The organism is Pseudomonas sp. BF-RE-25 (assembly GCF_019956105.1).
Classification (GTDB): domain Bacteria; phylum Pseudomonadota; class Gammaproteobacteria; order Pseudomonadales; family Pseudomonadaceae; genus Aquipseudomonas; species Aquipseudomonas migulae.
In genome coordinates this window covers 1-112,611 of record NZ_JAHBDB010000007.1, presented here as the reverse complement: position 1 = coordinate 112,611, position 112,611 = coordinate 1, and the positions used below count along the sequence as shown (strand labels likewise).

Genomic DNA, 112,611 nt, shown 5'->3' with positions numbered 1-112,611 from the left:
CCTGGATGCGGGCCAGCAGCAGGCGTGGACGAACCGGTTTGCAGACGTAGTCGTCGGCGCCCAGGTCGAGGCCGAGGATTTGATCGGTGTCGTCGGTACGCGCGGTGAGCATCAGGATCGGCCCGTCGTACTTGTCACGGACCTTGCGGCAAATGCTCAGGCCGTCTTCGCCCGGCAGCATCAGGTCGAGGATCACCAGGTCCGGTTTCTCCTTGATGATGCGTGCGGCCGCCAGGGCGCCGTTGCCTTCGATCGACACACGCAGGCCATTGGCCTCCAGGTATTCGCGGGTCAGTTCGGCCAGACGCTGGTCGTCTTCCACTATCAATACCTGCCAGGCTTCTTGCTCCACGGTGACCTCTGCTTGCCAACAACACTTATAAGGAAGGATCCGCCCGTCTTTTTGTAATGATTGGGGAGGATAAGAATGCGTAACTATCGGCCGATTGTATAAACGTCGCCCGCCGAGAACACAAGCCGGCAAATGCGTTCGGACAACCCGGTTTTTTGTGATAGGGTTCGCGCCCTTAAAAATCCGAATGACTGTTTTCAATCGCTGAAAATCAGCGAAAAACAGTCCGCTCCAGCTAGGTCGCGGCCTACACGCTCGTTCCACCTTTCACACACAATTTACGCACAGGTTTATCCACAGGTAGTACGTTGCAACACCCTCCGAAACGCATTATCTTGTACCCCGGCGCGAAAAAAACCCTACATGTAGGGTTTTACGCCAAAAACCAAACACAAACCGGACACCGATTTCAAGCGCTTTTATTGCCTCTTTCCGGTTGAACCAAACGTATTTTCGAAAGACCAAACCGCGCGTGCGGATGGCTACTGTTTTTGAGCCGGAAACGGCGTTAACGGTACGGGTGTTGCAGTCGATTACTGTCACCCAAAAGGATCCTGGTGTCAGGCTCAAGGCCTGAGACCAAAGACTTCGGCATGGAAGCGGCGCCCCAACAGCCCCCTTCCTGATCTGTCCCGAAGTTGGTATGCCCGGCCCAGCCGGTTGTAGTGCTTCAGGACGGAACGGTGGGCACCGTGATGGTGCCCAAACAAACATAGAGAATGTGGAGACAACCCCCCATGCAAACCGACACAACTCGCGAGAACCCGCAGGGCACTTTGCCGCAGGCCGCTGATTCGACTTCGGATCTGTCCGCCACCGCGCCTGGCCAACTGCGCGTGATCAAGCGTAACGGCACTGTCGTTCCTTACACCGATGACAAGATCACCGTCGCGATCACCAAAGCGTTTCTCGCAGTTGAAGGCGGCACCGCTGCCGCTTCGTCGCGAATCCATGACACCGTAGCCCGCCTGACCGAACAAGTCACCGCGACCTTCAAGCGTCGCATGCCATCGGGCGGTACCATCCACATCGAAGAAATCCAGGACCAGGTCGAACTGGCCCTGATGCGTGCCGGCGAGCAGAAAGTGGCTCGCGACTACGTGATCTACCGCGACGGTCGTTCGAAACAACGCGCTGCCCACGCTCCGGCAGAAGAAGCGGTCAACGCTCACCCGTCGATCCGCATCACCCGCGCCGACGGCACTTTTGCACCGCTGGACATGGGTCGCCTGAACACCATCGTCACTGAAGCGTGCGAAGGCCTGGAAGAAGTCGACGGCGACCTGATCCAGCGCGAAACCCTGAAAAACCTGTACGACGGCGTGGCCCTGACCGACGTCAACACCGCCCTGGTGATGACTGCCCGTACCCTGGTCGAGCGTGAGCCGAACTACTCGTTCGTGACCGCCCGCCTGCTGATGGACACCCTGCGTGCCGAAGGCCTGAGCTTCCTGAACGTTGCCGAAAGCGCGACCCACCACGAAATGGTCGACCTGTACGCCAAGGCATTGCCTGCGTACATCGCCAAGGGTATCGAATTCGAATTGCTGAACCCGGTCCTGGCCACCTTCGACCTGGAAAAACTCGGCAAGGCGATCAACCACGAGCGCGATCAGCAGTTCACCTACCTGGGCCTGCAAACCCTGTACGACCGTTACTTCATCCACAAGGACGGTATCCGCTTCGAACTGCCGCAAATCTTCTTCATGCGCGTGGCCATGGGCCTGGCGATCGAAGAGAAGCAGAAAGAAGACCGTGCGATCGAGTTCTACAACCTGTTGTCGTCCTTCGACTACATGTCGTCGACTCCGACCCTGTTCAACGCCGGCACCCTGCGTCCACAGCTGTCCAGCTGCTACCTGACCACCGTGCCGGATGACCTGTCGGGCATCTACCACGCGATCCACGACAACGCCATGTTGTCGAAATTCGCCGGCGGCCTGGGCAACGACTGGACCCCGGTTCGTGCACTCGGTTCGTACATCAAGGGCACCAACGGCAAATCCCAGGGCGTGGTTCCGTTCCTGAAAGTGGTGAACGACACCGCCGTTGCCGTTAACCAGGGTGGCAAGCGCAAAGGCGCTGTATGTGCCTACCTGGAAACCTGGCACATGGACATCGAGGAGTTCATCGAACTCCGCAAGAACACCGGTGATGATCGTCGTCGTACCCACGACATGAACACCGCCAACTGGATCCCTGACCTGTTCATGAAGCGCGTCTTCGATGACGGCAAGTGGACCCTGTTCTCGCCGTCCGAAGTACCGGACCTGCACGACCTGACCGGCAAGGCTTTCGAAGAGCGTTACGAGTACTACGAAGCCCTGACCGAGTACCCTGGCAAGGTCAAGCTGTTCAAGACCATCCAGGCCAAAGACCTGTGGCGCAAAATGCTGTCCATGCTGTTTGAAACCGGCCACCCATGGCTGACCTTCAAAGACCCGTGCAACCTGCGCAGCCCGCAGCAGCACGTTGGCGTGGTCCACAGCTCGAACCTGTGCACCGAGATCACCTTGAACACCAACAAGGACGAGATCGCCGTTTGCAACCTGGGCTCGATCAACCTGCCGAACCACATCGTCAACGGCAAGCTGGACACCGCCAAGCTGGAACGCACCGTGAACACCGCTGTTCGCATGCTCGATAACGTTATCGACATCAACTACTACTCGGTGCCGCAAGCGAAGAACTCCAACTTCAAGCACCGTCCGGTCGGTCTGGGCATCATGGGCTTCCAGGACGCTTTGTACCTGCAGCACATTCCTTACGGTTCCGACGCTGCCGTCGAGTTCGCCGACAAGTCGATGGAAGCGGTCAGCTACTACGCGATCCAGGCGTCCTGCGACCTGGCCGACGAGCGCGGCGCGTACGAGACGTTCCAGGGTTCGCTGTGGTCCAAAGGCATCCTGCCGCTGGATTCGCAACAGATCCTGATCGAGCAGCGCGGCCAGAAGTACATCGACGTTGACCTGAACGAATCCCTGAACTGGGCACCGGTTCGCGCCCGTGTACAGAAAGGCATTCGTAACTCCAACATCATGGCCATCGCACCGACCGCGACCATCGCCAACATCACTGGCGTCTCGCAGTCGATCGAACCGACCTACCAGAACCTCTACGTGAAATCGAACCTGTCGGGCGAATTCACCGTGATCAACCCGTACCTGGTTCGCGACCTGAAGGCTCGCGGTCTGTGGGACTCGGTCATGATCAACGACCTGAAGTACTACGACGGTTCGGTGCAGCAGATCGAGCGCATCCCGCAAGAACTCAAAGAGCTCTACGCGACCGCGTTCGAAGTGGACACCAAGTGGATCGTTGACGCGGCAAGCCGTCGTCAGAAGTGGATCGACCAGGCTCAGTCGCTGAACCTTTACATCGCTGGCGCATCGGGCAAGAAGCTGGACGTGACCTACCGCATGGCCTGGTACCGTGGCCTGAAAACCACTTACTACCTCCGTGCCCTGGCCGCGACCAGCACCGAGAAGTCGACCATCAACACCGGCAAGCTGAACGCTGTTTCCAGCGGCGGCAACCACGGTGAAGATTCGGTCCTGGCAGCTCCTGCCGGTCCTGCTCCAGTGCCGAAGGCTTGCGCCATCGACGAGCCGGATTGCGAAGCTTGCCAATGACAGCTAGGTACAAATAACCGTATACATTAAGCCCTAGACACCCAATAACCCCCTGATAACAAAGGGGGTTATCGGTTTACAGACGTATACATCCCTCCTATACTCCCGGCCCTGCCAGCTCAGGTCACGGGAACGTATACATTGCAAGCCATTCGAATCAAATCCTTCACCGCCACAGACGGCCTTCCCATGGCTGTTCTTATCGATGAAGAAGGTCGTCCCCCCTTCCTGCCCAACGTCTATGCCACCCTGCGTTATCGCGACCGGGGCGCAGCGTTGACGACCACTGAGAAAGTCCTTCGTACCTTGGGCATGTCCTACCTCTGGGCCTATGCGCGAAAGATCGATATCCATTCAGCCCTTTCCTCTCCAATGTTCTTGACCATCGAGCAGTGCGAAGACCTAGCCAACTTTCTTCGATTGGATCGGGCGAGCCAGGATCGGGAGGTCAGCGCAGCCAAAGTCACAAAACAACAGAAGATCGTGCGGCTTGAGCAAGTGCGTGGAAGGATGGCGACGAATGATGCCGTGACCCAGCTTTCCGCCGCTGAAGGGGGTTATCGGATCATGACAGTCGCCAAGTTCTTGGAATTCCATCATGAGCGACTTTGCAATCAGGTACTGGCACCGTCCAATGAAGCCCTCAAAGCGGCCCGTGAAGTGGCCATCAAACGATTCCGTAGCCTAGCACCCAAAACTGGTGGTTCATCACAGGGAGACGCAGTAGAGGGGCTCCCAGAGTCAGTAATGATCATTGTGGATAGCGCATTCGAAGCTGGTTCAGTTGAGAATCCCTTTAGAGAGGGATTCATACAAGCAAGAAACCATCTGATGTACAGGTGCTTCGTCGATACTACAATGAGGCGAAATGAGCTGCGCCATGTTCGGGTTGAAGATGTCGACTACGCACGCAAACGCGTAAAAGTTAGAGTTTCCAAAACAGTCTCCAGGACTTTGCCAGTTTCGCAACAGACAGCAGATTTGTTTCGAAACTTCGTGAGTGATTACTGGGCAAAAATTCCAGCAAAAGAGAGAATGCATGGTTATTTGTTCATCACGAGATCAGGCGACCAACTTTCTAAGTCCGCTATAAACCTGATATTTAAAGTCGCCAGAGATAGCTCGAAAGACATCCCTAACTTTCTTGCACCCCACACTCTTCGCCGGACGTGGAACGACAGGCTTAGCCGTAAAATTGATGCGCAGCCCCCAGAAAAACGTATGGATCCTGAAGAGGAAAAACGCGTTAGAACTCAGTTGAATGGGTGGGCAAAAAATTCCGAAATGGCTTCTCGTTACGCGGCCAGAGCTATTAGAGAAAAAGCTGACAGAATTGCAGAAGAGCTCGCGAATGACATTGCAGGGAGAAAGCTCAATGACTAATTTAACACATAATTCTCACAGTACATCTGAAGAGATTATTTTCAGCGCAGAAATAGACCATAATAAAAAAGTAGTACTTCTTGACGGGCGAGTCATAGACATAAAAATGGGGGTTAAATTCGCCACTCATGACAGAGATGGAAAATCATGCCCCCTATATTTTGACGCTTTAGATAAGCGCAACACCATCCATGTAAGTATTTTCAAATGTCTGGCCGCATCTCTTGCCACTCATAGTTTACATTATAATTCTTTGATCACCACTGCGATTAGAGAGTGGCTTTCCCTCGACGGCATGAAGCTGTGCTCAACTGTTGATCTAAAGGAATTAAGCTTAATCCTAGATCTCAGCTACTCACAGCGCCGCTGCATCACCCCTCTACTGCGCCGAATCAAAGAAGCAAGGCTTCCCGGCCTTTCGGAAGAGGTAATAGACTTCCTTGATAACGACGAGAAATGGGAACAAAAAGGCAATGGTGCATATTACACCCTGATCACCAATGACCCTGAACGAGGTGCCTTGACTGACCAAGAACTACATAGCATTCATTCGGCACTGAATAAGGGATACTCCAACAACACAGTATCCCTGCGTGAATTTGCTCTCTGTTGGTTCTTTATCGGCACCGGAGTTCGTCCAATTCAAATCAGGCGGATGACTATGAATAATGTCATCATTCATGACCGAGCCGGCATGGAAGTAACTTTAAAAATTCCGCTGGCCAAAGGAATGAAGACCATTGCCATGGAGTATTGGGTCAGAAAGGCTCCTACAGTATTAGCCGAATGCTTGATTACTTATTTGGATGCCTATCAGCATGCAGGAACCACCAAAGACACACCACTTTTCTCGGGCACGGCTTCAGATCTAGGAATTTTAGTTACTCGAACATTAGCTAGTCTTCCAATATATTCAGACAGACTTGAAGGCCCTATTCATATAACCCCGTATCGTTTCAGGTACACATTTGCTACACGGGCGCTGGCTCAAGGAGCCTCAGATGCTGAAGTTGCAAGGCTTCTAACTCATCGCAGCACATCGTGTATTCAATTCTACAGGGCGTCCATGCCACAGTTACAAAAGCCAATCCGGAAAGCTCTGGGAAAGGAGATGGAATACTTTGCCAGCGCCTTTCAAGGGCGCTTAATTGAGCACCTGGATGAGGCCACTCGCGCAGGCGATGACGAGTGCGTCATCGCAGACTACCTGCGGCTTACCGGAGAGACGCTTGGGGCCTGTGGAACACGCGCTGATTGCCATCAGCATGCACCAATCGCCTGCCTATCCTGCAGCTACTTTGAGCCCCTGATCAATGCCCCCTGGGAAACCTTGATGGTGGCTTTGATCGAAGATCAAAAGATCGAACCAGAGCCTAGAATTCAGCAGATCAATCAAAGTGCGATGTCAGCTATCCAGCAGATCATTGCAATTCGTGACAGCAGAGCGGATGAGGCGGTAGTCTGACATGGGCGATATTGTACACTTTGTTGGAAAAGCTGGCGTCGCAGCTAGTTCGAATTTGGAAAGTTTTATCCTGCATGCAAAAATGAACTGTCCATTTGCTGATATCAATTGGGAGGATAACAGCTGGAACATCACCAGCTTCAACGTTGGGAAAAACCAAGGAAAGCGCAAAAAAATTGTTCACTTTAAATCGCTGCGCGATCCATCTGGCAGCAAATCAACTGTCGAAATTCCTTTTTCGATGCCATTCTTAGAGTTTGCGAAGTCTGCTTTCAGTGAAATCATGCGCCGATTTAAGCTGCAGGAATTTCGACGTTACCTGTATGCAATGCAAGCGATTGAACAGGCTCTATTAGACGACAATAAAACTCCTTGCGTGACTGAAGTCAATGCAACCACTCTGGATAAAGCGGCGGAATTACTGCAAGAGCGATTCACAGATGCTTGGAGTGTTGGGCGCTGCCTAGAGCGACTTGCAACTCACGTGATTGCACCTGCAAAATTGACTCCTACGCCACTGGAATGGGTTTCACCAGTAGTATATAAGCAGCCAACCCGCAATGATCGCGTTGCACCGAAACACGGTGAAAAAATTGTAGGCCGACTGCCGAGCATTCAATCAATTCTAGACCTAGCAGAAATTCACCATAAGAGTGATCACGTGCCGGATCGAATCGTGACTTCTTACGTAACATTGGCGATGTTTGCGCCGAGTCGAGGATCCGAAATTCTATCGCTACCTGTCAATTGTATTCGCCATGTACAGAGCGAAAATGGCTTGATGATGGGAATCGCATGGGATCCAGCTAAGGGCGGCATGCCACTGACAAAATTTGCTGCATCAGAGCAATTTGAAAGTCTCGCACAAGAAACGGTGGATTATCTACTGGAGCTAGGTGCACCAGCAAGAGTAGCTGCTTTGTGGTATGCAGAGAACCCAGGAAAGCTCTATCTTCCAGACGACATGAAACATCTGAGAGGGAAGCCTGTAACTCTTTATGAAGTTGCCAAGATAATTGGTAAGAATACGGCAATTAAAGGCTGTCATGCTGAGCGCTATGACCTATTGAAGGTAAAGGGCAATACTTCAGACCCAGCCCGTCGCGCTGATGCGGCAGCCTCCTGGGTAAGTCTGTACGACTTTAACTCACTCGAAAAATATGTATTAGCTAAACTGCCTGAGATTTTTCCAATTTTAGATGGATCCACAGGATTGAAATGGCACCAGAGTCTATTTGTGCTGCCTGAAAATATCCTTCGCCCTGATGCAGAAACACTCTACAACATACCTTCGCCCATAAGTGTCAATCAGATCAATAACCAGCTCGGGTCGAACCCTGGGGGTGTCACTGTCTTCACCCGGCATGGAAAGATGCAACGTGATGGAAGCCCAGTAGAGATGGCGACTCATGACTTTCGCCACCTGTTGAACACTCTCGCTCAAAGCAAGCATCTCAGTGAATCACTGATTGCTTTTTGGTCTGGTAGAAAGAACGTCAAGCAGAATGAATGGTACGACCATCTTCCGCAGGAAGCTTTCATTGAAGCCTATGTGAAACTGGGGGAAAACCTTGGAAACATGAGGACAGGCGAAGCTCTGGATGACAAGGTAAAAGGGCTGATGGCAAGCCATAGCCTTACCGAAGAAGAGGCTCTGAAGACCGAACTAGGATCAATTAGTGTCACGCGCTTTGGACTTTGTAAGCACGAGTACGCCATGACCCCCTGTCCGCTGGACAAGGACTGCTCAAATTGTTCTGAGCATGTGTTCGTAAAGGGTGACCGACGACATCAAAAAGAAGCTGAATTTCAGTACGAAATCCATGCCAAAGCGGTAGCCGCCGCTAGTGCCGCAATGGCCAACGGAGAGCCTGGCGCTACCCGCTGGCTCAAGCAGAATCAGCCCAGAATGGAGCGCTGGGCTATGACCTTGGAAAAAATGAATGACCCTAAGATCCCTGACGGCACCATGATTACTCTTCCGCCACCTGCGAATACACAATCCAAGACCGGTTTGGCTCACGCTGTTCGCTTGATCGCGACCAACACCGCTCAACCGGAAGAGGCTGAGCCTGCTGATACAGCTGCTGATGCACTCACGTCTTTGGAGTTCTTCTGATGGGCGCTCCAAAAATGACTGATCAAATGATCAATCAGTCGGTGTTGATGCTGGACGGATGGGCGGGGAAGCTGACTTGGGATCTGTATCTAGAAGCTCTAGCCGTTGATATAGGGCATCGATATACCAAGGCAGCGATGCTAAGGCATGATCGAATCAAAGATGCTTGGGATCATGCGAAAGAGCGCTGCCGGGGTTCGAATGAGGACTCTTCCAAGCCCCCCGAAGTCGCGCTCATGGATAGTCGGAACAGAGAACTGGAGGAACGCGTACAACGCCTAACACGCGAAAACACCAGGCTTTTGGAGCAGTTCGTGCGCTGGGCTCATAACGCTTCACGGCGAGGAATGAGTCTGGAGGAGCTCGAACGGCCTCTGCCGTACGTTAAAACTAAAGATCTTTCTTAAATAGCGACCACCTACGAGGAGGCGCAAGCGCGAGCGAACCGAGCCGTAGCAGGCCACGTCTCGGCCCTTCGGCCTGACATCCTGCACGCCTGCGCGCTCCGCTTGCCAGCAGCGGTGAAGCTTCGTCTGGTGAAGGTATGTCAGATAGGAGAACCCAGATATCATTTGCTGAAGCTCTTTGATGAGCAGTCGACGTCAATGGAGAGCGGTATGAGTTTGTTTAGGAGATGCGTTGAATTCGTTTGGCCTGACAAAAGATCTGGCTCAGAGCAAGCGAGAGATCGCGCGTTCATAGCTGCCCTCAATAAACTGCAGTCGCTTCGCGTGACACCCAATGGCGGCATGTCGATTGACCCCGCCGAGATACGAGAGCAAGTGATAGCGAGTCGACGGTCGCTCAAGCGATTCGTGCGGCGACCGTAAGCTCTTGCAGTGACCATTTCGATCACCATTGCCACTTCATTCAGGGCCTTCTCAGCCGGGCCTACAGTTCGAAAGAGCGATAGCACGAAAGTATTCGAACCGTGCTCGACTCACCACCTTCGGTTCAGATCTTCCCAGCGCTTAACGGAATGCGTGACTTCTCGAATGGCGAGTTGGCCGTCTTGATTCTGCGGATTCGACTATACCCCCACGTTGTATACCGAGAGCGACCCGCACCTGACTCGAAGCTGTGATTTGGCCTTTTGAAGCAGCGCTCGCGACAATTACCCCCAAGTGCCGTCGATTGTTTCGCTATTTTTTTGACCGCAAAACAGACATCCGTTGATGACCCCAAAATGGGTCATTAAATGGCAAAAGCTAGGTTAGTGTCCCTTTTAAGGGACATTAAGTGAGGTCGTGCCTAGCCGAATCATCTCGCACCGGATAGTTGGGGCGTTACAGGCGCGATGCGCCTCATTAACGCGCTTAGAAATGAGCGACTTCAATCGTCCACGAAGTAAGGGCTGGATTGATCAGGCGTGCGTTAGGCACGGCCCTACGCACATCCTCCACGGTGCTCTCAATTGCGTGATTTGCAGAGGGGGCTTCACGGACGAATTCCAACGCCAAGCGACCTCGCTGTCGGACTCCGACCAATGCATCATCGCAGCCTTCTTCCGCCAAGCGATCCAATACCGCATCCACATCCATTTCGCCCGCTGGTAATAGATATTTCAGGGTGAAAGTACACTCCATCGCTGGCCTCCGGCTCTGAGCTCTTGTGCCTCCATCATAGTGGGTGAGGATGCCTACAACTGGCGTAGTCGCATGATGGCGTCCGTGATGCCACGGGCATTTGTGTCCAGCGTTTCCATGGCAGCAACCGCGTTGTCGGCGACACTCCCCACTCCATTCTCTGAAAGCCACTTGGTAACTTCTTCTATGGCCGCAGCTAAGGCATGCTGATTGTGCAGGAGCAGTGTGAGGGCGTCCGCCGTGGCTATGTTGGCGTCAGAGTTATTTAGCATGGGTATAGTCCGTGAGTAATCGATGCGAGAAGCCTAGCTGAATTTGCCCTTTGGCTGGATCCACCGCTCCCGATAAGCGTGGTTAGTTTGCAGAGGATCGACGGCTCTTCATGGCAGATAACTATCGAGCAGCAGCGGATATCATTGTGAGGTGGGCACTGAGCGAGGCCGGCCACTGCAATTGAAGTGGCTGATTGGTTTTCCTCACCTGGGGACAGGCAAGAGCTCTTAATGTTGTTAGGTTTAGGAAAACCGAAGCTTTGCGAAATGGGCAGACTGCAAAAAATGGAGGCCTGGCTAAGCTCGCAGTGAAGTCAGCGCCGCTCTTAGGTTCTAGCCGTATTCAGCTCCCAGCTCAACTGGGATGTCACGTAGAATTTCGTCACTTAGTTCTCAAGTGCTTGTCTGGACAAACCATCCAGAATCCCCAGAATCTGAGCGTCACTGAGAGCAAATTTTGGCACAAATCCCATGCCGACCGGCAAGCTATCGTGGGGACACATCAGTGCTCCCTTGCCCTCACCGAACTGCTCGCTGATGAAAGTTTTGAGGTTGCTTGGCGTTTGAGTGGAGTAGGCGCTTCGGAAGATCGACAGGTCGCAGAGCACACCTGCGAGCATTACCCAGGCGTGACCGTCCCACTTGGCATCCACAAACTCTCCCTCATAGGTTGCCCCTGGAATGTTCCCCCGGCATTCGAAAGCGTACTGGCCGTTAATCAGTAGGTCTCCGAGGACGACAACTGCAGGTATCCCTTGAGATTTGAGAATGGCAGTGAAGCCAGCACTGACCATGACGCAAGAACCAAACGATGGGGGGATCGAATCTAGCGTTTGCCTAGCAGCGCTAACGATTACATCAGGATCGGTAATTTGAAACTCCGCGTAATCGTTATAAGCCTGCGCGCCCCGGTCGCGGATGATAATGTCTACTAAAATTGAAGGCACAAAGGATCCCTTGAGCATTTATTCGACCTTACCGGTCATTTGGATTCGTTCTGACCAACGATTGCTTCAGATTTAAATGGGGAAAGAAGCCTCTGGCGGGGGCTAGAAAGGATTGGAGCCAGCGTCGATTTCGCGTTGACTTTTTCGCTCAAGATAACGCTTATGCATGATGGTCTCTCCTTGATCCTCCAGCCACTTCACGAATACAGATACCTGAGAAACAGCATGCAGAAATTTCTCGGTAGTGATGTGGATATGGGGGCGATATAGCCATTGCCGGCTCTCTCCATCGGCCTCCTCAATCAAACTTTTCTCTCTATCACTTACAAAAAAAGGGCTTGGCAGCTTTTGGAGCGCATCGTCAGAGTATCGAGATGTCTCGAAGATAAGTGAGTCGGGATGTTGGATGTTATTCCTCGCCAGCACGAGTTCTTCAATCAAAGCGAAATCGAATGGGCCATCCTCAAACCGGTCTGAACCATGGGCCAGGTAGAATGCCCTGTAGCCATTTGGCCATCCGCCATTTTTGAATTCTGATTTGAGTGAAGGCCCAGGAGCAGACCCAAGCAGACGCTCCCATTCTTTGAAGTATAAGTGTAGCGACGCAGCAATCATTGATAAGCATGCGCTACCTAGCACCTGCACTGACGAATCAGCTTCTAGCCATTCATTCAAATATGCAGGCTCCCCATCTTCGCTATAGGGCGGGATGAAGGGGGCTTCCTCGCTCTCAATTTTCCTTTTGCGATCTTCAAACGGGCTGGCCCCATTTAGATAGAGCTGCTTGATAAAAGCCAGCCGCTGTTCAAGGAAGTACCGAATGTCCATTTCGTTGTCCTGGTAGGTGATTGTCATTCCCCGGCCCGCACTAGCATCACGGGCTCGGACGACGTTATCACGACTACGCTGAGCGGAGAGGTGCAAGTGTCTGCAGCCAGCTTCAATTCCTCGTAACCTCAGCAGAGCCTCAGGCCTTGTCGGTTCTCTGTCGGGTTCCTGTCGTGTTGTGTCATCAGCAGCTTCTTCATCATGAGCCGCACCAACCATCTCATGGAGCTTAAAAATGAATACGAATACCTCGTCCGGCCAACCTCGCGTTTTGAGTCTCGAAGAGTTCGCCGCTCTCATCCGCAAAATGCGGGAGGTGTTTCAGTGGTCACAGGAGACTCTGGCCGAGCTTGCAGGCTTGAACGTACGGACTGTACAACGCGTTGAGAATGCCAAGTCAGCAAGCACTCATACTCGACGTGCGCTCGCAGCTGCTTTCGAGATCGAAGACATCGACGCCTTCAACAAGCCCTTCGACATCCCCACGGAAGAGGAATTGAGAGTAGAGAAAGCCCGTATTGAGCGCGACTACATCACCTTACCGGCACTGCCTCTCTCGACTGGACACCAGCTCGCTAAGCTTGCAGAAAACTCCACAGTGGATATTTCCCAACCCGGATTTGAAATGCAGCGTGATGCCCACGAGGTCTTTGCGTCGCTCGTGGACTATTTTCGCGACTATAGGGACTGCGCCAGCGATTACTCAGAAAGCGCCAAATTTGCTGTGTACGACGAGATGCAGGAGCTGATCGATGAACTACAAGGGCTTGAGGTATCGATTCAATATGCCACTCGCAAGGTACATCTGAAGGTGTCTGGCGAGCAGTTAGATGCGAGTCCCTTGACTGTCCAGATGTCGTATTTGATTGCTTTCGAACGAGGTAAAGCACCAGGCGAATTTGCGGTGCAGAAAAAACTGGATTTTCCATTCTGACCGGAACTGCCAAAGGATGCTTAATCGACGCCATGCGACAGTTCGAACGAGATGATGTCCTTCGGGCTGCCGCAGGGGATGCAGATGCCTTGCTAAGAGTGCAAAGGCGCAAGGACGTTCTGAAGTGGAACGCCCTGAAGCGAAGAATAGCGTTGCAGAACGCCACGCCGTCCTGGGCTGACCATGAGGCAATTGACGCCTTTTACACTGAGGCCAAGCGGCTTTCAGCCGTGACAGGTACTAAACATGACGTTGATCACATCATTCATCTTCAAGGTAGATCCAGGGAGACGGGAACGCGGTGCTCACAGCCAACAATGATAGATTTCCAACCGGCACGACAGAGCGCGCCGGTAATTCTCGTCGTTACAGTCTTATTTTTTAATGGAAACAATTGCGGCTTTTCCACCCTCTAGCCGAAAGGAAAACGATACACGGTCTCCGGTCGTCAGCCCTTTCATCTGATCCTCCGTTACGGAAAAGGCCATGGTCATCGGCGGCCATTGCACGGCTGGAACAGCTCCGTGGGAGATGGTCACCGTATGCTTCGTAGTATCTATAGACTTGATCGTTCCCTCGGCGTTAGCGACTGGAGCCTGTTTGGTTTTCTGCTCCATTTGCATGCCCTCCATACCGTCCATTTTCATGCCCGGCATATCCTCCGCGTGGACAGAAATTGAGAGCGCAAATACGGTGCTTGCAACTGCAATCATGGTCAGTTTCATACGACTTTTCCTTGAGGCTTGATGGGTTCAACTATGAGGTGCCGGCGACGCATCAGGCGATAGGCTGCCGGAATGACAAACAGGGAAAGCAAGGGTGCCGTGATCATGCCGCCGACCATGGGCGCGGCGATGCGGCTCATCACTTCGCTACCAGTACCGCTGCCCAACAAGATGGGTAAAAGGCCGGCAATGATCACGGCAACGGTCATGGCCTTGGGTCGAACGCGCTGCACAGCCCCTTCGCGAATGGCCGAAACCAGCCCACGCTCAGTGTTGTCGCCGAGGTCTTCACGCTCGGCCCAGGCGTTCTTCAGGTAGAGCAGCATGATTACGCCGAACTCGGCAGAAACACCGGCCAGTGCGATAAAGCCGACTCCGGTGGCGACCGACAGGTTGAATCCCAACAGATAGAGGAACCATGCCCCGCCCGTCAGTGCGAATGGCAACGTGGCCATGATCAACAACGCCTCATCGAAGCGGGCAAAAGTCAGGTAGAGCAGCACGAAGATGATCAACAGCGTGGCAGGAACCACCAGTTTGAGGCGTGCGTTAGCCCGTTCCAGAAATTCGAACTGCCCTGAGTAACTCAGGCTCATGCCGGGCTGCAACTTGACCTGTTCATTGACGACCTGGCGTAGATCGGCGACCACAGAAGCAATGTCCCGACCACGCACATCGATATACACCCAGCCTGAAGGCCGTGCGTTCTCGCTCTTGAGCATTGGCGGCCCGTCGCTGACCTTGACCTTCGCCACAGTGCCGAGGGTGATCTGGCTGCCTAACGGAGTGTAAATCGGTAATCGCTCCAGGCTGCCGACCGAGTCACGCCATTCACGTGGGTAACGCACGTTAATCGGAAAGCGTGCGAGGCCTTCAATGGTCTCCCCGACGTTTTCGCCGCCGATAGCGCCGGCAACGATGGACTGCACATCAGCGATATTTAGTCCGTAGCGGGCGGCGGCCTTGCGGTCGATATCCACGTCGATATAGCGGCCACCGGTCAGTCGCTCGGCCAGAGCCGAACTGACACCGGGCACACCCTTGGCCACCCGCTCGACCGCCTGAGTAGCGGCATCGATCTCCGTCAGGTTGGTGCCAGCAACTTTCACTCCGATGGGACTCTTGATCCCAGTGGCCAGCATGTCGATGCGGTTTCGAATCGGTGGTATCCAGATATTGGTTAACCCAGGAACTCGTACCACTCGATCCAGTTCTTCCACCAACTTTTCCTGGGTCATGCCAGGGCGCCATTGCTGATGAGGTTTGAATTGAATCGTGGTTTCGAACATTTCCAGCGGTGCCGGATCGGTAGCGGTTTCGGCGCGACCTGCTTTACCAAAGACGTGTTCGACCTCTGGAACAGTCTTAATCAGGCGGTCGGTTTGTTGCAGCAATTGCGCCGCTTTCTGCGCCGACAATCCTGGCAGGGCTGAAGGCATATAGAGCAGATCGCCCTCGTCCAACGGGGGGAGAAACTCGCCGCCCAAGCGCGACATTGGCCATAGCGCACTGACAAAAACCAATAGCGCCACCAGCAGCGTGATCTTTGGTCGACGCAAGACCGCGTCCAGAGCGGGCTGGTAGATCCGGATCAGCCAACGGTTTAGCGGGTTATGTTGCTCAGTGGGGATTCGACCCCGAATCCAGTAGCCCATCAGCACTGGCACCAAGGTCACTGACAATCCTGCCGCTGCGGCCATGGCGTAGGTCTTGGTGAAAGCTAATGGGCCGAACAATCGCCCTTCCTGTGCTTCCAGGGTAAAAACTGGAATGAACGACAGGGTGATGATTAACAAACAAAAGAACAGTGCTGGGCCTACCTCCGCTGCCGCTTCAGTCATCACATGCCAATGACGCTCTCCCTTCAGTTCCTCCCCAGGATTGGCCGCATGCCAGGCCTCGATCTTTTTATGGGCGTTCTCAATCATCACCACGGCGGCATCGACCATGGCGCCGATGGCGATGGCAATCCCACCCAAGGACATGATGTTGGCGTTGATCCCTTGGTAACGCATTACGATGAAGGCAATCAACACACCCACCGGCAGGGAGATGATCGCCACCAGCGATGAGCGCAAGTGCCACAGGAAGATCCCACAGACCAATGCGACAACGATGAACTCTTCGATGAGCTTGTGACTGAGATTTTCCACAGCACGGTCGATCAGTTTGCTGCGGTCATACGTTGTGACGATTTCTACTCCAGCCGGCAAACTGCTTTTCAGTTCGTCGAGCTTCGTCTTGACCGCCGCAATGGTCTCGCGAGCATTCTTGCCGCTGCGCAAAATCACCACGCCGCCGACGGTCTCGCCTTCGCCGTCGAGTTCAGTAATGCCACGCCGCATTTCCGGCCCCAACTGGATCGTGGCGACATCGCCAAGACTCACCGGTACACCTCCAGCACCGAGCTTCAACGGGATAGCACGAAAGTCATTAAGCGTTTTTAGGTAGCCTGAGGCCCGCACAATGAACTCGGTCTCTGCCATCTCCAGCACGGCACCACCGGTTTCCTGATTGGCCTTGCCGATAGCCTCGGTTACCTCAGATTGAGTGATACCGAGGCTGGCCAGTTTGAGCGGATCAAGCTGCACCTGGTACTGCTTGACCATACCCCCCACAGTGGCCACCTCCGCAACGTTCGGCAGGGTCTTGAGTTCGAACTTTAGAAACCAGTCCTGAAGTGCACGAAGCTGCGCCAGGTCGTGTCCTCCACTGCGATCTACCAGTGCGTACTGATAGATCCAACCCACTCCCGTTGCATCCGGCCCCAACGCTGGCTTGGCGCTGGCTGGCAACCGACTTTGTATCTGGCTTAGATACTCCAACACCCGTGAGCGGGCCCAGTACAGGTCAGTACCGTCCTCGAACAGCACGTAGACGAAGCTGTCACCGAAGAAGGAATAACCTCGCACCGTCTTTGCGCCCGGCACCGAGAGCATGGTGGTCGCCAACGGATAGGTCACCTGGTTTTCGACAATCTGCGGCGCCTGGCCTGCATAAGGTGTACGGATGATCACCTGCACATCGGAGAGATCCGGCAGCGCATCGATGGGTGTGCTCTGCACCGACCAAATGCCCCAAGCCGTGACGAACAGTGTCGCAAGTAATACCAGGAATCGGTTGGCCACCGACCAACGAATGAGGGCAGCAATCATGGCTGGCTCCCCGATTTATCTAGGCGCTCAACACGCAAGCCATCGTCAGTCTGGCTCACCGCGACCCGAACCTTGTCGCCCGTTTTAAGGCCCTGCATTAGAGCCGGGTTGGCGAGTGGGAAAGTCATCGTCATGCCAGGCATGCCCAGCGTCTTGAAGGGGCCATGGGCGAGCGTGACTTCTTTGTCGTTGATCTCAACGATCTGCCCATCCGCCTCATGAAAACTGGTGGTTGCTGCGCTGGGCGGTGACTCTTCCTCCGAGCTTGCAACGATGCCCTTGAGACTGGCCTCCGAGTCGAGCAGGAACTGGCCAGACGTAACCACCTTCTGGCCTACTTCCAGACCTTTCACTATCGCCGTCTTGCCATCGCTTTCCTGCCCGAGGTGCACTTCCACTGGACGGTAGCGGCCCGCGTCTTCGGCGAGCATCACCAAGGCACGTCGGCCAGTGCGAATGACAGCCTCGCTCGGCACCCACAACACACTTTGCCCGGTCGAGCGATTCAGGCGTACCTGCGCTGTCAAACCCGGTCTGAGGCGCCCGTCGGGATTGGGGAGTTCTACCCGCACGCGAAGAGTACGGCTGTCCGGGTTGGTCTCGGGCAAAATCGCGCTGACTTTGCCGCTGAGCATTGTCCCTGGGAAGGCTGGCAGACGCGCTTCGACCGCCTGCCCCACGGTGATCGATCCGGCATCCGATTCTGGAACGGCCACGGCTAGCCAGACACTGCTCAAGCCATTGACGCGTGCCAGAGTATCGCCAGTAGCCACAGTCATACCCGCGCGTACATTCAATTCTTGCAGCACACCACCAATAGGGCTGGTGAGAGTCAGGTAGGGCTGAACCTTACCGCCACGCTCTACCTGAGTAATCAGTGCTGCCGGCATCCCAGTGAGCTGTAGTCGCTGGCGGGCCACAGTCAACAAATCAGCATCCCCGCTGCGCTTCAATGCAAGAAACTCTGTCTGGGCAGCCGCCCATTCCGGCACCAGGATATCCGCCAATGCCGCGTTGGCTTTGAGCACATCACCGGGAGCGTGGGCATATACCCGCTCCACAAAGCCTGTGGTGCGTGCCTGAATCACAGCGACATCACGTTCGTTGAATCCCAAGACACCCGTCACATCGAGGCTGGAGTCAAAGATTCCACGGGTGACTGTTGCAAAACGCAGACCGAGATTCTGGGTCAGACTCGGATCGATACTGACGGTCGCACGATCCCCTGCGCCCCCGGCGTACTTAGGAACCAGTTGCATGTCCATGAAGGGGGACTTACCCGGCTTATCGAACTTTTGCTGCGGGTACATGGGGTCGTACCAATACAGTGCTTTGCGTTCGTCATGTGAATCGAGGCTCTGCTCCAGAGCAGAACTGGATACCGCATTCATGCGCTGTTGAGCGAACCAGTAACCACCGGCAATACCGAATGCCAGCGAGATGCCTACCAGCAATGCCCCGTTCCCTTTTTTAAGGATCATTGGCTGGACTCCCCATAAGCAAAATACAACCGCGCACTGGTCAGCGCTCGCTGCTCTTCCACGTCGATCTGTTTGAGGCGGGCCTCGATGAGTTCACGTCGGGCGGCAACAACGGCGTTTAAATCGCCTTTGCCCGAGCGATAACTGGCCATGCTGAGTTCGACCTTTTCCTTAGCCAGCGGCAACAGGCTTTCCTGGTTACGGCGTACCGCACGATTCAGGCGCTCATAGTCGGCCAGTTCGTTTTCCAGTTGCTGGGTATGCTCGCGTAACAGGGCTTCGCGCTCGGCCTCAAGCTGACTGAGTTCCGCCTGTTTGGCTGCGATTTTGGGGTTTTGGCGAGAGTCAGGAAACAGCGGCAGATCCCAGGAAAATTGCACGCTGACCATATCGCCGAACTCACGGCCACGGCGCTGGTAATCCAGTTCCCAGCTCCAGTCTGACTGCTTCTCCGACACGGCTTCACGAACCTTGGCTTGCGCTTCGCGGGTCATCGGTGCAAACGCTGCCAACTCGGGATGGTGTTGCAGTTTATGGGCGTAGCTTGAGGTATCGACGGGCCATACAGGCAAGCTGCCCACAGGCTTGTCGTTGGCGGCGGAGCCAATCCAGCGTTTGAGGGCCGCTCGGGCCTGTGCTCTCTGGAGAGTCAGATCGTCCTGCTGCTCCGCCAGTTGAGCTGCTTCCTGCTTGGGTGTCACAGCATCGGCGGGCTGAGCGCGGCCACCGGCAATTTGGGCTCGGACGGCATCGGTCAGCAGGCGGTTTTCTTTGTAGAAGTCTTGGAACAGCGCATCTTTGCGCTCAACCGAGTAGCTGCTGATCCAAGCCAACGCCGTGGACTGGCGTACCTTCAGGCGTTCGACTCTACGCTCCGCAGCAGCGCGATCAACAGCAGCATCGGCGACCTCGATGCGCGCTTTGCGCTTGTCGCTATTGGGCATTTCCTGACTGACCCCGACCATTTGCATGGTCATGAAGTCCCGGTCGATGCTCCAGCGATCCGGGCCGCCAATGGGGTAGTTCTGCACACCCACCAATAACTTGGGATCGGGTAATTCACCAGCGGGGATGGCTTCACTGCTGGCAGCCTGAATTTTCGCGTCTTGTGCGGTCAGCGACGGCGCATTGTTTTCGGCCAGCCGCAACGCTTCATCGAGTGTCAATGCGGCAGCGAAGCTCGGCAATGCCAGTACACTTGCCGCCAGACTGGCCACGAGGGGCCAACCTGTGCAGTAGCACTTGGGGTTCATGTTCACGATTCCTGTGATGATCCACTGCGCGCTTCATAAGACATGCACGCAGATATGCCATCCCGCTAATGCGGAATGAGGCTCAATGTGGGACAGGAATCAAACGCGAGGCGGTCGCCAAACCCCGGACGAGGTCTTTACAGGTAGGGAATCGCTGAAAAATGAAAGCACTACGGGGCTGAATACGGTTACAGGAGGCTTTAGGATCGAGACTTGCAACATGCCGCCCGTCTTGCATTCCTGGCCCGGCTTACAAGGTTTGCCGTGCTCGGAAGGGCTTTTCATGTCGTTGCAGCAGTCCATCCCCATATCGTCCATCATCGCCATGCCCATCGTCTTCATAGGGCACGGTTCTGTCGGTGCCTGAAGGCCCGCCATCCCGCTGAGGGGAAGCGCCAAGCTGATCATGAAGATGATGCAAAACCGCAGATAGCGTTTCATGGGCTGGAGTGTAGTCGCTGAAAATGTCTCTTACAATTGGACACGGATCAACAAAAAACTATCGTCAATCTCCAAAGCAAGCAATAAAGCCTATCAAGAATTAAGCCAGTATTACGCGAAAAAACTAGCCGTTGAGCCGGAACTGGCACTACGTGGCAGCCCCGTAGGCATGTGTTCGCGTTCGCGCGTCATCACCTGAGTGTCGTATACCCATAACGCTTAACGCGATCTCCGCTGATCCATCACTACATTTCGACCTGTGTGCCCAACTCGATGACCCTGTTCAATGGCAACTTGAAGTACTTCAGGTTGCTGTTTGCGTTCTTGAGCAAGAACGCAAACAAGTACTCGCGCCACTTGGCCATACCGATGCGCTTGGTCGGGATAACCGTCTCCCGGCTCAGGAAGTAAGTCGTGCGCATAGGACTGAAATCAAGTTCGGGCAAATGGCAGGCACGCAACGCTTGGGGGACATCGGGCTCTTCGGTAAAACCAAAGTGCAGACTGACCCGAAAGAAACCTTCGCCAAAGGATTCAACTTCGAATCGACGGTCGACAGGCACTCGCGGGCTGTCTTCGGAGACCACAGTCAACAACACCACCTGCTCATGCAAGACCTGGTTATGCAGCAGGTTGTGCAGCAGCGCATGGGGAACAGCATCGGCCCTGGCTGTCAGGAACACTGCCGCACCTTGCACACGATGGGGTGGTTGCGTACGAAGACTGCTGATGAATATCGGTAAAGGAAGTGAGGTTTCATCCAGCCGCTCGACGATGATCTTGCGTCCCCGCTTCCAGGTTGTCATCAAGATGAACAGGCCGATACCGGCAATCACCGGGAACGCACCGCCCTGGAAAATCTTCGGCGCATTGGCTGCGAAATACAGGGTGTCCACCAGCAGAAAGCCAAGCAACATCGGGATGGCCAACCAGCGCGGCGTTTTCCACAGAAGCAGGACGACCGCCGAGGACAAAATGGTGGTGATCAGCATGGTTCCCGTCACCGCAACCCCATAAGCCGCAGCCAAGGCGCTAGATGACTCGAAACCGATCACCAGCAGCACAACACCCACCATCAACGCCCAGTTGACGGTGCCAATGTATATCTGCCCCTGCTCCTGGCTGGAGGTGTGCTGGATAAACATGCGAGGTACGTAACCCAGCTGAATGGCCTGGCGAGTCAGCGAGAACGCGCCGGAGATTACGGCTTGAGACGCGATGATCGTCGCCAGCGTAGACAGAGCCACCATCGGCAACAGCGCCCAGTCAGGTGCCAGTAAATAGAACGGATTGCGCACCGCTTCCGGGTTTCCCAGGATCAATGCGCCCTGGCCAAAATAATTGAGTGCCAGACCGGGCAAAACGAGAATAAACCAGGCACGTGAAATCGGTTTGCGACCAAAGTGGCCCATGTCGGCATACAAGGCTTCAGCACCGGTCAGTGACAGGACGACAGCGCCCAGAATCGCCACACCAATGCCCGGATGAACAACGAAGAAACGCACCGCCCAAACGGGATTGAGTGCTTGCAGCACTTCGGGCTGCTGCAAAATACCGTAGATTCCGAGAGCCCCCAGCACCACAAACCACAACACCATGACCGGGCCAAACAGGATGCCGATCCGGGCTGTGCCGTGTTTCTGGATCAGGAACAACGCTACCAACACCACCACTGACAGTGGCACAACCCAGTGCTCTATGCCGTCAAACGCCAACTCAAGCCCTTCAACCGCTGACAGCACCGAAATGGCTGGGGTGATCATGCTGTCCCCGTAAAACAATGCAGCACCGAACAGTCCCAGCAGAACCAGGACTTTGCTCATGTAGGGGTAAGGTGCCGCCGCGCGGCGGGCCAAAGCCGTCAACGCCATAATGCCGCCTTCACCCTGATTGTTGGCGCGCAGGATGAACAGCACGTACTTGATGGAGACAACCCAGATCAGTGACCAGAAGATCAACGACAGAATGCCCAGTACGCCGTCGTGATTTAACTGAACGCCGTAGTGACCAGAAAACACTTCTTTGAGCGTATAGAGGGGGCTGGTGCCAATGTCCCCATAAACCACTCCCACAGCGGCAACAAGCAAGGCCACTCCTGACGTTTTGGTTTCGGAGCCGTCATTCGCACTGGTCACTGTTTTACTCAAGGGGCGTTTCTCTCAAACGGCGGGAAGGAACTGCATGCCATCCTTGGGCAATACGTTTTGCCAGAGCCGTTGGAGGCTCGGGTATATGGTCGATATAAAATCGCGGCCAGTATCGTTGCGAACGAAAGCAGCAACCGTAAAGAATGCGTAAAAATTTAATGCGCTCACAGAGTCGATTGCCTACCTTCGCCACCGACAATTAACGGTTGTGGATTCAACCACCCGGTAAAAAAACGGCCTAATTCAGAGAACGTAAGCCCACCAAACACCCACAGCAGCAATAAGCCAGACTAATACAATGACCACCGCAGCAAATCTGCTCACTGGCCGCTTCTCACGGCTTTCCTCCCACTTGATCGCTTTGACCTGACACTCCTTTAGCACCTGCGCAGGCATCAGCCGGATAGCGAGAAGTATGCCAAGCGGCAAAATGATCACGTCATCCAAATACCCCAACACAGGAATGAAATCCGGAACAAGGTCGATTGGGCTCAGCGCATACGCCACGACAAAACCGAAATCCATTTGGATAATCAGGGTGTTTGTGGGGGTTGAGAACAAAACCAGAGCGCCATGGTTTGCCGCTCTAGCGTGCTGGCCCAGCAACGTAGACGATCCAGTATGCGTTTCATGTCGTAATTGCCGTTACCTGAAGGAGCGCGTCTGCGAACGTAGCGTCTTGGGTGATGAATCGATTGGGTCATCAGTAGCATGTCGTGATCGGCCGCATAGTCACATGTGGGTACTGCCCAACTCAGCGCTCAATCCAAAATAGTCACTCACTATTCACATCTCCTTTCGTAGGGGGTGATGGCCCCAACATTGGCTGTAGTTCCCCACTTCCCGCATTTACCTTTCGTGCTGACGTTATTGCCAAGACATTCAATTTGCCCCGTTTCAAGCATTGAAACAGTCGAACATCGGTTGGATTGCTAACCTGGCTAAGCCCTGAGTTGCTGGCATAGAGAATGCTAGGTCTTCCTCTACGATTCGTTGAGTGATTCAAGCGGCTACAACGGGTTAAGCAGTGCGAACAGGACACTCCCATGCAGCCATTATCGGTTTTTTTCAGACGTCAGCCTTGGGAAGCAGCCGACTCAATTGCGCCGACCAAACCGCCCAACCTCTTGCGTTGGTTTTCGATCATCAGCTTCATCCTGATCAGCGCCATAGCCATTGGGCTGGGTTTTGTGTCGACGCGCTTTCTGGTCATCGAAAGCCTGGAGCGCGACGCGCTGTTGTCAGCGCAATTTATCCAAACCATTGCCAAAGGTGAATTACGTCACCACGGGTTGGACGGGATGCGGATGGGTGACGTTTTGGCCGCCACCCAATATGGGATGCTCTCGGAAGAAATGGCGCTGAACAGGCACCGGGCCCGCTCTGAGTTCCTCGACCACCTTTCGCACCTCCCGGACTCACTCCTAATCAGCATCTACTCGCCGCTTCGGACGGTGATGTGGTCGACCAATCCGCAACTGATCGGACAACGATTTCTCAACGATAAGGCCCTTGAAGCGGCATTCAGCTCGAAAGACCGGGTTTCCACCAACTACAGCAATGCGGATGAACGCCGTCCCGAGCAGCAATTTTTGCTCGATCCCAAGATGTTCTTCATCGAGAGCTACATCCCCCTGGTAGATGATCTGGGGAATACTCTGGCAGTCGTGGAGATTTACAAGGAACCGGCCGATCTAAGCGAACGGCTCAATCGTGGCCACTGGATAATTTGGCTGTCTACTGCAGTGGGAGGTCTGCTGCTTTACTTCGGGCTATATTGGCTTGTTCGACGGGCATCTATTCAATTAGCGTCACAGGAAGCCCAGCTCGTTGCCAACAAGACCTATGTGGGCTTGGTCGAGATGTCCACGGCGGTCGCTCATAGTTTGCGTAACCCGCTGGCCTGCATCCGCTCCAGCGCAGAATTGGCAAGCGAAATGGACGGCCAACCTGCGACGAAGAACATCGACGATATTGTTAGCCAAGTGGATCGAATGGCGGAGTGGGTACATGAATTGCTGATGTGCTTACGACCGATCCGTGGAGAGGCAGAACTGGTAGAGCCGATGATTGTGGTACAGGCGACACTGGCCAGCTACAGCGCACAACTAGCTCAATCAAGAATCCAGGTCGAGTTCAACAATGAGCCCACCCCACGGATCATTAGTAATCCGCTTTTACTTTCCCAAATTCTGAATAGCGTCATTGCCAATGCCGTCGAGGCAATGCCGGGCGGCGGAAAGCTAACCATCCAGGCGAGTGTGGATGACACCCATCAATGGCTGCATCTCATCATCGCTGACACCGGGGATGGAATGTCACGGCAACAGGAAATGATGGCTTTCAAGACCTTCTACACCACCAAGCAAGGTAAGCTGGGTATAGGGTTGATCATGGTGAAGCAGATCATGGAAAGTTTTGGAGGAGAAGCCAGTCTGACCCACCACGAAGACCAGGGAACGTCCGTGCAACTAAGTTTCAGGGTTGTGGAGAGAAGAGCCACTGGGTTGCGCTAAGCTTCTCGCAACAGTTCCTGTAAATCAGCAGACAGCGGCATGACGGAAAAGCACTGACGCGTGCTCTTCCCGTGTTGCCGACAGGTACCCAGATCCTGGAAAACAACAACGCGGCTATGATCCGAGGAAGCTGACCTGCAACCTCCCGCCAATCCTTCGTCTGTAACCCCAGGTTCAACATAAGCCAATGAGATTTCACGTGAGCCAGCGGCATACGCTGGGTGAGGATGTGCGCACGCTCAATTCAGCGGTAGGCAGCCTGAAAGTCATGAGCCCTCATAGCGAGCCCAGCCTCATGGAACGCTTCGGTTATGGCGTTACGCAAAACCTCTTTCATGTCGACCTCCAACGCTACTTCTTCAGCAATCGAAGCCCGTTATACGTTTAGGCCTATCCAGCCATGGAAGCCCACGTAGAGACCAACACCGATGATCAGTACGCTGGAGAAATATGGCGCACGACGAGCAACGGTGCCCAGCCATGGCCAGCGGTTGGAAGCCTGTTTAGCGCCAATGGCCGCAGCAGCACCCACAGTCACCAAGGTGATCGCCAAGCCAATGCTGAAACACAGGACGAGCATGCCTCCCAGCGCGACTTCTTTAACCTGAAGGCAGAGCAGTAGGACAGTAATGGCGGCAGGGCAAGGAATCAGACCGCCCGTCAGGCCGAACATGACGATCTGGCCCGTGGTGACCTCGCGGTTGGTGAAGCGCTTACGGATATCGTTGGCATGTGCGCGCTCGTGCGCATCCTGATAGCCGTCAATCGACAACTCCAAACCTTCCAGTTCGGAATGCGCATGCCCGTGATCATGCTCCTGGTAGTCCAGATCATAATCATGGGAGTGGCCCGCATGGCCAAGACTCAAGCGAGCACTGAACTCATGAGGCTCCGGGATATCGACTGCCGACTCCAAGAAGCCTTCGCGCTCGACGAAAGAGAACGATTGGGTGCTGCCGTCTGGACGGGTAGTCATCAGGCGAACATCTGAGGCCGCCCAGGCATGTCCGGTCAATGTCTTCAGGCGCCAATGCGGTGGCATGCCTTCTTCGAAGATCGACAGCTCGATGCGCCCGTGGCCGGTATCGATTTGATGAGTTTCATCATGATGACCATGGTCATGCTCGCCGTGGTGGTGGTCATCACCTTGCTCGAACTTGAACATCTGCTCACCGCGCCAGGTACGCCACAGCATCCAGAGGGCAATTACGATGATCAGTGCGGATGACGCGAGCTGGAAGTACGGCTCAGTGGTTTGCGCGTCCAGGCCTTTGCCCAGATACATGCCGCCTATAGCGACTAGCCACACTACGGCAGTGTGCGACAGCGTTGCGGCCAAGCCCAGCAACACGGCCTGTTTAACCGAGCCACGAATGGCCACGATGAACGCCGCCATCATGGTCTTTGAATGGCCGGGCTCCAAGCCATGCAAGGCACCGAGCAGAATGGCGCTAGGGAAATACAGCCAGGCGTGAGCCCCGCCCTGTTGTAGCAGTTCAGCGAAATTGGGCATTTCAGACCTAGAGGTACTTGGTGATTTGTTTGAAGGCTTCCAGTGGTGCGCGCTCGCCATTGTTCAACGCCGAGACGGTGTCCTCCAGACAGTGATCAATGTGATCCTGGATGAGCGTGCGCTTCGCCTGGCAGACCGCTTTTTCGACAGCGTGCAACTGCTGAGCAATGTCCACGCATTCACGACCCTCTTCGATCATGGTGATGATGCCGCGTAAATGGCCATCAGCCCGCTTGAGGCGCTTGATGATCGCCTCGTGACTTTGGTGGGTGTGCGGATGGCTATGTTCGTGTTCTTGCTCACTCATGGCTTGAGCCTCGGGCCTCAATGAATTACGCCGGCATCCTATCCCCCCTAGGGGGATGGGTCAAACGTATCAAAACCCGATAAGACGAGTTGAAACCCGAACGCCATGTTCAGCAGAACACTCACAATGACGGTGGTTCTCGCGTTTGTTCTTGCCATGTTTGTGGACGGGGCCGGGCGATCTCTTTGCTTTCACTCGTGGTCAGCAGGCCACGCGGGTAGGCTGATCATAAAGGTCGTATGGCCATCTCTGGAGACACATCCAACGATGCCGTCATGGGCGTCAACCAGTGATTTGACGATTGCCAGCCCTAACCCCGCATGGTTCGTAGCGCTCTCTCTCCGTGCGGGATCGACTCGGTAAAAACGGTCAAACAGCCGGGGCAGATGCTCTACCGCTATCTCCTCGCCGGGGTTTTCCACTGACAAGCTGATCATGTCGCCAAGGGGCTCGATTTTCACGGAGATCGTACAGTCAGGTGGGGTATACCTGAGCGCATTGGACAGCAAATTTGAGATCGTCCGATCCAGCATCGTCCTGTCACCATTCACCGCGCCGTGCCCGACTACCTGTAGCTTTACCCCTGTGTCGTCTGCCAGAAGCTGGTAATACTCGAACAGTTTCTCGACGACCGAACGCAACTCAATTTTCTCTTTGGCAGGGAGAACCAGACCGTTGTCCGACTTTGCTAAGAAAAGCATGCCGTCAATAATGCTGGAAAGTCGGTTCAGATCTTCCAGGTTGGAATAGAGATTCTCTTCATAATCCTCTGGTGCACGTTTCTTTGTGAGGATGACTTCGGTATGTGTGCGCAGATTGCTGATAGGGGTACGTAGCTCGTGCGCGATATCGGCTGAAAAGTTAGACAACCGAGCAAATGACTCTTCAAGGCGAGCCAGCATAGCGTTGAACGAAGTGACAAGGAGCTCAAGCTCGCGAGGCACAGAATCCATCGGAATACGCTCTTTCAGCGATCCGGCTGACATCGAGGCCGCGACTTGCGTCACTTGGGCAACTGGCTTCAGCCCGCTCCGCGCCACCAGCCACCCTAAACCTGCGCTGACCAAGGCGCTAATTGCCAGCCCGATCACCAACCACCAGCGCAGAGTTTCAACGAAATGCATATGGCTTGTGACGTCTAGACTCAACCACGCGGTCAGTGGCTCAGCTTCATTCGCCAAATGAACTTGGGCTTTCATGCCTCTGTACATATGGCTTCCAGCTGTCCACTCCCACATATCTTCCCTTGGATCACCAGAGGAGGAAGGAGGATGTCCAACTGCATTTGAAGTTGCGAAGAACGTCTTCCCTCCCTTCGCGATAATTGAGGCTGAGAGTTCCTGGTGAGCACCTAGGAGAGCTTGCAGTTGCAACACAACTTCTGAAGGTTCTGCAGAGCCAGCTTCGCCATCCATTATTTGCCGAATGGATTCGAGCTTTTCCGTCATTGATTGACGGTCGAGGGCCTTGAAGTGATGTTGGCTGAATCCGTCAAAAGTAAAGCCTGCAACTACCAGCACGGCGACCACGGCACAGACAAACATCATGCTTAAACGGAGGGTAAGAGATGCGCGCTTCATTCTGTATCCGGAGCATCTAGCATGTACCCCATTCCCCTCGCGGTCTGAATCATCTTGGTGTCGAAATCGTCATCGATTTTGGCCCGGAGCCGACGAATCGCGACTTCGATCACGTTGGTATCACTGTCGAAGTTCATGTCCCAAACCTGCGATGCGATCAGTGATTTCGGCAAGACTTCTCCCCGACGGCGCATCAGCAGTTCTAGCAGCGAAAATTCCTTGGCGGTAAGGTCAATGCGTCGACCTGAGCGCGAGGCCCGTCGCTTTAGAAGATCGACCTCCAGATCCCCGATCTTGATTGATGTCTGGTTGGGTACGGCGGCGCCACGGCGAAGCAAGCTTCTGACGCGGGCAAGCAACTCAGAAAATGCGAAGGGTTTGACTAAATAATCGTCTGCACCTAATTCCAAACCTTTGACCCGGTCGTCAACTCCGTCCCTGGCCGTCAGAAACAGCACAGGAACAGTGCTCCCGGTTGTGCGGATAGAGCGAATGACCTCCCAGCCATTCAGGCCCGGCATCATTACGTCCAGGATTAGAAGATCGTAGGCCTCATTTTGCGCCTGATGCAGCGCCTCTGTTCCCGTCACAACCCGGTCGACACTGAAGCCAGCTTCCAGGAGGCCTTGCTGTAGGTACATTCCAATTTTGGGTTCGTCTTCTGCAACCAAGATTTTCATGCAGGGGCTCCGGTTTTGCGGTGTTCTAGTGTGCTACCAATCTGACGACTGTGCGGAAGCTTACGCAAATGTAATTGCCCCAACAGCAAACGGATAGCTCCTAGTCGGCAGCTTACAAAAACGTAATCGGCAATCTGAGCTTTTTGCGCTTAACCTACCTTCCATCCAGTGCGGAAGCACGACTCCTGGCCTACGGCCAGTGCATAGAGCGCAACCACACACTAAAACGTGACGAGGTGCATCGAATGTTCAAACGAAAGCTATCGCTTGCTGTGGGATTGATGATTTGTGGGGTTGTGCAGGCAGGTGAGCCCCTCACAATCGATGTGCATCGGGACGCGAATTGCGGGTGCTGCAAGGAATGGGTCAAGCACCTCGAATCGAATGGATTCAAGGTAGTAGACCATGTGGAAAGTAATATGAGCGCTATCAAGCAGAACCTGGGCGTGCCACAGGGACTCGCTTCATGCCATACGGCTGTGATTGACGGCAAATTCGTAGAGGGTCATGTTCCAGCCGATGAAATCAAGAAGCTGAATGGTCGTTCAGACCTCGCAGGAATTGCAGTGCCAGGCATGCCCGCAGGTTCTCCTGGTATGGACTACGGCCAGAATCATCAACCTTACCAAGTCCTGGGGCTCACCAAGGCAGGTGCGCAAGAAGTGGTCGCGGACTACCCCGTCAGCCGTTAGTCGTTGCTCAGATTTGAGCGCCGTTGGGGTCGCTTGGGTCTACTCGTGGATCACCCTTGAGCCATCTCGATTGAGGGGCTCAATGTTCCTAGCCAAGCCACCAAGCAGACGATGACGACAGCACAGGTCGATTCGATCACCACACTTTTTCTCAAAGCAGTTGCCGCTAGAGAAAAATCACCGGCCACCACAGACCGCTCTAGTGAAGGGCTCAGGTAGAAACGATTGAGGGTAGCCAGCCCGATCATGCCCACGAAAAGTAGGATCTTCACGAGTAGGAGAACGCCATAGGTGCTGGTTACGACTTCGATTAATGTCGGCCCGACAATGAAGAGATAATTAGCGACGCCAGTAACTATGATCGTACCAACAATGAATGCGCCCGCTGTTTCGAATCCCTTGAGCGCTCGCGATAGCACTCTTACCAATTGCTCCGAATTAGCCCCCCTAATACTCAACATCAGACCAAACGCCGCGAGAGCTCCGATCCATCCGCCAGCGGCAAGTAGGTGCAGAATATCAGCGGCAAAGTGCCAGAATCGCAGGGCGCCTTCATCCATCGCCCCGTGACCTGTCCATGGGATTGTCGCTAAGGCAATGCTGCCCGCAATGGTAGCGACCCAGAGACTGCCCGTCGGCCATCGCCTGTTCTGGCTTCCAGCAAAAATCACCACTGCTAGCGAGATCATGCGTGTCACCCAGCTGTAGCCGACCTCAGTCTCGTACAGCATCATTTCCATGTGAGGCCGCAGCTCCGCCCAGTCGGATGCGCCGCTCATATTTTTTGTCATAACTACAAAAGCTGCTATGGACAAAAGCATACCTATAACAGCGGTGCCAGGTAGTAGCGACCCAAAATGCAACAGCGTCCCCGATACACGCTCTTTTCCCCGAAAGCTGTATAGCCCAAAGACGGCAAGACCGAACAGGAGCATAAGATCCAGGTAAAGCGCGAGGCGCAGTACCACATTCAAAGGGTCGCTCATGCTTATTTCACTTTGAAAGTAACGCTGCCGGTAATCGGATGGGTATCGGAGGAAACCGCTCGCCATTCCACTTTGTAGGTGCCAGCTGTGAGAGGAGAGGCCGGGGTCAAGACCATGGTTTTAGGATCGTTACTGCCGGCCACGCTGGCTTTCACACCCATAGGTGAGTGTGACATGCCAGGCATGTCGGTCATGATCAACTTGGCTCCTGAAAACTGGGTAACCAAGTTTTCAGAAAAGTGCAGCTCAATCTTTGCTGGAGCTGGGCCGCTCTCGCCTTCAGCCGGAGTCGAAGACACCAGCTTCGGGTGAGCCTGGGCAACTGCACTGAGCAGAAGGCTGGATGAAAGAGCGACGGCCACAACACAGGATTTAAATACAGACATGCAAGGCTCCTCACAGCGCGTAGCTGTTGTAATGAGGTTATATAATTATTTGGTGCCGCTAACTGTGGTTTAGAACCACACCCGTACGCCGAGCACCAGGCGTGCTTCGTTACTGTCGTCGCCTTCCTCGCTGGCATAGTCAGCGGTCTTTCCATAAGCCCGATTCCAAGTCACGCCTACATAAGGTGCGAACTCTGGACGGATTTCGTATCGGAGCCGCAAACCGACTTCACTCTCAGACAGCCCTGAACCAACTCCACGTTTGGGATCGTTTTTGCCATAGAAATTGAATTCTGCCGTCGGTTGCAAAATCAGCTTATTGGTTAGGAGAATGTCGTAGTCACCTTCCAGCCGCGCTGCGGTCTGGCCGCCTTCACCCAAATAAGCAGTAGCCTGGGCCTCGAAATTGTAGAGCGCCAAGCCCTGGATACCGAAAGCCACCCACGTTTGAGGGTCGCCTGGTTTGAAGTCTTGACGAACACCGCCGACTAGATCCCACCAAGGGCTGATGGCGTGTCCCCATAAAGCTTGAACCTCAGCTTCTTCAGTCTTCCCATTGGTGCGCTCGCCTTCGGAGCGCAACCATAGACGATCAACATCTCCCCCTATCCAACCTTGGGCTTCCCAATTCAGTGCGCTTCCATCGTCAGCATCCTGCCATTCCAACTTCTCAAATATAAAAAATGAGTTGAGGGCTGTGTCATGAACCGCGTGACCACCAGGGGACTTATAGACAGCGGCTCTGTCGGCATCAGTCAATTGCGGTATCGGCGTCCGGCTTTGGGTCTGCGGTTGTTGCTTGGCGGGCTGCATACCCTCCATTTTGCTGTGATCCATACCCTGCATCTGGCTGTGATCCATAGTCTGCATCTGGCCGTGATCCATAGTCTGCATCTGCCCGTCTTCGGTACCCTGGCTTGTTTCAGCGGCTGCGGGGAAGACAAAACCAGCGGTCAGAGCGACCGTAAACACAGCTGAGTGCATGCGAGTCCCGCAAAGAAAATTGCTCATAGTCGACTCCTTATTCCTCTACACGCACTTCGCGGAACATCCCCATTTCCATGTGGTACAGGAGATGGCAGTGATAGGCCCAGCGTCCCAGTGCATCGGCTGTCACTCGGTAACTGCGCTTTGATCCAGGCGGCATATCAATGGTGTGTTTGCGGACAAGGAATTGCCCGTTTTCATCTTCAAGGTCGCTCCACATGCCATGCAAGTGGATGGGATGAGTCATCATGGTGTCGTTGACGAGAACGATCCGGACTCGCTCGCCGTATTTCAGTTTTAAAGGCTCGGCGTCCGAAAACTTCACCCCATTGAAAGACCAGGAAAATTTCTCCATATGACCGGTCAAGTGCAGTTCGATAGTTCGACTTGGCTCACGGCCATCTGGATCCTCAAACGTGCTCTTTAGGTCAGAGTACGTCAGCACCTTTCGGCCATTCTCGCGAAGGCCCATGCCAGGATCATCAAGCTTTGGCGACGTCGACATTGCCTGCATGTCGACGAGAGGATTGTTGGATTCTGTGGCTGGGTGCGACTGCATTTCTCCCATACCACTCATGCCGCCCATGGACATTTTGCTGTGATCCATCCCAGCCATGCTGTCCATGCCGGACATGTCTTGCGTAGCGCCATGGTTCATACCTTTCATGGCACCGCCGTCCATGCCTGACATGCCCTCCATTGAGCTGTCCCCCATGCCGGCCATCTTGCTGTGATCCATTCCAGCCATATCGCCCATACCAGCCATCGCGCCATGATCCATACCGGCCATACCCATGTCGGCCATGGTGACGAGAGGACGTGGGTCTAGCTCAGGTACTGGAGCAGCCAAGCCAGACCGGACGGCCAAGGTGCCTCTTGCGTACCCCGACCGATCCATCGACTGCGCAAACAGTGTGTAGGCGTCCTGAGTTGGTTCGACGATCACATCGAAGGTCTCAGCTGTGGCGATCCTGAACTCGTCCACGCTTACGGGCTTAACATACTGGCCATCGGCAGCCACGACAGTCATCTTCAAACCCGGAATACGGACATCAAAGTAGCTCATGGCCGAACCATTGATGAACCTCAACCTAAGCTTTTCGCCAGGTTTGAAGGTGCCCGTCCAGTTGGAGTTCGGCGCGTGGCCGTTCATCAAGTAGGTGTATGTCGCGCCACTGACGTCTGCAATGTCAGTGGGATTCATCTTCATTTCTGCCCACATCTTGCGGTCAGCGACGGTAGCTGACCAACCTTTGTCAGCTACGTCATGTATGAAATCACTGACTGTACGTTTGTGGGTGTTGTAGTAGTCAGACTGCTTCTTCAATGTTTTCATCAACGAAGCAGGATCTTCATCCGTCCAGTCAGTAAGCATCACCACGTAGTCACGGTCATACTCAAATGGCTCGGGCTCTTTCGCGTCGATTACCAATGGGCCGTATACACCTACCTGTTCTTGGAAGCCGGAGTGACTGTGATACCAATACGTTCCATTCTGCTTAACCTTGAATTGATAGACGTACGTGCCGTTAGGCTCGATCCCATGGAAGCTAAGGCCCGGCACACCGTCCATATTCGCGGGGAGGATAATCCCGTGCCAGTGGATTGATGTCATATCCTTAAGGCGGTTCTTGACCCGCAAGGTCACGGTATCGCCCTCACGCCAGCGCAGCTGAGGCCCCGGAATCCCGCCATTGATTGTCATGGCAGTCCGGGCATTCCCAGTGATATTTACCGGTGTTTCTCCGATAAAGAGGTCGAACTCTGTACCTGACAGGACATTAGTCTCGCCCAAGCTACGGGCCGCCCATATAGGTGTATGCCAGAGGCCTAAGCCACCGAGAATCCCGCCTGCGGTGAGACCTTTCACAAAGGTGCGCCGAGAAGTTTTGGAATGCATACCGATTCATGTCCCGTCAGTCGGATGTCAGGTGCACGCACGTTAGCGTGTTCCCGAGGGTTCACGCTTTGGATAGCTAGTGCGCTTGATACATTGGAAGATGCCATAAGCCAGCAAACGGGGTGATTACATTTCCGTAAGCTGGGCGACTCAGCATTGATGCTTCTGCTCTTCAGCCGTGGGCTTTTCCTGTGCAATATCCTCTTGCACTTGCACTTGCACTTGCACTTGCGATTGTGGGACGGGTTTTGTGGTGGTCATTGCCGTCTCGCGAGCTCGTTCCATGCGCTCAACCGCACGGTCGCCGCCACCTTCGGCAAAGGCCAGGGACGATATAGCCAAACTGAGTGTAAGAATCACAACGTTGGTTGCTTTCATAGTGCATCTCCTTCAAGGAATTGACTCTCGATGAAACCAGAGAGTTTGAGCGTCAGCTCGATGAGGATGATGAGGGGACGCACCTGTCAGCACGCTTAGCCGGTGATTACACTTTTGACAGCACACGGAGAAACTCAACATCTGAAAGATCGACGGGCGTCATAAAATTTGACCGCACCACAGAACCGACAGCTGGCTGCATAAATTGATGTAGATCAACCGTGGCACTTCAATGTGGCGTATGTTGAAAAATCAAAATCCGCTAATCAGTACCGGAGATTCTCCATGTTCTGGTTTCGCCATCGTCAACCAACGTTCATACGCCTCGCCATCGTGCTGTGGGTGTTAGCGTTTGGTTTGGCAGCGACCCAGGGATGTCTGGTACAGCCCAGCCACAATCCGGCTACAACTCATGTCTCGCTGAACACCGCGCAAGATCACGATAGCCACGACACCCATGCCCTCGGTTGCCTTCAGCACTGCGCCGATACGGCGATAACTGTAAGTCCTTCGCTCCATCTTCAAATATTTGATCTGTTCAGTTGGACGTTTCTGCTCCTGCTCCCTGCGTTGCTGATTTTGTATCCCGCCAACCCCTCCGCTTTTGCCTTTCTTGCATTACGGCGCCCTGTACCAGCCAGACCGCCTGCCCGCCTGATTTTCGTCCGTTTCAACGATTAATCCGACCTTCTGCGCGCCGATCTTCGGCGCACTGTCTGACTGCGCCAACCTGGCGCGGCTTGGTATTACCTGAGTTGTCCTGACCCTTTGGAGATTGCCATGCATGCCACATTGAAATTTATCCTCGCCATCCTGCTCGTGAGCAGCCCACTTATCGCCTCGGCAGTCGATGAGCATCACCCGGAGGGGCAGACCGAGCCCGCCCAGACAAGCGAAGCAGCTACGCCGATGCAAAACAATGTCATGACCGAGCAAATGCAAAAAATGCAGGCTGCACACGACAAGGCAGCCGCCGCCAAGACCCCAGCCGAGCGACACGCCGCCATGCAGGAGAGCATGAAGACGATGAAGGACAGCATGGCCATGATGCATAAGAACTGTCATGGCATGGGCATGGGTATGGACGGCAACAAAGACGGCATGGAGATGGGAATGATGAACATGATGATGAAGATGATGGATCAGCAAACGAGCATGATGAACATGCCGATGAGCAAGTGACGCGCACAAGCCTGTAGGCAACGCAGCGACGGTTTTACTTTAGCCAATATGCCAAGGGTAAAACTGCCGCCCGTTGCACCTTTACAACGTATCACTTAACAGCGCTCCCTCAGGAGTACAGAACCATGATGAATTCACCACATTCCGCTAACACCTCTCCAACATTTTGGAGGAGCAAACCCGGCATAGCGCTGGGCATGCTGCTGGTGATCGTGCTGTTCTATCTGGCAAGAGAACACTACGGCCATATGCTGGGCTTACTGCCTTACATGATTTTGCTGTTGTGCCCGCTGATGCATTTTTTCGGGCACCACCACGGTGGTCACAGCCATCACGACGACACCTCAGCCTCAACCAAGGATGCGAACAGGAGTTAGCTCATGCACACCCCTGAGCTTCGTCAAGAGCACGACTTAATACAGAAGTCTGAACCTCAACCCACCGGCTCCCATGATCCGGTATGTGGTATGACCGTCAGTAACGACAGCCAGTTCAGCACGGAGTATGAGGGGCAAAACTACCGGTTCTGCAGCCAGAAATGCCAAACGACCTTCAGGGCCGCGCCCGAGCGTTATCGAATATCTCAACTGAAAATCGAACCAGTCCATCAGAGAACAGTAGAACCGGTAACGGGCGCCGCTGAATACACATGTCCCATGCATCCGGAAATTCGCCAGATCGGCCCCGGCGTCTGCCCTAAGTGCGGCATGACCTTAGAGCCGGTGATTCCCGAATTGGAGGAAGAAGAGAACTTAGAACTCAAGGACTTCACCCGGCGCTTCTGGTGGACATTGCCACTGACAGTGATCGTAACCGTGCTGGCTATGGGTGGCCATGCCCTGGAGCTGTTCCATGGCACCACGCAAAATTGGGTCGAGCTGGGATTGGCTACACCCGTCGTGCTGTGGGCTGGCTGGCCGTTTTATGTGCGTGGTGTGCGTTCGGTGATTCAGCGAAGTCCGAACATGTGGACGCTGATCGGCCTCGGCACGGCGGCGGCCTTCCTTTACAGCGTCGTGGCCACCCTGACCCCCGATGTATTCCCCAACAACTTCATGATGGAGGGCCGCATCGGTGTGTACTTCGAAGCGGCGGCTGTGATCATCTCACTGACCCTTCTCGGCCAGATGCTTGAACTCAAGGCTCGCTCGCAAACCTCGGCTGCCATCAAGTCGCTGCTTGGACTGGCACCCAAAACTGCCCGACGGATCAATGCCGATGGCACGGAAGAAAACATCCCTCTGACACACGTACACAGCGGCGACACGTTACGTGTGCGACCGGGCGAAAAAGTGCCTGTCGACGGTCAGGTGTTGCAAGGCGAAAGCGCTGTAGATGAGTCGATGCTCACCGGCGAACCGATACCGATCATGAAGAGAGCCGGCGACGCGCTGATTGGCGCCACTCTCAACATCCACGGCAGTCTGGTGATGCAGGCGCAGAAGATAGGGTCGGCGACCCTGCTCGCACAGATTGTGCAGATGGTTGTGCAGGCACAACGCTCAAAAGCGCCGATGCAACGGCTGGCAGACGTGATTGCCAGTTACTTCGTGATCGTTGTGATTGCTATCGCCGCGCTGACTCTACTCGGCTGGGGGCTGTGGGGGCCCGAGCCAAGTTGGGTGTTCGGACTGATCAACGCTGTCGCGGTCATGATCATCGCCTGTCCCTGTGCCCTTGGCCTAGCGACACCGATGTCAGTCATGGTTGCCACCGGCAAGGCTGCTGGCAGCGGCGTATTGTTTCGCGATGCCGCCGCCATCGAAAACCTGCGCAAGATAGACATCTTGATAGTCGACAAAACTGGCACCCTCACTGAAGGTCGACCAGCGTTCCATAGCGTCGAGGCGGTACCCGGATTTAGTCAGGATGAAGTGTTGCGCCTGGCCGCAAGTCTCGATCAGGGCAGTGAGCATCCATTGGCCCACGCCATCGTGGAGCAGGCTCGTGCCACAGGGCTGAAACTGGTGACACCTGAAACCTTCGAGTCAGCCTCAGGTATTGGTGTAAGCGGTCAGGTCGAGGGTCGCCGCCTGATGCTAGGCAATACCGCGTTGATGCAGGAGGCCGGCGTTTCCACAGAGAGCTTACAAGCACATGCCGAGAAGCTACGCGGCGACGGTACGAGCATCATGTACCTGGCAGTCGATGGCGCCCTGGCGGGTTTGCTGGCTGTTGCCGACCCCATCAAACCCACCACGAAGCTGGCCGTCGAGCGTCTGCAGGCGGATGGCGTCAAGGTCATCATGGCCACTGGCGATGGCCTTACGACTGCTCGCTCGGTAGCTCGCCAATTGGGCATCGAGGAGGTTCACGGCGAGGTCAAACCGCAAGATAAAGAACGTCTGGTGGCATCTCTGCAACAAGCCGGACACCGGGTGGCGATGGCCGGCGACGGCATTAATGATGCCCCCGCACTGGCTCGCGCTGATGTAGGTATCGCCATGGGCACTGGCACTGACGTGGCGATGAACAGCGCTCAGGTCACCCTGGTCAAGGGGGATCTGCTCGGTATCCTGCGGGCTCGCAGCCTGTCAGTCGCAACGGTGAGAAATATGCACCAGAACCTGACCTTCGCCTTCCTTTACAACGCCATGGGTATCCCACTGGCTGCCGGCTTGTTCTTTCCACTTACCGGTCACCTTCTGTCACCGCTCATTGCCGCACTGGCCATGAGCGTGAGCTCGGCGTCGGTAGTATTCAACGCCTTGCGTCTGCGCCAGGCTTCCATTGATTGAGTGAAAACGACCGCTTGACCTTGCCATGGCAGCAAGGTTGAGGATAAGCCAACGCCGCAGAAAAGCCTCATGCGTCAGTCTTTCCATGATCAACTTTGTTGTGAGGAGTCATCAATGAAAACTGTTGAACTGCGAGTCCAAGGCATGAGCTGTGGTTCATGTGTCAAACATGTCACCGAAGCGCTGCGCCCAGTTGAAGGCGTGAGTGACGTAGCGGTGGATTTACAAGCCGGACAGGTGAAGGTCAGCGGCGATTCGGACAGCCATGCGCTGCTTGCAGCCCTGGAGAACGCGGGCTATCCAGCACAGCTGGCGACAGTGGAAAGCGTAGAAAGTAAGAAATCCTCCGGTTGTGGCGGGAACGGCGGCGGTTGCTGCTGTCGGTAAGCATTATTTATAAACAGGAGAACTCCCATGAATGCCAGTCTGCGAATTGCTGCGTTCACGACACTACTCATGACCGGAGCGGCACAAGCCGCTGAAGTCATCGACGTTTACCGCGATCCTAACTGCGGCTGCTGCAAGGACTGGATAAAGTATCTTGAAGTTAATGGCTTCAGCGTGCGCGACCATGTCGAGCCCAACATGAGCGAAGTCAAACAGCGCCTCGGCGTCGCTCCGCGCTTGGCCTCCTGTCATACCGCGATGATTGACGGAAAATTTGTCGAAGGCCATGTACCGGTAGCACAGATTCTCGACCTGAAGAACCACCCCGACCTCGTCGGAGTTGCGGTGCCGGGTATGCCCGCTGGTTCGCCTGGAATGGAGTACGGCCAAACCAAACAGCCGTATCAGGTCATAGGTCAGACCCTAACGGGTACCGATCAAGTAGTCGCCGATTATCCCAGCAATTGACGACGCGCAACCAACCCTGCCAGCGTCTGATAGTCCTGAGCCGCCTTAGCCTGGAGGCCGATGCATCCGCTGAAATCACCTGCTTTTTCAGCGTTCTCAAAATCACTGGCGTAGTGCGAACCATCTCAGCTCTATCGCTACCATCATGACGCTTTAGTCAGATGCTTGAAGCGTCGCCATTAAAGGTCATCCTGCTCTTCCCGAATGTCGACTTCGCCCATCGCTCCCAAGTGAATGTTCCGACAAGGTAGCTTGGTGATGAATCCGCATTCGAAAAGCATCCTTGGTATTTCCGATAAAAAGCTCGACACCTCCCATCTCTCGGTCAGCGGCTTCATTACCTCTGTAACGAATGAATCTAGGTCGAAGTCCTGCGTAGCGAAAAATGGCCCGGCGCGGTCGTACCCTTCGAAAATGCCCGAGGCTATGCAGATGATTTCGCCTGCCTTGACGATCATGACGCCACCTTGGAGTTACTCAGGAAGCTTCACCCATGGCGAAGAAAAACACGACCATTACTGCATCACTCGCGGGGTGAAATGGTGCATCCCCTGTGAAAGCCGCAGAAACTCACGCAGGCTCGCACGTCCATTGTCGCGCTGGAACGTAGCGAGCACGTACCGAGAGTTCACTGTGGTCAGCACCCAAAATCGTCCCTCGCGTTCCGCTTTAATCACGTCTGAAGTCCGGATCAGATGGCCATCGCCGAACCGACCGTACTGGTCTTTTCGGTTGTGACCAAAAACTACGCCAATGCCAGCGCGAGCCCTGATGAATGCTCCACATAGATAGGCGGTTACCGGTTCATCAAAGCCTTGCGCCTGGGCCTTGATGATTCGTGTGAGATCGAAATCTGTATGACGTTTTCCGTGAAAGTTTACATCTACAGTGTTCAGCATAAATTGCGCTCCTTTGGCAGCCTGTATGGCGTGACCAGGAGTCCGACACGGGATCATCCACGCTGATGCCGTGCAGACGTCTTCGTAAATTTCAGGCGTTGCGAATCATATCCGCGTGGAAAATCGGGCTTAGATTGGTCAGCAATTCGCTTCTGAACCCAGCTTGGTGAGAGCTGTGGTACTTGGAGCCAGTCTCCACTTCCAGTAGGCAGACGAAGGACTCGTTCTCGTCCTCACCAAGCGTTACTTTGGTCAGTGTCTCCATGCGCCAACCTTCTGTGCCATTCATGTAGGCGGGAGTGACTACTTGCACCTCTGTGATGATGGTCTCGGCATCCTGCGCTATTAGCATCTGTTGGAGCCGAGGTTCGCTGTCGACCATCAGAGCCGCCTCGGTGATGCGGCCTTGGTGCTTGGCTTGGACTGTGACGTGATACCAGTGAGTACGAAGCAATCTAGATACCTGATGCCATTGACATTGACCTTCCCCAAACATGCCCGGTAGGCCGAGCATGTCGTCGTCGTGTGTTCTAAACATCGTATGTCCTTGGGTCTCAAGGGGGCTCTGATACGGAGCGCAGGTTAGAAGATGGAAAAAACGTCCTTCAGGCTTGCGGGCTGTTCATGACCAAGGCCAATCAAGACGTAAACGGTGTTTCTGGTTTCGAACACAGCACCGTCGTTAAAACTGGTGCACATGCTTGAGCGAACCCAGTCCCCCCGCTCGAAACGGCCTTGGCTGTCCTCGGCCACGTTGTGAGCAAACACGATCATCGGGAGCTGGCCCGCTGCATGAACCTTGGAGAGTTCGTCGGGAGTGACTTCGATGCGAAATATTGTCCAGTCCGTGATCAAGCAGTACGGCTTTCCGGGGAAGCGTTGGCTCACCAGCGCTCGTGCTTCTGAGCTGCTCGACAGGCCTTCAAGAGGCGTCCGTGGCCCTTTCATAAAGTCGGGTTCTTCGACGCTAGCCATAGGGTGTCCTTTGATTAATAACCAGGAAATTGACAATTCAATCCTGTTTGTTGCCGTTCGCCGTCGTGCGGATAGGCCTCCCGCACGCGTGCTGCGTTGCGCTATTTGCGACGATCTGAATCATGGAGGGCCGACCTTAGAACTCGGTTCGCGCCTCAATACGGATCATAGCCCGTGTTATGGTGCGTCGCAATATGGCTTTATCCTCGATTTACTTGAGGAAAAGTCATGGAGGCGGCAGAAGCACTAGCTGTAGTGGTACGCGCCGTGCGTAGAAGAAAAGGCCTATCTCAAGAAAACCTGATCAGCATCGACCGTTCCTACTGGGGCCAGATAGAGCGTGGGGAAGTAAACATCACGATTGACGTCCTCATTCGGCTAGCAGCGCTACTGGAGGTAGAGGCGGCTTCGTTGATCCTCATGGCGACCTCTCTGCAGTCCAATGAACCATTCCGGGAAGGGCTGAAGCGTCTAAACAAGCAGTTGAATAAGATTAAAAGAGATGGCGTCGATTCTGAGATGGAGTCGTTGTCACGTGCTGGGAAGCTACCACCTGGCCGACCACCTCGATCCGGGGCGGCGGACAAGGCTGCAGAGGCTAATCGTCTGAACAACGAAGGAGTATCCGTGGCCGAGATTTCGGAAGCATTGGGGCTGTCGAAAACTACCGTTCGCAGATATCTGAAAACAACCACACCCGAACATCCGTGATTTCCGAATGACCTCTAAATGACCAGCACCCGGCTGAAAATGTCACAGGAAGGATTGCTGTGGAAGACTGCTTTGGAACACTTTGGCCCCATAGGTCTCCATCAATTTGTGATCGAAATCTGGGCTAGTACCCGGACTGCAGCTCGTCCAACTGTCGAGTACCTGGACAGCGACCACGTTGGCGGTGACGTGCTGAATTTACTGAGAATTGCTCAAATCGCTGTAGGCGCGGTTGTGCCTTACAGGCCGGTTGAGTCAGGCAGGATCGCGATTTACTCCGCTCACGCCGAGCATCTTGCACATGGGTTATTGCAGGCCATGCCGGTCGGAAAGCTTCCGCCCAGTTTGAAGGGGGCCCGGCTTGAGGCTGAGCTGGGAATGTAGATCGAATGCCGTACTCCGGCCCAAGCAGGCCATTTCACTCCTATTCATGCTCAGCTTGGCCTCGACCTGTCCCGAGTGGCCTGGTAGCTCGGGTAACCAATAGATTTTTTCGACCCAGGTACTTCAGCGAGTCGCCTAACCAGGTAATTAGATGGTTGTGAGAAGTTTCCATACCGGGCACTGCGATGTGATCGTGGCCTTCTCTGGAGTCAACCATCTATTTCGAAGGAAGACCGAAGCTCGCGATAAGGCTTGCCGTCGCTAGAGTGCACATCACAACGAGCAAAGGTGTTGAGCCTAGTTTGTCCAGAATCACAGCCGCTGCTACAGGGCCTACTGCTTGTGCGACCAGCATTGGGCGGGCCAATAAGCCCATGCGAGTACCGTAGCCATCTTGCCCAAAAAGAGTCAGTGGTAATGTCCCACGGGCGATGGTCAGAATCCCATTTCCAGCGCCGTATAGCGCCATCGCAATGAATGCCAGCCATGGAATAGCCGGTATCAGCAGCCCGATTCCTATCCCGCTTAGCAATATCGCCGCCTTGGCAGATGTGGTCGGATGCAAGTTTCGCCCAAGGGAGAACTCTGCAAGCCGGGCTACGACTTGAGATGGCCCTATCATCATGCCGATGGCCAGTGCGGTGGCTGTAGCGATGCCGAGCAGTTTCAGCACATCAAGCAAATGGACAGAAATTGAAGAGATCACCAGCGACTGGAGTGTCAGTAGCGCTGCCAATAGCAGAAAGAGGCGATTACCCGATTTTGTGTCATGGGCGGTGGCGGCGGAAGAGGCGTGTGTAGGAACTGCCGCCCTGCTAGGGATGCACTCACTCTTTGGAATCAACAAGAGATGAATCGGTAATCCTACGACCAGATGAGCTGCGGCTAACGTGACGCAGCTATATCTCCAGCCAATCTGATGTTCTAGGCCAGCGATCAGTGGCCAGCCCAAAGTGCTGGCGAACCCACCCAGAAGAGTGAGTCCGGTCATCGAAGTGCGCGCGCTGTCCCCAAATAGACGTCCAAGAGTCGAGAATGCGGCGTCATACAGGCCGGCAGCCATGGCGGCGCCAATGAATGTCCAGGCCACGTAGTAGATGACCAGGTTGCTAGCCACACCCATCAGCAGCAGCCCCAGTGCCATCAATATCGAACTGGTTGCCAGGACGGGGCGGCCACCGTGCCGATCTATCTGCCTCCCAACCATGGGAGAGCAAGCCCCTGCAACCAACAAACCCCATGAAAGTCCGGCCACGGTGCTGGTAATCGACCATCCCATCTCTCGTGCAATCGGCGTCGCGAGGACTGCGGGCAAGTAATACGTTGTACTCCAGGCGAGTATCTGTGCGATGCCCATCGCCCAGACCAGCCCAACTCGATTGACTGTGCCCTGTCTGCTGATTGGATAACTCACAAGGTGCGAGCCTATTTTAGTTGTTAGATGCAACAAATTAGCGAGGCCGGTACAGCATCGTCAACCAAAATGAAGAAGTGGTTGACCGTTTCCTGAAACCAAGATTATCGTTGCACCTAACAACTAATTTGTGATGGCCATGGCAAAGCGAAAAAAAGACCAGCTGACTCAGGATTCCGAAGATCTATACGAAGCCTTGAACCAGCTCGTCCGGGTGTATCAGTTCCGCGACCGGGATCGCATCTGCTGCTACGACGTTTCGGTCACGCAATGCTATGCCATCGAGACTCTGGTCAAAATGGGCCGACTCCGCCTGCAAGCGCTGGCAGAAGAGATGTTTCTGGATAAAAGCACTGCAAGCCGGGTGGTCGATACGCTTGAGCGCAAGGGTTATGTGTCGCGGGTGGAGGACAGTGAGGATCGTCGTGCAGTGCAGGTTGAGGTTACTGAATCTGGTCATGAGCTTTACCAGAAGATCCGCGCTGACCTGATCGCTGAAGAGCGGGCAATGATCGAACAGTTGTCACCCGAAGCGCGGCAAGGCGCGTTGAGCTTGCTGAAACAAATCACTCGAGCGACTGAGATTCGCTGTGGTCTGGTCAGTGGCTGCTGCCCGTCAGTGCCCGATGTGAAATGAGGGGGAAGCCCCTTTTTTATTAGAAATGTTGTTACTACCAACTGGATGGATTCAAGCATGCATATTCGATTTGCTGAAGTCAGGGACGCTGCGTCGATAGCTGGCATCTACAACCAGGGTATTGAAGAGAGAAGCTCTACATTCGAGACAGCGCCGCGTAATCCAAATGACATGCTTGAGCGCATCTCCTTGATGGAGCGCTATCCGACCCTGGTTATGGTCAACGATGCGGATGAAGTGGTCGCGTGGGCAGGATTGAGTAGCTATCGTTCTCGCGCCTGCTACGACGGTATCGCAGATTTTTCGATCTATCTGGATCGGGGTGTTCGAGGCCAGGGGCTAGGAAAAGTTCTGCTTCAAGCGCTACTGGATGAGGCCCAAGCCCGAGGTTTTTGGAAGGTGCTGTCGCGCATCTTTACCTTTAATGCGGCCAGTTTGGCGTTGTGCCGTTCGTGTGGGTTTCGGGAGGTGGGTGTGTACGAAAAACATGCATGCCTTGAAGGTCGGTGGCTTGATTGTGTAATCGTCGAGCATCTAATCCCTGCTAATCAGCCGCACTGAAGCGAGGAGTCAGTCATGGACAGTAAACTTCCTGTCGCCATCATTGGCGCCGGCCCCGTAGGGTTGGCTGCTGCCTGCCACCTCATCGCGAGAGGGCTGACTCCCTTGATCTTCGAGGCAGGGCCCAGTGCCGGGGCAAGCATCGAAAACTGGGCACACGTGCGGATGTTCTCTCCATGGGGGTTCAACGTCGACAAGCAGGCTGCCACGCTGCTCACGGCCCAAGGATGGGTGGCGCCCGCTGAAGACGTTTATCCCACCGGACGTGAACTGCTGGATGAGTACGTATATCCACTTGCAGCGCTGCCATCCGTGAATAGGTACCTGTGCCTGAACACCGAAGTCCTGGCGGTGACTCGGTTCGGCCAGGACGTCATGAAGACGAAGAACCGTGCAGCCGCATCATTTCTGCTACGGGTCAGGACACAAGAGGGCGAAAAGGATGTGCTCGCCAGTGCAGTCATAGATGCATCCGGTACGTTCCGCTCGCCAAATTGGATGGGGGCACATGGTATTCCTGCCTTGGGCGAGAAGGGCCTGGCTGATCGCATCGCTTACGGCATTCCCGAAGTGCTTCATAGTGAGCGGCAACGCTATGCAAATCGGCGAGTCATGGTGGTTGGCAGCGGCCATTCGGCGTTCAATGTCTTGCAAGATTTGACTCGGCTTGCCCAGCAGGAGCCCCGCACGAAGATCTATTGGGTGATTCGTGGCGCATCTTTGGATCGCATATTGGGTGGTGGGGCAAACGACAAGCTGGAGGAACGAGGAAAGTTAGGACAGAGGGTTCGCCAACTGTTGAACGATGGGGCCATTGAGCTGTTCACTGACATCGCCATCGACAAGGTTAGTGCATCTATCAATGGCATCGTTGTCGAGGCGGACGGCCATGCTCTCCCGGTTGCGGATGAAATCGTGGTCGCAACGGGTTTCCGACCTGAATTGGGACTACTTGCCGAACTGCGCTTGGCGCTAGATTCAGCGACTCAAAGCCCCATTCATCTTGCTCCGCTGATTGATCCGAATGAGCATAGTTGCGGCACTGTTCGTCCACATGGTGCCGTCGAGCTGGCTCATCCTGATGAAGGGATCTTCATCGTAGGAATGAAGAGCTATGGCCGCGCCCCGACCTTCCTCCTCCTGACAGGCTATGAACAGGTGCGTTCGGTGGTAGCGGCGCTGGCCGGTGATTGGGATGCGGCCAAGCGAGTTGAATTGGTCTTGCCAGAGACAGGTGTGTGTAGCACGCAGTTCGATGATTCTGAGTGCTGCGACCGAGCGGCAAGCCCTGGTTGCTGCGAATCAAGTTGTTGCACCGTTGCGGATAAGGCTAAGGATGTGGCGCCGACCAGGTAGGCGTGCATCATTGCTTTAGTTGCTCATCGCTGCGCGACTATCAACATTTTTTTACCCGTGATGCGCAGATGGCGTAGCAAATGTGGAAGGATGACTTCAGCGTCAGGCCCTACACCTCTGAGAGTTGCTGAGGCGAAATTGCGCTGCTTTGGTAACCCCATAAAGTACAGGCCTGGGATGTGCAGTGCTCGTCCATCGCGCTGCATTAATCGCCCTCGATCATCCGTCACCGCGAGGTCTTCTAGAAAGGAAATATTTGGGCGGAAACCAGTGGCGAAGATTAGGCAATCAACGGCTTCGTGGTGACCATCCGTCCAAACAACTCCGGTTGGGTTTACTTGCCCGAACATCGACCGCTGGTTGAAAAGTCCTGACTTCAGTGCCTTTTTGTAAGTACCGTCATCCAGTACCGGAGTGCTCTGGTCATTGAGCCAGCGGGTTCTTTCCAGGCCTGTCCATTTCAGCCAGGCGTGGAAATCTGCGCCGAGCAGCTTCTGCGGAAAGAATCGAATCGCCTCGCGCGTGGCAAGCGTGACCTCGGCCACCTTGGCTAGCTCGTAAGCAATCTGCACCGCCGAGTTCGCCGCTCCAATCACTACGATGCGTTGACCACGGAGCATTTCCACATTCCGATACTCGGCACTGTGAAGGCGAACACCTTGGAAGCTTTCGAGCCCAGGAATGTCCGGTGTATAGGGACGACTGAATGCCCCCGATGCCACGATCAGCGCCCTGGTAAAGAAGCGCTGCCCATTGGCAGCCACTATCTGGAACCCCCCAGCTTCCTGATCCACCTTTATGACCTGTATCCCCGAAAGAATCGGCAACTGGAAGAAGCTGGCGTACTGCTCCAGGTAGCGCACTACTTCATCGCGGGAGGGGTAGTGCCCCGGTTCTCCAGGAAACGGCAGTCCCGGTAGAGAGGAGTAGGCTGCCGGAGAGAACAGTTCGAGGCTGTCGTAGTAATTACGCCAGTTGCCACCTGGTTGCTGCTGTTCATCCAGGATCAGGAAATCGAGTCCCTGCTGTTTCAAATGCCAGCCACAGGCCAGTCCTGCCTGCCCTGCGCCTACTACAACAACATCGAATGGGTGATCTATTGCGTTCATGTGTGCGCACCTATACACATTTTAAGGTAAGAAAAAATCAGCGAAACCCACCTGGGCAGCACAATAAAGCAGTGCTCTTGATGTGATGGAGGATGTCCTCCAGTCGCTTGACGATGGCTGGGCCGTCCACCTCATAGAACATCTGACGTCCCACCTTAGTGGCGCGCACGATCCCGGCATCCAGCAGCACCTGAAGATGACGAGATACCACCGAACGCTCCTGGGGTAGATCCGCCGCAATCGCGGTCACATCTGCTCGGCCCAATTGCATCACGCGCTTTAGCACCGCGACTCTTGGCGGCTCGCAGAGGGCTTTGAAAAATGCACCATCGAGAGACTCAATGGCAGACTCAATAGCTTGTGATCGGTTGGTGGTGACGTTCATACCGAGAATATATGTGCATGTTGATGCACATGTAAAGTCCCGTTTGAAGGATGGCGTTGCCCCTTCAGCCGAGAATAGGCAGGGTCAGTTTGTTCAGCGCAAGGCTCATGTTTGAGGTTGCGGTGCGGGAGAGCCTAACGCGACAACGATGACAGATTAATTACCAAATACGGATATGCGAGTAATCAGATGTTAAATAGCCGGAGACAACCCAGTGAATGCGATCAGGCTGAGGCTTATGGGCGTCTCTGGTCTGAAATTGGCAATTTTGTGGAGTCACCGGTCTTGCTGCTTTACTGAATATTCGGAAAATCGTATATTCGTAAAACCATATCCAATTCGAGACTTGGCGATGACCGATAAGACCCGCGTGCTGTTTGTTTGTGTGGCTAATGCTGCCCGCTCGCAGCTTGCTGAAGCGCTGCTGCGCCACACTGATTCAGAGCAATTCGAAGCCTTCAGTGCAGGTACTGCGCCCGGCGAGATTGATCCCCGCACCTTGGGATCACTTCAGCACCTGGGTGTAAGTACCGAAGGGTTGCACAGCAAGTCTATCGATGAGTTTGCGGGAGAGCGTTTCGATTACGTCATCACGCTGTGCGATAAATCGTCTCTGGAATGTCATTCCCTTCCAGGCGCCGGAGAGGTGCTGGCCTGGAACTTTGAAGACCCGGTCACTAGCACCAAACATGATGCATTTCGTCACACCCTTCACGAGATCCATGAACGCATCAAGATGTTCGTGTTGGTGAAAAACAAACGTTGAGACCCCTATGGCTGACCATCTGACACCGACCACCGTATTCAAATGCTTGGCCGACGAAACTCGCATACGCATTATGTTGCTCATCACCCGTGAGGAAGAGCTGTGCGTTTGCGAACTGACCTGCGCACTCGATGAGAGCCAGCCGAAGGTTTCCCGCCACCTGGCGCAACTGCGCAATTGCGGTTTGCTGGAGGATCGTCGGCAAGGCCAGTGGGTGTATTACCGCCTGCATCCGAGTCTGCACGACTGGGTGATGACCGTACTGAAAACCACTCTTGACGCCAACCAGCATTGGCTCAGTCCCGACGCCAAACGCCTCGACGTGATGGGTGATCGACCTCAGCGCCTAGCCGCTTGCTGCTGAGTTAACGCCTGCCCGAGCAGCGCTCGGTCTTTACGAGATAGCCTGATGAAGATTCTGTTTCTGTGCACCGCAAACAGCTGCCGCAGCATTCTTTGCGAAGCCATGTTCAATCATTTGGCTCCGACGGATATGCACGCCTACAGCGCCGGCAGCCAGCCGAAGGGTGAAGTGCACCCGCTGAGTCTGAAAACGTTGGATAAGGCTGAGATCTCGCCCGCAGGGCTCTATAGCAAGTCCAGCGATGTTTACGAGAACCTGGCGCCTGATTTCGTCATCACGGTGTGTGACAAGGCTGCCGGCGAAGCCTACCCGGTGTTTTTCGGGCCGGCCACCAAGGCCCATTGGGGCTTGGCAGACCCTTCGGAATATCAAGGGACTCAAGAAGAGATCGAGGCGGCTTTCGAAGCCACTCTGGAACAGATCAGAACCCGAATCGAAGCCTTCCTGGCTTTACCGCTCAAGCGGTTAAGTGCCGAACAACTCAAGGCCGAGCTGGCCCTGATCGGCACCCTCTGACACTGGAGACATGACGATGAGTAAAAGCCGTCTTTCTTTTTTGGATCGCTATCTGACGGTCTGGATCTTTCTCGCCATGGCGATTGGTGTCAGCTTGGGCAATCTGTTCGAGGGACTACCGGCCTGGCTTAATAGCCTTTCGGTGGGTTCGACCAATATCCCGATTGCCATCGGCCTGATCGTGATGATGTATCCGCCGCTAGCCAAGGTGAAATACGAAGAACTCCACGAGGTGTTCAAGGACAAGCGTATTCTCGCGCTGTCGCTGATCCAGAACTGGGTGATTGGCCCAGTGCTGATGTTCGTACTGGCCATCGTGTTTCTCGCCGACAAGCCGGAGTACATGACCGGCCTGATCCTCATCGGCCTAGCTCGCTGCATCGCCATGGTGCTGGTGTGGAATCAGATCGCGGGCGGCAACAACCAATACGTCGCTGGGTTGGTTGCCTTCAACAGCATCTTCCAGATCCTGTTCTTCAGTGTGTACGCATGGATCTTCCTTGGTCTGCTGCCGCCATTGTTCGGTCTACAGGGCAGCGTAATTGACACCAACTTTGTCAGCATCGCCGAGTCCGTGCTGATCTACCTGGGCATCCCATTCCTGGCTGGTTTCCTTACGCGCAAGATCCTCATCAGCCGCAAAGGTGAGACTTGGTACAGCCAACGCTTCATTCCGCGTATCAGCCCCCTGACGCTGGTCGCGCTGCTCCTGACCATCGTGGCGATGTTCAGTCTCAAGGGCGACATGGTGTTGCAGCTTCCGTTGGATGTGCTGCGTATCGCTATCCCGCTGACTATCTACTTCGTGGTGATGTTCTTCATCAGCTTTTGGATGGGCAAGCTGCTCCGCGCTGACTATCCACGCACTACCGCGCTGGCCTTTACCGCTGCCAGCAACAACTTCGAGCTGGCCATAGCCGTGGCCATCGCGACTTTCGGTCTCGCCTCACCGGTGGCCTTCGCCACGGTGATTGGCCCACTGGTGGAAGTGCCGGTGCTGATCTCCCTGGTTGGCGTGGCCCTCTGGCTGAAACGCCGCTGGTTCGATCAACCCAAAGGCGCCCTCACACAGGAATAAATCTATGACTGAAGAACTGATCCCCAACCTCGATGCCGAACTGGTTGATCTGCCGACACTCGATAAGCTTGGCAGTACGTTGTCGGCCACCCACAAGCCGCGCATCCTGCTGCTCTACGGTTCGACTCGCGAGCGTTCGTTCAGCCGCCTGCTGACTGAAGAAGCTGCGCGCCTGCTGCAGCACTTCGGCGCAGAAACACGCATTTTCAATCCATCTGAGCTGCCGTTGCCAGATGATGTGCCGGACAGCCACCCCAAAGTGCAGGAGCTACGCGAACTGGTGCTCTGGTCAGAAGGTCAAGTCTGGTGCTCCCCCGAGCGCCACGGTTCGATGAGCGCAGTGTTCAAGGCGCAGATCGACTGGATTCCGTTGACCATGGGCGCGGTGCGCCCAACCCAGGGTAAGACGCTGGCGGTGATGCAGGTCTGTGGTGGCTCGCAATCCTTCAACGTGGTCAACCAGCTGCGTGTGCTGGGTCGCTGGATGCGTATGTTCACTATTCCCAACCAGTCCTCGGTGCCGAAGGCCTACCTGGAGTTCGACGATAACGGTCGGATGAAACCTTCTCCCTTCTACGACCGTGTCGTGGACGTAATGGAAGAGTTGGTGAAATTCACACTACTGCTTCGCGACCGCCAGGACTATCTGGTCGACCGCTATTCCGAACGCAAGGAATCGGCGGAAGAACTCATGAAACGTGTTAATCAGCGCTCCATCTGAGGATATTTCGCCGTGCAACAACACCCATATTCCGTACTGCCCCTGGCACAGTTCAGTGGCCAATTGATCTTTACCCCGTGCCCCGGCACGAAGGGCACCCTACCTTTCGAGGCGCTGCAAACGCTTAAGAATGCAGGTGCATCGGCGTTGCTGACACTGATGCCGACTGAGGAGTTACTTCAGAACGAGATCGACCTGCTGCCCGAAGAGTGCCAAATGCTCGGCATCGAGTGGTTTCACCTGCCAGTGGACGATGATCAAGCTCCTGGCGAAGCATTCAAAAACGCATGGGAACAGCACCATTCACGACTTAAGCAACTGCTGAACGAAGGGAAAACCATTGCCATCCATTGTAAGGGTGGCTCGGGCCGTACTGGCTTGATCGCGGCGCAGCTGTTGATTGAGAGCGGTGTGCCATTCAGCGATGCCATCCGCGATGTTCAGTCGTTGCGTCCACGCGCCATTCAGCATCCAACCCACATTGAATATATCGGCCAGTTCGACACCCAGTCGAACTCCCACTGACGACAGATACAGAGCACAACAACATGACTATCAAAGTTGGCATTAATGGATTTGGTCGGATCGGTCGCCTCGCTCTACGAGCCGCTTGGAGTTGGCCAGAGTTCGAGTTCGTGCAGATCAACGATCCTGCAGGCGATGCAGCAACCCATGCACACCTGATCAACTTCGACTCTGTGCATGGCCGTTGGCACAGCGAAGCCAGCGCCGAAGGCGATCATGTAGTGATTGGCGGTAAGCGCATCAAGGTCACCGCGAACAAAGCGATTGGCGACACCGACTGGTCGGGTTGCGATCTGGTGATCGAAGCCAGCGGCAAGATGAAGACTGTGGCGGTGTTGCAGGCCTACCTGGATCAGGGCGTTAAGCGTGTGGTGGTCTGTGCGCCGGTCAAGGAGCAAGGGGCCTTGAACGTGGTGATGGGCGTTAACCAGCACCTGTTCGACCCGGCGCAGCACCGTATTGTCACGGCGGCCTCCTGCACCACCAACTGTCTGGCACCAGTGGTCAAAGTGATCCACGAGAACCTGGGCATCCGCCACGGCTCGATCACCACCATCCACGACCTGACCAACACCCAGAGCATCCTCGATCAGCCGCACAAGGATCTGCGCCGCGCCCGCGCTTCAGGCATGAGCCTCATTCCGACCAGCACCGGCTCTGCCACCGCCATTGCGGAAATCTTCCCCGAACTACGTGGCCGCCTGAATGGTCACGCGGTGCGCGTGCCGCTGGCCAACGCCTCGCTCACCGATTGCGTGTTCGAAGTGGAGCGCGCCACCTCGGTGGACGAGGTTAATGCGTTGCTCAAGGCGGCGGCAGAAGGCCCACTGAAAAATATCCTCGGCTATGAAGTACGCCCACTGGTGTCCATCGACTACCGCACCGACCCGCGCTCATCGATCATCGATGCGCTGTCGACGATGGTGATCAATGGCACTCAAGTGAAGATCTATGCCTGGTACGACAACGAATGGGGTTACGCCAACCGCGCTGTTGAGTTGGCCAAACTGGTCAGTTTGGCCGATTAACAGGGAGAGGTCATGAACGCGTTGTCAGCTCTTTCTCCGCAAGTGCGCCAGTACCTGTTGGTGACCGGCAATTACTGGGCTTTTACCCTCACCGACGGTGCGCTACGCATGTTGGTGGTGTTGCACTTCCATGCGTTGGGCTACAGCCCGTTACAGATTGCGTTCCTATTTCTGTTCTACGAAATCTTCGGCGTCATTACCAATCTAGTGGGCGGTTACCTGGGGGCCCGTCTAGGCCTGAATCGCACCATGAACATTGGTTTGGGCTTACAGGTGGCAGCCTTGTTGATGCTGACGGTGCCCGCCGCCTGGCTGACCATCCCTTGGGTGATGGGGGCTCAGGCGCTATCGGGCATTGCCAAAGACCTCAACAAGATGAGCGCCAAGAGTTCCATCAAGCTGCTGGTGCCCGACAACCAGCAAGGCACCCTTTACCAGTGGGTGGCAATTCTCACCGGTTCAAAGAACGCGCTCAAAGGTGTGGGTTTCTTCCTGGGCGGTGCGCTGCTGGCATTGCTGGGCTTCACGGTTGCCGTGCTGGCGATGGCCGCAACTCTGGCGCTGATATGGGTAGCCAGCCTGTTCTTGCTGAAGAAGGATCTGGGTAAAGCCAAGGCTAAACCGAAGTTCCGCGACATCCTCTCCAAGAGCCGGGCGATCAACATCCTCTCGGCGGCGCGAATGTTCCTCTTTGGTGCCCGAGACGTGTGGTTCGTAGTGGCGTTGCCGGTCTACCTGAGCACGGTGTTTGGTTGGGACTTCTGGATGGTTGGTGGCTTCTTGGCGGCCTGGGTCATCGGTTATGGCATCGTCCAGTCGTTGGCCCCGAACATCACCGGAAAGAAGCGCGGCCACGTCCCGGATGGGCGGGCTGCCTTTGTTTGGGCGGCATTGCTGGCAGGTCTGCCTGCTGCAATCGCCCTCGGTCTCTCGGCGGGTGGGTCGCCTCACGTTGTGCTGCTGGGTGGGTTAATGGTGTTCGGCGTGCTGTTCGCGGTGAATTCCTCGCTGCACAGCTATCTCATCGTCTCGTATGCCAAAGAAGACGGGGTATCGCTGGATGTGGGTTTCTACTACATGTCCAACGCCTTGGGCCGATTGCTCGGAACCGTGCTGTCCGGCTGGATTTATCAGAGTTACGGATTGGAGGCTTGTTTGTGGGTTTCCTCGGCCTTCGTGTTGCTGGCTGCCCTGATCTCTATCGCCTTACCCAGGCATGTCCAGGCGATATGAAGCCGTCAGGCAGGACAGAGTGATCCTCTAAACGACTGCATGGTCAGTATCCAGCTATATGCTTCAGCGGAAGATATCCAGCAAGGCCCCCACCCTCAACAGTCAGCGGTATATACCAAGGCCGACTGTAGTCCGCCTCAGGTGGACTGATCAGCGAGAAAGGCCACGATCTCACTGACTGTGCTCCTTGCTGTTCGTGTTACACCGATCAAAGTGGCGGAAGCCGAACCTGTCCACTCGCCATAACCGACCAGCCATAGCCTTGGCTCTTGGGTGGAGTGAGTGCCTTCGACCTCAACGCGGCCCTCAGTGTTAATCACCCCCAACGTATCCAAATGCTGAAGGGCTGGCCTGAATCCGGTACACCAGATCACCACATCCACGGCAGATTCAGATCCATCGGCCCAAATCACTCCATCGCGAGTGAAACGTTCAAAAGGGCGTACAGATTTGAGAGCTGCACGCTCACGGGCTTCTACAACTGGCGGCACCATTACAATGTCCCCCAACCCGCCGACGGGCTGGTCAATGACACGCCCTTCCTGCTGAGCTTTCAAGCGCTGAGTGGCACGCTCGAATAGTACCCGTCCATCCACTTCGTCAGGCAAAAACACCGGTTCAGTAGGGGTTACCCAAGTGGTCTCGGCGACTTTGGACACCTCGGCCAGAATCTGTGCCCCTGAATTACCGCCACCCACCACCAAAACCTTCTTGCCAGCAAACGCTTGTGCATCGACATAGTTCGCGGAGTGCAATTGCCGACCGGTGAATAACTCGGCATCAGGGTAGCGAGGGATATACGGATTGCTCCAGGTGCCGGTAGCGCTGATTACAACCCTGGCATCCCAATACCTGTCGTCAGAACGTACTCGTAAGCCAGACTCTAGACGTTCCACAGAAACGACCCGAACCGGGCGTTCAACCGAAAATTGGTAACGCTGCTCATATTGGTTGAGATAGTCGACCACATGATTTCGTGTGGGGTAACCCTCTTGCGCGGGCGGCATCATCCAGCCAGGGATCGAACTCCAGGTGGACGGCGAGAATAAACGTAACGAGTTCCAGCCGTGCCGCCACGCACCACCGGGTTCTTCCTCCGCATCGAGGATAACGAATGAAAGTTGGGTTCGGCGCAGGAAATACGCTACCGCCAAGGCTGACTGCCCCCCACCGATAATGACTACATCTAGCTGGCCACTGAGCGAATGAGTCATGGGGAAACCTTAGGTCGGTGCTGGACGGCGAGTATAGCGACTCAGGTTTAAATCCAACTGATCTAGCTCATATGTTGAGGATGCTGGAGCCGGGTAAGCGGGTGAAATGGGCCGATGGGAGAGCGCTGATGAAGCGAGGGAGGAGATTCGCAAGTCGCTGCGAGCTTCTTGCCGCTTCTGGCCTGGCTACACTGGCAGTACCCGACTACTACCGAATGAGCGGCATATCTACAGCTCGCGGCGTGGCTCGATCCTCGCCAGCTTTATCAATGTCGTAATTTTGCTGGTGGTCATGGGCTCGCTCGGCTGGGAGTCTCTCCATCGCTTGCAGACGCCAGTGCCTATACCACCTACTTGGCTCAATTGAGAACGTCCCATAGGGCCCACACCTATTGCGGCTTGCGGTAGGCATTATTTACCCTGCACTACTCGAACATGTGCATGGCTTATAGCTTTGTAGACACGAATCGATCTTAAAAGCGGCCACCAGTCATATAGAAAAATCTGTAGCGGTCGCCACATTGCCACCCAGCCAACGATCATCAGACTTTCGCGGGCTATGCCGACTACGGCGCTAGCACTAAGTTGGCCGATGACATCGACTGCGATCAGGCAAAGGGTAACAAAGCCGATGCCGATCAACAGGCTAATGCGGCCCTCTCGAAGGAGGCGTTTCAACTCACTGCGTACGAGACCTGCTTTATGATCAAAGTAGTTGTGGATTGCATCGGCCATGATCGCACTTGGATCGCCTTCTGCTGGCAGGTGCTCAAGGTGGATTGTGATACGAAGCAGGCTGTCCGACGGAAACTCTGCTGCCCAGGTCTCGATGAACGCTTCAGCCTCGCGATCAAGATCCTTGTTAAGAAAAGGTGTCGGATCCATCGAGTTAAACAACTGTGCAAGTTCGCTTACCCGGAGTTGAAGGTGATGCTCATGGTGATGTTTTTTTTTCATGGCACTACTCGATTATCATGCATTAGCAGTTTCGATTCGCGCGACTCGCTTGCGCTGCGCCTCTGTCCTTGCAAAGCGCACTGACCGCCGCTGGCATCACCCTCAAATGCCAACTCCAAATTACTCTACAGCCTGCCGGTGAAGGACGGGCTGAGAGGACGTGATTGGCGTGCGCGGATTGTCCGAGGAGGACAGCCATGAACGAGGAATTGAGGTGGATTGCACGTAAACCTTTATGGAACAACTGCTTGCCACGCAAATGTCCTAGTTTTCCTTTATCTCGGCATAACGACTATAGCTAGGACTCAGCAGCTCACACTTCATGCTCCATTCAGGGGCTGCAGGTATCGGACAGTGTTTCCGTCATTTGCGTCCATGGTTATCATCTGATCACATGCGTCGGCTTTCTAGTACAGAGAACAGATACATACCAGCCAACATAGCCAATACGAAAATAATTATTTGCCAGTGACCTGTCAGCAGAATAGCTACAGCCGGCCCTGGACAAATACCCGCAATTCCCCAACCAACACCGAACACTAGACTGCCGCCAATCAAGCGGGGGTCTAGCTCCCGCTTTACGGGTAACTGCATGCGGGCACCCAGCAAGGATTGCTTGTTCTTGCGCGCCCAATTCAGGGGGATAACCGCCACTGCGATGGCCCCTCCCATCACCAGAGCAAGTGACGGATCCCAGGCCCCGGCGACATCAAGAAAAGCCAATACCTTTGCAGGGTTTGCCATGCCTGCCAGGAGTAGACCCAGGCCAAAGATCAGTCCTGCGAAAAATGCGGTCAACTTGATCATCTTCAAGCTCCCAGCACATGACGAATGACGTACACCGTTGCAAAGCCGGCGGTCATAAAACACACCGTCGCAACTATGGAGCGAGGAGACATCCGAGAGATCCCACAAACACCATGACCACTTGTACAGCCCGAACCGTAACGGGTTCCCACGCCGACGAGCAGGCCCGCAATGATCAGGGCCGGCCACTCTGTCTTGATCTCTATTTCCGGCAAAACGGTCAACGCTCCCCACAACAAGGGCGCAAGTAAAAGGCCAAGAAGAAACAACGCCTTCTCGCTCCAGCCTTCACTATCAAATTGCATCACGCTTCCAAGCAAGCCGCTGATGCCGGCGATGCGACCATTAGCGAGAACGAACAAGCTAGCCGCCAGCCCTATCAAGGCGCCTCCGCCTAATGACGTCCAGGGTGTGAAGTTGATCCAATCGATGCTCATTTTGCATATCCTGTACAGAAGTGCTGGTAAAAGACGTTGATCAGCGAAGCAACAACACAGGCATGTGTGGCTGGCCAATACAGACTTCGGTTCCATGCGCCTTAGCAGGGCAGCCCTTTCTTTGGACTCCCTCGGGCGAACATGCTAGCTATGATACGGGCATCCAGGAGAGCGTGATGTGGAAGTGGAATCCCGTCGCTTATGGCATCTAGAGTGGTTGCGTCAGTGGGGTAATTCCGGACATTCCTTGGCCATTTCCCATCGGCATATGCGAGTTCGCAGAAAAGCTCCCAGTCGTACTGTGGAGCGTCTGTGACAATCTCCAAGGCTTCGTCGAACGACGCGAGAAACTCGAGCAACGCTGACCTTGCCCCAATGATCGATAGTACATAGCTTCCGCCCCAGAGCTGCGGAAGGACGATCTCTACGACGAAGTCGCTGCATTCTGCTTCTAGCCACGTGTCGAGTAATTCCACGTAGAATTCGCGCCCATCCTCGGCCACCAATGCCAGCGATATAAGCTTCGCTGACGCTGAGAGCCGGGTAAACTCGCAATCAAGAAAGAGCCTCATGCTGTTAGCACTCCGTGATGACTAGGGCTCGCCTCCATATGGCGCAGGAAGGTCACCCATGAGAGATGGCTCTCGAGCATCTGGGCTCAGAGGGTGTGCTTCAATCCTATTAGAAATTGTCGAGCTAAGCTCCGCCCTTTGAGATGTTGTATGAACTCTGAATTAACTGAAGAAGAAATGCGTCGTGCCCTGTTCGGTACGCCTCAGCCCGAAGAGCAGGTGTCTGCTCCTGTAGTAGAGGAGCCTGTGCCAGAGGTCGTCTTTACGAAGCCGGTAGCTGCTCCCGTAGCAAAGAAGAAAGCGGCGAAAGCGTTTACGCCCAGGCTTAGGGTCACGCTCCGGGTTGGGAACGAATTTGAGGGGAAGATGCAGGAGTTGACTCACGAGGCCGACACGCTGAGCTCGTTGCTTGCCGAGCAAGAGGCTGTGAAGGCTGCCAGGAAGAAGTACAAATATGTGGAAGTGGTATCGGTCAAGTCGATGTAGGCGACGCAAATGAGCTGAAGAGGTTGAAAGTCGTGCGCCTATCTGCTCAGTGGCCTAGCCAGAAAGCGAAGGCTTAGATCTAGGAAGTAACGAGAGGCCTCAGTGTCTAGAGGCTCATTCCGTCCTATCTATGTGAAGCCAGCGATAGCGAGCTATCGCTCACTTCATTCCTGTTAACAAACAGCATTTTTTGTATTTTTTGGTCGAGCCGCATGGACATGGGTTATTTCGACCAATATTTTTGGGCTGGCCCGGAGATGTAACTCGGCTCTCCGAAACATTGTCCAGAATTTTGTATGTCTTCATTATTTTCTGAGCAGCCATCCGTTCTTCACTTGAAAGAGGAACTGACGCATCAATCGCGAATATAGTTTCTGACCCTCCTGCTCTGCCTTTAGTGTCCGCTCCTAAAATCAATATTTCTTTAGCCCCCTGGAATTTATAGCGTGCCACATAGGCATAAAGCCGCATGCAAGCTGTTCGCTCCCGCCTATACTCATCATAAGACGCATAGTCATCGTCCCATGGGAAAAAAACGAAAACATACATCCGGCCCGGTTTGCTCAAAGACGGTACTACGCGAGAGGAGCGAGCCCCCTTTGGGACGCTACCAAACTTGTCGAATAGGGTGGAGGCTAAAAAGCTGCTTGAGTGAAGGTTCTCGGAAGCAAGGACTTGAACAGCGTTTGAGTGAGTCAGAAATGGAAGGTCACTGGCCTCCCCAACAATCGCGGCCATAATACAGTCAGCAAAACGAGCTGTAATTTCATTCCAGAGTCTGGCTTTAACCTTATGCTGGTGCCGAAGCGCATAGACTACAGTCTGTCTGTAATGCTTCCATTCGCCCTCAGGAATGGCAAAGAAATTTCCTTTGTTTTCAGGCAAGTTTTGGATATCTCCAAAGCCGTGACCGCCGTCCTCTTGTAAATAGAATCCCAATGTCTCTTCTTCACCAGCACTGAGCAATAATTTTTGCTCTCGGATCGCCTTTTCTTTAACTTCCAAATAGTGGATAAAATCCGCTGGAGTAGCCAACTCTTCTAGCAAAAGATTTATGCCGCTTTCATCGAGCACGTGAACAAACGTTTTTCCTTGGTCTACATCCCCTACAAAAAATGGTTTTTCAAGAAGCGTTTTTTCAGGAACCTGGTAGTAGTACCCCAGCGTGCCACTACTCCCCGGCTTTATAGAGTCGAAGAATCGTTTCGCATGCTCACCGATTCCTCGGGTGACAGCGATCAGGTGAATCTTCAAGTGCGGATTAGTCAGATCGAATGGAAATGGATCTTCCAGTTTGCTGTTGAGAAAAATCTTTTCAGGATGGTTTCTTACAAAGCTTTCAGCACCATGGAGTTGCTTGGCGGACTCCTTCACCGCCCCTCTGTACCAGCGACTCCATGCAAGGTCGATCTCACTGTGCGCCTGGAATTGAACATGCCCTTTATCCGAGAAAAGAATTAGAGTGTTATCAAAATAGACTGTGAGATCGGTAAGTTCTTTTCCCTTGCCTACCGACCTGAAAAGGCTCGGATAGCACCATAAACTGAAAAACGTATTTGTAGCGATTGATGAAAGAATTCTTTCACTTTCGTTAACGCTTGGCTCTTTTTTGATAGGCTTCAGCATCTATTCTTCCCTGTACTTCCGCGAAGTTAACATTCTAAAAACCTCAATCTTAGTTTTCGTACGCATGTTGTTCAGCAAGCCTGAGCCCAAGTGCAGGATTTCTCCTGACGCAGTCAGAAGTACTTGACGCGCTCAGAATGGGATCGAGTCGTCGAACTGAAAGGGGGGCTTTCTCGGTACTTGCGGAATGATCAAAGGAGACACCACGATGAGGTTGACGATGTCCTCCCTGTCCATAAATAGGATCTGACTTCGCTTGGACTGGTCGAGCTTGTTGCCTATCCAGTTGCGAGCAGCCTTGGTTATCTCTCCACCTGCGACAATAAATGCGTGGTCGACCAAAACTCGTCTACTGAGCTCTGAATCAAAGATCTCGTGACCCAGCATCATCAGAACCTGATTGTGGATCTCCGCGATATTGGCGTGGCTGGCCTTCGTTACCCCTGATGAGTCGAGCTTGCCTTTCTTCACCTGTACCCCGAAGTACAAGACATGCTGGGTGGGAAGAATGAACTTCATCCAGATATCCTTCCCGTACTCAAGGGCTTTGTCCTTATGGCCCGCAAATGTGATACGAGCGAAACCTTGCTGTCGGAACAATGGAAGCAAGATTTGCTCAATCAGGTCATCTTCGGAGCACTGGTCAAGGTACGCAATCAGTTGGTTCTTTTTTTCAGCTTCCGCTGCGGTAAGTGGACGGTGCGGGCTGGATGATTCATTTGCCACGGTGCCACTTCCGGAGTGCCGCAAATAGCACTGGTCGTCCTCGCCGTAAAACGCTTCAAAGCCTTCACGCTTGATCGCTACGTTGAGGGCATTGAGCGCTTTCAGCCGGGGGGACTCCTCGTTGAAGGCATCCTCGCTATCCATTAGCAGCCGAATTATTCGAAGCATGGCGTCTGGGGGCTTCAGTGGATTTGAGCTAGGGAAATCTAGGATCTTCCGCAGTGTATCTGCAACCCAGAATCGGCGCGTCGAACCGTCATGGACAAACTCGGTATTGGCATCTCTGAAAAATCGAGTCAGATTTGGGCCGGTGAGATACCGGAAATGACCTTCTGTGTTGTCACCACAGATCAGTTCCGCGACCTGCTCCAAGGTTCGTGTCTTCCATTTCATACTCTATTCCACCGATGGGTCATCAACTGGTTAGTGATCCATTTGCCTAGGTATAATAGACGAGCACTGAAACTCCCACTCCGTCACGCTCAACCGACTCAAAAATGGGAAAAATCTTACCTCGAGTCGTTGGCCGATTTTCGTATACTTTCGAACCTATAAAACAGGGTTAAACCGTCCAACGTATACGTTTTTGTCTTAAAAAATTTAGCCATAAGCTCTGAAGCCCTTTAACTACGATGGATTCAGCAATGTATATGAAATGTACATGGGCACTCTGTCAATAAGCTGAGCCGGTAGGCGCTGAAAGGCGCTTACTCGACAACCCCCGATCGGTCCTCTGGATTGGTCGGGGGTTTTCTTTTGCCTGCGGACCTGTAGGAGCCGGCTTGCTGGCGATGAACGATGACGCGGCGCGCCTGAATGACCGCGGCGCCTGGATCGCCAGCAAGCCGGCTCCTACAGGTTTCGTGTTGTTCACAAAGCATATGAAAGACGTTTAACCCTGTGGGAGCGGGCTTGCCCGCGAAGAGGCCATCCCTGACAACACAAAATCCCGGCCACAAAAAAGCCCCTCTTCCGAGGGGCTCCTTGTGTAGCGCTTTCAACCAACCCGCATCAGGTCATCTGAATGATGGTCTGCATGATGGTGCTTTGAGTCGAGATGGTCTTGGCGTTCGCCTGGTAGTTGCTCTGCGCCTTGATCAGGTCGACCAGTTCACTGGTCAGGTTGACGTTGGACTCTTCCAGGGAGTTGGAGTGGATCTCGCCCAAGGTGCCGGTGTTCGGCGCATCGTAGCCCGGGATACCCGAGGAGTAGGTTTCTTTCCAGCTGGTGCCGCCTACTGGCTGCAGACCTTGCTCGTTGGTGAAGCTGGCGAGCGAGATCTGGCCGATGGCCTTGGTCTGGCTGTTGCTGAAGTTGGCCAGCATGATACCGCTGCCATCGATGGTCAGGTTGGTGATCTGGCCGGTGGCGTAGCCGTTCTGCGAAGGAATCGAACGTGCGGTATCGGCGTTGTACTGCGAGGTTTTGGCCATGGAGACCGTAACGACGCCGGAAGTAGCGCCGTTCGCTGTCCACACGCCATTTTTCACGTCACCGGGAATCCAGCCGGTGACCTTCAGGTCAGGGCTGACGATCGGCGCCGGAACGGCCGGTGTGGTGACCGAAACCAGATTGCCCGAGGTATCGAACACCATGGTCGAAGCGACCGGCAGGTTCAACGGAACCGCGGTAGGACTAGGGTCGGTGCCATTCGGGTTGCGACCATCAATCAGGGTGTAGGTTTTCCAGGTGTTCGCCCCGGTCTTGACCATGTATTGGTCCATGACGTGCTTGTTACCCTGAGTGTCATAAATCGGGGTACTGAACTGTTTGGTGAAGGTGGCTTCTTTGGTCGAATCAAACGGGGTGGCAACCTGATCGATAACCGGTGAGGTGGAGTTCAGGTTGATCGTCGACGACACCGTGGAGGTGTTTTTTGGCGCCAGGTTCGAAGTATCGATACGCAGGTCGGTCAACACGCCGTTGATGATCTTGCCGTTGGCGTCCACGCCGTAACCTTGCAGACGCGCAGTGCCGTCGGTGTTGGTGACGTAACCGTCCTTGTCGACCTTGAACGTACCGGCACGGGTGTAGGACAGCGAGCCGTTGTCGTTCAGCACGAAGAAGCCGGAACCGTTGATGCCCATGTCCAGCACGTTGCCGGTGTTGTTGACGTCGCCCTGGGTGAACTGCTGGGAAACGTTGGCCAGGCGCACGCCGTTACCAATGGTTTTGCTACCGGAACCCAGCTTGGTGGCCGAGTAAACGTCCGAGAATTCCGCACGGGACGATTTGAAACCGGTGGTCGCGACGTTGGCGATGTTGTTGCCGGTCACGTCCAGTTGTTTGTTGGCTGCATAGAGACCGCTAAGGCCGATATTGAAAGACATATTCCACTCCTTTGTGCCGTGTTAGTCGGCTCTACATACCAATTGTTTGTACTTTGGACAGGGCGATGCTGCCCCCACCGGCGAGATTGAGCATCAACTCACCGCCGGTCTGGCTGATGGTCACGCTGCTGACGGTCGCCGGCAGGTACGTCACCAGCGAAGTCGCCTTGCCGTCGTAAGTTGCGGTGGCGCCGAAGGTGTACGTACCCGCCTTGGCCACTTCGCCTGCATCGTTCTTGCCGTCCCAGATGAAACTGGCGCTGCCGGCTTTTTGGCTGCCCAGGTCGATGGTGCGGATGACCTTGCCATCGGCGTCGGTAATCTTCACTTTCACCGGATCGACCGACGCCGGTACGGCGATGGTTCCGTTAAAGCTCTTCGAGGTATCGACCACGGCCTTGTCGCTCGGGGCAATGACCGAACGCCCGACCAGCGACGAAGCCTGCAAGGCCTGGGACGAGTTGTAGTTGCTGGCCAGGCCACTCACGGTGGTGTTAAGCGTGGTGATGCCTTCCAGGCTGCTGAACTGCGCCAACTGGGCAACGAACTCGCCGTTGTCCTGCGGCTCCAGCGGGTTCTGGTTCTTCAGCTGTGTCACCAGCAACTGCAGGAACGCGTCCTTGCCCAGGGCCTTTTTGCCGGTGGCGCTGTTCGTGGCGGACGCCAGGCCGTCGGCACTGGTGTTGGTCTTGATCGAAGAGTTGGCCAGGATGTCTTTGAGGCTGATGCTGCTGGTGGTATCGGTAACACTCATCTGAGTCGCCCCTTATCACTGACCGAGGGTCAGGACCTTCTGCATCATGGTTTTGGCGGTGTTCATCATTTCGGCGTTGGTCTGGAACGAACGGCTCGCGGAAATCATGTCGGCCATTTCTTCAACCACGTTGACGTTCGGGTAGTAGACGTAGCCCTTGGCGTCGGCCGCCGGGTGGTTCGGCTCATAGCGCGCTTCCAGATTGCTCTGGTCTTCGACCACGCCCAGCACTTGTACGCCCTGACCGGCCGCGTCCTGGTTCTGGAACAACGAATCGCTGCCGCCGCTCTGCCCGCCCTGGAACATGGTGGCGAACACCGGATGACGTGCGCGGTAGGTCTGGTCGATGCTCGACGAGACGGTCTCGGCGTTGGCGATGTTCGAGGCCACGGTGTTCAAGCGCGTTGTTTGCGCACTCATGCCGCTACCGGCAATGTTGAAAACACTGGATAGAGACATGACTTACTCTCCGCGAAGGGCTGACATCAGCCCTTTGAATTTGCTGTTGAGCAGGGTGAAGCTGGCCTGGAAGTTGATCGCGTTTTCCGCGTAGTTCGACTGTTCCAGCTGGGCGTCCACGGTGTTCTGGTCAATCGAAGGCTGCATCGGTGTGCGATACAGCAGCGACTCGTCGCCATTGCCCATGCCTTCGGCTTCGATATGACGGTTGTTGGTCATGTTCAAGGCGAACGTGCCGCTCTTGGTTTTCTCGTTCTGCTCGGCGAGCACTTTCGAGAAGTCCAGATCCCGAGCCTTGTAGTTCGGGGTGTCGGCGTTGGCGATGTTGTTGGCCAGGACTTCGGCACGCTGGGCGCGGAAGCCCAGGGCTTGTTCGTGGATACCGAGCGCTTTATCGAAGCTGATGCTCATGTCGGGAAACCTTCGGGTGACCTGATTTTTCGTACGATGGATATAGCAAGCGGCGTGCCAATTCAAAAAAGCCCGTAAACCGGGGCTTTGCGGGCAAGGGGCGAAGCGGCAATGCCAGAAAAGCGGCAACGGGTTTCCGCCGTCTGCCGCTTTTCTGCCGCTTTCGGTTTTGGGCTCGGGTTGTGTGCATATCCGTTTTTGCGGTAACGGCGGCTATTGGTTTCGCCCTTACGGCGAGTCACTTTCGAAAAGCGCGAAAGTAACCAAAGCGCTTTTGCCCCTTTCGTTCGGTGCCTCGCTAAGGCTCGGCATGCCCTCGCTCCGGTCCTGCTCCGTGGGCCCGCCGCCATCGGCCATCCATGGCCGGGGGCGGCTAACCCGGCATCCATGCCGGGTTGCCCACTGCGCAGAACCTCCACTCGGCCTCTCGAGGGGGCGACTACCGCCACAGCCGCCGAGGCGGCCTGAAAGCCGACCTGGCTCTTCAGTTGTCCGCGTTGTCCTTCTCTGATGCGTTCACTCATTCCGGATATGTACACAAACCCCCTGTAGGAGCCGGCTTGCTGGCGATGGCGTCCTTTCAGGCGACAAATGCGTCGACTGACCCACCGCCATCGCCGGCAAGCCGGCTCCTACAATGGATTGGGTTCACACGATTCAAAATGGTAGGAGCTGGCTTGCCAGCGATGGGCGTCAACGATAACGCGGGCTGCCTGAATGAACGCGTCGCCCAGACGCTTTTCGCCGGCAAGCCGGCTCCTACAATGGATTGGGTTCACACGATTCAAAATTGTAGGAGCTGGCTTGCCGGCGATGGGCGTCAACGAAAACGCGGGCTGTCTGAATGAACGCGTCGCCCAGACGCTTTTCGCCGGCAAGCCGGCTCCTACAATGGATTGGGTTCACACAGTCAAAATTGTAGGAGCTGGCTTGCCGGCGATGGACGTCAACGATAACGCGGGCTGTCTGAATGAACGCGTTGCCCCGACGCTTTTCGCCGGCAAGCCGGCTCCTACAATGGATTGGGTTCACACGGTTTGAAATTGTAGGAGCTGGCTTGCCGGCGATGGAGGTCAACGATGACGCGGGCTGTCTGAATGAACGCGGTGTCTGGGCGTTTTTCGCCGGCAAGCCGGCTCCTACAGGGAATCGCGTTTGCTTTTGCTTCCCACCACTCATCAGGTCGAGCGTTAGCTCGCCTTCCGCTTTTGATCTGAGCGCCCCCTCGAGAGGCCGAGCGCAGGTTCTGCGCAGTGGGCAACCCGGCATGGATGCCGGGTTAGCCGCCCCCGGCCAGGGATGGCCGATGGCGGCGGGCCCACGGAGCAGGACCGGAGCGAGGGCATGCCGAGCCACAGCGAGGCACCGAACGAAAGGGGCAAGAGCCCTTGGTTACTTGGGGCTCTTCCAAGTGACTCGCCGTAAGGGCGAAACCAATAGCCGCCATAACCCCAGAAACGGATATACACACCAACACAGCAGACAAAAAAAACGGGAGCCCCCAAGGACTCCCGTTTTTCAAACTACCGCCAACCCATCACTTCGCCTGGTAAATGATCCCCGGGCTGCACTGGACCATCTGGTAATGATCCGGCAAACCGTTCAGCGCTTCAGACGCGCCAAGGAACAGATAACCGCCAGGCTTCAACGTGCTGTGGATGCGCAACAGGATGTCTTTCTTCACCTCGGCGGAGAAGTAGATCAACACGTTACGGCAGAACACGATGTCGAACTTGCCGAGGCTCGCGTAGCTGTCCAGCAGGTTGAACGAGCGAAACTCCACCCGACTCTTGATCGGCGCCTTGATGGCCCAGCGCCCCGGACCTTTCGGGTCGAAATAACGCTGAAGACGCTCGGGCGACAACCCACGGCCGATGGCCAGGCTGTCGTACTCGCCAGTCTTGCAGTTGGTCAGCATGGAGCCGGACAGGTCAGTGGCTACGATCTGCACACCCATCTTCAACTGGCCCATGTTGACCCGCTCGAACTCGTCGATGGACATCGACAGCGAATACGGTTCCTGACCCGACGAGCAGGCCGCCGACCAGATTCGCAAGCGTTGCCCCGGAGCCGCCTTGATCGCCTCAGGCAGTACCTTGTTCTTCAAGACTTCAAACGGATAGGTGTCACGAAACCACAGGGTTTCGTTGGTCGTCATGGCATCGACCACCAACTCGCGCAAACCGCTGCGCGGCTGGGTCTGGATGCGCTGAACCAGCTCACCCAGGGACTTGATGCCTTGCTGTTCCATCAGTTTGTTGAGACGGCTCGAGACCAGGTACTGCTTGTTTTCACCGAGCAAAATGCCACAGGCTTTTTCCAGGAAGACCCGGAACTGTTCGAAATCCAAATTACCCGTAGACAAAGATGCCGCCTCTTAAATCGTGTTAACCACCAGGGGCAAAAGGCCCCTAGCTGATGTCTGCTGCTTTGATCCGGTCAACTACCCGGGATGCCAGGTCATCAGGACGGAATTTGGCCAGGAAGTCATCGGCACCGACTTTCTTGACCATCGCCTGATTGAACACACCCGACAACGAAGTATGCAGGATGATATGAAGCTTTTGCATGCGAGGGTCGTTGCGGATCTCGGCCGTCAGGGTGTACCCGTCCATCTCCGGCATCTCGATGTCGGAGATCATCATCAGGAACTCTTCTTCCGGCTTCTTACCCTCGTCGGCCAGTTTGCGCAGGTAATCCAGCGCTTGCCGTCCGTCGTTCAACGCCACCACTTCAACGCCTACCGTTTGCAGGCAGCGCGTGACCTGCTTGCGCGCCACCGACGAGTCATCGACCGTCAGCACCCGCAGCGACAGCGCCTTGTGCTGGGTCTCGACATCGACCACGCCGACGGAAATCGCTTCCGGTGTCGGCGCCACTTCCGCCAGGATCTTCTCGACGTCGATGATTTCGACTAACTGATTGTCGACCCGAGTCACAGCCGTCAGGTAATGATCGCGTCCGGTGCCCTTGGGAGGCGGATGAATCTCCTCCCAGTTCATGTTGACGATGCGTTCCACCGAGCGCACCAGGAAACCCTGGGTCTTGGTGTTGTACTCCGTGATGATCACGAAAGGATTGCTTTGATCTTTAAGCGCTCCGGAACCGGTCGCCATTGCCAGATCAAGGATCGGAATGGTCGCCCCCCGGATATTTGCCACACCGCACACGACAGGACTGGACTTGGGCATCAGGGTCAGCTTGGGGCATTGCAGCACCTCGCGAACCTTGAACACGTTGATCCCGTAAAGCTGCTGGCCGTCGAGACGGAACAACAACAGCTCCAGGCGATTCTGCCCTACCAGTTGCGTGCGCTGGTTTACCGAATCCATTACACCAGCCATGCCCAGACTCCTACACCAACGCTAAGTGTGTTGCGACGCACATTCATCACTAAACGGCACGGCGCTTGCTTTTTAACTTTTATGAACACAGAACCGACATTTTTCCGACGCCTGACATCACCTATCCGCAGATTGCTCTGTGCAGTGTCGGCCGTTTGCCTGTTCAACGCTGGCAGCCCTGCCTTTGCTGACGCAGTTACCTTGCCTGACATGCTTATCGGCGTCACCCAGGGCTTTCTTGAATTCACCGTAGAAGACTATCTGGCTACCAGTCAAACGGAAGGTCGCTACGAAATCCAGGTCAACCAGCTCGACTCGCGGCTGCGCATGCCCATGTGCGACAAGGAATTGACAGCCAGCCTCGAGAGTCCGGCCAAGCCGCTGGGCCGGGTCACGGTCAAGGTTCGCTGCGAGGGTTCATCGCCCTGGACAGTCTTCGTACCCGCTCAAGTCCGCCTGTTTCGCGACGTTGTGACCGCCACCCGGCCCCTGCGCCGCGCAGGGATTGTCGAGCCCGATGACGTGACGCTGCGCGAGCGTGACGTCAGCCTGATTGGCCAGGGCTACTTCACATCCGTAGACCAGGCGATCGGCCAGCGACTTACCCGACCAATGGTCACCGACCAGGTGATTACCCTGGTTCATCTCGAACAGGCGGAAGTCATTCGCAAAGGCGATCAGGTGGTGATTACCGCCCGCAGTGGTACGCTCAGCGTGCGTATGCCCGGCGAGGCCCTCTCCAACGGCGGCATGGCCGAGCAGATACGCGTGAAAAACCTCAATTCCAGACGGGTCATCAAGGCGCAGGTTACCGCGCCAGGTCAGGTGGAAGTGTCCATGTAGGATTCTCTGTTCGTGAAGATGTGGCGTTGCCCGAGGCTGTTCCCTAAACTGTGCCGCATGCAGGAGAAGTGCTGGCGCATGCGGGCCCATTTGATAAATGGGTCTAAAGTTTTCACAGGGAGAGCCGAAAACATGGCAAGCGTCCAAATACTCAGAGGTTTTTTACCATGGTCATCGATTTCAGCCGTTTGAACAGCTCCTCGCCACTTACGGGCAGTACACGTACCAGCGTTGCCAAGGAAACTGCCGACGCCGGCAAATCCGCGCCGCTGAATACCCCGGCCGAACAGGCCACTGCCATCAAAAGCGGGGAATCGGTACACCTCAGCAATGAGGCTCAACAGTTGCAACAGGTCACTGACAAGCTGCGCGATCAGCCTGCCGTCGACAACGCCCGTGTGGCCGAGTTGAAAGCAGCGATTGCCGATGGCAGCTATAAAGTCGACAGCAGCCGTGTAGCCAGCAAACTGCTCAACTTCGAAGCCCAGCGCTAGGCTACGGCCCGCGCCAGGCTTTTGGACGCTTAAAACCCAAGGCCAGCCATGCAAGACACTAATTTACTGCAACTGATCACCGACGACTTTGCTCCAGCGCAACACTTGCTTGAGTTACTGCAAACCGAGTCCCTCGCCTTGCACGGTCGGGACATGCCACTGCTCGAAGACATTCTGGCGCAGAAACAGGCATTGATCATTCTGCTTGAACAGCATGGCCGCAAGCGCAGCGAAATCCTCGCCAGCCTCAACCTGCCGACCAATCGCAACGGCCTGGAGCAACTCGCCAGCCATTCGAGCATTGGCGAGCAGTTGCTGGCCCAGAGCGATGTGCTGACCGATCTACTGGCTCAATGCCAGGCGGCGAACGCCAATAATGGCCAGTCCATCCTGGTCCAGCAGGCCGCCACGGCCAATCAGCTGAAAATCCTGACCGGCGGTGAACCGCCAGCGCTTTATGACGCCCGCGGATCAACCGCCAAGCTTGCGAAGCCGCGCCCGCTCAGTCAGGCTTGAGCCCGCAAATGACCACGCCCTATCAAGACTCGCAACATGCTGGCAATATACTGGCCAGCCGTAGTCATATTTTGTCTGGAGATTGATTAACCGTGTCCAATGCCTTAACCGCGGAAGATGCCCCGCAGCCACCCAAGGTGCTTACCACACCGTTGGAAATCTCCGGCAACCTGCGCCAACTGCAAGAAAGCCATGACCCGCTGATCATCACGTTCCATGAGCGCACCCAGCGCTTCCAGAGCTATCTGGTGGACGTGGACCGCGAGCGCGGGACCATCGCGCTCGACGAAATGATCCCGCGTGACGGTGAGCGCTTCATGCTGGCCGGCGAACCGTTCAAGGTCGAAGGCTTTCACGAAGGCGTGCGCATTGCCTGGGAAAGCAACGGTCAACTGACCATCGACGAGTCCGGTGACACCCGCTGCTATCGTGGCCCGCTGCCAGATGAAGTGGTTTATCACCAGCGCCGCAATGCCTTCCGCGCAGCCTTGAAGCTGGCCCAACTGGTCAACGTTGATCTGGACGGTGAAAAACTCAAGGCGCCGATCAGCGGCAAGCTGTTGGACATCTCCGCGACCGGCTGCAAGTTGCGCTTTGAAGGCGACATCACCGGCAGCCTGCAATTGGGTCAGGTCTACGACCGCTTCGCCGCCGCCCTGCCCTTTGGCAAAATGACGGCACCGGTCGAACTGCGTTACCTGCATTTCGAAGAAAGAATCTCCACCACCTTCGCCGGCATCCGCTTTCACAACATGAGCGGCCTGGTGCAGCGTCAGGTCGAGCGCTTCGTCTATCAGCTTCAGCGCGAAGCACGACGTTTCGACAAAGACGACCTGTAATTCCAGCGCCAATAAAAAACGGGCAGTCCCTTGCGGTGACTGCCCGTTTTTTTATGCCCCGATTTAAGGCCTGGCCTCGGTGAAGCTTTGCTCGCGGCCCGCGTCAGGGTCCTCCGGAGGTGGAGTGGTGGGTGTCTCGACCTCCGACTCAGGAGCCGGATCAGGATTGGCCGGGCTCTGCATCTGGTCCTGCACCACTTGCTCATCAACCCGTGGATCAAGGCAAGCCACCAGCGGCGAACTCGACATGCTGTCCGGCATGGCGACGTGATGCAGCGGCGCGTCGTCGACCTGATGCAGGTTGGTCACCGCTTTCGGGCGGATCCGCCACACCAGCACCAACGCAAAGAAACTGAAGAAGGCGTAGAGCATCTGACTGCCGAACATCTTCATCAGTACCCCGGCGACCAACGGCCCGATACTCGCGCCGACGCCGTAGGTCACCAGCAGCATCGCCGTCAGTGACACCCGCCGATCAGCCTCGACGTGGTCATTGGAAAACGCGACCGCCAGCGGGTACAGGCAAAACTTCACTAGCGAGCAGATAAAACCGGTGATGAACAACACCTCCAGCGGCACCTGCTTCATGATCGCCAGCGGCAACGCGGCGAGGGCCAGCACCAGCGCAAAACAGCGGATCAACAGCGCCCGGTCATAACGGTCGGACAACCAGCCCAACGGCCACTGCACCAGCAGGCCGGCAAAAATGCAGCTACCCATGAACAGACCGACCTGCTCCGTGGACAACCCTTGCTGAGAGGCATACAGCGGCGCCAGACCGTAGAACGAACCGATGATCAGCCCTGCCCCCAGCACCGTACTCAACGACTGCGGCACGCGCTTGATAAAGAAGCGCGGCTCCATCGGTGCCGGATGCAGCGGCGCCGGGTGAATCCGCCGCGTCAGAGCCACCGGCACCAGGCACAGGGCAAAGCACAGGGCGACCAGCATCAGAAGCTCCAGACCGAGGCCCGGGTGCATGACCAGAATCAGTTGCCCCAGCACCAGGCCAAGATAAGAAGCGATCATGTAACCGCTGAACACCGTGCCACGCTGCGAGGCTTCGGCCTGCTCATTGAGCCAGCTTTCGATGACCATGTACTGGCACATCATCCCGAGACCGACGATGACCCGCAGGAATATCCACGCCGGCAGCCAGTCCACCAGACCATGGCCCAGCACCGCCGCGCCGACAATCCCGGCGCAGGCCGAATAAGCCCGGATATGCCCGACCCGGGCAATCAACCGGTGACCGATCTTGCCCCCCAGCACGAGGCCGAAATAGTTGGCCGCCATCAACGCACCGACCCACAGGCTGTCGACATGGTCGGCCGCCAGGCGCAAGCCCAGGTAAGTACTCAGCAAGCCGGAGCCGATCAACATCATCAGCGAGGCGAAATACAGCGCTCGAAAGGGTTTCCAGATTTGGCGCATCGGCGTTCCGAGCGGCTCCTTGCGGTGAGAAACGGGCTATCCGAAAAGATAGCCCGAAGACGAAGGTTCGTCAGGCCTGGGCGGCTAAAACACGGCGCTCCCAGGGCGTAATTTCATCAAAGAAGCTGGTCAACTCCATGGTCTTCGAAGCGACGTAGCCTTCGATGAACTCCTTGCCGAACAGTTCCTTCGCCAATTGGCTACGTTTCAGACGTTCGAGAGCGGCATGCAAGGTACACGGCAACGAAAGATTATCCGGCACCTCGAACTCACCCTGGATCGCTTCACTCGGCTCCACTGTATTTTCGATGCCATACAACCCTGCCGCCAGGCTCGCTGCAATCGCCAGATATGGGTTGGCATCAGCGCCCGGCAGGCGATTTTCCACCCGACGCGCCACCGGCGAGCTGGCCGGAATGCGCAAACCGGCCGCCCGATTGTCGTGGGACCAGCAGGCATTATTCGGTGATGCGAACGGATGGCACAAGCGCTGATAGGAGTTCACGTTCGGTGCAAATAATGCCGTGAAATCCGCCATGCAGGCCTGCTGGCCACCGATGAAGTGACGGAAGGTCGCCGTCGGCTCGCCGGCCTCGTCGCTGAAGACGTTACGCCCGGTGGCGATCTCGACGATGCTCTGGTGAATATGCATCGAGCTGCCCGGCGTGTGCGCCAGTGGCTTGGCCATGCAGACCACCGTCAGCCCATGCTTGAGCGCCACTTCTTTAAGCAGATGCTTGAACAGCAATGTCTGGTCGGCCAGCAACAACGGATCACCGTGCAGCAGGTTGATCTCGAACTGGCTGACGCCCATCTCGTGCATGAACGTATCGCGCGGCAAACCGAGGGCCGCCATGCACTCATAGACTTCACTGAAAAACGGCCGCAAGCCGTTATTGGAACTGACACTGAACGCCGAATGACCGTCCTCGCGCCGACCGTCCAGGCCCACCGGCGGCTGGAACGGTTGCGTCGGGTCGGTGTTGGGTGCGAAGACAAAAAACTCAAGCTCAGTGGCCACTACCGGCGCCAGCCCAAGAGCGGCGTAACGCGCGATAACTGCTTTGAGTTGACCACGAGTCGACAGAGGGGAGCTTTCGCCGGTCAGTTCGTCCGCATCGCAAATGGCCAAGGCACGCGGCTGTTTGCTCCAGGGCAAGCGATGGATCTGCGCAGGGTCTGGCACCAGTGCCAGGTCGCCGTCATCGCTGCCGTAAAAACGCGCTGGCGGATATCCGCCCATGATGCATTGCAGCAGCACACCCCGCGCCATCTGCAAACGCCGCCCCTCGTGAAAGCCTTCGGCCGTCATGACCTTGCCACGGGGCACGCCGTTCAAATCCGGCGTAACACATTCAATCTCATCAATGCCCGTCAATCGCTGCGCGAGTGAGCGCTGGCCACCGGTTGTCATGACGCAATCCTTTGTAGTTGTGCAAGCCGCGAACGGCGACCGTACAAAATAGGCTCCGCGTGTTCGGAATATCAAGCAGCGACAAACAAAAACGTCATGGCGGACGACAACGCCGAAATAACCGTCACCACAATCCTTGTAGGAGCCGGCTTGCCGGCGATGGCGTTCGTAAGAACGCCGCAGAGTTCAAAGCCCTCATCGCTGGCAAGCCAGCTCCTACAGGGGGATGCGGGGTATTCAGGGGAGATAGAGGCTGAACACTCCACCGCCCAACGGGCCGCCGTTGCTGATTTCTGTGCGCCCACCGATGCCGTTGCGCTGATGCAAGGCGGCAATCCGTCCGGCGAAATACAGGCCCAAGCCGGTGCTGCCGCTGCTGTGGTTGATGCCCTGCACGTAATCGGCCTGACGCTCGATCATCTCGGCCGGATAACCCTCGCCATCGTCGTTGATGGTCAACACCAATTGCCCGGCCTCGTCGCTCACCGTGATCAACAATGCGTGACGGGCGTAACGGATGGCGTTGTTGATGCTGTTGGCCAGCACCGACGCAATCAGCTCACGGTCGAAGAAACCCAGCGGGCTCAGCGGGTCCACTTCATAGGTCGCCATGATGCCGCGACTGGCGAACACGTCCTGATGGCAGGCCAGTTGCGCTTCGATGAAGTCATCCAGTTCGTGATAAGCCGGCTGCAGCGGCATCTGGTTGACGCCGAGTTTGTACAGCCCCAGCAACTGAACCAGCATGCCGTTGAGGTGGGCGAACTCGAAATCGATCACGCCCTGCTCCGGGGTGTGCCGCGCCGGATCGGGCAAGCGCGCCAGCCATTGGCTGTGTGCCTGCATCAGCATCGCCAGAGAGTTCTTCATGTCGTGCACGGTGGAAGCAATCACCGTGGAGAAATCCAGTGCCGGGTTGTCTTGGTTCATCCGCTGAACGCCTTGATTTTCAGTTTCTGATAACGCGCATATCGCGCATCGGTGTCGGGCATCAGGCCGACCGTTTTCAGGCAGGCGCGACATTCTTCAAGCTCCGCCGATGGCGCGCTGGTGTCGGTGCCATGCAGCAGCGATTGCGCCATGTTCAACGCAATACTGATGTTCTTCGGTTGCAACGCCAGGGCTTTGCGGAACACCGCCCGCGCCTCCACCAGGTTGCCGGTCTTGTACACCCGCACGCCTTGACGGTTGAGTTCCGCAGCATCGTTGCCGGAGTTGAGGATGCTCGGGTCGTCGGTCAGCTTGGCGATACCCTGCATCACTGTCGGATCGTCGCCGTAGATTTCTGCGCAGTTTTTCAGCATCGACTTACCGGCATCAGCCTGCCCAAGCATTTGCAGCTGCTTGGCCACCAGCAGCGCCGCTTCGGCACTCATGAATTGCTCCATGCCATCGAGGCGCAACATCGCTTGCTCGGTGAGCTTTTCCGCGGTTTCGGCGTCGTTGAGCAACAGGCTGGTGGCCTTCATCAGCCGCGCACGAATCTGCAGGCCCGGGTCGGAAGGGTTTTCCTTGGCCACGGCACTCAGCGTGGTGTTGATTTCCAGCCGGGTCCGGGTGTCCAGGCCCTTTTCGCTGCCCTTGCTGATCAACGCATGGGCGAGACCGAGGTTGCTTTCGGCGTCCTTGAAACGTGACTGGGCACCTTGGCTGACGGCCTGACGGTAAGCTTTGGACGCGGTATCGAAATCTTCGTTGGTCATCGCCAGCTTACCCAGCAGCGCTTGCCGGCGTACGGCCAGCGGCGACAAACGAATCGCCTCCTCCAACACCTGTTGCGCAGCCTTGGTGTCGCCCTCGGCGACCAGCACATCGGCCATGCCGTCATACAGCGCCGGCATCATCGGGAACACTTTCAACGCTTTTTCGTAGACGCCCTTGGCCTGGCTGACCTGACCCCGCTTGAACAGCAACTGGCCCAGCCCGGCAAATGCCCATGGCAAAGGCCGATCGGCAATGATGCTGTCGTAGAGTCGCTCCAACGCTTCGTTCTGATTCAAGTCGCGCAAGGCATCGGCGCGGTAACGCAAACACAGCGGCGAGTAGCGGATGTCCTGCTTGCACAAGGCGATGCAGGCATTGAGCACTTCAACCGGTTTACCGCGATCGAGCGCCTGCAGGATCGGCTTGAGCAAGGTCTTGCGCTGCTCCAGACGCTCCAGGCGTTGGGCCAGGCCGGAACGGTTGAAGGGTTTGGTCAGGTAAGCATCGGGCTCGTGTTCCAGGGCGCTGAGCACCATCGCCTGGCTGGTCTCGGCGGTGACCATGACGAACACGGCTTCGTGGCTGATCAGCTTCTCGACCATCAGGTCTTCGAGAACCTGCTGACCGTTCTTCTTGCCATCACCAAGGTGGAAATCCTGGAGGATGAAATCGTAGGACTTCTGCGAACACATGCGCAGCGCCTGCTCGCCGGTGTCGGCGGTGTCCACGTCCTTGACGCCCAGCTCACGCAGCATGGACCTGACGGAACTGCGGAAATCCGAGAAATCATCGACGATCAAAAAACGCTTTTGGTGATACGACAGCATCGAAGATTTCCAGGCAATTTTAAGAAGAAGATCATGACTGTCCGGGTTATCGGCCAGCAGGGCCATTCACTTGAAGAATTGGAATGCATTTGCGCCGCTGGAGTCCAAATTTAAAAGGGCCGCGAATGCGGGCTAAATATTTGAAGGCGTTATTGAAAAACGGGATTATCCTGATTTATTGCAACGCGTCTGCTACCCCTCTTTCAGACCCAGACGCTCCCGTCGTCGGCACAGGCATAAGTTATGACCACCACCCCCAATCGCTCAGTGAACTCCAATGAGCGAAAGACCCTGATCCCCAGTACCCTGGATTTTCCGGTGGTGGGAATTGGCGCGTCGGCAGGTGGGCTGCAAGCCATCAAGCTGTTCTTCGAAAACATGCCGCAGGACAACGGCATGGCGTTCGTGATCATTCTTCACCTCTCCCCCGATCACCAGAGCATTGCCGACAGGATCGTCCAGGAATCGACCGCGATGCCGGTTCTGCAAGTCACTGAAAGGGTGTCCATCGAGAAAAACCATGTGTACGTCATTTCACCGGCACAACGCCTGTCGATGAACGATGGTTTTCTTGAGGTCAGTACCAGCGATACACGGGAATCCCGGCACGCCTCGATCGATCTGTTCTTCCGCGACCTGGCCGATGTCCATCGGGAACGAGCGTTCTGCCTGGTGCTGTCGGGCACCGGTTCCGACGGTGCCGTCGGTCTTTCGCGGATCAAGGAACAGGGCGGCGTCACGCTGGCGCAGGCACCGGAAGACGCCGAGTTCGATGGCATGCCCCGCGCCGCCATCGATACCCGTATGGTTGACCTGGTTCTGCCGGTCGTTGAAATGCCGCAAAAACTGCTGGAGCTGTGGCGTAACTCTCAGGAAATCAGCTTGCCCATTGCCAACGACCCCGAACCGCAGACCATTGTCGCCATCTCCGAACGCGAAGCGCTGGTGGCGGAGCAAATGCTGCACGACATTCTGATCCAGTTGCGTACCGGCACCGGCCATGATTTCAAACACTACAAACGCGCCACCGTGTTGCGCCGGATCGAACGGCGGATGCAGGTCACGTCTCAACCGGATCTGGCGTCCTATTTCCATTACCTACAAAACAATCCCGAAGAAACCAAGGCCCTGCTCGGCGACATGCTGATCGGCGTGACCAACTTCTTCCGCGATCGCGAGGCCTTCGAAGCGCTGGAGCGCGATGTCGTGCCGCAACTGGTCAGTGCCGCCGTGTCGGCACAGCCAGAGAAAGAAGAAATTCGCGTCTGGTCTGCGGGTTGTTCCACCGGCGAAGAAGCCTACAGCCTGGCGATGTTGCTCAGCGATCAGTTGCAACTCGACGCCAGTGCGGCTTCGCTGCAATTGTTTGCCACTGACATTGACGAGCGCGCCATCAGCGTCGGCCGGGCCGGGCTGTACCCGCAAGCCATCGTCACCGACGTGCCGCCCACGCGACTGCGGCATTACTTCCTCAAGGAAGATGACCATTACCGGATTCGCAAGGAAATCCGCGAAAAAGTCCTGTTCGCCAAACACAGCCTGCTGTCCGATCCGCCGTTCTCGCAGATCGACCTGATCGTGTGCCGCAACCTGCTGATCTATCTCGATCGCGAAGTGCAGCGCGAAATCCTGCAAATGTTCCACTTTGCCCTGCGCCCCGGCGGGTTCCTGTTTCTCGGCTCCTCCGAGAGCGCGGACGCGTGCCACGAACTGTTCGCCCCGGTAGACAAACGCAACCGGATCTTCCGCGCCAAAACCGGTACGGCCAACAGCCGCCGCACGCCGACCATGCCGCGTGGAGGCTACGTGCGGACCAACATTTCCCAGCAGCCGACGCACAGCGGTGTGCAGCGCAAAACCTCTTTCGCCGACATCCATCAACGTGCCCTCGAACAATCGGCGCCACCGAGCGTGATCGTCGACGCCAACGCCGACATTCTGCACATGAGTGAAAGTGCCGGGCGTTTCCTGCGGCACGTCGGTGGTGAGATGTCGCGCAATTTACTGACGTTGATCCTTCCAGAGCTGCGCCTGGAACTGCGCACCACGTTGTTCCAGGTTCAGCAAAGCAGCCTGTCGGTCAAATCCCGCGAGGTGTCGATCAAGCGTGATGAGCGGCGTTATCTGATCGATCTGGTCGCTCATCCCTACAAGGATGAAGGCTCGGACAGCGAGTACGTGCTGGTGATTTTCGAGGAGGTCGAAGTCGATCCTTCAGAGCTGGCGGCAACCACCGTGCTGCAGAACGAAAACCAGGTGCTGTCCAACCTCGAACGCGAACTGCAACGCACCAAGCTGCATTTGCAGGACACCATCGAACAATCGGAGGTCTCCAGCGAAGAGCTCAAGGCCTCCAACGAAGAAATGCAGGCGATCAACGAAGAGCTGCGCTCGGCCACCGAAGAGCTGGAGACCAGTAAAGAAGAGCTGCAATCCATCAACGAAGAGTTGCTGACGGTCAATTTCGAGCTGAAAACCAAGGTCGAAGAAACCGACAAGATCAACGACTACCTGACCAACCTGATCGCCTCCACCGACATCGCCACGGTGTTTGTCGACCGCAGCATGCGCATCAAGTGGTTCACCCCGCGTGCCACCGACATTTTCAGCATGCTGCCGGTGGACACCGGGCGCTCCCTGCTCGACATCACCCACCGCCTGCATTACGACAATCTGGCCGGTGACGCGGCGCTGGTGTTCGAATCGCTGAACATGATCGAGCGTGAAGTCAGCAGCACCGACAATCGCTGGTACATCGCCCGCCTGCTGCCCTACCGCTCCAGCGAAGACCACATCGACGGCACAGTGTTGACCTTCATCGACATCACCAAGCGTCGGGCGGCCGAAGAAGAGCTGCGCCTGGGCGAGGAGCGCATGCGCCTGGTCGCTGAAAGCACCCGCGACTACGCAATCATCACGCTCGATGAACAAGGGGTGATCACCACCTGGAACAAAGGCGCGGAGTTGATCTTCGGCTACAGCAAGGCCGAGGCCGAGGGCGCCTACTATGACTTCATCTTCTCTGCAGAGGACCGCGCCGCGGGCGTGCCGGAAAACGAGCTGCTGACGGTGCGCAACCACGGCCGCAGCGACGATGAACGCTGGCATTTGCGCAAGGATGGCAGCCGCTTCTTTTGCAGCGGCGAAGTGACTCTGCTCAGCGGCGATAACCTGCAGGGCTACGTGAAAATTGCCCGTGACCTGACCGGCCATAAACGCCAGCACGAAGAACAGAGCCAGGAACTGGCCGAGACTCGTAACACCAACAACCTCAAGGACGAGTTCTTTGCGGTCATGTCCCACGAGCTCAAGCATCCGCTGAACCTGATCCAGCTAAACGCAGAATTGCTGCGGCGCTTGCCGGTGACCAAGTCGCTGGCACCGGCGGCCAGGGCGGTGAACACCATCTGCGACGCGGTCACCAGCCAGGCGCGGATCATCGACGATCTGCTGGATGTCGCCCGGGTCCGCACCGGCAAGCTCAAGCTGCAAACGGTCGCCGTCGACCTCGCCAGTGTGCTGCGCGATGTCCACACTGTCGTGCTCAATGACCAGCATGACGTCACGGTCGAACTGCTCGTGCCGTCCGATGCATTGATGGTCCAGGCCGATCCGACACGGCTGGAGCAAATCATCTGGAACCTGGTGAACAATGCACTGAAATTCACCCCGGCCAAGGGGCGTGTGCAATTGATCGCCAGCCAGGCCGGGGACATGGCGCGGCTCGACATCAAAGACAATGGCGTCGGCATTGCCCCGGAAAACCTCGATCACGTGTTCGACCTGTTCGGCCAGGCTGAAAAACAACATGCCACCCATAACCGTGAAGGGCTCGGGATTGGTTTGTCGCTGGTCCGTCAGTTGACCGAGGCGCAACGCGGTGCAGTCGAGGTGAGTTCGGCCGGCGTAGGCACAGGCTGCACGTTCACCGTCTACCTGCCATTGGCCAAAACCGCCGGCGAAGCGCAAGCCGCTGCCCAGACCGAAGAGGCCTGCGGCAGACTGAGCGGACTGACGATTCTGTTGGTGGACGATTCCGCGGACGTGCTGGAAACCCTGAAAATGCTGCTGGAGATGGAAGATGCGCAGGTAATTGCCTTTGACCGTCCGGTGGCGGCGCTGGACGCGGCAAAAAGCACTCGATTCGACCTGATCATTTCCGACCTCGGCATGCCGGTCATGAATGGCCACGAGTTGATGAGCGCACTGCGTGAGTTGCCGCTCGCGAAGGATGTACCGGCCATCGCCCTGACCGGCTACGGGGCTCACAGCGACATTCAGAAATCACGACAGTCGGGCTTTGACCAGCATGTTGGCAAACCGGTGTCCTACGATGACCTGATCCAGACCATCGAGACGCTGCGCAACCAGCGCTGAAGCGCGCTCAGTTCAGATAGTCGCGCTGCACGCAAGCGCGCCGATCGATCACCTGCCTGAGACGCTCCTTGTGATCGGCCCAGACCATAGGGTCAACCTTGGTGGAGCGCATCAAGACGAGCATGGCCTCCTTGGCGTCCAGGTACTCTGACCAGGCATCGGCAGACCTGAGCTTCAAGCGTTCACGCTCAGTCATCTCCATCCGGCGCAACGCGACGACCGACTCATCGGTAATCACCGGACTCAACGTCAATTGCACCCGGTGCGGCGCGACGAACTCCTGAGTGTCCGCCACAATCTCTCTCGCCCGCTGGGTCCCCCACTTCAATGCGGCGCAGTAATGCTCACCCGCCTTGAGGTCATGATGCTCCTCGCGAATCGGCCAGCCATCAGCGCCATAGACACCTACAAAAATCTGGGTAACCCCTTCAACACTGATCCGCGCATGCACCTCGATTTGCACGCCACTGCCCAGCACTTCTTCGTGGGTGTGCAGAGGCAATCGCGTGTTGGTCCACAACCAGAATTGGGCGCCCCTGCGTCGCATCGATTTCGCTCCCTGTGTGGTCTTTGGAGTAAGGCACAGCAACGAGCGTCTTTCAAATGTTGGTCGTCAGGTGATCGCACACGAAAAAGCCCCGCCGGATACGAGATCCTGGCGGGGCTTTTTTGACAGCCACAGGGCTGGAAATTGATGGTGTCCCAGGGCAGGTTCGAACTGCCAACCTTCCCCTTAGGAGGGGGATACTTATTATCGACAACCGAAGACAGATTTTGAGAAAACCTCCAGAGACCCTTGCTAACCGGCTATTTCATAAGATTTTTTTAATACGATGAGCGACAGTCAAGGACAACGAAAGACGTTGAACGTCACCAGAAGTAGTTGCTAGAGTAGTAACCAGTAGTGACTACTTTTTGGTGACTTGATGGCCGGAAACACACAAGACAAACGGGTAAACGATCAGCGCCTGCGGGGGCTTCGGGACGGCGGAACGCTGACTGAGAGTATGTCCGGTCGAGGGACTGGAAGCATCCTGTTCAAGAAAATCGGATCGGTCACGACTGCGTATTACCGCTGGAATCTCAACAAGAAACCTGGACAGCTCAGCATCGGTCAGTACAAGTCCACACCCTCGTCATCAGGAATGATGCTCTCTGAGATCAGAGAAAAGGCACGAGAGCTTGTAGACATACTGCTCAGCTACGGCTGCCCAAAAGACTACTTCACACGCCAGGATGCTGAAGCTCGATCTCAAGTCGAAGCGGAAGCTAAAGCTGCTGATGAGATGGCAAAGCTTGGATCGTTCAAAGATCTATTAGACAGCTACTCTGCTGATCTTGCCGCACGAGAGAGGGTGAAAGCGCCGCAGATCGCACGCATGTTCACTATGCACGTCATCGAGCCTTTTCCTGAGCTTGCTCGCAAGCCCGCACGTGAAATCACAGACGCAGACATCTTCGAGATTTTGAGTAGACTGAAATCAGCAAAACCTCGAAGTCGAGGGAAAGGCAACACGACACCCGCACCAGCGACAAGCATGCGCTCGACAACTGACACGCTTCATACGTATTTGAGCGCCGCATTCAAGAGAGCTAAGAAAACGAAGCGGAATCTTGAGCGACCGAACCCTGATGCAAAAAATTTCGGATTGACTCATAACCCTGCCGAAGATGTAGGTGCGCTAGAGAACGTGTACACCGGCGATACAGAGTCCCTCCAGCAGCCCGAACTGATGGAGCTTTTGCTGCACCTGGATATGCTGCCAGAGCATCAGCGGGCCATAGCCCTAGCACCGATCTACCTTGGTGGTCAGCGACTGAAAATGCTGCTCGATTTGCGCTGGGAGCATGTAGATGACCAGGGTATGTTCGTTTTCGACAAGAAGGGCAACCGTACAGAGCCGCACCCGCATTTCCTGCCGTTTACCCCCCGAATACTTGAAATCATGGCTCCGCTTTTAGAAACACGGTTCAGCGATCTCGGCCCCTTCGCATTGTCCCAGAAGCTAGTTGGCACTTCGTACGCCAGTAAATTCTACAGCGGTGCCGGTACGACGCTGAGCGAAGCGGGTAAGACAAGGTACTTCAGCTGGAAAGAAGTGAGGGCAACTGCTGAGTCGGTCCTTGCTGGCCTGGGCGTAGCGAAAGAGACAAGGGCACATCTACTCTCTCACGGACGCACTGATGTGCAAGACAAGCACTATGACCGCAACGTGTATCTGCGAGAAAAAATCGATGCGCTGGAGGCCTGGTGTCAGTTTCTCGACAACGTGAAGAAAGGGGTTTTCCGCACTGACATTAAGATCGTGAGGCTGTCAGAGATCCGACCATCCCAACCAAAGCCCGCCAAATGAGCGGGTTGCCCTGCGCCAATCAGCTTGACAAAAAAGAAAACACTTGACCTAAACAGCAGAGATCATTATTATCTGATATATTATATGGCCGCAGGAGGCAAAATGAATGCAGTGATTTCTGATCGTTTTTTGAGCATGAGTGACGTAGCAGCTATTCTCGGGGTATCCAAGAGGACCGTTGAGAGAATGGAAAAGCGAGGGACGCTTCCGGCGAAGGCAAAGCTGAGTCATAAGACAGTGGGATGGCGCTCTAGCAGAATTCAGGAGTTTTTAAGCACCCTGTAAATCAGGAGCACCTGATGATCAGTCGCGCATAGAAGGCACCTTTCTAGGTGCCTTTTGCCATATCCGCTAATTGCTAATACTTATTTTTACCTGGTTCGGTCATGATCCCCCCTCCTCTTCCTTCAACTTGGCGTTGCCCCAGGCCAGAGCTTTTTTCGAATCGGCTTCTTTGATGTTCCAACCGCCAACGTTGCTGATCAATTGGCGTATGGGAGTCCAAGCCTTCCAAATTTCGTATGCTAATTGACGGTTCTCTGCACTCGTGCATTTTGGATCATCTTCGATCAGTACAGTGATGGATTCAGGCATTGCACTCATGAATTCGACTATTTTCGCACGAGTAAGATATTCCTTCTTCTTTACAGCTTTTTCTCTTTTGAGAAACGGGAACTCTCTGAAATACTTATCCAGCTTTGCGGTTGCTTCTGGAGCTGAGAATAGAGCCCTGACTTCGTGCTGCTTTTGAACAACCTGGTCGTAAGAAACAGTGATGAGCCTTTGCTTCTTCTCGCCATACTTCACCCTGTAAAAGCTTACACTCGTTGCTGCTTCTCTTATCCAGAGCCCGCCTTTTTCTTTACTAGCTTGCATGACCGCCTCTTCTTATTATTGTTATGGGCAAAATTAATTTGCTGCGCAGCTTTATTATAACATTAAAATAAGCATATATATCACGCAACGCCGCATGTGACAGAATTTCTTACAGCCTCTTGCTAAGTTGACCAGCTGGGGCTTGCTTGGAACAATTCCTGTACACATGTAGATAGGTGTAACGACTTTGTTCCTCAATACCTTGTGATAGCTGGTAGAAGTCGGCTTCTCGCGAACACCCTCTAGCTCATGTGGATACGCCCTGGGGGCGTAATCTGAAGGCGTCAGACTGACATTAGCTGGGTAGGGAGCTTCCAGAGACTACCCGCTGGCTAGATTCAGCGGAGCTGGTATTAAACTATGTCACTCGCTGACGCATGCGACATATCACATGAGTAAAGCAGGCAGCATGTGACATATCACACGCTTGCAAATTCAACACGTGACATATCACGTAACAAGTGAAAAATGGATGTGATATATCACGCTATAAAAACAAACAGAACGTGACATATCACACAAAAATAAATCCATCGCGCGATACATCACAATAAACCAATAAAGTTACGTGACATATCACGCCCCCAATGATGTGACAGAAAAACCATCAAAAACCAATGAGCCAAATAAAGCAAGTCAATATTTAATGTTATAATTAATTTGCAAAAACAAAATCTAAGCAAGCTATGTTTCTCCCCCGCACCAAACCTCGTTCCTCGGTCTGGCACGGTATCGAAACGGGCTTGTGCTCAAACCCGTCGGGTTCTGCGCTTTGAAACAAAATCAAAAAAAACACCAATAAATATAATAATAAGGTGAGCATAATGGAAAAGGTGAAGACCAAGGGCGGTCGCCCAAAAAAGGATAATCCCAGAACTGTGGTTTCGGAGGTTTATCTAACCCCCGAAGAAGCAGAGCAACTTAGAGCAGCAGGCCGGAAGTTCGGCTATTCATACCTCTCCCAATTTTTAAGGCTTGCAGCCTTCGCTCTCATCAAGCAAAAGGGCATTGGCCTAGATGCAAAGTTAGCTTCTGTTTCCGCCTATCTTTCTTCAATCGCGAGCGACATTAATTCTTTGAATGATATTTGCAGTCGTCCCGACATGCCAGAGTCTGCATTTGTACTCTCTGACTCTGCTAGAAGAAAAATCATAAAGCTAAACGAAATAATACAAAAACAATAATAAATGGAGCACAAAAATGATAAGCAAGGGTAAAGAATTTTCCCCGACTTTTAGGAATCGAATTGTCTATGAGTTTGCAGCGCGAGCCCAAGATTTCGAGAAACGAAAGCATGTTGAGTTCATCGGCGGAAATCTGATAGCAAAAAATCCGTACTACGAAGTGATGGATGACGGAGAGAGAAAAGTTTTTGTGGATGTTGAGCCGATCATTCATGAATTTGAAAGCTACACAAGTCTTTATAAGGGTGAAAGCAAAAAACTCTGTGGCCACTACATTTTATCTTTATCGAAAGGTGAGACATTAACGACAGCAGAATGGACTGAAGCCGTAAGAAAATACATGTGTGATCTTGGCTACGATGAAACAACAAAATACGTCGCCGTTATACATAGAGACACAGATTGTGAACACGCCCACATCGTTAGCTCAAGAGTTCGTCTCGTTGAAGCTGATCCTCTGAGTTCGCGTAGCGCTCTTGGAGCCCACTTCGAGCTAGTGAGCGATAGCAACGATAGATTCAAGGGTATGGATTCTGCGAGGGAAATTGAGCAGCTATACGAATTGGCTGCTCCCGTTACTGATGGGTGGACTAAGGAGATCACAGCTAAAGGAGATCCGGAAAAGGATCAGGCCCATATTATTAGAGGGATTTCAAAAGTCATATTCAAGGCAAGCAATCGCCCATCAAATATGTCGCAGCTAGTAGATAGATTCGCAGAGCGCGGCATCCAAATTCGTGTGCGAGATAAGAATGGTCTGGTAGAGGGCATCAGCTACAGGCTCGACCGGCAAGATGGTCGCTGGATCAGTGGCAGCACAATCATGTCCACGAAGCTGACTTTTCAGTCGTTACTGCGCAACGGAGTGAGCTACATAGCTTCCCGCGACAACGCAAAGCTTGGCCTGGGTATGCCAACAGCATCTCCAGACGCTCAGTCCGTACGTAATGACGGTGCCTTGTATCGTGCGTACGTAAAAATCAGCAAGCCGAATCAGCGTTTGAAATCGTACTTTAGCAAGCACTCTAAGCGTACATACATGCACCACTCCAATGATCGCACTCAGCTATTTATGGGTTTCAATTTCGGTATTTCATTCACTCTAAGGAAGAAAACCCGTAATGAGGTCGAGCTTGAGATCGAAAGGGAGCGCGTCGCCAAGCTTCTCGAAGATATGTTTAAGCTTATTCAAAAAATCATGGATACTCTTTTTCGTGGGATGGCTGTGCATTTCGACCGTGACGCCGATGTCGCAGACTACCCCCAGACAGCCTTGCGGCTAAATGCACCAGTCGCTGTGGACTCCACCGGCCAGTTCGTTTTGGACGAGAACTGGGAAGAGAGCGTCATGACGCAAACCAGAAATCAATTATTGAGCCTTGCCAAAATGTGTCACGAGAGTGAAAGAGAAGCGGTCCTAGGGCTTAACGCTTAAGAAAATTCATTGGAAATTGGGGCGGATGGACTTATTCGCCCCAGTGGTAGAGCGCTGTTACCCCTCCATCGCCCCCAAGGCGTAAGAATCAACGTCCCTTTCTATTGATGCAGCGCTGGCATAGCTTCCATTTCCAACCGTCGATAATTTCTTCGACAGCTGGGGAGTCACCGCAACGCTGACAAACTAGGCTCGTTGCAAGCTCAACGGCATAGCCAAGTTTTTGAATGTGAGGTGGTGCAAACGCGCAATCTACGCGTAGGAACCCGTGTTCAGGCCGAGACACGACTTCGCATTCGTAATCTTCGCTCAAATTTTCAAGGAATTGGCAAAGCCTTGCCAGCCGCGATAATTCTCACCAAGCCAGCTAAATTCGGTCTTAACGTCGGGCAGCATATGCCGAATTGACGCAAGTGGATCTACTGATTTTTCTCTTTCATTACTCATGATCAGACCCTTGGTTGACAACAAAGAATATTGGATAGGTTTCGCTGCTGCGTGAAATCCGGGTTTTTGCAGTGCCCGTAGGTCTATTGATTTCGCGCAGAGACGTTTTTGACAGGGTGGTTTTATTGGATAGGTTTGTAGCAGTTTACCTGGCTTTCATGAGAACGATCGGCAATCACCCCCTCAAACCCGCTGGTCAGCTTACGGCGAAGCCGTGTCAGTATTCTTCATCAGGCACGAAGAATCCGAGCGGCCGTATCACTTTATCAACCGCACCTGCGACTCTCGGTTCTGCGTAAAACTCTCTTAGGTTGTAGCTAAGGGCAACCGCGAGTGTTAGCTGTCCCTCATCTAGTTCGTTTGGATCGAACGGCCACAATTCAATCCTAGTAATTTGTTTGTCGTTAAATCCAACATTGTCGACAAAAATCTTCCCCTCTGAAAACACCGGCCAGCTTTGGATCGGCACTGCGAATGTTTTATGCGGCCGATCAGCGAGCATCGTTCGAGCATCGAGAAATGTATCGCCTACAGGTACTAGCCCGTCGCCATGCAACCCTCGGACGTGGAACTCGGCAAGCTTCGGCGAGGAAACAAACTTTCGCACATCTGCAATTGAAATCAGGCCATCGCGGGTACCCGAATGCAGCGCATTCAATAGTTTTTTGAGTAGATCCGGCTCGTTAGCCATTACTACGAGTGTCATATCATTCATTAACGCTCATCACATCGGTTCACCGTGTTGTGTAGTTCGGACTAAGCAACTGCTTATTAATATACACAGGAGTCACGGCTGGTGCACTCGTAAATCTAATAACTCCGCGACCGTGGATCGCAAGTAACCAGGCCTTAAAGCAGCCTCTGGTTACACAGTTGTGTAACTATTGCTAATTTGGCGAAGACCGGGCCTTGAAAAAGGCTCTGGTTACACAGCTGTGTAGCTATTGCTAATTAGACGAAGGCTGGGCCTTGAAAACGCCTCTGGTTACACAACTGTGTAACTGTTGCGCATCTCGCGAAGACCGGGCGTTGAAAATGCCTCTGGTTACACAGCTGTGTAACTGTTGCGCATCTCGCGAAGACCGGGCCTTGAAAATGCCTCTGGTTACACAGCTGTGTAACTGTTGCTAATTTGACGAAGGCTGGGCCTTGAAAAAGCCTCTGGTTACACAACTGTGTAACTGTTGCGCATCTCGCGAAGACCGGGTCTTGAAAAAGTCTCTGGTTACACAGCTGTGTAACTGTTGCGTATCTCGCGAAGACCGGGCCTTGAAAAAGTCTCTGGTTACACAGCTGTGTAACTGTTGCGTATCACGCGAAAAGCGGGCATTGAAACAGCCCCTGGTTACTGTTTAACTATCACGCATCTCGCGAAAACTCCTATTTCTTCGCCTTCAACGTAATTTAAGCTACTATATTGTCTGTGGGATAAAGTTTTAGAGGGAGATTGATAGTTTGAAGTGTAATGAGTCGTGTACTTGCGAAAATCTCCACGCAACGGATTAACCAGTCGCTGGCAGATCTTATGTAGCAACGTAGATCTCGATGCGGTGTTTACATTTTCGCATAGTTTATACCGGTTGCTACCTGGGATGAGACGACGCGTATGAGGTGGCCCAGTCGCTCAAGGAAGTAGTATGCCACGAGAAGGTAAATATCGTGGCTCATGGCCACCGCTGCCCCCAGAAGAGGTTACTAAAACTATGCAAGAATCACTCGATGCACTTTTGTGTGCGCGATATCCGGCCATTTTTTCAGCCGATAGCTCGGCAGGGCAGCGCTTGTTCGGCTTTGAGTGCGGTGACGGCTGGTTCACACTTATCGATGCTATGTGTGAGTTGATTCAGCACGACATCGAGACCAATGGCACTCAGCAATTTGTGGCTGTACAAGTTAAAGAAAAATTTGGCGGACTTCGTTTTTACTACCGAAAGGGAAGCGACTATGCAGCCGCTGTGATTGAACTCGCGGAATTTCTATCGCCGTCCATCTGTGAGATATGCGGCGCTCTCGGCAAGACGGTGTCTCTCTTCGGTTGGATGCAAACGCGTTGCCCGGTGCATGAGCACACGACTGTTTATGAGGGGCCTCTCCTGACATTGGAGGATAACCTACCGCTAGTTCCACCGATGGGTGAGTTGCTAGGCGCGGCGTTGGCGTTTTTCGCGCTTGATGGTCAGGCCGCGGCCCGCTGGTTGACTCAACCTGCGCCTGCGCTTGCACATACGGTTCCGTTGGCGTTAGCAGGATCTGCGGACGGCCAGCGCCAGATCTTGACGCTCATCGGACAACTTGAGCACGGCATCACTCCGTGACGCAGTTACGGATGTTACCGCTGACCTAAAACTGACTCAGGCATCTGCGGTGACACTTCGCGAATCGGGAGTGCTCCCTTCAGAAATAACAGGGTTAACTGAATCGCCCCTAGTTTCGTAGACGATATTGGGCGTCTGCTTTTGGTCGATTAGCCTTATCTCCCCGACGATTCGCCTCCGCACCGTGTGAGTCCATCAGATGCCTGCCAATAGCATGGTCAAAGCCAGGCAAGCTCAACCTGACCGTATGAATGTTATTATGAGCTAGGGGAGTTAGCTGGTCCCTAATTAAGGACTGCTCTCGCCCCATTGCGGTCCGTCGCGAAGGGCCGTATTCGACCCGAAGCCGCCTGTCGTACCAAGGTATTCCTCATCTCTGTCGTACAAATCCCCCCTCTGTGCTTACAAAATTAGGTGGGTTCAGGGCAGACCGAACGCGATCGTTCAAGCGAACAAAGTTAGTGGATTCAGAAAGCTAATATAGCTTTGATTGTAGTGGACACTTTTCATTTTTTATTCAGGTCAGCAAGAGATATTTCGTATTTTTTCTCCATATGCCTTATGACTTTTATCAGTGCCTTGTAAATATATAAATGATTCGCGCCAAACTTATACTTCCCAAGGATCAGGTCATCTGTAGAAAGGTGACCTGGAATATGTCGCTCCTTTTTCTCTAATAATGGGGATGAAAAAGTAACTGGGTATCTGAAAAATCTACCTTCGCCGTCCCACACCCCCCATGAGCTATAATTTTGAATATTGCCATTGTAGCACTCGGAAGCGATTATCTCTTCCATCTCTATAAGCAGATCACGAAATGGCTCAACTTCACGAGAAATATTTTTTATGGTTTTTATTTCACTTAAATATTTTTGGAAAGTGCCCCAGACGTATAAGTACTCGCTACTAGAAAGCACTGAGGCGACATCTGTTTTGGCGGCATTAATTAATCGTCTTACTGTGATCTCGTCAATTTCCTCATCGCGATAGCACATTATGGATTTGTATGACTCTATCTCAGCTTCGCAGAGGTCAAAAGTGTCACTCCATGAGGAGTTATCGTCATGATCGCAGTACCCCTGTATTTCACTTGCTATATCGTCCGGAATACCATCAAAAAGATGTATATACTTATTGTACGCTTCTATTTCTATTCTTACCTCCTTCTCTTGATCGTGCATTGAATATGCCATCATCAATATCGTAATACCAGCAAACATATTCATGTATTTTTTTTAGTATTTCGTCTGGTGGCATCATGTAAATCTCCATTGAGGAAAAGCTACAATTGAGGGCATGCAACGCTTATTGAAAATGTAGTGGTATTGCAAAAGAATACCAATACCAAACTGCAATGATAGATTTAATCTGTGAATGCGCCCCGCACTTAAATAAATTGAACAAGTGATAAGCTCACGTTGCTTGATTAGTATAGGCGACAAATCTAACAGTGCACGTAGACATGACCTTGCTTGTCTGCTGACTGCTTCTGGCCATTTCTGCTTGGCGTGACCGGTAGAGATCGACCCAATGACGGTGGCTACAGGCAGAATCCGGCCAAAAGCGGACACGGAGAATCTCAAATATCGACGCATGAAAGGCTACATTCAGGGTGTCATAGCTATTTTCAAAATTACGGCGCAGAGGCTAAATTCCGCTAATATCTATTTGCCACCTAGCTGCCACCTTGCTTATCCGTCCATGGAAGTGAAAATGTCGATACTCAATGATGTATTGCTCTGGTCTGAGAAGGATCTATCACTGTGGCTGAGAGACGCCGCGCGTCGACTCTTGCTAAATCAGCAATTGGATTTGCAGGACTTCAGGGACCTGTATGCATTGCTGAAGCATGATAAAGGCATTGAAATCCCTGGAGGGCTAAAAGCGGTGCCTTTGAGCGCTGACCATATTCCCGCAGGCGGCGAAGCCGCAATCAGCGTTACGCTTCATTCGATGAGCGACTTGCAAAACGTCAACAGAATCATGCCGGGGCAAACGCTCCCATTCTCGGAGAAGGGAGTCACGGTGATTTATGGAGGCAATGGCGCAGGAAAGTCAGGGTATGCGCGAGTTCTGAAGCATGCTTGTCGAGCACGTGATAGGGGTGGGGATATTCTTGGCGATGTGACCAAGGCTGGAGTACAAGGTGGAAAGCCTAGGGCGACGTTTACGGCGTGCCTGAATGGAGACGTAAGGAGTTTCCATTGGACTAGTGGCTCAGTAGCCCCTCCCGAGCTGTCCTACGTCAGCGTCTTTGACTCATTTTGCGCCAACGCCTACCTCCTCGAAGGCGATGCGGCTTATCTACCTCGCGGCTTAGATGTTGTTGAAGCTCTCGCGGGTAAAGTTGTACCAGAAGTGCTAGCGCTCTTGAACGAAGAACTCAATGGTGTCGACGTGTCACTTGATATCCTTTCAGGCTTCGATAAAACAAGTGCTGTGGGCAAGCTTTTTCAGGGGTTTGACGAGAACACCAACCGAGAAGAAATATCTCGATTGGGAGCACTATCGTCGGAGGAATTTGAGCGGCTTGGTGAGCTGGAGCTAGCAATTGCAGAGCCAGATCCGATACTCAAGTTTCAAAGCCTGAAAACTTCTGCATCCCATATCAAAAGTTTGGCGAAAACAATTAAGGAAAAAGAGAAGTTCACTACTCAAAAAGCGCTGGAAAAATTGCAGCGTTTCGCCAAGGAGTCAGCCGATGCCAAGGCGGGAGTTGACGCGGCTGCACTACTGCTTAGGGCTGAGGATGAGCTGTTGCCCGGTACGGGGGAGACCATTTGGAAAGAGTTATTCCTAGCTGCGAAAAAATATTCAATTGAAGTTGCTTATGTTGGGCATGACTTTCCAAGCGAAGGTGAGGGAGCTGTATGTGTGCTCTGCCAACAACCGGCTAAGTCTGTAATCGGTAGAATGCAACGCTTCAATAATTTCATTAGTGAAAATGCCACCAAGGTAGCATCTGAAAAAAAAGTTGCATTAGAAAAAATTTTAGATCAGATAGATCGTTCAAGTTTTGACTTTGGGCTTAATCAAGCATTGGCGGTAGAGTTGGAAGGTGCATCAGCGAATCTAGTAGAAAATTTAGAGTTGTATCAGAAACAGCTAGACGCATACAAAGTGTGGATGCTTGAGGCCGCAAAATCCTTAGATTGGGAAGTGGTTCCAAAGCTGGCTAAGAGCCCAGTGGCTGAATTGAGGCAATTTGCTGCCAGTAAAATTTGGAAAGCACGAGTATATAAAAGAGCTTCAGATCCAGAAAAGTTGAAGAGGCTGTCTGAAGAACTGGTTGAGCTTAAAGCTAGGCGACTGCTTGTACCTCTAGCAGAAGCAATCTTAGCACTGCACGATAGAGTAGTTTATCGAGCTAAACTCGAAGCCTGTAAGGCCGATTTGAATCCTAGAGTTTTGTCTGCGAAATCTAAGGACATTGCAGGGAAAATTATCACCGACTCCTTACGGAAAGCACTTGATGAAGAGTTTACAAAGCTCGGCATTGGGCACATTAAGACTAAGCTAAAAGAACGAGTCGATCGTGGGACTGTGAAGTTTACTCTGCTGTTAGATCTTCCTGCGGCAAAGAAAATTGAGCACGTACTGAGTGAAGGTGAACAGCGTGCTGTATCACTAGGTGCATTCTTGGCTGAGCTTAAACTATCAGAGCATCGAGGGGGGATCATATTTGACGACCCTGTTTCCTCGTTAGATCATGTAAGACGACGCCTCGTTGCAAAGCGTCTCGTGGAGGAGGCGGCTAGCCGCCAAGTTATAGTCTTGACCCATGACATCTCTTTCCTAAGCGAACTTATCGATACTCTTAATGAAGAAAAGCAAATCCCCCATCTTGTCCATCACTTAGAATGGGTTGGCGATGCAGCTGGAGTAGTCAAACAAGGACTGCCTTGGGATAAAACTGGTTATAAAGAACGGGTAAAGCAGTTGGGGGATCGAGCGAAAAAAATGGAGCCTTGGCCTATTTATCCTGGTGAGGCTTTAGTTAGAGATGTTCGACTGTTATACAGCGATATTCGTGCCACTGTTGAGCGAGTTGTCGAAGATGTAGTGTTAAATGGTATCGTGACGCGGTTTAGTGATATGGTTGGCGTAGGAAATCTTCATAAAATCACTGGCCTACGAAAACAGGACGCTGATGACATCGTCGCGCTCTGGAAGAAAGGTCATCGAATCACTGAGGCGCATTTCCAAGCCCCTAACAAGGAGATGCCTGTAGCTAACTTGGATGAAATAAAAAATGATATTGAGTCTATTCAAAGGTTAGCTGATAATGTCAATAAGTTTCGCGCTAAACCAATTGAGGCTTAACAGTGTCGGGTCCTGGTGCGCCACATAATCATGGTAGACGATGTTTGAACGATTTTTTAATCGTGCTCTGCCCCGATTCAACGACTAGCTAGAGCCCGCTCGATAACTAATCGCTAGATAAATGAGGGCGTTATATGACTCCAGTTTACAGGTGGAACGGTGAGTATTTTGGATTCTTTAATAGTTCTGGTCGCCTATTCAATGCAGCATCGAAGTATTTAGGGTGGGTTACAGACGATGGTCGTGTTTGGGGCGCCAATGGGCGTTTTTTGGGGGAGGTTGTGAGCGAGAACTACATACTCCGGCGCACCTCTACGGCTACGCCAGCAACAAAAGCATCCAGGGCAACTCCCGCAACACCTGCCACTCCAGCGCGTAAAGCAAATCGAGCCGGTAAGGCTGGAAAAGCAGGCTGGGTGGATGCGTTAGATGAGTTTGTGGCAGCCTAATGATGTGCTCAATTGCAACTCACTTCGTTCACTGGACAGTCAAAGTCTGAGCGACCGCTTCTGGCCGATTCTGTTGAAAAAGTCGGCCATGGTTTTCACGGTAGAAAAGTACGCACTTGAGATTGAAATCTTTACATTGAGCAGAGGATTCCGGGCTCAGTTTTCGCGTAGCGGCACGCAAAAAGGCGTTTTCAGCAGTCAGTATGCGGGCAGTCTGGAAGAACCGACTTTTTCAACAGAATCGGCCGATTTCTGCCAGTCGCGACTGACCGAAATCGACCCATGGCGGACACTCAGTGATCGCCAATTCACCATTGAGTAACGAACTCCAGTGCCGACCTAATTACGCTTTGACAGCGATTCAATGATGCGGCATTGCTCGATTACTCCACCCTGACAGCATAGATTCAAGCGTTGCAACTCCGCTTCAAGGCCTTGCAAGTCGCGAATACGCATTCTCACCTGTTCCAATTGAGCTTCGACCTTTGCGTCTACCCCTGCGCAGGAAGCATCACGTCGATCAGCAAAACCCAGTAATTCACGAATGTCATCAAGGCTGAATCCGAGCGAACGACTTCGGCGGATGAACAGTAGACGGTCACGCTCCTCATCCGTGTAATAGCGGTAGCCTGATGGCGATCTGCCGGCAGAGGGCAGCAGCCCCAGCTGTTCGTAGTAACGAATGGTTACCGCTTTGGTATCGGTGGCTTTCGCCAAGGCACCAACCGTGTAAGTGGCCGCATTCATTTCGCTTGACCTTATAGTCGCTAGAACCTTCATTCTACTCACATCAGTCAATTAGCAAATCCTCGCGTGCATGTGCCTCATTTACAAGAAAGGGCTTTAACTTGATGCGAACCACTCATCCACACCCACACCCACAACCTCAATCCCAAGGTTGGGCATTACTGCTTTGTGCATGGCTGATTGCACTGGTTTCCACCATTGCCGTGCTGTTCGTTGGCGAAGTCATGGGACAGGAACCCTGCGTACTTTGCTGGTTTCAGCGTGCCTTCATGTTTCCCCTGGTGCTGGTGCTGGGTGTCGCTTGCTGCATGTCGGACATGGGCGTCTGGCGTTACGCATTGCCTTTGGCCGTAATGGGGTGGTTGATCGCCCTGTATCACAACCTGCTTTATTTCGGCCTGATCCCCGAAAGCATCAAACCCTGTGGTGTCGGCCCGTCATGCTCCGGTGCTGACATGACCATTCTCGGCAGCGTGCCGCTGCCCTTGTTATCGCTGGGCGTATTCAGCCTTCTGATCATTCTTCTTGTTCTTATCCGCCGGAGATTCACCCTATGAGCCGACGCACCCTCGTCCTCGCCATCAGTGTCCTGGCCGTGATCGGCTTCGCGGTCGCTGCATTTTTTTATGACCGCGCCTCCACGGTGCCCCAAACGACTGCCCCGGTGCAGGAAGCCGGCGCGCTGGTGCGTTTCAATTCGCCAAGCTTTGGCCCTGCCAAGGCACCGGTCACCATTGTCGAGTTCTTCGACCCATCGTGTGAGAGTTGCCGCGCCTTTTATCCCATTGTGAAAAAAATGATGTCCCAGCATCCAGGTGATGTTCGTTTGGTGCTGCGTTATGTCCGACTTCATGTCGGTTCTGAAGAAGCCATCCGCATTCTGGAAACTGCGCGCAAACAGGGCGTGTTCGTACCGGTACTTGAAGCTGTACTTGAGGCTCAGCCGCAATGGCATGACGACGCCAAGGCTATGGCGGCTTGGGACGCAGCGGGTCAGGCAGGCCTGGACGTAGCCAAGGCCCGCGAGGACATGATGTCTGCTGAGATCACGGCGACCATTGAACGAGACGCTGCCGATGCGAAAAAGGTAGGCGTCAGCGGAACGCCGACTTTCTTCGTCAACGGTAAACCGCTAACCAACTTCGGTGCCCAGCAGCTCTATGACCTGATCTGGAGCGAGATCAACCAGTCGCGATAAACAAGATTAGCGATGCTGAAAACGGGTCAACGATCTTCACGATTCGCTTGACCTTATAGTGGCTATAGGGTGTTCACTCTTTGCCATGTCCTGCTGAGAGTGCCCTTATGAAAAGCTGTTGCGGTGACAAGCAAGCACCTGAATCTCAGGTCGGCGTCGAAGTGTTTGATCCGTCAGCAGGCTCGGATTGCTGTTCACCTGCTGCACCCGCCTGCGATTCAGGCACAGCGAAAATTCAGTCCGCGAGCAGTTGTTGTGCTCCGAAAGCCACAGACGTGAACCCAGCAGCTACCAGAACAGAAGAGGCCGGTTGTTGCGCACCTACTCCGGACGGTGGCAAATCTTGCTGCGCTGCCACAGTTGCGCCGTCCACCCTGTATGCCCTGGCCGAACCGAGCAAACCTGCCGCTGCGGTCGACAACGATCTTTTTACCGAAGTGTCCCGCCCACCATCAGACCCGAAGGCTTGTGCACCAGAGGTTCTTCAAACGGGTGCCAGCGACGGGGCTCGCTTCAGCAGTTTCCGCATTGGACAGATGTGCTGTCCCTCCGAGCAGACCATGATCGAGGGCAAGCTCGCTCGAATGAGCGGTATACAAAAGCTCGAATTCAACATGATGAACCGAACGCTGGGCGTCTGGCACGAGCTGCCGGATACCTTGGGTATCGAAGCAGCGGTGCTGTCACTGGGCATGCATGCGGAGCCATTGATGGCTGAGAGCAAGGCACCTGAGGCCAACGCAGCGCAAACCGAGTCGCAAGCTAAATCCGTGCGTAAAGGTAGTTGGTGGCCATTAGCGTTGTCCGGGGTTGCTGCGGCAGGCGCGGAGATCTTGCATTTCACCCAATCGGCTCCGGAATGGGTGATTGCCGTCGTAGCCTTGTTTGCCATCGCACTCTGTGGGCCTACGACCTATAAGAAAGGCTGGATTGCGCTCAAACACCTGAATCTGAACATCAATGCCTTGATGAGCATCGCGGTGACAGGTGCCGTGTTGATTGGGCAGTGGCCAGAAGCGGCGATGGTCATGGTGTTATTCACCATTGCCGAAATGGTTGAGGCGAAGTCGCTGGATCGTGCACGTAACGCTATCAAGGGGTTGTTGGACTTAACCCCGGAACGCGCAACTGTCCGCCAATCTGACGGTTCCTGGTTGGAAGTCGATGTGAAGTCGGTGGGCATCGGGGCGCTGGTTCGGGTGCGTCCTGGTGAGCGTATCGGCCTGGATGGTGACGTCGCTTCCGGGACGTCTACCGTCAACCAGGCCCCCATCACCGGTGAGAGCCTGCCCATCGAGAAGTCGGTTAATGATCCTGTGTATGCCGGCTCCATCAATGAATCGGGCTCCTTCGAATACCGTGTGACAGCCGAGGCCAACAACACGACGCTGGCTCGAATCATTCACGCCGTTGAAGAGGCCCAAAGTTCGCGGGCACCCACCCAGCGATTCGTCGATAAGTTCGCCAAGGTTTACACGCCAGGGGTGTTCTTCTTCGCCTTGGCCGTTGCGGTGTTGCCGCCCTTGTTCATGGCTGGGATATGGACGGACTGGATTTATCGCGCCTTGGTGCTTCTGGTTGTTGCCTGCCCCTGCGCACTGGTCATTTCCACGCCGGTATCCATTGTCAGCGGGCTGGCGGCAGCGGCTCGAAAAGGCATCTTGGTTAAGGGTGGTGTCTACCTGGAGATTGGCGCCAAGCTGAGCTTTGTCGCGCTGGATAAAACCGGAACCATCACCCACGGCAAGCCGGTTCAGACCGACTACCTGCCCCTGGCCGAGACTTCAGATGTTGCGCCTCAATTGCTTGCCGCCAGTCTGGGGGCTCGTTCGGATCACCCGGTCTCGCAGGCAATCGCCAGGCATGAGGGGCTGGGAGCTTCAACGCTCAAACAGGTAGAGAGCTTTGAGGCTATTCCCGGTCGTGGGGTGAAGGGCTCGATCAATGGACAGCTTTATTACCTTGGAAACCACCGTTTGATCGGAGAGCTGGGGCTGGGTACACCACAGCTTGACGCGTCTCTGAGTCGAATGGAGCGTCAGGGGAAAACGGTCGTGGCGTTGACCAGCGTCACTCAGGTATTTGCACTGTTTGCCGTGGCCGATACCGTAAAGGATTCAAGCCAGCTTGCCATCAAAGAACTGCACGAGTTGGGCATCAAGACCATGATGCTGACAGGTGACAATGCGCACACGGCTGAAGCCATTGCCCAACGCGTTGGAATTGATGAACCGCGAGGAAACCTGCTGCCTGCCGACAAGCTGGCGGCCATCGGTGAGTTGCAGAGCCGCAACCACGTGGTGGGGATGGTGGGTGATGGAATAAACGATGCGCCAGCGCTCGCCAAGTCCCAGATCGGCTTCGCCATGGCTGCCGCTGGTACGGGAACCGCCATCGAAACGGCTGACGTTGCGTTGATGGATGATGACCTGCGCAAGATCCCGGCCTTTGTTCGCCTGTCACGGCAGACCGCGCTGATCCTCAAACAAAATATCGGGTTCGCCCTCGGCATCAAGGCGGTATTCCTGGTGTTCACCTTGATGGGATTGGCCACGATGTGGATGGCTGTATTTGCCGACGTTGGGGTCAGCTTGCTGGTGGTTCTCAATGGCCTCCGACTGCTGAAGAAATAGAGTGGCGAGGTCGACATGAAAGAGGCTTTGCGTAGCGCCATAGTTGAAGCCTTCCGTGAGGCTGGACTTGCTGTGAGGGCCCGTGACTTTCAGGCGGCCTACTGCTGGTTGGAGCGGGCGCACATCCTTACCCAACGTATGCCCCTGGCTCACGCGAAATCTCATTGGCGCATGCTGAACCTGGGGTTGCTGACGAAGGATTGGCGGGAGGTGGTGGGTCAGCTCCCGCGTATCGTTGCGGCGTTGTTGTTTTCCAGGATTTGGGTGCCAATCGGCAACACGGGGAGAGCGCGCATCAGTGCCTTTTCTGTCATGCCGCTTTCCGCCGATTTAGAAGAACTGCTACGCGAAGACTAGCGCAATCCACTGGCTCTTCTTACCACAACCCTGAAACTCAAGTGCACCGATGTTCCCTGTTCTTCGTGGCGCGACAGGCTGGCTTCACCACCAAAGCTCTCCATGATCTGCTTCACCATGATCTTCCCTATGGTCAAACAGCTCGTTTTCAGAGTGTCGGAGTGGCATAACCGGAATGACTGCTTCAGCCGATTTCTGCCCGTCGTGACCGACCGGAGTCGACCCACAGCAGTCGGTCGTTACTCCTACGAATCAGGTACGACTCAGTGAACATGAGCGTCGTGATCTCGCTCTCATCAATGCCAAGGATGGATCCACTGAATATTTTCTAAGCCTAGTAACAACGCGGTACGTTATAAACCTGAGGTTCGATTCCGACATTAAATCAATTTGGCACGTTCAAATAGCACGAGGCTCACCAACACAAGAATCAGCCAAGATATTCGGGTCAACGTGCGCAGCCTGGATTTCGCCGCAGATGATGAGCCTGAAAGTTTTGATCTGGAGCGATTAATCTCTTCCTGGACCTCGTCGATGCCCACGACCACGTCATCGTATTTGGATACCGACTGCTCAAACTCTTCGCCTAGCAAATCAATATGACCGATAACGTTGCTGTTGAGGGACGCGATCATCCATGTCGAAATCAACAGGCCAACAAAGACCACGAAGAAATCCCAGCCGGTAGTCGTAGACTTTAGGATTGCACCTACAGCGACCACGCCGCCTGGAATCGCAAATGCCTTGGTCTGCTGAGCCATGATCGCATCTTGGACCTTGCATAAAAATCCAACGCGCTCACTCTCAATTCCGGCCAAGATTTTGTTCACCGAAAACTTGCTTACATAAACCTTGTAGCGCTCGGTGTAGCCTTGATAAAACTTGCCCAGCGAGGACATCAAAAACTTGATGTTTCGGCTGTCCTCTTCCTTGAAAAACTCGATCAAAGCTTCTCGCATAACGTGCCGCCGCTCATCGCAGTGGACATCATCCTCCTCGCCGACAGCCGACTCTAGCGTCTTGGCGCGCTTAGCCCCAGCCTCGTCGACATCAATCGACATCAGCTCGGTGTAGCTCATTGCGTACCGAACTTCCTGCTTCGTGAGGAACGACTCCTTAGAGCTGAAAAACACGTATTTCATCGGCTGGGTCTCATCACCTTCGTGATGACAAAGGGACTTGAGCATTGAGCGCAATGAGAAATACACACCCAGCCGGAGATTGAATGACGCCATCCCTTGCGCATCCATCCCGATCACATAGTGGTGCTCGGGCTTTGTCGCCTTAGTCCGTACCGCATGCCATAGAGCCTCCGCATCAGCGAAAAAAGGGATATAGCGATCAGTCCACGCAGCGCTCGTCATAAGATAAATATGATTGCCCATGCGCTCCAGACTTTGGGGGCTTTCGCAACCGTGTCGAGTCAGAAAATCATTGATTTCTGCGTCGTCCAGCGCCTCAGCATTGAGCACCAGTTGATCGTCATCCAGTGAGATCTTGTCTAGCATCCGTGCACCCTCAAATGTTCTCTGCACCTATGCCTTTTAGTCTTTCCGAGACATCGCTTGGCAGCTTTATCGTCAGATAAACGAAATCCTTATCAACGCTCAAGTCAGCGCCCTTGTCACCAATGGCCACAGCATCAAGCTTGACGCGCCCGTCAAAATCTCCAGACGGTAGTTTGACGTCGACGAAACCCATATTTTTCGCAGTGACACTTGAGGGTTGGAATTCCTCACTGACCTTGAAACGTTCTGAGTTTTCAGAAATAAACTTCGTGAGCCCGCCATGGTGTGGGGATTTTGATGGCAAGCACTTGTCGATTTCACGCTGAATTTCCGAAAGGTGCACCCTTTCCCCCGCTCTGTTTTCAATGTAACTGACCACGCGGGTGTGGATTTTTCGCCTATCGGCTGCCGATAGGTCCTTCGCCTCCTCAACAAAATATGCTGCCAGCGCGCTCTTTAGGTTGTCGACGCATACCTTGCCTGGGATCGAGTCGGAGCAGCCCAGGGCGGCGTTGAAAAACTCGCTCTTGGAATTGCCCTTAATGAAGTAGAGATATGCCTCTCCTTTATTTTCGGGAAAACTAGACGCAAAGGCGGTCAGATCCATGCATGCAGCCTGCCTGAAGTCTTGGAGGTTTAAGCTTTCCGTGCCTTTAGGGGTGAGGTTGTCGTTGTCGTCAAAATCATAGCCACCCTTCTTACCCAACATTACAACCAGGACATGATCACGCTCTTGGAAGTCCTGATAGTGGGCAAACACGACATAGCCCTCACTGAGGGAACGGCGCGCAGGATCGTTCGCTTCATGGCAAAGCCTGTCCATTACTCCGGTGACAAAAGCATTAAAATCGACATTGGTGCAGTAATTTGAGAAGTTTTCAGCCGCCGAAACGATGCCTGGATCGACATAACCGTAAATTCGACCGCTGCGTGAAAATTTTTTACCGATCAAATTGACGAAATCTACGCAAACGCTGGAATTCAGATTCCAATCCTTGCCTTTCTTACTGTCATAAAAAGTGAGCCCTCCGAGGGAGGTTTTGAAAAACCTCGCAGCGCAGGCACTCACCACCACGAGTGATTTCTTCTCTACTTCTTCACTGGCTGCTTCGACACCAACTACGTTTTTGTTCAGATCATCCATGCCAAATCCATCCGTGAAAACCACCGGAAATGCCGGGGTGTGAGAGCCATGAGTTTATGTGTCGATGATAGCACCTTGATCTCACACACACGTCACCTTGCCCACGAGCAATCGGAGTGTGGGTCAAGTAGACAATAATGCAAACGGCCACGCTTTTGATCTAGCTGAGCACGCGACTGGCGCGACAAAAAACACTGATAAAATTCTTTAACGGTTTCCCCTGCGCTCATAGCTGATTCTTCATCCCTGTCACTTGCAATTATGCACTCCATAAATTGCGATCAAAAGCGAATTTGTGCGGCCATCTTTAACCTCCAACTCTCCGTGCTTGTTCCTGCGCCCAGTTGTAATTTTTGCCTCGGGGTACAATCGAACGGCTAATTTACTACACCTTTGTTTATCCACCCCCTTAATACCCAGTGATTTTTTCCATTCTTGACGGCGGACTGATACCACCTTAAAACCAAGGCTTTCCGCTAGGCTAAGTGCAACTCTATAGGACGAATCCAAGCTAAAGTCTCGAATAGCGTCATTGGCAGGCATATGAATGTGCTCAATAGCAACAATGCCGATCTTGCCAACAAGCGCCCGAGCCAATTTCTCGGCCATAATTTTGACATCAACACGCGTTATTTTTTCAAACCGCTCAAGCGGCATATCGAAAAGATCGAGCAAAGAGCCGTCTTCACGTAAAATTGCGATTGCACCCTTCTTGCCTGGGTCAATCCCTACAAATATTCTTTCCGAATACATATTATGTCACCTATTTATTTTGAGTAGTTAAAAACCGATTTGGCCGTAAAAATACCACTAGGGTGAGTAAGGAGTTAGCAAGGTTCATGTACAACGGAGATGCGCAGACTGTAGGCCATCCAATCCAACATCATTATTATATCATGTATTATTTAAAGCTTTTTGATCAAACCTTAGCTTTTGTGTGATCGGCTTACAATCATCCATGGCAATTCCTAAATCAAGATCGCACTCGATTATCTGTTGAACCTTTTCAGCTTGATCCCATGAAACTACAGTCAGTTCAACGTGCCTCTTCCTGTCGGTATAGGACAGCATTTGCAGATACCTCTTCTGACAAAGCTTATAGACGCGCACTCCTTCGATCATCACTCTGATCTTCGACAATCCAAGTGACTTTAGCAATTCTGTGACGATAGAGTAGCGCTGGCGCTCAGTCTTAACATTGATTTTTGTATTGATGAGCCGGAGTTGCTTAAAATTCAATTCGTTTTGGAGGATGAACGCACATGTCTCCTCAAGACCATGGGAATGAATGATCCCCCTTCCCTCTTTGTCGATACCCAGCCGGTCTAAAGCACCCGAGATCATCCTCCTACTTAACTGATAGTGTTTAGAATCAATTCCAATCGATTCGTCATGCGATTTCATTTTCTCAAAATCGGTTTCGTCCAGAACCCAGCATGCCATGTTACGTATTTTTGGGACACCAATGCCTTCATTATAGAACTTTATATCATTTTCGTTGATATCTTCCCTAGCCTTACCGGTGGCATCAATCACAGCCAAGAAATGGTTATGAAAATAATCCGAATCGTTAAATATTGCTTCGATTCTGTCTAAATTTTTAGTTGCTATGGCAACTATACCAGCACTAACAGTTCCAGCAATAACTTTTTCCTTGACCGCCTTACGACCGTTCTTGAAGATTTTTACGGCCTCTGCATCAGCGTCTTGTTCCGCTTCTAAGCGGGTAATAGTAAAACCATCAAGCTCAAAGCTCAGGGAAAGCCACTGCTGGAAATTGTTTTTCTCAAGAGACCGCAACCTGATGCACTCAATGGAGATACTGTCAAAGACAGCGTCGTCGCTGGCATTGAATAATTCAATGTCATCCTTCCTCTCCACACAATATGTAGTTATTGAAGAAATTCCGACCGTTACCTTCTCAGCTGTCCTATCCCTGCGAGTAAATTGCTTAGCATCATCAACGCTCACAACTCCATTAAAAATACAAAAATGATCATCGAAGTGAGCTTCTGTGATACTAACAGATGATTGCATTGAAGGACTGTGCGCTAAAACATCATATTTTTTAGCTTCGACATTTGGATTATCCAAAAACCTTCTAACTTCAGGGTAGTCTTTCGTTTTCTGCGTAAGAAGGAGAACGCGCTTACCCCGATCTTTTGCGATTTTAGCGACAGTTTCTGCAATTCTCCGAGAGTCGGTGCCAACCACAATTCTTCTATTCGAAGTTAGCGAGCGGAGGATTTCACGCTGTGTTGACTCGACAGAAGCTAGGCAAATATTGACTCCAGAATAATCTGTTAAACCTTGAGTATAATGAATGGGCCTGCCAGCCAGTCTTATGAAATCCATCAGAACATTATTGACGAAAGCCTCGCACACAAGCACTAAGCGAGCTGTTTTCATAAGATAAACAATTTGGTGAAAAACGCTGTAGCGATCTCCGGTAAAACCTTTCTGCATAAGGTGACGCACGACTTGAGCGCCTTCATCGATTATAAGAATTTCGCTTTGCGTGAGATGTGGCTTGTAGCGCTCGTGATCGCACTTATTAACTATCAGAGACAGTGCGTGTAGTTGATCTTCTCTGCCTTCGATCTTTTCATCGCTATACTGATCAACGAGATCACTGATCGCATTTGAGCGTGCGACTGCGATACGATGCGTAAGAAATGTTGGTTTTTGTCCCGACAAAACGCCATCAGCAATAATATTCCTTATAACGTGGAGAGTTTTGCCTTTCCCCAGACCATCTCCAAGCACATGGATTCCGCCCTCGATAAAGATTCGTTTAGCGTATGTTTTCAATTCCTCAGAAGCAGCGGGACCAGGCTTTTTCTGGCTTAAGAAGTGGGAAATAATCTGTGAGTCAGTGGTTATCTTCGTACTCTGCTGATATCTTCTTACGTCTCTATCAACCGTCCTGCTGAATAAATTAGATGCGTCCTCCAGCGCTTCATCTAAATTAGCAAACTCACCACACATTACCGCCCCTGCAATTTTCTCAAAAGCACTTTCGCGATCAATCAAGAATGGAACTTGCCGCGCTACAGATTCTATAAATCGCTTTCCATTTTTAAGCGCTCCAGCCCTGGCGGCGTATTCGTCGATTTCAAACGACGAAAAACCTTTTAAGCTTTCGATATGTGCACCATTGATAAAGTACAATCCAGTACTGTAAGCGCGCGCAAGATCATAACGCTCAGCGTAATTATCTGCCGAAACGCAGATCGACACAGACCTTCCTGAGCCTCTGATTTTTTCTGAATAAAGTCGTACAACCACTTCAAGATTTTTTTCGGTTGCTTTCACATATGTCAGGACTTCGCCCTCAAGCTCTTCAGCACCTACTAGAATCACCGAAGAATTTAGTTCATTTATTATATGCTCCTGATCTAATCCCCCATAAAGCCTATTCATTGCCATTAACCTTTTTTATAATTTTACGCATCTCCAGCGCAGCGCAAGATTGCACACTTTTATAATAACACCTCTTTTCATCACCAAAACAAGAAAAGCGGAAAAATTTAATTTTTTATCAAAACACACCGACATTAAATTGCAGTCATTACTGTTCGCTCATGGAAATCTAGTTATCTGTAATACCCGCTTCGCAGAATTCAACCAGTGGGTGATTAGGTATCATCCGATAAATTTACCACTTCTTCCTATTTTATATATAAATATGAGGAAGTGGTAATCAAGCAACACACTCCATAACCTCTTGGTCATCTTCGGCGAAGCCGGTTCTACAATCGACCATAAAAATTAAACCATTCATATGCTATGATAAATATATGATGATGCACCAAGGGCAAAGGATATGCACAACACTAAACTGATCAACTATGTATCAAACAGATTTCTAAGCGAAACACAGGCATCTGAACATCTAATGCGAAGCAAAGGAACGCTGAGGAACTGGCGAGGACGTGGTACTCACTCAGATATTCTGCCTGCCCACCTCACGAAAGAAGGCGTCTTTTATAGGTTTGAAGACGTACTCTCTTTCGACGAGAGGAGGAGAAAAAAACACGAACCTCACAGGTACCCACGAATATCTGTTCTGCTCAACGACGTATCTCTTCCCGATATCGACCCTACCACTCTCCTCACCACATCAGAGGCAGCCTTGGCTTTCGGCATCTCTAAAGCTTCATTGCAGATCTGGCGGTCAAAATGGCAATTTCTTGATGTGCTACCGGTCAATAGACGCAGCCTAAAGACGCATTACCTCGCAAAAGACTTGGCGACCTTCATCCTTGAAGGTCGCCAATACTGGGAGGCTCAATCCATTATGCGAGATCACCAGTACCGTCCACGCTCCAAGCGAACCGCCTAACGCCATCCTTGACGAGTCACTTTCTTGAGCTATTATTATGCCAGTTATTTATTTGAAAGTCAATGGTAAACTCACATGACAGCCCCATCGTCAAGGAAAAAATCAGCAGGCCGTCCAGCGCTAGACCCGCTGGAAAAACAACGCCGGCTCGTCGCAAGGCTCTATGAGAACTGTGACGAGCTTGAGCGCGTGCTGCGCGAAGAAGCAGGTCTCGTCGACGCCCAGGATGAAGTCGAAAAATACTTTCTCGAAAGCACGCTCCGTCAGCGCTTGAGTCTCGCTCGCGAAGCGGCGATGTGGGAGCGCGGTGAACACCCTGTTGCGGCGAAAGAGATCCGCCAGAAGCTTAATCTCTTCCGTCAGCTTGGCTATACCGAAGAGACGTGGAACGCCCTACCAGACGAGAAAAGACGTCTAGCACCTGGCAAACCAAAAATGCCAAAAGAATTGGAGCTTGCTCGCCTAGAAATCGAGCGTGAGCTTGAACAGAAAAGACTTCGCGAAATGGAAGCTGAAGCTGGAGAACCCCCTGCCGACCTTACCCAGCTGCAAGTGCAGCATGGTAAAAATGCAACTGGGCGTGCCGGTAAGGACACCCTGGGCGTGCTAGATAAGCAAATGCACATCGCAATCTACAAGCGTCGCGATCTTCTCCTTCGCCATACAAAAGCGATAGAAACAGGCGAGAAACCGAAAGGCAGACCGCCCAAGGCCCTTGCGGATCGCTACGAGTACTTCACCTCAATAACGGAGCATTGTCATCGGCAGATCAGAGACCTTGAATCTAAACTGCCTCTGCTCGATCTCCAACGCCGCCTCATCAAGCGCATGCGCGATGCCGCAACACGCACCCGGCTTCGTATCAAAACAAGCCTGGGAGCGGAGTTAGTTACGCTCAAGCTCGATCTCCAAGTCATCGAAAGTCGTATCGAAGAAGAAGTCACCCGGCTCAACGAATTTTCTGCCAAAGACCAGTTTTTTGACGACAAACAACGTGCGTCGTTGCGAGAATCTGTGATTATCCGCATTGGACAATTTGACTCGAAAGAAATGTATGAAGAGTTCAATGACCGCAACGCATTTGCCAATAAAATGATGGAGTTTGAACGTGAGTAAACTTGCAGAATTTCGCGCCCTTGAGCAGCAACTCGCTGAGCAACTCGCTGCGCTGGACAGCCTGAAAAATGATGGCGGACTGAAGAAAGAGATCGAATTCGAAGGCAAGCTACGCTCGCTTCTCGCTGAATACAGAATGAGTTTGCGCAACGTTATCCAGATTCTCGATCCACGCTCGAAACAAGCACCAGTTGCACTGACCGCTACCGGTAAGCATAAAGCTCGTGTCGTGAAAATTTATAAAAACCCTCATACAGGTGAAACCATCGAGACTAAAGGCGGCAACCACAAGCAGCTGAAATCATGGAAGGCCGAGCATGGAGCCGAAGCTGTAGAAAGCTGGCTTCAGTAATGGCAATCCTGACAGCACCCCAACGGTACACTGGCTCAGCGATCCATAGTATCCATCAGCGCTCTCCACTCCTTCGTGACGGAGCAATAAACGGTTCGCGCGCGCCTTTCGCCGCACGATCTTCGTCAACAAACGCCGTACTTGAATAGGTATAAAACCTATTCTTGGTGCAAGATAAAGCATGGATACCCTAAGCCCACACCAGCGCAGTGAACGTATGGGTAGAGTTCGCTCCGCCAACACGAAGCCTGAAATGTTAGTGCGGCGGCTTGTGTTCGGTATGGGCTATCGCTACCGCCTGCATAGGAAAGACCTGCCGGGAAAACCGGATCTTGTATTTCCGTCGCAACGGAAGATCATTTTTGTTCACGGTTGCTTTTGGCACAGGCACGATGCCATAGATTGCCGCTTAGCAAGACTACCCAAATCGCGTATAGATTTCTGGTTGCCTAAGCTTGAGGCCAACCGGAAGCGCGACAGTCTCGTTGCTGAGCAGCTACAAGGCCTCGGCTGGCAAGTGTTGACCATTTGGGAATGTCAGCTCAAAGATTTGGAATCCCTTGCGCTAAAGATCCGTGAATTCCTAGAGTCGTAGAGTAAGCATCCGGCCGATACACCTTCCTGATACCAACGCTTAGGGCGATGGTGTCTACCTATTTAAGTGGACACCATTTTTCGCTGATCGCCATGCCCCAACGGTAAGCGTCCGAACTACACCGCCTTGCATCTCAGACCTTAATCCCCTTTAACCTCTGATTGACGCACTCACACTCAAAAACTGCGAAATTGCACCCCACTTGACCACCCATTTGCGTTGCAACTGACCAGTCATTTGCATTCGAAGTGACCAGGACTCTCGGCTCTGTAGGGTAAGAGCGTGGCTAAAAGCAGACCGTAGGTTTGGCCAGTCAACGGCGCTCATTGAGCGCCGCTCTTTTCCTGTTCAAGCAGACAAACAGGGAGCCCTATGAAACGGGCAATCGTAGGCTAACGCGCGAAGCTTGCGTGGTTATTTGTTCCCATGCAGCGAAACGATCAGCGGACAGCTAATCGTTCCGTGGCTCGCGCAACAGTCATCAACCAGCTGCGCCAAGACCGACTCGATCCGCCACAGATCCGCGAGTTTCCCCCGCACGTCTTCGAGCTTCTGCTCGGCGAGCACGCGCGCATCATCGCAGTGGGTACCGTCGTCCAGTCGCAACAGTCCGGCCACTTCATCGAGGCTAAAGCCCAGTCGTTGTGCGGACTTCACGAATTTCACCCGTGCAATATCCGCCTCGCCGTAGCGGCGAATGCTGCCGTAGGGCTTGTCCGGTTCAGGCAACAACCCCTTGCGTTGATAAAACCGAATAGTTTCCACGTTAACCCCAGCTGCCTTGGCAAAGGCGCCGATGGTCAGGCTTTCCACCGTGTTGTGCATGCCGCTTGACTCCGTACCTGACTACGGAAATAACCTTAACCCATCGATCAAAAACTCGAAAGGTTGAACCTATGTCTGAATCACAAAAGGGCCGTGGTGCACTCCTCGCTGGCGGTCTGGCGGCGATCCTTGCGTCCACCTGCTGCCTGGGCCCGCTGGTGCTGATTGCCCTGGGCTTCAGCGGCGCCTGGATCGGTAATCTCACCGTTCTGGAACCCTATCGCCCGCTCTTCATCGGCGCGGCATTGGTGGCGCTGTTCTTCGCTTACCGGCGCATTTTCCGCCCGGCTCAAGTCTGCAAACCTGGTGAGAGCTGCGCAATACCGCAGGTGCGAACTACCTACAAGTTCATTTTCTGGATCGTGACGGCCCTGGTGCTGGTCGCGCTCGTTTTCCCCTACATCCTCCCGTTGTTCTACTGATCAGGAGTTTCCCATGAAAAAGCTGTTGGCCGCTCTCGCGCTCATTGCCGTGATTTCCCCGGTGTGGGCTGCCGCCCAAACCGTCACCCTGTCGGTGCCGGGCATGACCTGTGCGGCCTGCCCGATTACGGTGAAGAAAGCGCTGACCCAAGTCGAAGGCGTGACCAAGGCCGAGGTGAGTTTGGAGAAGCGCGAAGCCATCGTGACCTTCGACGATGCCAAGACCAATGCCGAGGCCCTGACCAAGGCGACCGTGGATGCCGGCTATCCCTCGACGGTCAAGCAGTCGGGGAAATGACGATGGGAAATCCATTCAAGCTGCTAACGCGGATCGGCGACAAAGCCGGTTCCATCGGCGTGCTGGTTTCAGCGATGGGCTGTGCTGCGTGTTTTCCCGCTCTGGCCAGCCTGGGCACGGCGTTCGGTCTGGGCTTTTTGAGCCAGTGGGAAGGCCTGTTCATCACCACGCTGCTGCCCCTGTTTGCCGGCCTGGCGCTACTCATCAATACCCTTGGCTGGCGCAATCACCGGCAGTGGCGACGGACTGCCCTCGGCCTGATCGGCCCTGTCCTGGTGTTGGCCGCGGTGTTTTTCATGCGGGCTTATGACTGGCGGAGCGGTTGGCTGCTCTATATCGGCCTGGCCCTCATGCTTGGGGGCTCGATCTGGGATCTCGTGTCGCCCGCGCACCACCGTTGCGCCCCGGGTGCCTGCCCGCCACCGCCAAAACCGTAATGCCGCCAAGAGACCCATTTGAGGAAATAGACGCTATGACCACACTGCAAATCCACGGCATGACCTGCGCCTCCTGTGCCGACCATGTCAGAGAGGCCCTGGAGAAGATTCCCGGCGTGCACCGGGCGGAGGTCTCCTACGCTGGCGGGAAGGCCGAATTGACGGCCGAAGCGGCTGTCAGACGCGAGCAGCTACAGGCCGCCGTCGAGGCCTTGGGGTATCAAGCGACGCTCGAAGACACCACGCCACAACCCCGCACTGGGCTGCTCGACCAGGCGCTGGGCTGGTTGCGCAGCGGCACCGAAGCCGGGAAAGACAGCGACGCCCTCCACATTGCCGTCATCGGCAGCGGCGGCGCCGCCATGGCGGCTGCCCTCAAGGCAGTGGAAGCCGGGGCCCGCGTCACCCTGATCGAGCGCGGCACCATCGGCGGCACCTGCGTCAACGTCGGCTGCGTGCCGTCGAAAATCATGATTCGCGCCGCGCATGTGGCCCATTTGCGCCGCGAAAGTCCGTTCGATGACGGACTGCCCGCCACGCCGCCGACTGTCCTGCGCGAACGGTTGCTTGCGCAACAGCAAGGCCTTGTCGACGAACTGCGCCATGCCAAGTACGAAGGTATTCTGGAGAGCACCCCAGCCATCACCGTGCTGCGTGGCACCGCCCGCTTCCAGGACGGCCACACGCTCAGTGTGGAGCTGGTCGAGGGTGGCGAGCGCAGCGTAACCTTCGACCGCTGCCTGATTGCCACCGGCGCCAGTGCGGCTGTGCCGCCGATTCCCGGACTGCAAGACATCCCCTATTGGACCTCGGAGGAGGCGCTGGCCAGTGCCAGCATTCCGCAACGGCTCGCCGTGATCGGCTCATCCGTGGTGGCCTTGGAGCTTGCGCAAGCCTTTGCCCGACTGGGTAGCCGCGTCACGATCCTGGCGCGCAACTCGCTGTTCTTCCACGAAGATCCGGCCATCGGCGAAGCACTGGCGGTGGCCTTCCGCATGGAGGGTATTGACGTGCTGGACCAGACACAAGCCAGTCAGGTGGCCCACGCCAACGGCGAATTCGTCCTGACCACCAACCACGGTGAACTGCGCGCCGACCAACTGTTCGTCGCCACCGGCCGCACCCCCAACACCCAAGGTCTGAACCTGGAAGCGGCCGGCGTGCTGTTGGATGAACGCGGCGCCATCCAGATCGACCAGGGCATGCGCAGCAGCGCAGTGGATATCTATGCAGCCGGCGACTGCACCAACCAGCCGCAGTTCGTCTACGTCGCTGCGGCGGCTGGCACTCGCGCGGCGATCAACATGACCGGTGGCGAGGCTACGCTCAATCTCAATGCCATGCCTGCGGTGGTGTTCACCGATCCGCAAGTGGCTACCGTCGGTTACAGCGAAGCGGAAGCACAGTGCGCCGGATTCGAAACCGACAGTCGTACGCTGAGCCTGGACAACGTGCCGCGTGCGTTGGTCAACTTCGACACGCGAGGGTTTATCAAGCTGGTCGCCGAAGCGGGTTCCGGCCAGTTGCTCGGCGTGCAGGCGGTGGCCCCGGAAGCGGGCGAGCTGATTCAGACGGCGGCGTTGGCTATTCGCAACCGCATGACCGTGCAGGAACTGGCCGACCAGTTGTTCCCCTACCTGACCATGGTCGAGGGCCTGAAGCTCGCGGCGCAGACTTTCACCAAAGACGTAAAGCAATTGTCCTGCTGCGCTGGATGAATGGAGAGCACCATGAAATTTGCCCGCTACATTACCGAGATCGCCGAACGTCTCACGCCGACCAATCGGCCCAAAGGTTTTGCGGAACTCTTGGTCGCGCTACTGGGTGAACTCGCCAAGGGACGCCCGGTTTCGCGAACGACGCTTGCCAGGACTCTTGGCTGGCCCGCTGAGCAAGTGGCCGCTGTGCTCGAACAAGCCACCAGTACCGAATACGACAACGATGGGAACATCATCGGCTATGTCCTCACCTTGCGCGAGACTTCGCATGTCTTTGAAATTGACAACCGTCGGCTGTATGCCTGGTGCGCGCTGGACACCCTGATGCTCCCGGCGCTAATCGGCCGTACGGCTCGCGTCTCGTCGCATTGCGCTGCAACTGGAGCACCCGTTTCGCTCACGGTTTCACCCAGCGAGATACAGGCTGTTGAACCTGCCGGCGTGGCAGTCTCATTGGTACTGCCGCAGGAAGCAGCCGACGTTCGTCAGTCCTTCTGCTGCCATGTACATTTCTTCGCATCTATCCCAGCGGCAGAAGATTGGGCCTCCAAGCATCAAGGATTGACTATCGTAAGCGTCCAAGAGGCGTTCGGCGTGGGCCAGGAGCTTAATCGACATCTGTTGCAGACCCTTCCAATGAGAACACCGTGATTGGATTTCGACTCAATGTCCTACGGCGCGGGCATCGGATTTTCTCTTTCCGACTTTGATCCGGTGATCCCAGCCATCGCCAAAGTCATAGACGTAGCGGAATGTCCTTTTCCCGTTCAACGCTTTGATCAGAGTCTTGCGGGTCTCCGAGTTCACGGGAGGCCCCCATCCATCGGAGTCGGGAATACCGTAATTCTCACCGGCTATTTCAAACTCATGCATATGCCC

The 112,611-nt window shown here is 54.1% G+C and carries 111 protein-coding genes, 1 tRNA gene and 1 pseudogene (1 of these 113 only partly in view); 54 read left to right on the top strand and 59 right to left on the bottom strand.

Annotated elements, in window-relative coordinates:
- A protein-coding gene (locus KGB24_RS04205; RefSeq protein WP_008041764.1) for a response regulator crosses the window boundary here: on the bottom strand, positions 1 to 352 show its beginning. It extends 371 nt beyond the left edge of the window; only the first 352 of its 723 coding nucleotides appear in the window; it begins with the start codon at positions 350 to 352; its stop codon lies off the left edge, out of view.
- A 737-nt stretch (positions 353 to 1,089) separates the two neighbouring features.
- Here KGB24_RS04205 and KGB24_RS04200 point away from each other — a divergent pair.
- The 5 genes from KGB24_RS04200 to KGB24_RS04180 all read left to right on the top strand — a co-directional run bounded on the left by KGB24_RS04200 (position 1,090) and on the right by KGB24_RS04180 (position 9,358).
- Positions 1,090 to 3,984, top strand: a complete 2,895-nt coding sequence (locus tag KGB24_RS04200; RefSeq protein WP_223414680.1) for a ribonucleoside-diphosphate reductase subunit alpha — start codon at positions 1,090 to 1,092, stop codon at positions 3,982 to 3,984.
- Between the two features lie 141 nt (positions 3,985 to 4,125).
- Entirely contained in the window at positions 4,126 to 5,367 is a 1,242-nt protein-coding gene (locus KGB24_RS04195; protein ID WP_223414681.1) for a tyrosine-type recombinase/integrase, read from the top strand.
- On the top strand, positions 5,360 to 6,832 hold the full coding sequence (locus tag KGB24_RS04190; RefSeq protein WP_223414682.1) for a site-specific integrase: 1,473 nt from the start codon (positions 5,360 to 5,362) through the stop codon (positions 6,830 to 6,832). The genes KGB24_RS04195 and KGB24_RS04190 overlap by 8 nt, the downstream gene beginning before the upstream one ends.
- 1 nt (position 6,833) lies before the next feature.
- Positions 6,834 to 8,951, top strand: coding sequence for a hypothetical protein (locus tag KGB24_RS04185; RefSeq protein ID WP_223414683.1), 2,118 nt, complete (start codon positions 6,834 to 6,836; stop codon positions 8,949 to 8,951).
- Positions 8,951 to 9,358, top strand: a complete 408-nt coding sequence (locus KGB24_RS04180) for a hypothetical protein (protein ID WP_223414685.1) — start codon at positions 8,951 to 8,953, stop codon at positions 9,356 to 9,358. Before KGB24_RS04185 ends, KGB24_RS04180 begins: the two co-directional genes overlap by 1 nt.
- 909 nt (positions 9,359 to 10,267) lie before the next feature.
- On the opposite strand, the gene KGB24_RS04175 is transcribed toward KGB24_RS04180, so the two are convergent.
- The 4 genes from KGB24_RS04175 to KGB24_RS04155 form a co-directional block, all read right to left on the bottom strand.
- Positions 10,268 to 10,537 carry a hypothetical protein gene (locus KGB24_RS04175; RefSeq protein ID WP_223414686.1) on the bottom strand — a complete coding sequence of 90 codons (270 nt, stop codon included), beginning with the start codon at positions 10,535 to 10,537 and terminating at the stop codon, positions 10,268 to 10,270.
- 53 nt (positions 10,538 to 10,590) lie between these two features.
- Positions 10,591 to 10,809 (bottom strand): hypothetical protein, encoded by a 219-nt coding sequence (locus KGB24_RS04170; protein WP_223414687.1) that lies wholly within the window; start codon positions 10,807 to 10,809, stop codon positions 10,591 to 10,593.
- Between the two features lie 386 nt (positions 10,810 to 11,195).
- Positions 11,196 to 11,774 (bottom strand): transglutaminase-like domain-containing protein, encoded by a 579-nt coding sequence (locus KGB24_RS04160; protein WP_223414688.1) that lies wholly within the window; start codon positions 11,772 to 11,774, stop codon positions 11,196 to 11,198.
- A gap of 84 nt (positions 11,775 to 11,858) precedes the next feature.
- Positions 11,859 to 12,584, bottom strand: a complete 726-nt coding sequence (locus KGB24_RS04155) for a hypothetical protein (RefSeq protein WP_223474737.1) — start codon at positions 12,582 to 12,584, stop codon at positions 11,859 to 11,861.
- A 235-nt stretch (positions 12,585 to 12,819) separates the two neighbouring features.
- Between KGB24_RS04155 and KGB24_RS04150 the strand changes: the two genes are divergently transcribed.
- Positions 12,820 to 13,518 carry a multiprotein-bridging factor 1 family protein gene (locus KGB24_RS04150; RefSeq protein ID WP_223414690.1) on the top strand — a complete coding sequence of 233 codons (699 nt, stop codon included), beginning with the start codon at positions 12,820 to 12,822 and terminating at the stop codon, positions 13,516 to 13,518.
- Positions 13,519 to 13,892: 374 nt separating this feature from the next.
- Here the strand turns inward: KGB24_RS04150 and KGB24_RS04145 are convergent, their stop codons facing one another.
- The 7 genes from KGB24_RS04145 to KGB24_RS04115 all read right to left on the bottom strand — a co-directional run bounded on the left by KGB24_RS04145 (position 13,893) and on the right by KGB24_RS04115 (position 23,245).
- Complete coding sequence (locus tag KGB24_RS04145; RefSeq protein WP_223414691.1) at positions 13,893 to 14,243, bottom strand: copper-binding protein; 351 nt, start codon at positions 14,241 to 14,243, stop codon at positions 13,893 to 13,895.
- Positions 14,240 to 17,398: an efflux RND transporter permease subunit gene (locus KGB24_RS04140; RefSeq protein ID WP_223414692.1), complete on the bottom strand. Its 3,159-nt coding sequence runs from the start codon at positions 17,396 to 17,398 to the stop codon at positions 14,240 to 14,242. Before KGB24_RS04140 ends, KGB24_RS04145 begins: the two co-directional genes overlap by 4 nt.
- The gene (locus KGB24_RS04135) at positions 17,395 to 18,879 is read right to left on the bottom strand and encodes an efflux RND transporter periplasmic adaptor subunit (RefSeq protein WP_223414693.1); all 1,485 of its coding nucleotides are present in this window, start codon (positions 18,877 to 18,879) and stop codon (positions 17,395 to 17,397) included. The genes KGB24_RS04140 and KGB24_RS04135 overlap by 4 nt, the downstream gene beginning before the upstream one ends.
- Positions 18,876 to 20,132 carry a TolC family protein gene (locus KGB24_RS04130; RefSeq protein WP_223414694.1) on the bottom strand — a complete coding sequence of 419 codons (1,257 nt, stop codon included), beginning with the start codon at positions 20,130 to 20,132 and terminating at the stop codon, positions 18,876 to 18,878. Before KGB24_RS04130 ends, KGB24_RS04135 begins: the two co-directional genes overlap by 4 nt.
- Positions 20,133 to 20,231: 99 nt before the next feature.
- Positions 20,232 to 20,573: a hypothetical protein gene (locus KGB24_RS04125; protein ID WP_223414695.1), complete on the bottom strand. Its 342-nt coding sequence runs from the start codon at positions 20,571 to 20,573 to the stop codon at positions 20,232 to 20,234.
- 245 nt (positions 20,574 to 20,818) lie between these two features.
- A complete protein-coding gene (locus KGB24_RS04120; protein ID WP_223414696.1) occupies positions 20,819 to 22,720 on the bottom strand; it encodes a potassium transporter Kup in 1,902 nt (633 codons plus the stop codon).
- A 243-nt stretch (positions 22,721 to 22,963) separates the two neighbouring features.
- Positions 22,964 to 23,245, bottom strand: coding sequence for a YkvA family protein (locus KGB24_RS04115; RefSeq protein ID WP_317846465.1), 282 nt, complete (start codon positions 23,243 to 23,245; stop codon positions 22,964 to 22,966).
- A gap of 521 nt (positions 23,246 to 23,766) precedes the next feature.
- Here KGB24_RS04115 and KGB24_RS04110 point away from each other — a divergent pair.
- Complete coding sequence (locus KGB24_RS04110; RefSeq protein WP_223414697.1) at positions 23,767 to 25,236, top strand: sensor histidine kinase; 1,470 nt, start codon at positions 23,767 to 23,769, stop codon at positions 25,234 to 25,236.
- Here the strand turns inward: KGB24_RS04110 and KGB24_RS29265 are convergent.
- From KGB24_RS29265 to KGB24_RS04085, 5 genes are all read right to left on the bottom strand, one after another.
- Complete coding sequence (locus KGB24_RS29265; protein WP_317846464.1) at positions 25,199 to 25,450, bottom strand: DUF3703 domain-containing protein; 252 nt, start codon at positions 25,448 to 25,450, stop codon at positions 25,199 to 25,201. The two genes, KGB24_RS04110 and KGB24_RS29265, sit on opposite strands and share 38 nt — an antisense overlap.
- A 162-nt stretch (positions 25,451 to 25,612) precedes the next feature.
- Positions 25,613 to 26,749 (bottom strand): nickel/cobalt efflux protein RcnA, encoded by a 1,137-nt coding sequence (locus KGB24_RS04100; protein ID WP_223414698.1) that lies wholly within the window; start codon positions 26,747 to 26,749, stop codon positions 25,613 to 25,615.
- Positions 26,750 to 26,756: 7 nt separating this feature from the next.
- Positions 26,757 to 27,056: a metal-sensing transcriptional repressor gene (locus KGB24_RS04095; protein WP_200624141.1), complete on the bottom strand. Its 300-nt coding sequence runs from the start codon at positions 27,054 to 27,056 to the stop codon at positions 26,757 to 26,759.
- 191 nt (positions 27,057 to 27,247) lie between these two features.
- Positions 27,248 to 28,636, bottom strand: coding sequence for a heavy metal sensor histidine kinase (locus KGB24_RS04090; protein WP_223414699.1), 1,389 nt, complete (start codon positions 28,634 to 28,636; stop codon positions 27,248 to 27,250).
- Positions 28,633 to 29,316, bottom strand: a complete 684-nt coding sequence (locus KGB24_RS04085) for a heavy metal response regulator transcription factor (protein ID WP_223414700.1) — start codon at positions 29,314 to 29,316, stop codon at positions 28,633 to 28,635. Before KGB24_RS04085 ends, KGB24_RS04090 begins: the two co-directional genes overlap by 4 nt.
- A 245-nt stretch (positions 29,317 to 29,561) precedes the next feature.
- On the opposite strand from KGB24_RS04085, the gene KGB24_RS04080 reads away from it, so the two are divergent.
- Positions 29,562 to 30,008 carry a DUF411 domain-containing protein gene (locus KGB24_RS04080; protein WP_223414701.1) on the top strand — a complete coding sequence of 149 codons (447 nt, stop codon included), beginning with the start codon at positions 29,562 to 29,564 and terminating at the stop codon, positions 30,006 to 30,008.
- 50 nt (positions 30,009 to 30,058) lie between these two features.
- On the opposite strand, the gene copD is transcribed toward KGB24_RS04080, so the two are convergent.
- From copD to KGB24_RS04055, 5 genes are all read right to left on the bottom strand, one after another.
- On the bottom strand, positions 30,059 to 30,994 hold the full coding sequence (copD, locus tag KGB24_RS04075) for a copper homeostasis membrane protein CopD (RefSeq protein WP_223414702.1): 936 nt from the start codon (positions 30,992 to 30,994) through the stop codon (positions 30,059 to 30,061).
- Positions 30,995 to 30,996: 2 nt separating this feature from the next.
- Complete coding sequence (copC, locus tag KGB24_RS04070; protein WP_223414704.1) at positions 30,997 to 31,380, bottom strand: copper homeostasis periplasmic binding protein CopC; 384 nt, start codon at positions 31,378 to 31,380, stop codon at positions 30,997 to 30,999.
- A 69-nt stretch (positions 31,381 to 31,449) separates the two neighbouring features.
- Entirely contained in the window at positions 31,450 to 32,391 is a 942-nt protein-coding gene (locus tag KGB24_RS04065) for a copper resistance protein B (protein ID WP_223414706.1), read from the bottom strand.
- 10 nt (positions 32,392 to 32,401) lie between these two features.
- Complete coding sequence (locus KGB24_RS04060; protein WP_223414708.1) at positions 32,402 to 34,267, bottom strand: copper resistance system multicopper oxidase; 1,866 nt, start codon at positions 34,265 to 34,267, stop codon at positions 32,402 to 32,404.
- Positions 34,268 to 34,417: 150 nt separating this feature from the next.
- Complete coding sequence (locus tag KGB24_RS04055; protein ID WP_223414710.1) at positions 34,418 to 34,645, bottom strand: co-regulatory protein PtrA N-terminal domain-containing protein; 228 nt, start codon at positions 34,643 to 34,645, stop codon at positions 34,418 to 34,420.
- Positions 34,646 to 34,930: 285 nt separating this feature from the next.
- On the opposite strand from KGB24_RS04055, the gene KGB24_RS04050 reads away from it, so the two are divergent.
- The 6 genes from KGB24_RS04050 to KGB24_RS04025 all read left to right on the top strand — a co-directional run bounded on the left by KGB24_RS04050 (position 34,931) and on the right by KGB24_RS04025 (position 39,420).
- Positions 34,931 to 35,326: a hypothetical protein gene (locus KGB24_RS04050; protein ID WP_223414711.1), complete on the top strand. Its 396-nt coding sequence runs from the start codon at positions 34,931 to 34,933 to the stop codon at positions 35,324 to 35,326.
- Positions 35,327 to 35,425: 99 nt separating this feature from the next.
- On the top strand, positions 35,426 to 35,827 hold the full coding sequence (locus KGB24_RS04045) for a hypothetical protein (protein WP_223414713.1): 402 nt from the start codon (positions 35,426 to 35,428) through the stop codon (positions 35,825 to 35,827).
- Between the two features lie 125 nt (positions 35,828 to 35,952).
- On the top strand, positions 35,953 to 36,204 hold the full coding sequence (locus KGB24_RS04040; protein WP_223414714.1) for a DUF2933 domain-containing protein: 252 nt from the start codon (positions 35,953 to 35,955) through the stop codon (positions 36,202 to 36,204).
- Positions 36,205 to 36,294: 90 nt separating this feature from the next.
- Complete coding sequence (locus KGB24_RS04035) at positions 36,295 to 38,565, top strand: heavy metal translocating P-type ATPase (protein ID WP_223414716.1); 2,271 nt, start codon at positions 36,295 to 36,297, stop codon at positions 38,563 to 38,565.
- Between the two features lie 114 nt (positions 38,566 to 38,679).
- Complete coding sequence (locus KGB24_RS04030) at positions 38,680 to 38,952, top strand: heavy-metal-associated domain-containing protein (protein ID WP_223414717.1); 273 nt, start codon at positions 38,680 to 38,682, stop codon at positions 38,950 to 38,952.
- A gap of 27 nt (positions 38,953 to 38,979) precedes the next feature.
- A complete protein-coding gene (locus KGB24_RS04025; RefSeq protein WP_223414719.1) occupies positions 38,980 to 39,420 on the top strand; it encodes a DUF411 domain-containing protein in 441 nt (146 codons plus the stop codon).
- Positions 39,421 to 39,599: 179 nt separating this feature from the next.
- Here the strand turns inward: KGB24_RS04025 and KGB24_RS04020 are convergent, their stop codons facing one another.
- The 4 genes from KGB24_RS04020 to KGB24_RS04005 all read right to left on the bottom strand — a co-directional run bounded on the left by KGB24_RS04020 (position 39,600) and on the right by KGB24_RS04005 (position 41,294).
- Complete coding sequence (locus tag KGB24_RS04020) at positions 39,600 to 39,878, bottom strand: hypothetical protein (RefSeq protein ID WP_223414721.1); 279 nt, start codon at positions 39,876 to 39,878, stop codon at positions 39,600 to 39,602.
- A gap of 57 nt (positions 39,879 to 39,935) precedes the next feature.
- Complete coding sequence (locus KGB24_RS04015) at positions 39,936 to 40,319, bottom strand: hypothetical protein (protein ID WP_223414722.1); 384 nt, start codon at positions 40,317 to 40,319, stop codon at positions 39,936 to 39,938.
- 91 nt (positions 40,320 to 40,410) lie between these two features.
- Positions 40,411 to 40,857 carry a hypothetical protein gene (locus tag KGB24_RS04010; protein ID WP_223414724.1) on the bottom strand — a complete coding sequence of 149 codons (447 nt, stop codon included), beginning with the start codon at positions 40,855 to 40,857 and terminating at the stop codon, positions 40,411 to 40,413.
- 44 nt (positions 40,858 to 40,901) lie between these two features.
- Complete coding sequence (locus KGB24_RS04005; protein WP_223414726.1) at positions 40,902 to 41,294, bottom strand: DUF6957 family protein; 393 nt, start codon at positions 41,292 to 41,294, stop codon at positions 40,902 to 40,904.
- A gap of 228 nt (positions 41,295 to 41,522) precedes the next feature.
- On the opposite strand from KGB24_RS04005, the gene KGB24_RS04000 reads away from it, so the two are divergent.
- Positions 41,523 to 42,005: a helix-turn-helix domain-containing protein gene (locus tag KGB24_RS04000; RefSeq protein ID WP_200667644.1), complete on the top strand. Its 483-nt coding sequence runs from the start codon at positions 41,523 to 41,525 to the stop codon at positions 42,003 to 42,005.
- A gap of 18 nt (positions 42,006 to 42,023) precedes the next feature.
- Positions 42,024 to 42,389 carry a hypothetical protein gene (locus tag KGB24_RS03995; protein WP_223414728.1) on the top strand — a complete coding sequence of 122 codons (366 nt, stop codon included), beginning with the start codon at positions 42,024 to 42,026 and terminating at the stop codon, positions 42,387 to 42,389.
- 217 nt (positions 42,390 to 42,606) lie between these two features.
- Here the strand turns inward: KGB24_RS03995 and KGB24_RS03990 are convergent, their stop codons facing one another.
- Positions 42,607 to 43,746 carry an MFS transporter gene (locus tag KGB24_RS03990; RefSeq protein WP_223414729.1) on the bottom strand — a complete coding sequence of 380 codons (1,140 nt, stop codon included), beginning with the start codon at positions 43,744 to 43,746 and terminating at the stop codon, positions 42,607 to 42,609.
- A gap of 196 nt (positions 43,747 to 43,942) precedes the next feature.
- On the opposite strand from KGB24_RS03990, the gene KGB24_RS03985 reads away from it, so the two are divergent.
- Genes KGB24_RS03985 through KGB24_RS03975 form a run of 3 tightly spaced genes read left to right on the top strand, consistent with a single transcriptional unit; the run spans position 43,943 to position 46,357 of the window.
- Complete coding sequence (locus KGB24_RS03985; RefSeq protein ID WP_223414731.1) at positions 43,943 to 44,440, top strand: MarR family winged helix-turn-helix transcriptional regulator; 498 nt, start codon at positions 43,943 to 43,945, stop codon at positions 44,438 to 44,440.
- Positions 44,441 to 44,497: 57 nt separating this feature from the next.
- On the top strand, positions 44,498 to 45,001 hold the full coding sequence (locus KGB24_RS03980) for an arsinothricin resistance N-acetyltransferase ArsN1 family A (RefSeq protein WP_223414733.1): 504 nt from the start codon (positions 44,498 to 44,500) through the stop codon (positions 44,999 to 45,001).
- A 15-nt stretch (positions 45,002 to 45,016) separates the two neighbouring features.
- Positions 45,017 to 46,357, top strand: coding sequence for an FAD-dependent oxidoreductase (locus KGB24_RS03975; protein WP_223414735.1), 1,341 nt, complete (start codon positions 45,017 to 45,019; stop codon positions 46,355 to 46,357).
- Between the two features lie 23 nt (positions 46,358 to 46,380).
- On the opposite strand, the gene KGB24_RS03970 is transcribed toward KGB24_RS03975, so the two are convergent.
- Both KGB24_RS03970 and KGB24_RS03965 read right to left on the bottom strand, forming a co-directional pair.
- Positions 46,381 to 47,466 carry a flavin-containing monooxygenase gene (locus tag KGB24_RS03970; protein ID WP_223414737.1) on the bottom strand — a complete coding sequence of 362 codons (1,086 nt, stop codon included), beginning with the start codon at positions 47,464 to 47,466 and terminating at the stop codon, positions 46,381 to 46,383.
- 37 nt (positions 47,467 to 47,503) lie between these two features.
- Positions 47,504 to 47,851, bottom strand: a complete 348-nt coding sequence (locus tag KGB24_RS03965) for an ArsR/SmtB family transcription factor (RefSeq protein ID WP_223414739.1) — start codon at positions 47,849 to 47,851, stop codon at positions 47,504 to 47,506.
- 352 nt (positions 47,852 to 48,203) lie between these two features.
- On the opposite strand from KGB24_RS03965, the gene KGB24_RS03960 reads away from it, so the two are divergent.
- Genes KGB24_RS03960 through arsJ form a run of 8 tightly spaced genes read left to right on the top strand, consistent with a single transcriptional unit; the run spans position 48,204 to position 54,082 of the window.
- Complete coding sequence (locus KGB24_RS03960) at positions 48,204 to 48,617, top strand: arsenate reductase ArsC (RefSeq protein ID WP_223414741.1); 414 nt, start codon at positions 48,204 to 48,206, stop codon at positions 48,615 to 48,617.
- Positions 48,618 to 48,624: 7 nt separating this feature from the next.
- Positions 48,625 to 48,981 carry a metalloregulator ArsR/SmtB family transcription factor gene (locus KGB24_RS03955; RefSeq protein WP_223414742.1) on the top strand — a complete coding sequence of 119 codons (357 nt, stop codon included), beginning with the start codon at positions 48,625 to 48,627 and terminating at the stop codon, positions 48,979 to 48,981.
- A 45-nt stretch (positions 48,982 to 49,026) separates the two neighbouring features.
- Entirely contained in the window at positions 49,027 to 49,497 is a 471-nt protein-coding gene (locus KGB24_RS03950; RefSeq protein WP_223414744.1) for an arsenate reductase ArsC, read from the top strand.
- A gap of 16 nt (positions 49,498 to 49,513) precedes the next feature.
- Complete coding sequence (gene arsB / locus KGB24_RS03945; protein WP_223414745.1) at positions 49,514 to 50,575, top strand: ACR3 family arsenite efflux transporter; 1,062 nt, start codon at positions 49,514 to 49,516, stop codon at positions 50,573 to 50,575.
- Positions 50,576 to 50,579: 4 nt separating this feature from the next.
- The gene (arsH, locus tag KGB24_RS03940; RefSeq protein WP_046819798.1) at positions 50,580 to 51,296 is read left to right on the top strand and encodes an arsenical resistance protein ArsH; all 717 of its coding nucleotides are present in this window, start codon (positions 50,580 to 50,582) and stop codon (positions 51,294 to 51,296) included.
- 12 nt (positions 51,297 to 51,308) lie between these two features.
- The gene (locus KGB24_RS03935) at positions 51,309 to 51,821 is read left to right on the top strand and encodes a tyrosine-protein phosphatase (RefSeq protein WP_046819797.1); all 513 of its coding nucleotides are present in this window, start codon (positions 51,309 to 51,311) and stop codon (positions 51,819 to 51,821) included.
- 23 nt (positions 51,822 to 51,844) lie between these two features.
- Positions 51,845 to 52,849, top strand: a complete 1,005-nt coding sequence (locus tag KGB24_RS03930) for an ArsJ-associated glyceraldehyde-3-phosphate dehydrogenase (protein WP_223414746.1) — start codon at positions 51,845 to 51,847, stop codon at positions 52,847 to 52,849.
- Between the two features lie 12 nt (positions 52,850 to 52,861).
- Positions 52,862 to 54,082, top strand: a complete 1,221-nt coding sequence (arsJ, locus tag KGB24_RS03925; protein ID WP_223414748.1) for an organoarsenical effux MFS transporter ArsJ — start codon at positions 52,862 to 52,864, stop codon at positions 54,080 to 54,082.
- A 137-nt stretch (positions 54,083 to 54,219) separates the two neighbouring features.
- Here the strand turns inward: arsJ and KGB24_RS03920 are convergent, their stop codons facing one another.
- The 5 genes from KGB24_RS03920 to KGB24_RS03900 form a co-directional block, all read right to left on the bottom strand.
- Positions 54,220 to 55,296 (bottom strand): ArsO family NAD(P)H-dependent flavin-containing monooxygenase, encoded by a 1,077-nt coding sequence (locus tag KGB24_RS03920; RefSeq protein WP_223414749.1) that lies wholly within the window; start codon positions 55,294 to 55,296, stop codon positions 54,220 to 54,222.
- Positions 55,297 to 55,707: 411 nt separating this feature from the next.
- Positions 55,708 to 56,253, bottom strand: coding sequence for a hypothetical protein (locus KGB24_RS03915; RefSeq protein WP_223414751.1), 546 nt, complete (start codon positions 56,251 to 56,253; stop codon positions 55,708 to 55,710).
- A gap of 390 nt (positions 56,254 to 56,643) precedes the next feature.
- The gene (locus tag KGB24_RS03910; protein ID WP_223414753.1) at positions 56,644 to 57,060 is read right to left on the bottom strand and encodes a DUF6691 family protein; all 417 of its coding nucleotides are present in this window, start codon (positions 57,058 to 57,060) and stop codon (positions 56,644 to 56,646) included.
- 2 nt (positions 57,061 to 57,062) lie between these two features.
- Positions 57,063 to 57,497, bottom strand: a complete 435-nt coding sequence (locus tag KGB24_RS03905) for a YeeE/YedE family protein (protein WP_223414754.1) — start codon at positions 57,495 to 57,497, stop codon at positions 57,063 to 57,065.
- Between the two features lie 101 nt (positions 57,498 to 57,598).
- Positions 57,599 to 58,069, bottom strand: a complete 471-nt coding sequence (locus KGB24_RS03900) for a 3'-5' exoribonuclease (protein WP_223414756.1) — start codon at positions 58,067 to 58,069, stop codon at positions 57,599 to 57,601.
- Positions 58,070 to 58,219: 150 nt separating this feature from the next.
- On the opposite strand from KGB24_RS03900, the gene KGB24_RS03895 reads away from it, so the two are divergent.
- Positions 58,220 to 58,555, top strand: a complete 336-nt coding sequence (locus KGB24_RS03895) for a hypothetical protein (protein ID WP_223414758.1) — start codon at positions 58,220 to 58,222, stop codon at positions 58,553 to 58,555.
- 159 nt (positions 58,556 to 58,714) lie between these two features.
- Here the strand turns inward: KGB24_RS03895 and KGB24_RS03890 are convergent, their stop codons facing one another.
- The 8 genes from KGB24_RS03890 to KGB24_RS03855 all read right to left on the bottom strand — a co-directional run bounded on the left by KGB24_RS03890 (position 58,715) and on the right by KGB24_RS03855 (position 68,206).
- Positions 58,715 to 60,181, bottom strand: coding sequence for an SEC-C metal-binding domain-containing protein (locus tag KGB24_RS03890; protein WP_223414760.1), 1,467 nt, complete (start codon positions 60,179 to 60,181; stop codon positions 58,715 to 58,717).
- Positions 60,182 to 60,313: 132 nt separating this feature from the next.
- Positions 60,314 to 61,300 carry a hypothetical protein gene (locus KGB24_RS03885; protein ID WP_223414762.1) on the bottom strand — a complete coding sequence of 329 codons (987 nt, stop codon included), beginning with the start codon at positions 61,298 to 61,300 and terminating at the stop codon, positions 60,314 to 60,316.
- 618 nt (positions 61,301 to 61,918) lie between these two features.
- Positions 61,919 to 63,238, bottom strand: coding sequence for a flagellar hook protein FlgE (gene flgE / locus KGB24_RS03880; RefSeq protein ID WP_008029376.1), 1,320 nt, complete (start codon positions 63,236 to 63,238; stop codon positions 61,919 to 61,921).
- Positions 63,239 to 63,269: 31 nt separating this feature from the next.
- Positions 63,270 to 63,992, bottom strand: a complete 723-nt coding sequence (flgD, locus tag KGB24_RS03875) for a flagellar hook assembly protein FlgD (protein WP_223414764.1) — start codon at positions 63,990 to 63,992, stop codon at positions 63,270 to 63,272.
- 15 nt (positions 63,993 to 64,007) lie between these two features.
- Complete coding sequence (gene flgC, locus KGB24_RS03870; protein ID WP_007937507.1) at positions 64,008 to 64,451, bottom strand: flagellar basal body rod protein FlgC; 444 nt, start codon at positions 64,449 to 64,451, stop codon at positions 64,008 to 64,010.
- A gap of 3 nt (positions 64,452 to 64,454) precedes the next feature.
- The gene (gene flgB, locus KGB24_RS03865; protein WP_008029381.1) at positions 64,455 to 64,862 is read right to left on the bottom strand and encodes a flagellar basal body rod protein FlgB; all 408 of its coding nucleotides are present in this window, start codon (positions 64,860 to 64,862) and stop codon (positions 64,455 to 64,457) included.
- A gap of 1,537 nt (positions 64,863 to 66,399) precedes the next feature.
- A complete protein-coding gene (cheR, locus tag KGB24_RS03860; protein ID WP_008033047.1) occupies positions 66,400 to 67,227 on the bottom strand; it encodes a protein-glutamate O-methyltransferase CheR in 828 nt (275 codons plus the stop codon).
- A gap of 46 nt (positions 67,228 to 67,273) precedes the next feature.
- Positions 67,274 to 68,206: a chemotaxis protein CheV gene (locus tag KGB24_RS03855; RefSeq protein ID WP_008033048.1), complete on the bottom strand. Its 933-nt coding sequence runs from the start codon at positions 68,204 to 68,206 to the stop codon at positions 67,274 to 67,276.
- A gap of 81 nt (positions 68,207 to 68,287) precedes the next feature.
- Here KGB24_RS03855 and flgA point away from each other — a divergent pair, with 81 nt between their 5' ends.
- The 4 genes from flgA (at position 68,288) to KGB24_RS03835 (ending at position 70,898) form a co-directional block, all read left to right on the top strand.
- The gene (gene flgA, locus KGB24_RS03850; RefSeq protein WP_223415582.1) at positions 68,288 to 69,049 is read left to right on the top strand and encodes a flagellar basal body P-ring formation chaperone FlgA; all 762 of its coding nucleotides are present in this window, start codon (positions 68,288 to 68,290) and stop codon (positions 69,047 to 69,049) included.
- 167 nt (positions 69,050 to 69,216) lie between these two features.
- A complete protein-coding gene (gene flgM / locus KGB24_RS03845; protein WP_008033053.1) occupies positions 69,217 to 69,543 on the top strand; it encodes a flagellar biosynthesis anti-sigma factor FlgM in 327 nt (108 codons plus the stop codon).
- 48 nt (positions 69,544 to 69,591) lie between these two features.
- On the top strand, positions 69,592 to 70,059 hold the full coding sequence (locus KGB24_RS03840) for a flagella synthesis protein FlgN (protein ID WP_008033056.1): 468 nt from the start codon (positions 69,592 to 69,594) through the stop codon (positions 70,057 to 70,059).
- A 92-nt stretch (positions 70,060 to 70,151) separates the two neighbouring features.
- Positions 70,152 to 70,898: a flagellar brake protein gene (locus tag KGB24_RS03835; RefSeq protein WP_008033058.1), complete on the top strand. Its 747-nt coding sequence runs from the start codon at positions 70,152 to 70,154 to the stop codon at positions 70,896 to 70,898.
- Positions 70,899 to 70,961: 63 nt separating this feature from the next.
- On the opposite strand, the gene KGB24_RS03830 is transcribed toward KGB24_RS03835, so the two are convergent.
- The 4 genes from KGB24_RS03830 to KGB24_RS03815 all read right to left on the bottom strand — a co-directional run bounded on the left by KGB24_RS03830 (position 70,962) and on the right by KGB24_RS03815 (position 76,277).
- Positions 70,962 to 72,332, bottom strand: a complete 1,371-nt coding sequence (locus KGB24_RS03830) for an MFS transporter (protein ID WP_223415583.1) — start codon at positions 72,330 to 72,332, stop codon at positions 70,962 to 70,964.
- A gap of 70 nt (positions 72,333 to 72,402) precedes the next feature.
- Positions 72,403 to 73,644, bottom strand: coding sequence for a glutamine synthetase family protein (locus KGB24_RS03825; RefSeq protein ID WP_177318890.1), 1,242 nt, complete (start codon positions 73,642 to 73,644; stop codon positions 72,403 to 72,405).
- Positions 73,645 to 73,983: 339 nt separating this feature from the next.
- Positions 73,984 to 74,676, bottom strand: a complete 693-nt coding sequence (locus KGB24_RS03820; protein ID WP_008033064.1) for a sensor histidine kinase — start codon at positions 74,674 to 74,676, stop codon at positions 73,984 to 73,986.
- Positions 74,673 to 76,277 (bottom strand): tetratricopeptide repeat-containing response regulator, encoded by a 1,605-nt coding sequence (locus KGB24_RS03815; protein WP_192227954.1) that lies wholly within the window; start codon positions 76,275 to 76,277, stop codon positions 74,673 to 74,675. Before KGB24_RS03815 ends, KGB24_RS03820 begins: the two co-directional genes overlap by 4 nt.
- 243 nt (positions 76,278 to 76,520) lie before the next feature.
- Between KGB24_RS03815 and KGB24_RS03810 the strand changes: the two genes are divergently transcribed.
- The gene (locus tag KGB24_RS03810) at positions 76,521 to 80,654 is read left to right on the top strand and encodes a CheR family methyltransferase (RefSeq protein ID WP_223415584.1); all 4,134 of its coding nucleotides are present in this window, start codon (positions 76,521 to 76,523) and stop codon (positions 80,652 to 80,654) included.
- Between the two features lie 7 nt (positions 80,655 to 80,661).
- On the opposite strand, the gene KGB24_RS03805 is transcribed toward KGB24_RS03810, so the two are convergent.
- Positions 80,662 to 81,201, bottom strand: a complete 540-nt coding sequence (locus tag KGB24_RS03805; RefSeq protein WP_223415585.1) for a hypothetical protein — start codon at positions 81,199 to 81,201, stop codon at positions 80,662 to 80,664.
- Between the two features lie 148 nt (positions 81,202 to 81,349).
- A tRNA-Arg gene (locus tag KGB24_RS03800) sits at positions 81,350 to 81,448 on the bottom strand.
- Positions 81,449 to 81,580: 132 nt separating this feature from the next.
- Here KGB24_RS03800 and KGB24_RS03795 point away from each other — a divergent pair.
- Complete coding sequence (locus tag KGB24_RS03795; RefSeq protein WP_223415586.1) at positions 81,581 to 83,008, top strand: tyrosine-type recombinase/integrase; 1,428 nt, start codon at positions 81,581 to 81,583, stop codon at positions 83,006 to 83,008.
- An 84-nt stretch (positions 83,009 to 83,092) separates the two neighbouring features.
- On the top strand, positions 83,093 to 83,293 hold the full coding sequence (locus KGB24_RS29345) for a helix-turn-helix transcriptional regulator (protein ID WP_411740726.1): 201 nt from the start codon (positions 83,093 to 83,095) through the stop codon (positions 83,291 to 83,293).
- A gap of 99 nt (positions 83,294 to 83,392) precedes the next feature.
- Here KGB24_RS29345 and KGB24_RS03785 read toward each other — a convergent pair whose 3' ends face one another.
- Complete coding sequence (locus KGB24_RS03785; protein ID WP_223415587.1) at positions 83,393 to 83,884, bottom strand: hypothetical protein; 492 nt, start codon at positions 83,882 to 83,884, stop codon at positions 83,393 to 83,395.
- 824 nt (positions 83,885 to 84,708) lie between these two features.
- Between KGB24_RS03785 and KGB24_RS03780 the strand changes: the two genes are divergently transcribed.
- Positions 84,709 to 85,068 carry a hypothetical protein gene (locus KGB24_RS03780; protein WP_223415588.1) on the top strand — a complete coding sequence of 120 codons (360 nt, stop codon included), beginning with the start codon at positions 84,709 to 84,711 and terminating at the stop codon, positions 85,066 to 85,068.
- 16 nt (positions 85,069 to 85,084) lie between these two features.
- A complete protein-coding gene (locus KGB24_RS03775; RefSeq protein ID WP_223415589.1) occupies positions 85,085 to 86,503 on the top strand; it encodes a relaxase/mobilization nuclease domain-containing protein in 1,419 nt (472 codons plus the stop codon).
- A gap of 309 nt (positions 86,504 to 86,812) precedes the next feature.
- Here KGB24_RS03775 and KGB24_RS03770 read toward each other — a convergent pair whose 3' ends face one another.
- The gene (locus KGB24_RS03770; protein ID WP_223415590.1) at positions 86,813 to 86,950 is read right to left on the bottom strand and encodes a hypothetical protein; all 138 of its coding nucleotides are present in this window, start codon (positions 86,948 to 86,950) and stop codon (positions 86,813 to 86,815) included.
- A 217-nt stretch (positions 86,951 to 87,167) separates the two neighbouring features.
- Entirely contained in the window at positions 87,168 to 87,665 is a 498-nt protein-coding gene (locus KGB24_RS03765) for a hypothetical protein (RefSeq protein WP_223415591.1), read from the bottom strand.
- A gap of 922 nt (positions 87,666 to 88,587) precedes the next feature.
- On the opposite strand from KGB24_RS03765, the gene KGB24_RS03760 reads away from it, so the two are divergent.
- On the top strand, positions 88,588 to 89,265 hold the full coding sequence (locus KGB24_RS03760; protein ID WP_223415592.1) for an MbcA/ParS/Xre antitoxin family protein: 678 nt from the start codon (positions 88,588 to 88,590) through the stop codon (positions 89,263 to 89,265).
- Positions 89,266 to 89,771: 506 nt separating this feature from the next.
- Here the strand turns inward: KGB24_RS03760 and KGB24_RS03755 are convergent.
- Entirely contained in the window at positions 89,772 to 90,491 is a 720-nt protein-coding gene (locus tag KGB24_RS03755; RefSeq protein ID WP_223415593.1) for a hypothetical protein, read from the bottom strand.
- Between the two features lie 487 nt (positions 90,492 to 90,978).
- Between KGB24_RS03755 and KGB24_RS03750 the strand changes: the two genes are divergently transcribed.
- The 3 genes from KGB24_RS03750 (at position 90,979) to KGB24_RS03745 (ending at position 94,359) form a co-directional block, all read left to right on the top strand.
- On the top strand, positions 90,979 to 93,588 hold the full coding sequence (locus KGB24_RS03750; RefSeq protein ID WP_223415594.1) for an AAA family ATPase: 2,610 nt from the start codon (positions 90,979 to 90,981) through the stop codon (positions 93,586 to 93,588).
- Between the two features lie 134 nt (positions 93,589 to 93,722).
- Positions 93,723 to 94,037 (top strand): 4-fold beta flower protein, encoded by a 315-nt coding sequence (locus KGB24_RS29340; protein WP_411736638.1) that lies wholly within the window; start codon positions 93,723 to 93,725, stop codon positions 94,035 to 94,037.
- Entirely contained in the window at positions 94,018 to 94,359 is a 342-nt protein-coding gene (locus tag KGB24_RS03745; protein WP_223415595.1) for a hypothetical protein, read from the top strand. The genes KGB24_RS29340 and KGB24_RS03745 overlap by 20 nt, the downstream gene beginning before the upstream one ends.
- 17 nt (positions 94,360 to 94,376) lie before the next feature.
- Here KGB24_RS03745 and KGB24_RS03740 read toward each other — a convergent pair whose 3' ends face one another.
- On the bottom strand, positions 94,377 to 94,784 hold the full coding sequence (locus tag KGB24_RS03740) for a MerR family transcriptional regulator (protein ID WP_223415596.1): 408 nt from the start codon (positions 94,782 to 94,784) through the stop codon (positions 94,377 to 94,379).
- A 104-nt stretch (positions 94,785 to 94,888) separates the two neighbouring features.
- Between KGB24_RS03740 and KGB24_RS03735 the strand changes: the two genes are divergently transcribed.
- From KGB24_RS03735 to KGB24_RS03720, 4 genes are all read left to right on the top strand, one after another.
- Positions 94,889 to 95,341, top strand: a complete 453-nt coding sequence (locus KGB24_RS03735; RefSeq protein ID WP_223415597.1) for a disulfide bond formation protein B — start codon at positions 94,889 to 94,891, stop codon at positions 95,339 to 95,341.
- A complete protein-coding gene (locus KGB24_RS03730; RefSeq protein WP_223415598.1) occupies positions 95,338 to 95,982 on the top strand; it encodes a DsbA family protein in 645 nt (214 codons plus the stop codon). Before KGB24_RS03735 ends, KGB24_RS03730 begins: the two co-directional genes overlap by 4 nt.
- Before the next feature lie 536 nt (positions 95,983 to 96,518).
- Positions 96,519 to 98,615: a heavy metal translocating P-type ATPase gene (locus KGB24_RS03725; protein ID WP_223415615.1), complete on the top strand. Its 2,097-nt coding sequence runs from the start codon at positions 96,519 to 96,521 to the stop codon at positions 98,613 to 98,615.
- A gap of 15 nt (positions 98,616 to 98,630) precedes the next feature.
- Positions 98,631 to 98,972: a DUF3703 domain-containing protein gene (locus KGB24_RS03720; protein WP_223415599.1), complete on the top strand. Its 342-nt coding sequence runs from the start codon at positions 98,631 to 98,633 to the stop codon at positions 98,970 to 98,972.
- A 380-nt stretch (positions 98,973 to 99,352) separates the two neighbouring features.
- On the opposite strand, the gene KGB24_RS03715 is transcribed toward KGB24_RS03720, so the two are convergent.
- The 4 genes from KGB24_RS03715 to KGB24_RS03700 all read right to left on the bottom strand — a co-directional run bounded on the left by KGB24_RS03715 (position 99,353) and on the right by KGB24_RS03700 (position 105,047).
- A complete protein-coding gene (locus tag KGB24_RS03715; protein ID WP_223415600.1) occupies positions 99,353 to 100,480 on the bottom strand; it encodes a hypothetical protein in 1,128 nt (375 codons plus the stop codon).
- Positions 100,481 to 100,490: 10 nt separating this feature from the next.
- Complete coding sequence (locus KGB24_RS03710; RefSeq protein ID WP_223415601.1) at positions 100,491 to 101,624, bottom strand: nucleoid-associated protein; 1,134 nt, start codon at positions 101,622 to 101,624, stop codon at positions 100,491 to 100,493.
- Between the two features lie 249 nt (positions 101,625 to 101,873).
- Positions 101,874 to 102,377: a hypothetical protein gene (locus tag KGB24_RS03705; protein WP_223415602.1), complete on the bottom strand. Its 504-nt coding sequence runs from the start codon at positions 102,375 to 102,377 to the stop codon at positions 101,874 to 101,876.
- 141 nt (positions 102,378 to 102,518) lie between these two features.
- Positions 102,519 to 105,047 (bottom strand): hypothetical protein, encoded by a 2,529-nt coding sequence (locus tag KGB24_RS03700; RefSeq protein WP_223415603.1) that lies wholly within the window; start codon positions 105,045 to 105,047, stop codon positions 102,519 to 102,521.
- Positions 105,048 to 105,450: 403 nt separating this feature from the next.
- Between KGB24_RS03700 and KGB24_RS03695 the strand changes: the two genes are divergently transcribed.
- From KGB24_RS03695 to KGB24_RS03680, 4 genes are all read left to right on the top strand, one after another.
- The gene (locus KGB24_RS03695) at positions 105,451 to 105,969 is read left to right on the top strand and encodes a hypothetical protein (protein WP_223415604.1); all 519 of its coding nucleotides are present in this window, start codon (positions 105,451 to 105,453) and stop codon (positions 105,967 to 105,969) included.
- Between the two features lie 75 nt (positions 105,970 to 106,044).
- Positions 106,045 to 107,085 (top strand): hypothetical protein, encoded by a 1,041-nt coding sequence (locus KGB24_RS03690; RefSeq protein WP_223415605.1) that lies wholly within the window; start codon positions 106,045 to 106,047, stop codon positions 107,083 to 107,085.
- Positions 107,078 to 107,437, top strand: coding sequence for a histone-like nucleoid-structuring protein, MvaT/MvaU family (locus KGB24_RS03685; RefSeq protein WP_223415606.1), 360 nt, complete (start codon positions 107,078 to 107,080; stop codon positions 107,435 to 107,437). Before KGB24_RS03690 ends, KGB24_RS03685 begins: the two co-directional genes overlap by 8 nt.
- 181 nt (positions 107,438 to 107,618) lie before the next feature.
- Positions 107,619 to 108,032 (top strand): very short patch repair endonuclease, encoded by a 414-nt coding sequence (locus tag KGB24_RS03680; protein ID WP_223415607.1) that lies wholly within the window; start codon positions 107,619 to 107,621, stop codon positions 108,030 to 108,032.
- A gap of 414 nt (positions 108,033 to 108,446) precedes the next feature.
- Here KGB24_RS03680 and merR read toward each other — a convergent pair whose 3' ends face one another.
- Positions 108,447 to 108,857: an Hg(II)-responsive transcriptional regulator gene (merR, locus tag KGB24_RS03675; protein ID WP_223415608.1), complete on the bottom strand. Its 411-nt coding sequence runs from the start codon at positions 108,855 to 108,857 to the stop codon at positions 108,447 to 108,449.
- 71 nt (positions 108,858 to 108,928) lie between these two features.
- Here merR and merT point away from each other — a divergent pair, with 71 nt between their 5' ends.
- Genes merT through merB form a run of 5 tightly spaced genes read left to right on the top strand, consistent with a single transcriptional unit; the run spans position 108,929 to position 112,383 of the window.
- Positions 108,929 to 109,279, top strand: coding sequence for a mercuric ion transporter MerT (merT, locus tag KGB24_RS03670; RefSeq protein ID WP_223415609.1), 351 nt, complete (start codon positions 108,929 to 108,931; stop codon positions 109,277 to 109,279).
- Positions 109,280 to 109,292: 13 nt separating this feature from the next.
- Positions 109,293 to 109,577 carry a mercury resistance system periplasmic binding protein MerP gene (gene merP / locus KGB24_RS03665; protein WP_223415610.1) on the top strand — a complete coding sequence of 95 codons (285 nt, stop codon included), beginning with the start codon at positions 109,293 to 109,295 and terminating at the stop codon, positions 109,575 to 109,577.
- A gap of 2 nt (positions 109,578 to 109,579) precedes the next feature.
- Positions 109,580 to 110,014, top strand: a complete 435-nt coding sequence (gene merC / locus KGB24_RS03660; protein WP_223415611.1) for an organomercurial transporter MerC — start codon at positions 109,580 to 109,582, stop codon at positions 110,012 to 110,014.
- Positions 110,015 to 110,049: 35 nt separating this feature from the next.
- Positions 110,050 to 111,732, top strand: a complete 1,683-nt coding sequence (merA, locus tag KGB24_RS03655; protein WP_223415612.1) for a mercury(II) reductase — start codon at positions 110,050 to 110,052, stop codon at positions 111,730 to 111,732.
- Positions 111,733 to 111,744: 12 nt separating this feature from the next.
- Positions 111,745 to 112,383, top strand: coding sequence for an organomercurial lyase MerB (gene merB, locus KGB24_RS03650; protein ID WP_223415613.1), 639 nt, complete (start codon positions 111,745 to 111,747; stop codon positions 112,381 to 112,383).
- Positions 112,384 to 112,425: 42 nt separating this feature from the next.
- Here merB and KGB24_RS03645 read toward each other — a convergent pair.
- Positions 112,426 to 112,611, bottom strand: a pseudogene (locus KGB24_RS03645) (IS1096 element passenger TnpR family protein); the annotation flags it as partial.

What these genes read in the sequence shown, in the direction of transcription:
- KGB24_RS04200 (WP_223414680.1), top strand. Translation starts at nt 1,090, where the DNA reads ATGCAAACCGACACAACTCGCGAGAACCCGCAGGGCACTTTGCCGCAG.
- KGB24_RS04190 (WP_223414682.1), top strand. Translation starts at nt 5,360, where the DNA reads ATGACTAATTTAACACATAATTCTCACAGTACATCTGAAGAGATTATT.
- KGB24_RS04185 (WP_223414683.1), top strand. Translation starts at nt 6,834, where the DNA reads ATGGGCGATATTGTACACTTTGTTGGAAAAGCTGGCGTCGCAGCTAGT.
- KGB24_RS04180 (WP_223414685.1), top strand. Translation starts at nt 8,951, where the DNA reads ATGGGCGCTCCAAAAATGACTGATCAAATGATCAATCAGTCGGTGTTG.
- KGB24_RS04175 (WP_223414686.1), bottom strand. Translation starts at nt 10,537, where the DNA reads ATGGAGTGTACTTTCACCCTGAAATATCTATTACCAGCGGGCGAAATG.
- KGB24_RS04170 (WP_223414687.1), bottom strand. Translation starts at nt 10,809, where the DNA reads ATGCTAAATAACTCTGACGCCAACATAGCCACGGCGGACGCCCTCACA.
- KGB24_RS04160 (WP_223414688.1), bottom strand. Translation starts at nt 11,774, where the DNA reads ATGCTCAAGGGATCCTTTGTGCCTTCAATTTTAGTAGACATTATCATC.
- KGB24_RS04155 (WP_223474737.1), bottom strand. Translation starts at nt 12,584, where the DNA reads ATGGACATTCGGTACTTCCTTGAACAGCGGCTGGCTTTTATCAAGCAG.
- KGB24_RS04150 (WP_223414690.1), top strand. Translation starts at nt 12,820, where the DNA reads ATGAATACGAATACCTCGTCCGGCCAACCTCGCGTTTTGAGTCTCGAA.
- KGB24_RS04145 (WP_223414691.1), bottom strand. Translation starts at nt 14,243, where the DNA reads ATGAAACTGACCATGATTGCAGTTGCAAGCACCGTATTTGCGCTCTCA.
- KGB24_RS04140 (WP_223414692.1), bottom strand. Translation starts at nt 17,398, where the DNA reads ATGATTGCTGCCCTCATTCGTTGGTCGGTGGCCAACCGATTCCTGGTA.
- KGB24_RS04135 (WP_223414693.1), bottom strand. Translation starts at nt 18,879, where the DNA reads ATGATCCTTAAAAAAGGGAACGGGGCATTGCTGGTAGGCATCTCGCTG.
- KGB24_RS04130 (WP_223414694.1), bottom strand. Translation starts at nt 20,132, where the DNA reads ATGAACCCCAAGTGCTACTGCACAGGTTGGCCCCTCGTGGCCAGTCTG.
- KGB24_RS04125 (WP_223414695.1), bottom strand. Translation starts at nt 20,573, where the DNA reads ATGAAACGCTATCTGCGGTTTTGCATCATCTTCATGATCAGCTTGGCG.
- KGB24_RS04115 (WP_317846465.1), bottom strand. Translation starts at nt 23,245, where the DNA reads ATGGATTTCGGTTTTGTCGTGGCGTATGCGCTGAGCCCAATCGACCTT.
- KGB24_RS04110 (WP_223414697.1), top strand. Translation starts at nt 23,767, where the DNA reads ATGCAGCCATTATCGGTTTTTTTCAGACGTCAGCCTTGGGAAGCAGCC.
- KGB24_RS29265 (WP_317846464.1), bottom strand. Translation starts at nt 25,450, where the DNA reads ATGCCGCTGGCTCACGTGAAATCTCATTGGCTTATGTTGAACCTGGGG.
- KGB24_RS04100 (WP_223414698.1), bottom strand. Translation starts at nt 26,749, where the DNA reads ATGCCCAATTTCGCTGAACTGCTACAACAGGGCGGGGCTCACGCCTGG.
- KGB24_RS04095 (WP_200624141.1), bottom strand. Translation starts at nt 27,056, where the DNA reads ATGAGTGAGCAAGAACACGAACATAGCCATCCGCACACCCACCAAAGT.
- KGB24_RS04090 (WP_223414699.1), bottom strand. Translation starts at nt 28,636, where the DNA reads ATGAAGCGCGCATCTCTTACCCTCCGTTTAAGCATGATGTTTGTCTGT.
- KGB24_RS04085 (WP_223414700.1), bottom strand. Translation starts at nt 29,316, where the DNA reads ATGAAAATCTTGGTTGCAGAAGACGAACCCAAAATTGGAATGTACCTA.
- KGB24_RS04080 (WP_223414701.1), top strand. Translation starts at nt 29,562, where the DNA reads ATGTTCAAACGAAAGCTATCGCTTGCTGTGGGATTGATGATTTGTGGG.
- copD (WP_223414702.1), bottom strand. Translation starts at nt 30,994, where the DNA reads ATGAGCGACCCTTTGAATGTGGTACTGCGCCTCGCGCTTTACCTGGAT.
- copC (WP_223414704.1), bottom strand. Translation starts at nt 31,380, where the DNA reads ATGTCTGTATTTAAATCCTGTGTTGTGGCCGTCGCTCTTTCATCCAGC.
- KGB24_RS04065 (WP_223414706.1), bottom strand. Translation starts at nt 32,391, where the DNA reads ATGAGCAATTTTCTTTGCGGGACTCGCATGCACTCAGCTGTGTTTACG.
- KGB24_RS04060 (WP_223414708.1), bottom strand. Translation starts at nt 34,267, where the DNA reads ATGCATTCCAAAACTTCTCGGCGCACCTTTGTGAAAGGTCTCACCGCA.
- KGB24_RS04055 (WP_223414710.1), bottom strand. Translation starts at nt 34,645, where the DNA reads ATGAAAGCAACCAACGTTGTGATTCTTACACTCAGTTTGGCTATATCG.
- KGB24_RS04050 (WP_223414711.1), top strand. Translation starts at nt 34,931, where the DNA reads ATGTTCTGGTTTCGCCATCGTCAACCAACGTTCATACGCCTCGCCATC.
- KGB24_RS04045 (WP_223414713.1), top strand. Translation starts at nt 35,426, where the DNA reads ATGCATGCCACATTGAAATTTATCCTCGCCATCCTGCTCGTGAGCAGC.
- KGB24_RS04040 (WP_223414714.1), top strand. Translation starts at nt 35,953, where the DNA reads ATGATGAATTCACCACATTCCGCTAACACCTCTCCAACATTTTGGAGG.
- KGB24_RS04035 (WP_223414716.1), top strand. Translation starts at nt 36,295, where the DNA reads ATGACCGTCAGTAACGACAGCCAGTTCAGCACGGAGTATGAGGGGCAA.
- KGB24_RS04030 (WP_223414717.1), top strand. Translation starts at nt 38,680, where the DNA reads ATGAAAACTGTTGAACTGCGAGTCCAAGGCATGAGCTGTGGTTCATGT.
- KGB24_RS04025 (WP_223414719.1), top strand. Translation starts at nt 38,980, where the DNA reads ATGAATGCCAGTCTGCGAATTGCTGCGTTCACGACACTACTCATGACC.
- KGB24_RS04020 (WP_223414721.1), bottom strand. Translation starts at nt 39,878, where the DNA reads ATGATCGTCAAGGCAGGCGAAATCATCTGCATAGCCTCGGGCATTTTC.
- KGB24_RS04015 (WP_223414722.1), bottom strand. Translation starts at nt 40,319, where the DNA reads ATGCTGAACACTGTAGATGTAAACTTTCACGGAAAACGTCATACAGAT.
- KGB24_RS04010 (WP_223414724.1), bottom strand. Translation starts at nt 40,857, where the DNA reads ATGTTTAGAACACACGACGACGACATGCTCGGCCTACCGGGCATGTTT.
- KGB24_RS04005 (WP_223414726.1), bottom strand. Translation starts at nt 41,294, where the DNA reads ATGGCTAGCGTCGAAGAACCCGACTTTATGAAAGGGCCACGGACGCCT.
- KGB24_RS04000 (WP_200667644.1), top strand. Translation starts at nt 41,523, where the DNA reads ATGGAGGCGGCAGAAGCACTAGCTGTAGTGGTACGCGCCGTGCGTAGA.
- KGB24_RS03995 (WP_223414728.1), top strand. Translation starts at nt 42,024, where the DNA reads ATGACCAGCACCCGGCTGAAAATGTCACAGGAAGGATTGCTGTGGAAG.
- KGB24_RS03990 (WP_223414729.1), bottom strand. Translation starts at nt 43,746, where the DNA reads ATGGGCATCGCACAGATACTCGCCTGGAGTACAACGTATTACTTGCCC.
- KGB24_RS03985 (WP_223414731.1), top strand. Translation starts at nt 43,943, where the DNA reads ATGGCAAAGCGAAAAAAAGACCAGCTGACTCAGGATTCCGAAGATCTA.
- KGB24_RS03980 (WP_223414733.1), top strand. Translation starts at nt 44,498, where the DNA reads ATGCATATTCGATTTGCTGAAGTCAGGGACGCTGCGTCGATAGCTGGC.
- KGB24_RS03975 (WP_223414735.1), top strand. Translation starts at nt 45,017, where the DNA reads ATGGACAGTAAACTTCCTGTCGCCATCATTGGCGCCGGCCCCGTAGGG.
- KGB24_RS03970 (WP_223414737.1), bottom strand. Translation starts at nt 47,466, where the DNA reads ATGAACGCAATAGATCACCCATTCGATGTTGTTGTAGTAGGCGCAGGG.
- KGB24_RS03965 (WP_223414739.1), bottom strand. Translation starts at nt 47,851, where the DNA reads ATGAACGTCACCACCAACCGATCACAAGCTATTGAGTCTGCCATTGAG.
- KGB24_RS03960 (WP_223414741.1), top strand. Translation starts at nt 48,204, where the DNA reads ATGACCGATAAGACCCGCGTGCTGTTTGTTTGTGTGGCTAATGCTGCC.
- KGB24_RS03955 (WP_223414742.1), top strand. Translation starts at nt 48,625, where the DNA reads ATGGCTGACCATCTGACACCGACCACCGTATTCAAATGCTTGGCCGAC.
- KGB24_RS03950 (WP_223414744.1), top strand. Translation starts at nt 49,027, where the DNA reads ATGAAGATTCTGTTTCTGTGCACCGCAAACAGCTGCCGCAGCATTCTT.
- arsB (WP_223414745.1), top strand. Translation starts at nt 49,514, where the DNA reads ATGAGTAAAAGCCGTCTTTCTTTTTTGGATCGCTATCTGACGGTCTGG.
- arsH (WP_046819798.1), top strand. Translation starts at nt 50,580, where the DNA reads ATGACTGAAGAACTGATCCCCAACCTCGATGCCGAACTGGTTGATCTG.
- KGB24_RS03930 (WP_223414746.1), top strand. Translation starts at nt 51,845, where the DNA reads ATGACTATCAAAGTTGGCATTAATGGATTTGGTCGGATCGGTCGCCTC.
- arsJ (WP_223414748.1), top strand. Translation starts at nt 52,862, where the DNA reads ATGAACGCGTTGTCAGCTCTTTCTCCGCAAGTGCGCCAGTACCTGTTG.
- KGB24_RS03920 (WP_223414749.1), bottom strand. Translation starts at nt 55,296, where the DNA reads ATGACTCATTCGCTCAGTGGCCAGCTAGATGTAGTCATTATCGGTGGG.
- KGB24_RS03915 (WP_223414751.1), bottom strand. Translation starts at nt 56,253, where the DNA reads ATGAAAAAAAAACATCACCATGAGCATCACCTTCAACTCCGGGTAAGC.
- KGB24_RS03910 (WP_223414753.1), bottom strand. Translation starts at nt 57,060, where the DNA reads ATGATCAAGTTGACCGCATTTTTCGCAGGACTGATCTTTGGCCTGGGT.
- KGB24_RS03905 (WP_223414754.1), bottom strand. Translation starts at nt 57,497, where the DNA reads ATGAGCATCGATTGGATCAACTTCACACCCTGGACGTCATTAGGCGGA.
- KGB24_RS03900 (WP_223414756.1), bottom strand. Translation starts at nt 58,069, where the DNA reads ATGAGGCTCTTTCTTGATTGCGAGTTTACCCGGCTCTCAGCGTCAGCG.
- KGB24_RS03895 (WP_223414758.1), top strand. Translation starts at nt 58,220, where the DNA reads ATGAACTCTGAATTAACTGAAGAAGAAATGCGTCGTGCCCTGTTCGGT.
- KGB24_RS03890 (WP_223414760.1), bottom strand. Translation starts at nt 60,181, where the DNA reads ATGCTGAAGCCTATCAAAAAAGAGCCAAGCGTTAACGAAAGTGAAAGA.
- KGB24_RS03885 (WP_223414762.1), bottom strand. Translation starts at nt 61,300, where the DNA reads ATGAAATGGAAGACACGAACCTTGGAGCAGGTCGCGGAACTGATCTGT.
- flgE (WP_008029376.1), bottom strand. Translation starts at nt 63,238, where the DNA reads ATGTCTTTCAATATCGGCCTTAGCGGTCTCTATGCAGCCAACAAACAA.
- flgD (WP_223414764.1), bottom strand. Translation starts at nt 63,992, where the DNA reads ATGAGTGTTACCGATACCACCAGCAGCATCAGCCTCAAAGACATCCTG.
- flgC (WP_007937507.1), bottom strand. Translation starts at nt 64,451, where the DNA reads ATGTCTCTATCCAGTGTTTTCAACATTGCCGGTAGCGGCATGAGTGCG.
- flgB (WP_008029381.1), bottom strand. Translation starts at nt 64,862, where the DNA reads ATGAGCATCAGCTTCGATAAAGCGCTCGGTATCCACGAACAAGCCCTG.
- KGB24_RS03855 (WP_008033048.1), bottom strand. Translation starts at nt 68,206, where the DNA reads ATGGCTGGTGTAATGGATTCGGTAAACCAGCGCACGCAACTGGTAGGG.
- flgA (WP_223415582.1), top strand. Translation starts at nt 68,288, where the DNA reads ATGAACACAGAACCGACATTTTTCCGACGCCTGACATCACCTATCCGC.
- flgM (WP_008033053.1), top strand. Translation starts at nt 69,217, where the DNA reads ATGGTCATCGATTTCAGCCGTTTGAACAGCTCCTCGCCACTTACGGGC.
- KGB24_RS03840 (WP_008033056.1), top strand. Translation starts at nt 69,592, where the DNA reads ATGCAAGACACTAATTTACTGCAACTGATCACCGACGACTTTGCTCCA.
- KGB24_RS03830 (WP_223415583.1), bottom strand. Translation starts at nt 72,332, where the DNA reads ATGCGCCAAATCTGGAAACCCTTTCGAGCGCTGTATTTCGCCTCGCTG.
- KGB24_RS03825 (WP_177318890.1), bottom strand. Translation starts at nt 73,644, where the DNA reads ATGACGGCCGAAGGCTTTCACGAGGGGCGGCGTTTGCAGATGGCGCGG.
- KGB24_RS03820 (WP_008033064.1), bottom strand. Translation starts at nt 74,676, where the DNA reads ATGAACCAAGACAACCCGGCACTGGATTTCTCCACGGTGATTGCTTCC.
- KGB24_RS03815 (WP_192227954.1), bottom strand. Translation starts at nt 76,277, where the DNA reads ATGCTGTCGTATCACCAAAAGCGTTTTTTGATCGTCGATGATTTCTCG.
- KGB24_RS03810 (WP_223415584.1), top strand. Translation starts at nt 76,521, where the DNA reads ATGACCACCACCCCCAATCGCTCAGTGAACTCCAATGAGCGAAAGACC.
- KGB24_RS03805 (WP_223415585.1), bottom strand. Translation starts at nt 81,201, where the DNA reads ATGCGACGCAGGGGCGCCCAATTCTGGTTGTGGACCAACACGCGATTG.
- KGB24_RS03795 (WP_223415586.1), top strand. Translation starts at nt 81,581, where the DNA reads ATGGCCGGAAACACACAAGACAAACGGGTAAACGATCAGCGCCTGCGG.
- KGB24_RS29345 (WP_411740726.1), top strand. Translation starts at nt 83,093, where the DNA reads ATGGCCGCAGGAGGCAAAATGAATGCAGTGATTTCTGATCGTTTTTTG.
- KGB24_RS03785 (WP_223415587.1), bottom strand. Translation starts at nt 83,884, where the DNA reads ATGCAAGCTAGTAAAGAAAAAGGCGGGCTCTGGATAAGAGAAGCAGCA.
- KGB24_RS03780 (WP_223415588.1), top strand. Translation starts at nt 84,709, where the DNA reads ATGGAAAAGGTGAAGACCAAGGGCGGTCGCCCAAAAAAGGATAATCCC.
- KGB24_RS03775 (WP_223415589.1), top strand. Translation starts at nt 85,085, where the DNA reads ATGATAAGCAAGGGTAAAGAATTTTCCCCGACTTTTAGGAATCGAATT.
- KGB24_RS03770 (WP_223415590.1), bottom strand. Translation starts at nt 86,950, where the DNA reads ATGAGTAATGAAAGAGAAAAATCAGTAGATCCACTTGCGTCAATTCGG.
- KGB24_RS03765 (WP_223415591.1), bottom strand. Translation starts at nt 87,665, where the DNA reads ATGAATGATATGACACTCGTAGTAATGGCTAACGAGCCGGATCTACTC.
- KGB24_RS03760 (WP_223415592.1), top strand. Translation starts at nt 88,588, where the DNA reads ATGCCACGAGAAGGTAAATATCGTGGCTCATGGCCACCGCTGCCCCCA.
- KGB24_RS03755 (WP_223415593.1), bottom strand. Translation starts at nt 90,491, where the DNA reads ATGAATATGTTTGCTGGTATTACGATATTGATGATGGCATATTCAATG.
- KGB24_RS03750 (WP_223415594.1), top strand. Translation starts at nt 90,979, where the DNA reads ATGTCGATACTCAATGATGTATTGCTCTGGTCTGAGAAGGATCTATCA.
- KGB24_RS29340 (WP_411736638.1), top strand. Translation starts at nt 93,723, where the DNA reads ATGACTCCAGTTTACAGGTGGAACGGTGAGTATTTTGGATTCTTTAAT.
- KGB24_RS03745 (WP_223415595.1), top strand. Translation starts at nt 94,018, where the DNA reads ATGAGTTTGTGGCAGCCTAATGATGTGCTCAATTGCAACTCACTTCGT.
- KGB24_RS03740 (WP_223415596.1), bottom strand. Translation starts at nt 94,784, where the DNA reads ATGAATGCGGCCACTTACACGGTTGGTGCCTTGGCGAAAGCCACCGAT.
- KGB24_RS03735 (WP_223415597.1), top strand. Translation starts at nt 94,889, where the DNA reads ATGCGAACCACTCATCCACACCCACACCCACAACCTCAATCCCAAGGT.
- KGB24_RS03730 (WP_223415598.1), top strand. Translation starts at nt 95,338, where the DNA reads ATGAGCCGACGCACCCTCGTCCTCGCCATCAGTGTCCTGGCCGTGATC.
- KGB24_RS03725 (WP_223415615.1), top strand. Translation starts at nt 96,519, where the DNA reads ATGTGCTGTCCCTCCGAGCAGACCATGATCGAGGGCAAGCTCGCTCGA.
- KGB24_RS03720 (WP_223415599.1), top strand. Translation starts at nt 98,631, where the DNA reads ATGAAAGAGGCTTTGCGTAGCGCCATAGTTGAAGCCTTCCGTGAGGCT.
- KGB24_RS03715 (WP_223415600.1), bottom strand. Translation starts at nt 100,480, where the DNA reads ATGCTAGACAAGATCTCACTGGATGACGATCAACTGGTGCTCAATGCT.
- KGB24_RS03710 (WP_223415601.1), bottom strand. Translation starts at nt 101,624, where the DNA reads ATGGATGATCTGAACAAAAACGTAGTTGGTGTCGAAGCAGCCAGTGAA.
- KGB24_RS03705 (WP_223415602.1), bottom strand. Translation starts at nt 102,377, where the DNA reads ATGTATTCGGAAAGAATATTTGTAGGGATTGACCCAGGCAAGAAGGGT.
- KGB24_RS03700 (WP_223415603.1), bottom strand. Translation starts at nt 105,047, where the DNA reads ATGAATAGGCTTTATGGGGGATTAGATCAGGAGCATATAATAAATGAA.
- KGB24_RS03695 (WP_223415604.1), top strand. Translation starts at nt 105,451, where the DNA reads ATGCACAACACTAAACTGATCAACTATGTATCAAACAGATTTCTAAGC.
- KGB24_RS03690 (WP_223415605.1), top strand. Translation starts at nt 106,045, where the DNA reads ATGACAGCCCCATCGTCAAGGAAAAAATCAGCAGGCCGTCCAGCGCTA.
- KGB24_RS03680 (WP_223415607.1), top strand. Translation starts at nt 107,619, where the DNA reads ATGGATACCCTAAGCCCACACCAGCGCAGTGAACGTATGGGTAGAGTT.
- merR (WP_223415608.1), bottom strand. Translation starts at nt 108,857, where the DNA reads ATGCACAACACGGTGGAAAGCCTGACCATCGGCGCCTTTGCCAAGGCA.
- merT (WP_223415609.1), top strand. Translation starts at nt 108,929, where the DNA reads ATGTCTGAATCACAAAAGGGCCGTGGTGCACTCCTCGCTGGCGGTCTG.
- merP (WP_223415610.1), top strand. Translation starts at nt 109,293, where the DNA reads ATGAAAAAGCTGTTGGCCGCTCTCGCGCTCATTGCCGTGATTTCCCCG.
- merC (WP_223415611.1), top strand. Translation starts at nt 109,580, where the DNA reads ATGGGAAATCCATTCAAGCTGCTAACGCGGATCGGCGACAAAGCCGGT.
- merA (WP_223415612.1), top strand. Translation starts at nt 110,050, where the DNA reads ATGACCACACTGCAAATCCACGGCATGACCTGCGCCTCCTGTGCCGAC.
- merB (WP_223415613.1), top strand. Translation starts at nt 111,745, where the DNA reads ATGAAATTTGCCCGCTACATTACCGAGATCGCCGAACGTCTCACGCCG.